This window comes from Nocardia sp. NPDC127579 (genome assembly GCF_042672005.1).
Lineage (GTDB): Bacteria > Actinomycetota > Actinomycetes > Mycobacteriales > Mycobacteriaceae > Nocardia.
The window spans coordinates 482716-579307 of sequence record NZ_JBHXVZ010000004.1; the positions used below are offsets into that span (position 1 = coordinate 482716).

Here is a 96592-nt window from a genome sequence, read left to right on the forward strand (position 1 = left end):
GAGCGCCGCGCAGGCGTCGCCAGGCGCGTTCGTCCTCGTGTGCGACCGGGCGCCCGTCGAAGGTGATGGTTCCGCCGGTGATCTCCGCGGGCTGGTCGAGCAGCCCGAGCAGCGCGTGCCCGAGCGTCGACTTCCCCGAACCGGATTCGCCGACCAGCGCGACCACCTCGCCGGGCGCCAAGGTGAACGACACACCGCCCAGCGCGGTAACCGAACCGGTGGCGGAGCCGTATCGCACCGCGAGGTCCTCGACCCGCAGCAGCGTGGCGCCGGTCGCGCCCGGACCGGTGCGCGTGGTTGCACCCCCTCGCGGTGCAACCACGCCCGGCGTACCCCGGCTCATCGCCGGACCGCCGGTCCGGCGGCGCGGCCGAGCTGCTGCGCGGCGACCACCACGGCGATGATGACCGCGCCCGGCAGCAGGGTCAGCCACCAGGCCAGCGCGAGGTAGCCGCGTCCCTCGGAGATGAGCGAACCCCATTCCGGCGTAGGTGGTTTCGCGCCGTAGCCGAGAAAGCTCAGCGCGGACACCGACAGCACCGCCATCCCGAATTCGACGGCCGCGAGCGCGAGCACGGGCTGCGCGGAATTCGGCAGGACGTGCCGGGCGAGTACGGCGTACCAGCGGACCCCGCTCGCGTGCGCCGCCTCCACGTAGGTCTCGGCGCGCACCCGCAGCACTTCCGAGCGCATCACCCGGGCGAAATTGGCGATGAGCGAAACACCAACGGCGACAGCCACATTGCGGGTGCCGAAGCCCAACGCCGTGACCAGGGCCAGGGCCAGCAGCAGCGACGGGATGGCCAGCAGCACATCGACCACCCGCATGATCGCGGTGTCCACGATGCCGCCCGCCGCACCCGCCAGCAGTCCCAGTAGCGACCCGGCGACCAGCGCGATGGCGACAGCGGTGAGCGTCGCCGAGAGCGACAGGCTCGCGCCGTGCACGATCCGGGTGTACAGGTCGCGCCCGAGATTGTCGGTGCCGAACCAGTGTTCGGCACCGGGCGGCTGGAACTTCTGCGCGGGAACGCCGGTCAGCGGATCACCACCGGCGAATACCGAGGGGAACAGCGCCCAGCCCAACGCGAGCAGCGCCACCACCGCGGCGAGCACCGTGAAGGCGTTGGCGCGTAACCGGATCCAGGACAGCGGTCGCGGCCGGGGGAGAACGGCGGCGCGTCTGCCGAGCAGATCAACCATGGGTGCGCACCGCCTCCGCGATCGCCGCGAAGGCCCACGGTGACTCGGCGTCGGCACGCAGCCAGCTCCAACGTCCAGAACTCCGCGGCGCGGCCGGATCGACGGGGAGCCAGGGCGTGAAACCGAACCCGGCGGCGAGTGGGCCCCGGGTGAACTCGAAGAGCTCGGCCAGGACGGTCGCGGGCAGATCGAGCGGGGGTGGGGTCGGATCGTGCTCAGGCACGGGCGGACACCTCCTCGGTGGTGCTGAGAATGGTCGGCGCGGCGTTGTCGCGCCGGGCGGCGATGCGCGGGTCGAGCAGCGGATAGATCAGATCGACCGCGAGGTTCACCGCGACGAAGATGAGTGCGCTGAGCAGCACGACGCCCTGCACCACCGGAATGTCCTGGGCCAGTACCGCGCTCTGGGTGAGCCGCCCGATCCCGGGCCGCGCGAACACGCTCTCCACCACCACGGCACCGGCCAGGATGTGACCGACCAGCACGCCCGCGATGGTGAAGGTCGGCACGCTGGCCGGGCGCAGCACGTGCCGGCGCCGTACCCACCAGCGCGAACCGCCCTTGGCCAGTGCGACATCCACGAACGGCTGCCGCCAGGTGGACTCCACGCCGGAGATCAGCACCTGGGCGAGCACCGCGCCGATCGGCAGCGCCAGGGTCAGCGCCGGCAGCACGGTGCCCGCGAAACTCTGTCCGCCGAACGCGGGCGCGAGCCGCCAGCGGAACGAGAACAGTTGCAGCAGAAGCAGTCCGGTGAAGAAGGTGGGCACCGCGACGCCGATCGAGGGCAGCGCGGCGAGGGCGGCGCGCAGCCACGGACGCCGGGTGGCGGTAGCCGTCAGCGCCAGCCCGACGCCGCCAAGCACGGCGAAGAGCAGTGTCAGCGCGGCCAGGCCCAGGGTCGCGGGCAGCGCCTCGCCGATCGCCTCGGTCACCGGCTGGCCGGTGCTGATGGAATGGCCCAGATCGCCGCACAGCGCGTGCGTCAGCGCGGTCCAGTACTGCTGCCACAGTGGCTGATCCAGGCCGTAGCGGGCCTGCAATTCGGCGATCGCCGCGGCATCGGTCGGCGCGCCGAGGTCCGCGCCCGCGGCGATGGACACCGGATCGGCGGGCAGCAGGTAGAGCACCGCGAAGGACACGGTGAACGCGGCCCACAGCACCCAGAGTGCCTGTGCCGCACGAGCTGTCAGATATCGCGGCACGGGTCAGCGCTCGCTCAGCCAGGCGTCGAAGAACTGGAGTCGCGCGGACGCCTCGAATTTCAGGTCGTGCAGCGTGTGTGCGGCCCCGATCGCCTGGGACAGTTCCACGGTCGGGATCCACAGCCCCGCGTCCAGCACGCGCTCCTGCGCGGTGCCGATCAGGGCGAGCCGCGCGGCCTGGTCCCCGGCGCTCAACTGTCCCTCCAGGATGTCGTCGAGTGCTGGAATACGTTCGCGCACATTGAGATTGCGTCCCTGCACCGTGAAGGCGTTGCGGAGGATGTCGCCGTCCGCGCGCGTGGTGTTGTAGTAGTAGGTGTCGTAGTCCTTGGCGTTCTGCCGCGCCGTGGTCTCGGCCAGCGAGACCAGATCCAGCCGCAATTCCACCCCGACCTGGCGCAGCTGCTGCTGCACCAGCTCCAGGATCGCCTTGTTGCCCGCGAACACCTGGGTGAACACCACGCCGAAGCTGAGCCGCTCGCCGCCACGCACCCGGATACCGTCGCCGCCCGGCACCCAGCCCGCCTGATCGAGCAGGGCGCGGGCGCGGGCCGGATCGTGCGCCAGCCGCGCCGACAGATTCTGATAGCCGGGTGTGGTACTGGCCAGCGCGCTGGTCGCGGGCTTGAACTGCGGGCCGAGCACGGTGTCGACCAGCTGCTGGCGGTCGATCGCGGGCAGCAGCGCCTGGCGCACCAGCGGATCGCGCAGCGGGCCGCGTGTCAGATTGGGCTGGAGGCCGAACGGGATGCCGGGGTTCGGGGCGGTGAGCAGGCGCGCGTCGGCCGCCTCCAGTAGCGGCAGGTCCTGGGGCAGCGCGTCGCTGATCGCATCCAGCTGCCCGGAGGTGAGGCTGCCGGTGCGCACGCCGGACTCCGGGACGACGGTGAACTCGATGCCGTCCAGGTAGGCCTCGCCCTGGTGTGCGAAAACCGCGGAGCCCCAGGCATATCCGGCTCGCTTGCGCAGTGTGGCCGACACGTCCTGCCGATAGGCGGTGTACACGAACGGTCCCGATCCGACATTGCTGCCGTCGCACCGCTGCTCGGCGGGTTTCGCGGTGGTGGCCGCGCCCTGAATGCCCAGTTGCGGCGTCGAAGTCGCCTGGAGGAACTGTGCGTTGGGTTTGCTGAACTCGACCCGTGCGGTCAGCCGGTCCACCGCCGTGGTGCCGACGTAGTTCACCAGATACCCGTTGCCGAGCGGGGCCTTGGCCGCGCCGAGCCGCACGATCGAATCGAAGGTCTCGCGCACCGACTCTGCGGTGAGCGCAGTGCCGTCGCTGAAGGTGACGTCGTCGGCGAGGCGGAAGGTGAACACCGTGGCGTCGGGACTCGCCTCCCAGCTGCGCGCCAGCCAGGGGCGCAACGCGCCGGAGGCCGGATCCTGATCGGTCAGCGAGTCGACGATCTGCCGGGTGACGTAGAGCGTCTGGTTGCTGCCCGCCTGCGCGGGGTCCGAGCACGACGCCGCCTGGGACAGGCCGTAGCGCAGCGTGCCGCCGGGCCGCGGGGGACCCGCGTCGGCCCGGGTGCCGCCGGCGTCGCCGCCGCAGGCGACCACGGTGCCGGCGAGGGCCAGCAGGCCGGTGACGGTGGCGAGGCGATGACGGGTGCGGATCACGGTGGTACTCCGGGGAATTCGGCGCGGGCGACGCATCGGTAGGTCCTCCATCGGTCCTGGCGGAAGCACCCGCACCCGGCGCGCCGGGGGGTTGCTGCGATGTCGGCGAGCCAGGTCTCTCGATCGCTCTGGATGGTTGCCGGACCATCATGGGTAGCAGGCGATCTCGGTGACAAGAGTAGAAATCACGGTGAGCGCAGTGCTGGTCACCAGCGGCGGGAGGGCGGATTATGGTCCGGACCCCGCTCTACGGTCCGCACGCCGCCGACATCGGAAATACCAAGTTTTCGGAGTTTGCGGGCGTACCGTTGAACCTCCGCTCGTTCCGCCGTCGAGGAGGTTCGCAGTGCCCGTTCAACTCGATGCCTCCCGTGCGCGGAGGTCGCTCGGCCGGCTCGCCGCGCTCGTCGCCATGGCCACCGTCACCGCGATCGGCCCCGCCGCCGCGACTCCGGAGCACCCGGTTGCCTCGATCGACGACGCGTCCGTCGCGTTCGACCTGCCGCGCGGGGCGGTGGCCCGCCCGGGTGCCGCCGGTCCCGCGGTCGCCGCCCTGGAAGCCCTCGGCGTGACCCCGTTCCTCTATCCGACGGCCACCCTGTGCGACGACACGGGCCTGGCCCTGGACGACCCCGCCCTCGCCGGTGCGGTATCGGGCCCGTGGCCTGTCCACACGCTCACCATCCCGGGCCTGGACCTGACCGCGGTCGAGACCGGTCAGACCTTGTTCGCCTTCGTCCCCGCCGCCTCCGACGATGCCGAGGATCCCACCCTGCGCGTCGCCTGGCTCAATATCTCCACCGGCGACGGCGGCCTGGCCGCCCTGGGCCCGCTCACCGACGTCTTCGCCCACATGGTGTCACCCGGCGTACCCGACCTGCTACGCCCGCTGGCCGAACAGGCTGTCCGCGAACTCTTCACCGCCACCGTCCCCGACACCGGCGTCCGCGCCGTCCCGGTCGACACCGGCAGCGGCACCGTCCTGGCCGCGGTATTCGGCAGTTCCCGCACCGATACCCGGACCTGCTTCTACCTTCCGACCATCGGCATCGTCGATGTGCCGTGACGGGCGCGGCCGCCGCCACCGGGAACCGACCCGGGCGATCGGTGGCAGGTAGGCCCGCGCGCGACGAGACCGATCCTCAGTCCGGTGGCTGTCGTAGCCGACGGCCTTTCCACACCAGGTTGCCCAGTCGACGGGCTCGGTGGGATCGCAGGGAGAGCATCACATACGCGCCTACCGAGACCGGATGGGCCAGTGCGGCAAGAGCATCCGTGCGCGTGAGGCCGGTCGCGGTTTCGGTGGACCGGGCCAGGAGACGACCGGCGACGGCCGCCGCGTAACCGGCGAACCCGATCCGGCGGGTCCGGCCGGAACCGCCGAGGGCGACCAGTGGCGGCACCCAATAGGCCAGGACGGCAATGGCTCCCACGGCCAGCGCGGCGAATGGTGAACCGCCGTAGGCGGACCAGAGCCAGCGGGTGTAGCCCGCGTCGAGTTCGGTGGCACCCCGATACATTCGGGTCTCGGCCTGTCTTCCGGCCGCGACCAGTGCGGTGTGGCGGCCGCCGCGCCGCAGGGCGCGCGCGATATCGAGATCCTCGGTCGGGCTGGCGGCGATCGCGCCGTGGCCGCCGACGGCGCGGTAGGCGGCGGTGTCGAAGACCAGGAACTGACCACACGCGAGGGCCATCGACGGTCTGCGCGTGCGATTGGCCACGGTGACCGGCAGCGTGGTGGCCCAGGACCAGCAGAGCAGCGGCTGGACCAAGGCCTCGGCGGTCGAGCCGACCCGCTGGGCGGGCCACGGCGACACCAACGCCACCTCGCGCCTGCGCAATTCGTGCACGGCGGCGGCGATCGCCCCCGGGCCGAGCCGCACGTCGGCATCGAGGAAAACCAGCGCCGCGGTGTCCACGAGATCGGCGAGCCGGGCGCAAGCGGCCGCCTTCCCGGTCCAGCCGGGCGCGGGTTCGTCCTCGGATCGGATCATCAGGAAACGAGGATCACTCCCGATCGCGGCCGCGGCCGCGGGGCCGGTGCCGTCGGCGGACCCGTCATCGAGGATCAGCACGCGCAGGTCGGCGACACCGAGTTGCGCACGCAGGTCACCGATCAGCGCGGGCAGCCGGTCTGCCTCGTCACGCGCCGGGATGCACACGGTGACCGGCTCGACGATTGTGATCCCCACGGCCAGCCGGCGCACGGCGACCCGGTTGTACAGCGCCACACCGAAACCGGTCAGCGCGATTCCGGTCCCCGCCAGCGCGAGCCGATCGGCTACCGCGCGCGGCGATGTCCGGCCTCGATACATTTGCGGGCCGACTTCGACCATCGTCGTCAACCGATTGCCGTGACGGGTCAGCTGCCTTCCTTCACCATGCGCCACCACTCGTTCAGCGAGAACCGTTCGGTGCCCGGCGCGGGCGGGTTGCGATTCATGTAGGCCATGGCGGCGACGATGGCGGCGACCGCCAGGGTGATGCCGCCGACGATGCCCGCCCAGCCGGCGAACGAACGGGTATTGGGGTCGGCGTAGCTGACCTCGGCCCGGATCGTGGACACGTCACCGGGCGGCAGCTTCCAGGAGACGGTGGAGTCGTCGTCGCGATTGCCGTTGGTCTTGGCGACGCGCGCCGGGAACGCCACCGTGAACTGCACATCGGAACCGTGCGGCGGCACCGATTTCAGATCCACGCGCCCGTTCAGGCTGACCAGATCGCCGGTGCGCTGCAGGGTCAGCTGGAACATGCCCTGGGTCTGCTCGGAGAGCGCGCCGAGCTGGGTCACCTCGCCGAAGGACAAATCCTCGAAGAAGACCTTGCTGCCCACATAGCCGTCCTGGTTGTAGGTCTCGACCCGCACCTTGCCCACCAGCGCCTCGGGCGCGGTCAGTTGCGGCCCTTTGTCGTTGGCATCGGCCGGGACCACCGCGGCCACGATCCGCCCGGACACCCGGTCGTTCGACGACACACCCATCGATACCTGGACACGCAGGCAAGCGGCCAGCATCGGCACGAGCAGCGCGGCCAGCACGACCGCCCCCGTTATCCGCAGGCCGGTGCGGCGCGGTGGTACCGGGGCATCGGGTTCAGTGGTCATCGGGCTAGGTTGCACGGCTCACATGGTGCCAGGCCCGACCCCGCATTAGCCACGCGACAACCCGAAGCCGGGTGCGTCGATCGGGTCGCGGTCACCGATTCCGGACAAGTCGCCGCAGCAACGGGATACCGAGCAGCCCCATCCCCGCCGCCCCGTACAGCGCCGATGCGGGCAGGCCGAGGAACGCCGCGTGCGCGAGCGCCGAACCGAGCCAGGTCCACAGGAATACCGCCACCGGCACCGCGATCGATGCCGAGCGCACCACCCTGCGCCGCTCCCACAGCGTGAGCAGACCGGCCATCACGATCCCGACCGCGAACCAGCCCGCGTAGTTCGTCCACGGAATCCCCGCCAGCCCCGGCAATCCCGATCCCGTGTCGCACCATCGCCACTGCCCGTCCGCCACCATCTGCGGATCCAGGAACAGATCCCACCCCACCGCCCCGAGCGCCGTCAGCCCGATCCGCGCCGCGACCACACCGCGCCCGGTGACCGCATCGCGCCCGGTCGTCAGTAGCCCCGCCACCACCCAGATCGGATACAGCCCGCCGGTCCAGGCGAGCGGCACCAGCAGCGGAACCCCGCCCACCGCGGGCCCGATCCGATCGACGGCATAGTCGTAGCACCCGAACGGATACCCGGTCGCCACCCCCACCATCTCCGCGACCAGCCCCACCCCCGACACGATCACCAGAAACCCGCCCGCATAACCCAGCCCACGCGCGAGGGCCGCATGCGCCAGCGCCACCCCGGCCGACAACAGCACAACGGCCACCGTCACCCGATCCCGCGCCGCCCCGGAGGTCAGCGGATATCCGATCTGCGCCAGCACCAGCAGCGCGGCCACGATGATCGGAACGAGTTCGATACCGCTGAACCGACGCGACCGTGTTCTCAGCACGGAAACCGTGCCCCCGCGTGGGTACCAGTCACCGCGCGGCCCGCCGGTCCGGCGACCGGACAGCGCCCGTCACCCGCGCCGCCGGCCGAAGCGTCCGCGCCGGGTCGCGCGCAAGGCGAGTCGGGCGGCGCTGCGGCCGCTGGCCCCGGAGACGCCGCCTCCGGGGTGGGTCGATGCGCCGGTGAGGTACAGGCCGGGTGCGCCGGGGACCCGCTGGCCGGAGAGTTCGGGGAGCGGCCGCCACATCATCATCTGGTCCAGCGACATCTCCACGTGCATCACATTGCCGCCGCGCAACCCCATCTCGCGTTCCAGATCGACGGGTGTCTGCACGTAGCGCCGCACTACCGTGTCGGCGAATCCGGGTGCGTACGAGTCCACTTCGGCGATGATCCGGTCCGCTTCGGTCTCGGCGTGCGCGGCCCAGTCGCTGCCGTCGGCCAGCCGGTAGGGGTGCCACTGCGACCACAGCGAGAGCTGATGCTCCCCGGCGGGGGCGATGCTCGGATCGAGCGCGCTGAAACTCATGGCCAGCACCACCGGCCGGGGCGGCAGGTCACCGGCCAGCGCCGCGCCGTGCGCCCGCCGCAGCTGCGCGCGATCGGAGACCAGGAACTGCAAACCGTGCGCCGACTCCGCGGCGGAGGCGCCGGGATACCGCGGCAGCGCGCTGGTGGCCACCCGCACCACCATGCCGATCCCGGGACCGACCCGGATGCGCTGCGCCCAGTCGTCGAGCGGTTCGCGGTCGAATCCGCCCGCCCGCAGCAGATCCAGGGTGGTGAGAATATGCGTGCCCGCGATCACGGTGCCCGCCTTCAGGTTTCGGCCCGAGGCGGTGCGCACCCGCCAGCCCTCGCCGTGGCGGCGCAGCTCGGTGACGGCGTCGCCGGTGCTGATCGTGCCGCCGTCGGCGCGCAGCCGCGCGGCCAGCGCCTGGGTCAGCGCGCCGCTGCCGCCGACCGCGCGCCCGGGCGGCAGTTTGTGCATGAGCGCGGCGAACCCGACCATCGGCGCGGTGCCCGGTTCCGACATCGGCGGCCCGGACTGCGCGCCGAACCAGGCCAGCGACGCCTTGAGCCGCTCGTCGCGAAAGTAGCTGTCCAGCAGCGCGTCACCGGGCTGCAGGAATTCCCGCGACAGGGCGCTGCCGCCGTCGCGCGCGTCCAGGCCCCAGAACGAGCGCAGCAGCCGCCCCGGCGTGGAGCGCCCGCCGAACGCGCGCATCACCCGATCGCTGCGCTCACCCCAGACATCGGCGAAACGCCGGTAGGCGATGGCGTCGTGCGGTCCGCAGGCCGCGGCGATGGACGCGCAGGTGCGATCCAGCGCGTGATGGAAGACGATCGGCGGCGCGCCGTTCGCCCCGGGGGTGAACCCCCACGGGTCGCAATCGATATAGCGGAGCCCGAAATTCGCGAGCTCGAGCTCCTCGACGATCCCCGTGTGGCGCACCATGATGTGCGCGGAGGACCCGCGATCGACCAGGTGCCCGGGGAAACGCTCGACGGTGGACACCGCCCCGCCGATCACCTCGTCGCGCTCGAGCACTTCCACCCGCTGTCCGGCCCGCGCCAGATAGCAGGCCGCGACGAGCGCGTTGTGGCCCGACCCGAGCACCAGTACGGGCGCGCCGTCCGCGGTCATAACGGCAGTCGCCGCCCCAGCACCGCGAACGGGCGATTGTCGCCCGCGAACACGAAGTCGCGCACCACGTCGAGGAACCCTTCTCGTCGGTACAGCCGCCAGGCTCGATTGTCCTCTCCGGGCACCTCGGGCGTCGACAGCAGCACCGCGGCCTCGGGCCGATCGCGCAGCAGCCGGGTCAGCAGCAGGCCGCCGAGCCCCTGGCCCTGGGCCGCGGGGTGGACGTGCAGTTCGGTCAATTCGAAGTAGTCCGAGAGCAGTTGGCGCGTGGTGTGCTCGGGCCAGGCGTTGCGCCGCATCCCGGTGTGTACCTGCTGATGCCACCACTGGTGCGCCGCGCCGCTGTAGCCGTAGGCGATCGCCAGCAGCGGTGACGTGCGCAGGTCGACGTGTCCGTCGTCGTCGGGACGGAAAGCGGCCACGGCCTGCCAACCGGGGCGGGTGGTGTGCTCGGTCCACATCGGGGCGCGATGGTTCTCGGTGCCGTGCGGATAGCCCATCGCGGCCACGTACACCGAGAGCGCGTCGGGTAATCGGTAGCGCAGCTCGGTCACCGACAGGTCGACGACGACGGGTGCGGGTGCGGACTTGTGTGCGGGTTTGACGGCAGTCATGAACTCTCGGACGGAAAGTTGTCGGTGGGTGTCCCTATATTCAAGCGTAATTCAAACGTTCGAATGCCTGTTCGGTCCGCGCGGTGGGTGCAGAGCACTCCGGGGCTCCGGGTGTCGAGGAGCGGAGGAATGGGGAGATGTCTTCTCGGATGGAACAGCAGGGCCACCCCGGCCGGGCCGGCACCCTGCTGAAGAGAGCGGACGGGCTGCTCATGGAGGCGGCGGCCGAGCACGATCCGCGGGAGCGGTTCCGTACCGCCTATCTGGCCGCCCTGCGCGGCGCCGGAGCGGTGCTCGCGTTCACCGGCGCCGACGCCGCGCCGCGCGCCCGTTCTCGTAATGCATGGGTGCTGTTGCAGCGCGCCGCGCCCGAGTTCGTCATGTGGGCGGATTATTTCAGCGCCCGCTCGGAGGTGCGGGCGGCCCTGGAGGCGGGGCTGGAGCGTGACGTCGACGATCACGAGGCCGACGAGTTCTATTCGCGGGTGGGAGCATTCCTCCACGATGTGGAAGACATGCTGACCGCGACGTCGCGTTTGCGCCCCGCACCCGGCCTGAACGGCGGGTTGACCGCATAGAGGCCACGCCATGACCACTTAGTTATGCGCGAGTAGGTGGTACGGCTCTGATCGAACTCGTATCATTGGTCTCAGATAGCCGTTAAGGTCGGCTGTCTGTCGCTTACCCGGAAGCGGCAGCCCACGTCTAGTGCCGGGGGAGGTACCGTGCCACTCTCCGAGCACGAGCAGCGCATGCTCGAACAGATCGAGAGCGCGCTCTATGCTGAGGATCCGAAGTTCGCCTCGTCCGTCCGCGGCGGACGTCTTCGTACGACCTCGAGTCGCCGCAGACTCCAGGCCGCGGCCCTGTTCGTCCTCGGTCTGGTTCTGCTCGTCGCCGGCATCGCTTTGCCGAAGCTCGGCGGCTTCCCGATCATCAGCCTGATCGGTTTCATTGTCATGTTCGGAGCAGGCGTTCTGCTGTTGCTCGGCGGATCGAAGGGTGGCGCGGTCGCTTCCGACGCAGCCCCGAGTGATTCCGGCGGCGGCGGTTCGAGCGGGTCCGGGCGCGGCAAGAAGGCCGGCGGGTTCTCCGAACGCATGGAAGATCGCTTCCGGAGACGATTCGAACAAGAATGAGTCGCCGTAAGGCGGGCTCGATCATCTGAACATCAGCAGCGGCGTCGCACCGAACAGGTGCGACGTCGCTGTCTCATGTCCGCGTGTTTCCGTGTGCCCGCGCCGGCCCCGATCCGCTCCACCGCGCCCCACCGGATCCACCCACTCCGCCCCACGCTCGTGGCGGTTGCTGGGTGTTTCCGGGCGAGCCGTCATGTCCGCACCGCGTGTCGGCGGAACACGCGAAAGCTCTCCACCACTGTGATAGCTGTAATGACCTGCGGAATCGTCGAACCGGGGAGGGAGATCACCACGGTATTCGATTGAAAGTGGGGGAAAGTGGGGTAATGTGGAGCGCGCACTACAGGAGAGGCCATCCAGGCGAGGTGATCCAGTAGGGAGGTACCGGTGTTTCTCGGTACCTACACACCTCGGCTGGACGACAAGGGGCGACTCACGTTGCCTGCGAAGTTTCGAGACGATCTGGCGGGAGGGTTGATGGTCACGAAAGGCCAGGACCACAGCCTTGCCGTCTACCCCAGGGAAGAGTTCACCGCGCTCGCTCGCCGGGCCGCGGCGGCGTCTCGAAGCAACCCGCAGGCGCGCGCGTTCGTCCGGGCGCTCGCCGCCGGTACGGATGAACAACGTCTGGATGCGCAGGGCCGGATCGTGTTGTCCGCCGAGCATCGTCGCTACGCGAACCTGGACAAGGATTGCGTGGTGATCGGCTCGGTCGACTTCCTCGAAATATGGGATAAGCAGGCGTGGGAGTCCTACCTCGCCGAGAACGAGGAGGATTACGCGCAAGCGAGAGACGAGTCGCTGGGCGGAATCTTCTAGCCCCGAAACGAGTGCCACGCGGCCTCTGCCCGGACGCGGACCCTGACGTACTTCCCCGACGCCAGGTGCCGAGGTTCGGTCAGAGACCACGCGGCATTCGTTTTCCGACAGCAGCTTTCTCCAACCCATGCCGCCGGGCCTTAGGCGGTGCGCAACGATGCGAGGCAGATCCGGGAGGTCGAGGTGAACCCAGAACAGCGCTCACCCGCCGCGTCTGCCGAAGGGCCCCGCCACGTTCCCGTGCTGCTGCGGCGTGCCGACGAGTTACTCGGCCCCGCCCTCGCCGAGCCCGGTGCCGTATATATCGACGCCACACTCGGATTGGGCGGGCACGCCGAGCACTTTCTGCGCACCTACCCGCAGTCCCGGCTGGTCGGGCTTGATCGCGACACCAACGCACTCGAGCTCGCGGCCGCGCGCCTGCGTCCGTTCGAGGATCGGATCACGTTGGTGCACACCCGCTATGACGGCATTGCCGCCGCCCTGGCGCAGGCGGGTCTGCCGGCGACCGGCACGGTGAGCGCGATCCTGATGGATCTGGGCGTTTCCTCCATGCAGCTGGACGAGGCCGATCGCGGCTTCGCCTACTCGGTGGACGCCCCGCTGGACATGCGAATGGACCCGACCTCCGGCCTCACCGCCGCCGATGTGCTCAACACCTACAGCCATGGTGATCTCGCCCGGGTGCTGAAAACCTATGGTGAGGAACGGTTCGCGGGCAAGATCGCCTCCGCGGTGCTGAAGCGGCGGGAGCGCAAGCCGTTCGAAACCAGCGCCGAGCTGGTCGAGCTGCTCTACGCGACCATTCCCGCGGCCACCCGCCGTACCGGCGGTCATCCGGCCAAGCGGACCTTCCAGGCGCTGCGCGTCGAGGTGAACAGCGAGCTCGATTCGCTGCGCGCCGCGCTTCCGGCCGCCCTGGACGCACTGCGGGTGGGCGGCCGCATCGTGATCATGTCGTACCAGTCGCTGGAAGACCGGGTCGTGAAACAGGAACTGGCGCCGCGGATCACCTCGCGGACGCCGGTCGACCTGCCGGTCGAACTGCCCGGCATGGGTCCGGAGTTCCGGATGCTCACCCGCGGTGCCGAGAAGGCGACCGAGCGGGAGATCGAGGAGAACCCACGGGCGGCTCCCGTGCGCATGCGGGCCGCCGAACGGATTCAGGAGACGGAGGGGAAATGACGACTACAGCGCCGCGTAGCGGCTCCCTGGGGGGCGGACGCGCGACGAGTGGGCGGGTCAGAGATCGCGTCACCCAGCAGCCGGGTCGGGTCGCCCGGCGGGTGCACGACGCGGACCAGGTGAAATCCACTCGGAGACAGCAGGACACGGAGTCGCCGGGGCGGGTTGGTGCTCGGGGACGGCAGGCGGCGGAGCCGCCGGGGCGGGTAAGTACCGCGGCGCAGCGCGCGTACGCCAAGCGCAAGGGCCGCGCGGAAACCAAGGAGCAGACCTCGCCGAAGCTGCCGTCGCGGCGCGGTTCGGTGATGGCCACGCGGATCCCGTTCGTGGCGGCGATCATCGCCCTGCTCGGCTGCGGGCTCGCGCTCACGCTGCTGCTGACCACCCGTGCCGCCGAGGACAGCTACCAGCTCAGCGACGCCCGCTCGCTCAATCGCAAACTCTCCGACGAACGTGCCGGCTTGCAGCGCGAGGTGGAGGCCGCCGACTCGGCGCCCGAACTCGCCGCGCGCGCCCGGGAACTCGGCATGATCCCGGCCAAGGATCCGGCCCGGTTGGTCATCGCGCCGGACGGCACCGTCACCGTGGTCGGCGAGCCGACGCCCGCGCAGGGCGCGCCCGTGCCACCGCTGAACACCTCGCCCGCGGCGCCCGTTCCGATGCCGCACGCGCAGGCGCACGGCGAGCGGGTCGTCCCGGTTGCGCCGCCGCGGACACCCGGCCAGACCAGTGACCAGGCCGGGGGCGCTACGGCGCACACCAGCGCGACGCCGAGTCCCGCGCCCGCCGCGTCGAATCCGGCCCAGCAGGCCGCGCCCGATACGGCCGTGGTGCCGGGCACCTCGGTCGCGCCGAGCCCGGTACCGTCGCCGATCGTCGCGCCGCCGGTCGCCCCGGCTCCGCAGCTGATCGCGGAATCCCCGGTCCCGCAGCCCGCGCCGGCCCCGACGCTCGACCAGCCGGAGGTCGCTCGGTGACTCGCACCGGGCCCGCACCGCGGCAACGCGGCGGGCCGCGGTCGCCTGGCGGTCCGAGACCGCGCAAGCCCGCCGCCGGGGGCCGGGATCAGCCGTTGCGCCTGCGGATCGGGGTCGGCCGGATCGTCATGCTGATCGCGCTGGGCGTGGTGGCGCTGCAACTACTGTGGGTGCAGAGCATCGCCGCGCCGAAGCTGTCCGCGCAGGCGGCGGACCAGCGCACCACGACCGAGCCCGAGATCGCCGTGCGCGGTCCGATCACCGACCGCTACGGCAACAAGCTCGCGTTCACCATCCAGGCGAAGAAACTGCATTTCCAGCCGGTCCGGGTGCGCCAGGAGCTGAAGGACAAGAAGGCCAAGAACGACAAAGCGCCTGATCCGGAGACCAGGTTGCGGGATATCGCCAAGACCATTCACGAGAAGCTGGGCAATCAGGGGCCCTCGGAGTCCGCGCTGCTGGAGAAGTTGCGCAGTGATGAGACCTTCGTCTTTCTCGCGGAGAATGTCGACGCGCGGGTGGCCACGGAGATCCGGGCGAAGTTCCCGGAGGTCGGCGCCGACCCCCAGCCGATGCGGCAGCATCCTGGCGGTTCGCTCGCGGCCAACATCCTCGGCGCCACCGGGTGGGACGGGCACGGCCTCATCGGCCTGGAGTCCTCGCTGGACGCGGTGCTGGCCGGTACCAACGGTTCCCAGACCTACGACCGCGGCTCCGACGGCGCGGTGATCCCGGGGAGCTGGCGTGATCGGCAGCCCGCCGTGAACGGCAATGGCATCGAGCTCACGCTGGACTCGGATCTGCAGTACTACGTACAGCAGCAGGTGCAGCAGGCGCGTGAGATGTCGGGTGCGGGCAGCGCGTCCGCCGTGGTACTCGACGCCAAGTCCGGCCAGGTGCTGGCCATGGCCAACGACAACACGTTCAATCCGGATCTGGGCCCGAAGAACTGGGGCACGGCCAAGCAGAACAACCCGTCGGTGTCGGATGTCTACGAGCCGGGTTCGGTGAACAAGATCGTCACCGCGGCCGCCGCGGTCGAGTACGGGCTCACCAAGCCCGACGAGATACTGCAGGTGCCGGGCCGGATCGATATGGGCGGGGTCACCGTCGCGGATGCCTGGGTGCACGGCACCCAGCCGTTCACCACCACCGGTATCTTCGGCCGGTCCTCCAATGTGGGTACCCTGCTGCTCGCGCAGCGTGTGGGCGAGGATCGGTTCGCGGACATGCTGTACCGGTTCGGGCTCGGACAACGCACCGGTGTCGGCCTGCCCGGCGAGAGCGCTGGACTGGTGCCCGCCCGGGATCAGTGGTCGGGTTCGAGCTTCGCCAATCTTCCGATCGGCCAGGGTCTTTCGATGACCACGTTGCAGATGGCCGGTATGTATCAGGCGATCGCCAACGATGGTGTGCGGATCGCGCCGCGGATCGTCCGGGCGACCGTCGAGCCCGACGGCACCCGCACCGAGGAGACCCAGCCCGAGGGGGTCCGTGTGGTGAGCCCGCAGACCGCGGCGACCCTGCGCCACATGTTCCAGTCGGTCGCGCAGCGCGACCCGCTCGATTCGAACCAGAACGGGACGGGGCCGCAGGCCGCCATCGAGGGCTATCGGATCGCCGGAAAGACCGGTACCGCACAGAAGACCGACCCGGCCTGCCGCTGCTACTCGACCTCGAGCTACACCATCACCTTCGCCGGGATCGCGCCCGCCGACAACCCGCGCTACGTGGTCGCCATCATGCTCGACGACCCGGTCCGCAGCTCCGACGGCAGCGGAGGTCAGTCGGCCGCACCGCTGTTCCACAACATCGCGTCCTGGATGTTGCAGCGCGACCGCGTACCGCCTTCCATCGAGACCCAGGAGCCTTTCGTCCTGGTGGCGGATTGAACGCGCAAAGCCATTGGGACACAACTGGTTCGGATGTACTCACTCCGGTGGTTCGTGATAGATTCGCACTGTCGTGGGAGTTCGACCGGTTTCGGCCGAAGGTATGGGCGGGGTCGTCGTAGCGGGTTGAGTGATATCCGCTTCGAATACCATCATCGAAGGGAAAGAATGTTCGCGAGAGTTTCTGCTGTCACGGCGGCGGACGTGCTCTCGGGTCGGCTGCTGTTCAGGCCCGGCCCACGAACACTCTTGTCCTGAACCACTCTCCCCTCACGACAATCCGACTGCCGCCGTTCGGCTGCACGCTATCCGCGCCAGGAATTGCGCTCGGATACTCGGATCAATCCCGCCACGGTGGGATTTCTGCAACACAAATGAAGGGGTAGAAGACATGTCCAAGCGAATCGCTTCCGGTGCTGCTCGTAGGCGCCTCGCACCGCTGATGTTCGGTGCGGTGCTGGTCGGCGGTGCTGTGGTGGGTGCCGGTTTCGGAGCAGGCACGGCGTCGGCCGACATCAATTGCAACGGCGGCGGCGGTCAGATGACCTGCCATCAGACCGACCCCGCACGCTGCGAGGCCATCATCGATTTCGTGCGCCAGGAAGGCAAACTCATCGAGGTATACGACGCGTGCACGTGGCGCCAGCGCGAGTGATAATCAATACTCGCTCGCTCTGAAACATTGCCCTCATGCTTATCGCATGAGGGCAATGTCGTTGCGGTGAATTCGAAGCGGGCGCGGAAACCATTGCGCGGCATACCGGCACGGTGGGTGCGGCGTGGGACGGACCGAATGGGATCCGAAGGCCGTAGGGTAGGGCTGCCCGGCCACACCGGGATCGGCCGCCGGTAACCTGACACGTCGATCACCACCGACCGAGAGGAGTCTGGTTTCCGTGCAGTCCGGGCAACCACCCGCGTTGCGTCCCGCACACCCACCGGCGACACCGCTGACGGACCTGGCAGCGGGTATCGGGGCGGCATTACGGGGCCAGGCCGGGAACATCACGGTGACCGGGATCGAGCAGCGCTCCAACGCGGTGCGCCCCGGTGACCTGTTCGCGGCACTGCCCGGCGCGCAGGCGCACGGCGCTCGATACGCGGCGGACGCGGTGGCACGCGGGGCGGTGGCAGTGTTCACCGACGCGGCGGGCGCGGAGTCGATCGGCGAGATCGCGGTGCCGGTCCTGGTGTGCGAACAACCCCGCGCGGCGCTGGGTGCGTTGTCGGCGGCCGTCTATGGTCATCCGTCGCGGCGTCTGCGGGTCATCGGGATCACCGGAACCTCCGGCAAGACCACGACCTCCTATCTCGTGGAGGCAGGTCTGGCCGCGGCCGGGCTGTCCACCGCGTTGATCGGCACCATCGAGACCCGCATCGGCGGGCAGCGGGTGCCCAGCGCGCTCACCACCCCCGAGGCGCCGCAACTGCATGCCATGTACGCGCTGATGGTCGAGCAGGGCGTGGACGCGGTCGTCATGGAGGTGTCCAGTCACGCGCTGGCGCTGGGCCGGGTCGACGGTGTCGAGTTCACGGTCGGCGCGTTCACCAACCTCTCCCAGGATCATCTGGATTTCCACGCCGACTTCGAGGACTACTTCGCCGCGAAACGCCGGTTGTTCGCACCGGATTCGCCGGTGGCGGCGCGGGCCGCGGTGATCTGCGTGGACGACGAGTGGGGCCGGCGGCTGGCCGCGGAGCTGGAGGCGCCGATCACCGTGTCCACCGGCGGCATCCAGATGGCCTCCGCGGACTGGGGTTTGGCCGGCGAGATCGTGGCGCGCGGCGCGGAGCAGGAGTTCACCGCCGCCACCCGGCGCGGCGAGATCCCGGTGCGGCTGCGTCTGCCCGGTCGCTACAACGTCGCCAACGCGTTGCTGGCCTTGGCCGTGTGCGCGACGGCCGGTGTACCTGCCGAGGCGGCCGCGGCCGCCCTGGGCGCCGTCGACGTGCCGGGCCGGATGCAGCGGGTGGACGAGGGGCAGGATTTCCTCGCTGTCGTCGACTACGCGCACAAGCCCGCCGCTCTGGAGTCGGTGATCGCCACGCTGCGCGGTCATCTCGAATCCTTGGGCGCCGCAGGCCGTTTGGCGGTCGTGGTGGGCGCGGGCGGCGATCGTGACGCCGGCAAGCGGCCTCTGATGGGCGCGGCCGGCGCACGCGGGGCGGATCTGCTGATCGTCACCGACGACAATCCGCGCAGCGAGGATCCGGCGCGCATCCGTGCGGCCGTTCTCGATGGTGCGCGGGAGATTCCGGACATCGAGCGCGGTGAGGTGCGCGAGATCGGTGACCGCGCCGCGGCGATCGCCGCGGCGATCGAGTGGGCACGTCCCGCCGATGTCGTGCTGGTCGCGGGCAAGGGGCATGAACTCGGCCAGGAGATCGACGGCCACAAGCATCCGTTCGACGACCGGGAGGTGCTGGCGGATGCGTTGCGCCGCAAGGGCTCTCGCGCGGCGAACGGCACCGACGCGGAGGATTTGACGGTTCGATGATCGAGATGACACTGCGGGAGATCGCGGACATCGTGGGCGGAACGCTGCACGACGTGCCCGATCCCGGCGCGCAGGTGACCGGCTCGGTGGAATTCGATTCCCGTGAAATCGGTTCCGGGGACCTGTTCTTGGCGCTGCCCGGCGAACGCTCGGACGGCCACGATTTCGCGGCCGCCGCCGTCGCGGCGGGCGCGGTCGCGGTGCTGGCCGCCCGTCCGGTCGGTGTGCCCGCCATCGTTGTGACACCGAATCCCGGTGCGGCTCGCTCCCGGTCGGTCGCGCTGACCGCCGACGCCGACGGTTCCGGCGCGGCGGTGCTCGGGGCGCTCGCGGCTCTCGCGCACGCCAGCGTGGAAAAGCTCACCGCCACAACCGGACTCACCGTCATCGGGCTCACCGGCTCGTCGGGCAAGACCTCGACCAAGGACCTGATCGCGGCGGTGCTGAGGCCGCTGGGCAGCGTCGTCGCCCCGCCCGGCTCGTTCAACAGCGAACTCGGGCATCCGTGGACCGCGTTGCGCGCCGACGAGCAGACCCGCTTCCTGGTGCTGGAGATGTCCGCGCGCGGACCCGGCCACATCGCCGCGGCGGCCCGGGTCACTCCGCCCGCGGTGGGCGTGGTGCTCAACGTCGGCACCGCACACCTCGGCGAGTTCGGTAGCCGCGAGGCCATCGCGCAGACCAAGGGCGAACTGGTGGAAGCGCTTCCGGCCGACGGGCTGGCCGTGCTGAACGCCGACGATCCGAATGTCGCGGCCATGGTGTCGCGCACCGTCGCCCCGGTCGTGCTGGTCGGGCAGTCCACCGGCGCCGACATCCGCGCCACCGACATCCGGATGGACGCGCAGGCGCGGGCCGGATTCACCCTGCACACACCGCAGGGCAGCATCCCGGTCCAACTCGCCGTGCACGGCGAGCACCAGGTGGGCAACGCGCTGTCGGCGGCCGCTGTCGCCCTGCACTGCGGCGCCGACCTGGCGACCGTCGCCGCCGCGCTGTCCGGCGCCCGCGCCGCCTCGGCCCGCCGCATGGACGTGCGGACCACCGCGGATGGCATCACCGTCGTCAACGACTCCTACAATGCCAACCCCGATTCGGTGAAGGCGGCGCTGAAGGCCTTGGTGACCATGTCCAAGGCCGAGGCGACTCCGAGGCGCAGCTGGGCGGTGCTCGGCGAAATGGGTGAGCTGGGACCGGAATCGGTGATCGAGCACGACGCCATCGGACGGCTGGCGGTGCGCTTGGACGTGGACCGGCTCATCGTGGTCGGCACCGGACGACCGTCCCGCGCGATGCACCAGGGAGCGGTGATGGAAGGCTCTTGGGGCGAGGAGTCGATCCTCGTACCCGATATCGGCGCGGCCATCGCGCTACTCGACGACGAAGTCGAGGCGGGTGATGTGGTGCTGGTCAAAGCGTCGAAGTCGGTCGGCCTGTGGGCCGTCGCCGAACACTTGACCAGCGCGGAACGTGCCGGGAAACGCAGGGGTAGCACGGAGGCCAAGAAGTCGTGAGGCAGATTCTATTCGCGGCAGCGATCGCGCTCGCGGTGTCGATCATGTTGACGCCCTTGCTGATCAAGATGTTCGCCAAGCAGGGTTTCGGTCAGGAGATCCGGGTCGACGGCCCGGCCAGTCACCAGGCCAAGCGCGGCACGCCCACCATGGGCGGTGTCGCCATCCTGATCGGTATGTGGGCCGGTTACCTCGGCTCGCATCTGATCGGCATCATGTACAACGCCGACGGGCCTTCGGCCTCGGCGCTGCTGGTGCTCGGCCTGGCCACCGCGCTGGGCGCGGTCGGCTTCATCGATGATTTCATCAAGATCCGCAAGCAGCGCAACCTCGGGCTGACCGCGGCGGGCAAGTACATCGGCCAGCTCACCGCGGCCGTCGTCTTCGGCGTGCTGGCCCTGCAATTCCGCAACGATCACGGCATCAGCCCGGCCAGCCGGCACCTGTCCTACGTCCGCGATATCGCGACCGTGTCGATGGGCGCGATCATCTTCCTGGTCTGGGTCAGCATCCTGGTTATCGCCTGGTCCAACGCGGTCAACCTGACCGACGGCCTGGACGGCCTGGCGGCCGGCTCGATGAGCCTGGTGCTGGGCGGCTACGTGATCATCACGTTCTGGCAGTACTACCACTCCTGCTCGTTCGAGGTGGAGCGCGGCTGCTACGACGTGCGCGACCCACTGGATCTGGCGCTGGTCTGCGCCTCGGGCGCGGCCGCCTGCATCGGCTTCCTGTGGTGGAATGCCGCGCCCGCCAAGATCTTCATGGGCGACACCGGTTCGCTGGCGCTCGGCGGCATGCTGGCCGGTCTGTCCATCACCACCCGCACCGAGCTGCTGATGGTCGTCATCGGCGCGCTGTTCGTGGCCGAGGCGCTGTCGGTGGTGTTGCAGGTGGCGGTCTATCGCACCACTCGCAATCGATTGTTCAAGATGGCGCCGTTCCATCACCATTTCGAACTCAGTAAATGGGCGGAAACCACGGTGATCATCAGGTTCTGGCTATTGGCCGCGATGGCCTCGGCGGCCGGGCTCGGTTTGTTCTACAGCGAATATCTCTCCAAGGTCGGGTGAAACGAGCGTGGTCGACCATTCTCCGCGGGCCCTGCGTTCACCGGGGCCCATGCTGGAATTCCTGCGTGGCCGTGACGTTCTCGTCGCGGGCTGGGGAGTTTCCGGACGTTCGCTGATCGAACCGCTGCGCGATATCGGCGCGCACCCGGTGGTCACCGACGGCGGCGCGAAGGCGCTCGCCGAGGCCGCCGAGCTCGGGCTCGAGGTCGCCTCCGGTGTCGAACTCGAGTCCGCCGATCTGAGCCGGTTCGCGCTCGTCATCACCAGCCCCGGCTGGCGGCCCGACTCACCGGTGCTGGTCTCCGCGGTCACCGAGGGCATTCCGGTCTGGGGCGACGTCGAATTCGCCTGGTGGGTGGACCAGGCCCGGATCTACGGTCCGGCGCGCAAATGGCTGGTGGTGACCGGCACCAACGGCAAGACCACCACCACTCAGATGACGCACTCCATCCTGCGCGCCGCCGGTATCGCCAGCGTCGCCTGCGGCAATATCGGCCTGCCCATCCTGGATGCGCTGCGTCGCACGCCCGGACCACAGGTGCTGGCCGTCGAGCTGTCCTCGTTCCAGCTGCACTGGGCCCCTTCGGTCCGGCCCGAGGCCGGTGTGGTGCTGAATGTGGCCGAGGATCACCTGGATTGGCACGGCGGCCTGGATGCCTACGCTGCCGCCAAGGCACGCGCCCTGTTCGGCCGGGTCGGTGTCGTCGGCCTGGACGACGCGGTCGCCGCCGCGCTGGCCCGGAAATCCAAGGCGCGCCGCACCGTCGGGTTCCGTATCGGCGTGCCCGCCGACGGCGAACTCGGCGTGGTGGACGGCAAGCTGCTGGATCGCGCCTTCACCAAGGCGGCGATCCTGGCCGAGATCGGCGATATCAGCCCGCCCGGGCCCGCCGGTATCGCCGACGCGCTGGCCGCCGCCGCGCTCACCCGCGCCATCGATGTGGCGCCGCAGTTCGTGCGTGAGGGTCTGGTCGAGCACAAGGTGGGACCGCACCGCGCGGCGTTCGTGCGCGAGCTCGCGGGCGTCGACTTCATCGACGACTCCAAGGCCACCAACCCGCACGCCGCGCGATCCTCGATTCTGGCGCACCCGCAGGTGGTTTGGGTGGCGGGCGGACAGCTCAAGGGCGCGCACGTGGACGATCTGATCGAGGAGATCGCGGACCGTCTGGTCGGTGCGGTGCTGATCGGGTCCGACGCGCCGGTGATCGCGTCCGCGTTGGCGCGACACGCGCCCGATGTCCCGGTCATCGAGGTGTGGGCGGGAGACGATGCACTGATGGATGAGGCGGTGCGGATGGACAAGGCCGATGCCGTGATGGCACAGGCGGTCCGGGCCGCGGCCGGTATGGCCAGTCGTGGCGATACCGTGCTACTCGCTCCGGCGGCCGCGTCGCTGGACATGTTCGCCGACTACACCCATCGCGGCCGCAGCTTCGCCGACGCCGTGCACACACTGGAGGACGGGGACATCGGGCGGCGGCTATGACCACGACCACGACCAAGAGCGGATTCAACGCGCGCTGGGCCGGCGCCTGGCTGGCGCGCCCGCTCGCGTCGTTCCATCTGGTCGTCACCATCGCCACCCTGCTCACCGTGCTGGGTCTGGTCATGGTCCTCTCGGCGTCGTCCGTGGAGGCCTACACCGACGGCGGTTCGGCGTACTCGCTGTTCATCCAGCAGGCCGTGTTCGCCGCCATCGGGTGCTCACTGTTCTATCTGGCGCTGCGGTTGCCGCTGAAACTGCTGCGCCAGTGGTCGTTTCCGCTGTTCGCGCTGTCGGTGCTGGCGCTGGCGCTGGTGCTGATCCCCGGGATCGGCTCCGAAGTGCAGGGCGCGCGGCGCTGGTTCGTGATCGGCCCGATCTCGGTGCAGCCGTCGGAGATCGTCAAGGTGACGCTGGTGATCTGGGGCGCGCACCTGCTCGCCTCCCGGCGCTCCGAGCGGGCGGGACTGAAAGACATTCTGGTGCCGCTGGTTCCGGCCGGTCTGCTGGTCTGCCTGCTGGTGGTGCTGCAACCCAACCTGTCCACCACCATCGCGCTCGGCGTGGTGCTGGCGGCGCTGCTGTGGTTCGGCGGTCTGCCGGTGCGGCTGTTCATCACCATCTGCGTGTCCGGCATGATCGCGGCGGGCATCCTCGCGCTTTCGGCCGGCTACCGTTCGGATCGGGTTCGTTCCTTCTTCAATCCGAGCGCGGATCCGATGGGCAACAACTATCAGGCCCGGCAGGCGCAGTACTCGCTGGCCGACGGCGGGATCTGGGGCCGCGGTCTGGGGCAGAGCCGGGCCAAGTGGAGCTATCTGCCGAACTCGCACAACGACTTCATCTTCGCGATCATCGGCGAGGAGCTCGGGTTCCTCGGCTGCGCGCTGGTGCTCGGCCTGTTCGCGCTGTTCGTCTACACCGGGCTGCGGATCGCGGCCCGCTCGGTCGACCCGTTCCTGCGCCTGCTCACCGCCACGGCCACCACCTGGATCACCGCGCAGGCGCTGATCAATATCGGATACGTGGTGGGGCTGCTGCCGGTGACCGGTCTGCAGCTGCCGCTGGTGTCGGCGGGCGGTTCGTCACTGGCGATCACGCTGTTCATGTTCGGCATCATCGCCAGTGCGGCCCGGCACGAACCCGAGGCGGTGGCGGCGCTGCACGCCGGCGGCGACGGCCGGTTCAGCCGGCTGCTCCGGCTGCCCAAGCCCGAGGTGTACTCGCCCGCGAAGGCGTCCTCGGCGCGCGCTCGCACCGCCGCGAAGGCCCAGCCGCGCAAGCGGCCGCAGCCGCAGCGCGGGCGTCCGCAGCCGCCCGCGCGGCGTCCGCAACCAGGCGCCAGACGCGGTACCGGCTCCCTGCGCTCGACCCGGGCCTGGGAACCGAACTATCCCATGCACCATCCGAGAGAACGAGGTAGAGACAGGTGAGCGTGCCGGATTCACCCACCCCTTCGGCTGCGCCCCCTGCCGCCCCCCTGTCGGTGATCGTGGCCGGCGGCGGCACCGCAGGACACATCGAACCTGCCCTCGCCGTCGCCGACGCACTGCGCCGGCTCGACGAGTCGATCCGGGTGACCGCCCTCGGCACCGCGCGGGGCCTCGAGAAAGATCTGGTGCCCGCGCGCGGGTACCCGCTGGAGCTCATACCGCCGGTGCCGTTGCCGCGCAAGCTCTCCGGTGACCTGCTGCGCCTGCCCGGCCGGGTGCGCGCCTCGGTGGCCGCGACCCGCGCCGTGATCGACCGGGTGGACGCCGATGTGATCGTCGGCTTCGGCGGCTATGTCGCGCTGCCCGCCTATCTGGCCGCGCGCGGCGGGCTGCTCGGGCGTGGACGCCGAGTGCCGGTGGTGGTGCACGAGGCCAACGCCAAGGCCGGGATCGCGAACAAGGTCGGCGCCCGGGGCGCCGCCAGAGTGCTTGCCGCCGTCCCGGATTCGGGTCTGTCAGGTGCGGAGGTGGTCGGCATTCCGGTGCGCGCGTCCATCACCACGCTGGATCGGGCCGCGTTGCGCGCCGAGGCGCGAGCGCACTTCGGGCTGCCCGCCGAGGGCCCGGTGCTGCTGGTGTTCGGCGGTTCGCAGGGTGCGCGCACGCTGAACGAGGCCGTGTCCGGCGCCGCGAAGGAGCTGGCCGCGGCCGGGATCTCGGTGCTGCACGCGCACGGGCCGAAGAACACCCTGTCGCTGCCCGAGACCGACGGCGTCGCGCGGTATGTCGCCGTGCCGTATCTGTCGCGAATGGATCTGGCCTACGCGGCCGCCGACGCGGTGGTGTGCCGATCCGGCGCGATGACCGTCGCCGAGGTATCGGCGGTCGGCCTGCCCGCGGTGTACGTGCCGCTGCCGCATGGCAACGGCGAACAGGAATTGAACGCGCGACCCGTGGTGGCCCAGGACGGTGGCAGAATTGTCGCAGACGGGGACCTGACCCCGGATTACGTGCGCGAGGAGGTCATTCCGCTGCTGCGCGATCCCGCTCGGCTGACCGAGATGGGCCGCGCCGCGGCGGGCGCGGGGCACCGCGACGCCGCCGACGAGGTGGCGCGCATCGTGGCGGCGATCGGACAAGAGAGGCGGGCGCAGTGAGCACACATCGATCGGCTCTGCCACCGGATCTGGCGCGGGTGCACATGGTCGGTATCGGCGGCGCGGGCATGTCCGGCATCGCGCGAATCCTGCTGTCCCGCGGCGGCGAGGTCTCCGGCTCGGACGCCAAGGAGAGCCGAGGCGTGCTCGCCCTGCGCGCCCGCGGCGCGCAGGTTCGGATCGGCCACGACGCCAGCGCCCTCGACCTGCTGCCCGGCGGCCCGACCGTGGTCGTCACCACCTACGCGGCGATCCCGAAGACGAATCCGGAACTGGTCGAGGCGAATCGGCGGCAGATCCCGGTGCTGCTGCGTCCCGCCGTGCTCGCCTCGCTGATGGAGGGGCACCGCAGCCTGCTGGTGTCGGGCACGCACGGCAAGACCTCGACCACCTCGATGCTCATCGTCACCCTGCAGCATTGCGGCTTCGACCCGTCCTTCGCGGTCGGCGGCGAGTTGAACGAGGCGGGCACCAATGCCCACCACGGCACCGGCGACAGCTTCGTGGCCGAGGCCGACGAGAGCGACGGCTCCCTGCTGCAATACTCGCCGGATGTCGCGGTGGTGACCAATATCGAGTCCGATCACCTGGACTTCTTCGGCACACCCGAGGCCTACACCCAGGTCTTCGACGACTTCACCGATCGAATCGTCGACGGCGGCCTGCTGGTGGTGTGCCTGGACGATCCCGGCTCCCGCGAACTGGCCGAACGCGTGGGAGACAAGCTGGCCGCCAAGGGGGTCCGGGTACTCGGCTACGGGTCCGGCGAGCTGCCGGACGCGCCGGTGCCGGTCGGGGTGCGCCTGCACCACTGGGAGCCACGCGACGTCGGCGGCGTAGCGCAATTCCAGCTGTCCGACGAGTCCGCGCCGCGCACCCTGCGGCTGTCGGTGCCGGGCCGCCACATGGCGTTGAACGCGCTCGCGGCGCTGCTGGCCGCGCGGGCCTCCGGCGCCGACGTCGACGAAATCGTCCAGGGTCTGGAGGGTTTCGGCGGGGTGCACCGCCGGTTCCAGTTCGTGGGCCGGGAGAACGGCGTGCGTGTCTTCGACGACTACGCCCACCACCCGACCGAGGTGCGCGCGGTGCTCGGCGCCGCCGCCGAACTCGTGCAGCAGGAGGCGCGGGACGGCGCCCGCTCCCGGCAGGGGCGGGTCATCGTGGTCTTCCAGCCGCATCTCTACAGTCGCACCGCGACCTTCGCCACCGAGTTCGGCGCGGCCTTGAGCCTGGCCGACGAGGTGGTGGTGCTCGATGTGTTCGGCGCGCGGGAGAAGCCGCTGCCCGGCGTCAACGGCGCGCTGGTGGCGCAGGCGGTCACCAAACCCGTGCACTATCAGCCGGATATCTCGCGGGTCGGCCGGCAGGCGGCCGGGCTGGCGCTGCCGGGCGACGTGGTGATCACCATGGGCGCCGGCGATGTGACCATGCTCGGCAGCCAGATTCTCGACGGTCTGCGGGCGCGTCCGCCCTACGGGCGGTGAGCTGTGCGGGAACGGTTGGCGGGGTGGCGACTGGATCGCCGCGCCTGGCTGGTCGGGTTGCTGGGCGTGTGCGTCATCACCGTGATCATGGTGGTGGCCTGGTTCACGCCCGCGCTGGCGGTGCGTGCCGTGCAGATCGAGGGTCTGACGGGAGTGTCCGAACAGGCCGTGCGTGACCAGTTGCGTATTCCCGAGGGCACCTCGATGCTGCGCATGGACACCACCGCCATGGCGCGCCGGGTCGCCGGAATCCCGAAGGTGCACACCGCCCGCGTGCAGCGCAAGTTCCCGTCCACCATCAAGGTGACGGTGACCGAACGGATCCCGGTGCTCTATTTCGACGGCCCCGACGGCGCCCACCTGGTGGACGGCGAGGCGATCGAGTTCGCGGTGGAGGCCGCGGCGATCGGGGTGCCCAAGCTGGTCACCGATCATCCGGGCGGTTCGGATCCGGCCACCGCCGCCGCCGTGGCGGTCCTCCGGATTCTGCCTCCGGCGCTGGTAGCGCAGGTGGGCGAGGTTGTGGCGCGGTCGATTTCGGACATCTCGCTGAATCTGAGCGATGGCCGCACGGTAGTGTGGGGCGGGACGAACGACGCCGAACGCAAGGCACAGGTCGTGTTGCCGCTGTTGACCCAGGAGGGCACGGTGTTCGACGTTTCGAGTCCTAATCTGGTCACGGTAAAGTGAGCGACACCTATTGCGCCCAGCGGTTTTTGGCAGGCCGAGTTCGCTCGGCCGACCAAGATCGGGTGCAGGGGGCAACTGTCCACGATAAAACCTGTGGTGCGCCTCGGCGACCGGGATCACCAAGATTCTGGGATTCGTCTCGGCGCGCCTGCGGGCGTATCGCGGCGGCTGCGAATAGCGTTCCGCAGCAGTCGGATACTTGACATAACGCCAACCCTATGGTTGAGGTTTAGGGTTTGCCCGTCCGAACACGACAGGCTTTAGATCGAAGGAAGGCGAGAGCCCATGACGCCCCCGCACAACTACCTTGCTGTGATCAAGGTCGTCGGTATCGGCGGCGGCGGCGTCAATGCCGTCAACCGGATGATCGAACAGGGACTCAAGGGAGTCGAGTTCATCGCGGTCAATACCGACGCGCAGGCGCTGCTGATGAGTGACGCCGACGTCAAGCTCGACGTCGGCCGCGAACTCACCCGCGGCCTCGGCGCCGGAGCCGACCCCGAGGTCGGCCGCAAGGCCGCCGAAGACCACAAGGACGAGATCGAAGAGGTGCTCAAGGGCGCCGACATGGTCTTCGTGACCGCCGGTGAGGGCGGCGGCACCGGCACCGGCGGCGCGCCCGTGGTCGCCAGCATCGCCCGCAAGCTAGGCGCGCTCACCATCGGTGTGGTCACCCGCCCGTTCTCGTTCGAGGGCAAGCGCCGCGGCAATCAGGCCGAGGTCGGCATCAACCTGCTGCGCGAATCCTGCGACACGCTCATCGTCATCCCGAACGACCGGCTGCTGCAGCTCGGCGACGCGGCCGTGAGCCTGATGGACGCGTTCCGCTCCGCCGACGAGGTGCTGCTCAACGGTGTCCAGGGCATTACCGACCTGATCACCACCCCCGGCCTGATCAATGTCGACTTCGCGGACGTGAAGTCCGTCATGTCCGGCGCAGGCAGCGCGCTCATGGGTATCGGCTCCGCGCGCGGCGAGGGCCGTTCGGTGAAGGCCGCCGAATCGGCGATCAACTCGCCGCTGCTGGAAGCGTCCATGGACGGCGCGCACGGTGTGCTGCTCTCGATCGCGGGCGGGTCGGATCTCGGCCTGTTCGAGATCAACGAGGCGGCGTCGCTGGTGCAGGAGGCCGCGCACATCGAGGCCAACATCATCTTCGGCACGGTGATCGACGATTCGCTCGGCGACGAGGTGCGCGTCACGGTGATCGCGGCCGGCTTCGACGGCGGCGGCCCGGCCCGGCGCAGCTTCGAAACCAGCCGCACCGCCATCGGTTCGGCGCGCGCCGGTGAGATCGGCCAGACCCGCACCGCGGTCGAGCCCGCCGTCACCGCTCGCACCGAACCCCCGGCCGCGACCCCGACCACGCCACCGGCCCGCGGCACCGTCCCGAGCTATATGGAGAGCGAACGCGCCCGGTTAGCCGAGCCCACGGTCACCCACAACTCCCGCTCCCACATCCAGCCGCCCGACGCGGACGACGATGACGACGATGTGGATGTTCCCTCCTTCATGAGGAGGTAGTCGGGCCGACGCCTCACTTCGTTCGGCTAACGGCCCGACTACCGGAGTTTCAATCGGGCACCGGGGGCGCTTCGCTTCCCCGGTGCCGTCCAGCTTCGGGCTTGCCTCGCTTCGCTCGGCGGTTCGCCCCGGCGTATCAATGAGTCAGGTCGAATTCACAGGGGGTTCGTGACTTTCCCTATGCATCTGTGTGGGGGAAGCGGCGAAAGATGGTGTGGAGTCCGGCTCTACGATGGCGGCATGAATGTTGCGCCGACCATGACTGTTCGACGGGTGACGACGACCAGGGCCGGGGGGTTTTCGGCGCCGCCGTACGACACGTTCAATCTCGGGGATCATGTGGGGGATGATCCGGGGGCGGTGCGGCGGAATCGGGTGCGGCTGGCCGAGGGGATCGGGTTGTCGCCGGATCGGCTGGTGTGGATGGAGCAGATCCACGGGCGCAACGTCGAGGTGATCGAGGGGCCGCGGGCCGAAGCGGTGCCTGCCACAGATGCTCTGGTGACCACCGTGCCGAATCTGGCCCTGGTCACACTCAGCGCCGACTGCGTGCCCGTGCTCCTCTCCGATGACGAGGCCGGTGTGATCGCGGCCGTGCACGCCGGGCGGATCGGCGCCCGGATCGGGATCGTGCCCAAGGTGCTCGAGGTCATGGTGTCGGTGGGTGCGCGGGTGGAGCGGATCGGCGCGTTCCTCGGTCCGGCCGCGTCCGGCCGCCAGTACGAGGTGCCGGCCGCGATGCGCGACGATGTCGACAAGCACCTGCCCGGCAGCGCGGCCACCACCGTGCGCGGCACCCCCTCGCTGGATCTGCGGGCGGGAATTCGACGGCAGCTCACCGCGGCCGGAATCGGCGCGGTCGCGGAGGATCCGCGCTGCACCATCGAGGACAAGACCCTGTTCAGCCATCGGCGCGGCGCGCCGACGGGCCGGATCGCCGGGGTGATCTGGATGGAGGCGCAGGCGTGACCGGTACCCGGGTCGATGCCCGCACCGCTGAGCTGTCGGCGAACCTGACCGCGCTCACCGAGCGCATCGACGCGGCGGCCCGAGCCGCGGGCCGGGATCCGGCCTCGGTGCGCCTGCTGCCGGTGACGAAGTTCTTCCCGGCCTCGGATGTGGAGATCCTGTATCGATTGGGGCGCCGCGAGTTCGGCGAGTCGCGCGAGCAGGAGGCGTCGGCCAAAGTGGTGGCATTGCGTGAGCGACACCTCAGCGACGTGCACTGGCACATGATCGGACGGTTGCAGCGCAACAAGGCGCGGGTGGTAGCCCGCTGGGCGCACACCGTCCACTCGGTCGACAGCGAACGTCTGGCTACGGCACTTGACACCGGGGCCCGCGATGCGCTCGAGGCAGGGGAGCGAGACACCCCGCTCCGGGTCTTGTTGCAGGTCAGCCTGGATGAAGACCCGGCCCGAGGCGGTGTCGCACCGGCCGAACTGGACGCTCTCGCCGACTTCGTCGCCGGATCGGAAGCGTTGCAGCTCGGGGGCCTGATGGCGATTCCGCCGCTGCAAGCCGACACCGATAGCGCATTTGCACGACTTGCGACATTGCACACCCTGTTGCGGTCGCGACACTCCGATGCGACCGAACTTTCTGCCGGTATGTCCTCGGATTTGGAGGTTGCCGTCGAACATGGTTCGACTTGTGTGCGTGTCGGTACCGCCTTGATGGGCGCTCGACCGATAACCTCGGCGTAGCAAAGAAACCTCATCAGTCACATTCGACACATATGCTTGGGGCTGACGAGGGCTGAGCAAAACTTCAATACCCGGCCGCCACCGGGGCCGAAGGAAGGTCGACCACATGAACGAACACGAGGTGCGGTAATGAGCACACTGCACAAGTTCAAGGCGTACTTCGGCATGGTTCCGCTCGAGGATTACGAGGACGACTACGTCGCCGACGATCTGCGCGGACCCGCCGCACCCGCCTCGCGGGGTGTGAGCGAGCCGCGGGGCGCCCGTGGTCGCGGACCGTACGCGGGCGGCTACCCGGCCGACCGCTACGACGAAGACCCTTACGGCCCCGAGCGTTTCGCATCCGACCGGTTCGACGACGAGCCGGATTACGCCGAACCAGCGCCGGTCTACAAGCCGTACAAGGCCGGATACCCGGTCGCGCGGCGCGACGACTACGGCGACGAGCCCTACGGCGACGACCGCTACGAGGCGCCGCGGCGCCCCACCCGGATCGAGTCGGCTCCGTCGTCGGGCCGCCGCTTCACCGCCGGTGGCGGCGCGCCCATGATGCGCGGTGCGACCCGTGGTGCGCTCGCTGTCGATCCCGACGCCGAGGAGCGCAGGATGGAGGAGCGCGTGCGCCCCGAACCTGCCCCCGCGCGCCGGCCCGGGATCTTCGAGGACGGAGGTCCCTTGTCCAAGATCACGACACTGCGCCCGCGCGATTACAGCGAGGCAAGGATCATCGGCGAGCGGTTCCGTGAGGGCAACCCGGTGATCATGGACCTGGTGGATCTCAGCAATGCCGATGCCAAGCGGCTGGTGGATTTCGCGGCCGGGCTGGCCTTCGCGCTGCGCGGTTCCTTCGACAAGGTGGCCACCAAGGTCTTCCTGCTCTCGCCGGCCGATGTCGATGTCACGGCCGAGGAGCGCCGGCGGATCGCCGAAACCGGCTTCTACACCCAGAAATAGGGTTGTGATCAGGGGGTTTCATCAGATCCGTTGCGCCGGGGGCGGTGTGGTCATTTTGCGCGGCGCGGATTTTGCGGCAGAGTGAGGTCGTGGCCTTGTTCGCGGTGTTGTACCTCGTACTGTTCCTCTTCTGGCTCTTGCTGATCAGTCGGGTGATTGTCGAGGTCATCCGCAGCTTCGCCCGTGACTGGCGACCGACCGGTGTCGTTGTCGTCCTCCTGGAGGTGATCTTCACGGTCACCGACCCGCCAGTGAAACTGCTGAGGCGTTTGATACCCACGGTGTCTCTGGGAGGAATACGGCTCGATCTGTCAATCATGGTGTTGCTGTTCGCGGTGTTCATCGCTATGAGGTTCGCCGAATTGCGCGTGTCGTGATGACCAAACGTTCACAGGCACAGCCAACCGGTAGCTCCGGTATGACAGAATGGGCCGAGATACCTTGCTAGATCTGCTACATCTCCAAAAGACGCGTGAAGGGATCCTTCCATGCCGCTGACTCCTGCCGATGTGCACAACGTCGCGTTCAGCAAACCGCCGATCGGGAAGCGTGGCTACAACGAGGATGAAGTCGATGCCTTCCTTGATCTGGTGGAGCAGGAACTTTCACGGCTGATCGAGGAGAACGCCGACCTGCGCCAGCGGGTTGCCGAGCTCGATGCCGAATTGGCCGATGCCAAGAAGAATCGCCCGGCCGCGCCCGTCCCGGTGAAAGCTCCTGTGCAGCAGGCGCCCCCGCCGCCGGAACCGATCAAGGCGCCGGTGCCGCAGGCTCCGCCCGCTCCGATGCCGGTCGCGGCCCCGCCGAAGGCCGAGGCGCCCGGCGCCGACGCCAATTTGCAGGCCGCCAAGGTGCTCAGCCTCGCCCAGGAGATGGCGGACAGGCTGACCAGCGATGCCAAGGTCGAGGCCGAGAATCTGCTCTCGAACGCGCGCGCCAACTCCGAGCGCCTGGTCGGCGATGCCAGAACCCGGTCCGAGGCGATGATCGGCGATGCCCGCCAGAAGTCCGAGGCCATGCTGTCGGACGCGCAGAACCGGTCGGACAGCCAGTTGCGGCAGGCCAAGGAGAAGGCCGACGCTCTCCAGGCCGATGCCGAGCGCAAGCACGCCGAGATCATGGCGACCATCACCCAGCAGCGCAGCGTGCTGGAGAGCCGGATCGAACAGCTGAAGACCTTCGAGCGCGAATACCGTGTGCGGCTCAAGTCGTACCTGGAATCGCAGCTGGAGGAATTGGAGAACCGTGGGTCGGCGGTTCCGGTGGACGGTGGCGAAGCCTTCGCCGATGCCGGTGCCGGAAACAACCTCGCGCCCGCCTCGTTCGCCAAGGGATCCAAGTAAACCATCCCTAGCTGTCGTTCGAGTAGTGCCGTCGGCTGTGCCTGCGGCCATCCCCCAGGGGGGTCACCGTGCTCGTGTTGACGCTCGTCCTCGCCGCGATCGGGTTCGCCCTGCTCGTCACGGCACTCACCACCGGTTCGGTGATGTGGGCCTGGGGCTGCATTATCGTGTGCGTGATCGGGGCTGTGCTGTTGCTGGTGAGCGCACTATCGATGCGCAAGCCGGACGGAGAGGCGGCACCGCCGCCGGGGCGGCATGCGAAACGCTGAGAACCAGTGAGCACCTGACACCTTCGTGTGATCGCGAGCTACTTGCTTGTACCCGAGCTCAGGGCTCCGGAAACCTGCTGGACAGCACTGGTTAGAATCGAAGGAACACGGCATCGATCCGGCCATCACCGGGGAGCCTTCGGAAGAACGGCGCGGTCGCCCGCGCTCATTAGACCCGAACGGGTGAGCCCGTCACAGCTCGCAACGAGCGGACCGGTCCTGCCGGTCAAGCGGGGTGGTACCGCGGTCTCGGCGCACCGGCGCTGGCATCGTCCCCGTGCCCACACACGCGCGTCGCGTGGACGCGCTGGCACGAGGAGACGATTCCGCGATGGCGGATGATACTGGCAAGGCCGCATACCCTCGCGTCGATCTCGGCGCCGGTTCCGGCGGATCCTTCCCCGACCTGGAACGCAAGGTCCTCGACGCGTGGGCCGCCGACGACACGTTCCGGGCCAGCATCGAGAACCGTTCGGGCTCGAGCGAGTTCGTCTTCTATGACGGACCGCCGTTTGCCAACGGTCTGCCACATTACGGACATCTGCTCACCGGGTATGTGAAGGACCTCATCCCGAGGTTTCAGACGATGCGCGGTCAGCGGGTCGATCGGCGATTCGGCTGGGACTGTCATGGACTGCCCGCGGAAATCGAAGCGGAAAAGCAGCTCGGTATCACGGACAAATCACAGATCGATGCGATGGGCCTGGCGGAATTCAATGCCGCCTGTAAATCCTCGGTGCTGCGGTACACCGGTGAATGGCGCGACTATGTGACGCGTCAGGCGCGCTGGGTGGACTTCGACAACGACTACAAGACACTCGATCTCGACTTCATGGAGTCGGTGATGTGGGCGTTCAAGTCGCTCTACGACAAGGGCCTGATCTATCAGGGCTTCCGGGTGCTGCCCTACAGCTGGTACGAGCAGACGCCGCTGTCGAATCAGGAGACCCGCCTGGACGACGCGTACAAGATGCGCCAGGATCCGGCGGTCACCGTCGACATGCCGCTCGCGGTCCCGGCCGATCATCCGCTGCGCGAACTCGACGGCGCCAACGCGCTGATCTGGACCACGACGCCGTGGACGCTGCCGTCCAACCTCGCGGTCGCGGTGCACCCCGAGGTGCGCTACGTGCACCTGCGCGCCGCCGACGGCAAGCGCTACGTGCTGGCCGCGGAACGGGTGTCGCACTACGCGCGGGAGTTCGGCGCGGAGCCGGAGGTGCTCTCGGAGCATCTGGGCGCTGCCCTCGTCGGCCTGAGCTATCAGCCGCCGTTCGATTTCTTCCGCGGGCATCCGAACGCGCACCGCGTGCTGTCCGCCGACTACGTGACCACCGACTCCGGCACCGGAATCGTGCACCTCGCACCGGCTTTCGGCGAGGAGGACATGGATGTCGCCACCGCCAACGGCATCGAGATCGTGCAGCCGCTGGATCCGGGCGGCAAGTTCACCTCCATGGTGCCGCCGTACGAGGGCCTGATGGTGTTCGACGCCAACCCGGTGATCATCTCCGACCTCAAGGCCGCCGGAAAGCTGTTGCGGCACGAGACGATCGAGCACTCCTACCCGCACAGCTGGCGTTCCGGTCAGCCGCTGATCTACATGGCGGTGCCGTCCTGGTTCGTCGCGGTGACCAAGTTCCGCGACCGCATGGTCGAGCTGAACAAGCAGATCACCTGGGTGCCCGAGCACATCCGTGACGGCCAGTTCGGCAAGTGGCTCGAGGGTGCGCGGGATTGGAACATCAGCCGTAACCGCTACTGGGGCAGCCCGATCCCGGTGTGGGTGTCCGACGATCCGGCCTACCCGCGCCTGGATGTCTACGGCTCACTGGACGAGCTCGAGCGCGACTTCGGGGTGCGCCCGACCGATCTGCACCGCCCGATGATCGACGATCTGGTCCGGCCGAATCCCGATGATCCGACCGGTAGGTCGATGATGCGCCGCGTGCCCGAGGTGCTGGACTGCTGGTTCGAGTCCGGGTCCATGCCGTACGCGCAGGTGCACTACCCGTTCGAGAACAAGGAGTGGTTCGACTCCCATTTCCCGGGCGACTTCATCGTCGAGTACAACGGTCAGACACGCGGCTGGTTCTACACCCTGCACGTGCTCTCCACCGCGCTGTTCGACAGTCCGTCGTTCAAAACCGTTGCGGCGCATGGCATCGTGCTCGGCGACGACGGCCTGAAGATGTCCAAGTCCAAGGGCAACTACCCGGATGTGAACGAGGTGTTCAACCGGGACGGTTCCGATGCCATGCGCTGGTTCCTGATGAGCTCGCCGATCCTGCGCGGCGGCAACCTCATCGTCACCGAGCGCGGTATCCGGGAGGGGGTCAGCCACGCGCTGCGCCCGCTCTGGAACGCGTGGACCTTCTTGCAGCTCTATGCCTCGGAAGCCGGTGTGTGGCGCACGGATTCGCCGCACGTGCTGGACCGCTACATCCTGGCCAAGCTGGCGGCGACCCGGGACGTGATGACCGACGCCCTGGAGCGCTACGACATCGCGGGCGCCTGCGACGAGCTGCGCCAGTTCGCCGACGCGCTCACCAATTGGTATGTGCGCCGGTCGCGTTCGCGGTTCTGGTCCGAGGATCGCGACGCCGTGGACACCCTGCACACAGTGCTCGAGGTGGTCACCCGGCTGGCCGCGCCGCTGCTGCCGCTGATCGCCGAGGTGATCTGGCGCGGGCTGACCGGTGAGCGGTCGGTGCATCTGGCCGACTGGCCGAAAGCCGGTGAGCTGCCGGAGGATCCGGATCTGGTCGCCGCCATGGACGAGGTGCGCACGGTGTGCTCGACGGTGCTGAGCCTGCGCAAGGCGCAGAACCTGCGAGTGCGGCTGCCGCTGGCCGAGGTCACCATCGCGGCTGCCGACGCCGAGCGGATGCGGCCCTACGCCGACATCATCGCCGACGAGGTGAATGTGAAGAAGGTGGATCTGACCACCGACGTCGCCGTGCACGGCCGGTTCGAGCTGGCCGTGAACGCCCGCGCCGCGGGCCCGCGTCTGGGCAAGGACGTGCAAACGGTGATCAAGGCGGTCAAGGCCGGTGACTGGTCGGAGAGCGCCGACGGCGTCGTGACGGCTGCCGGAATCGAGTTGCTGCCCGAGGAGTACACCCAGCGCCTGGTGGCCGCCGAGCCGGAGTCGACCGCCGCGCTGCCCGGTAATGCCGGTTTGGTGGTGCTCGATTCGGTGGTCACCGAGGAACTGGAGGCCGAGGGCTGGGCCCGCGACCTGATCCGGGATCTGCAGGAGACCCGCAAGTCGGCGGGCCTCGAGGTCTCGGACCGGATCGCCGTGGTGCTCGAGGTGCCCGCCGAGCGACTGGGCTGGGCGCAGACGCACCGAGAGCTGATCGCGGGCGAGATCCTCGCCACCGCACTGACATTCGGTGACGCGGGTGCGTCCGCCGCCGAGATCGTGGGTGGGGTGAAGGTTTCGCTCGCCAAGGCCTGAGCGACGACGCGGCCGGGGCCGGCTCCCAGATCGGGAGCCGGCCCCGGCTGTGTACTGACCGCGCGTTTTATGGCTCCGCGTCGGGACCGTGACCGAGATGCAATGCCGAAAGTTAGCCAGAAGCTTGTTCCGGCAGTCGGCCGGGCGCAGAATTCGATGTTGCTACTGGGGCGCAGGGGTATCCCTGTTGTTCCTGATGTCGATGGTTCGACCTGGACTGCGTGGTTACCGCTGGTTCGCCCGGTGGGTTTCCGCGCCGTGGATCCACGGCCGCGTGTCTCTGCGGAGATGGTAGCCGTGCCTTAGCCAAGGAGACGCGCGCCATGCCGAAGAGATCCGGAAGACCTGGTAAGCGGACGACGCTGGGCCTGCTGCTGGCCGCGCCCGCCGTGTGCGCGACCCTGCTCGTGCCCAGCACCGCCGGTGCGGAGCCCGCGCCCGAACGCGGCAGCAGCCCGCTCGCGGAGCTCCCGGACATGACGCATCTCGAGCAGACGGTGCGCATGGCCCAGTTCCTGGCCGAGGCCGGGATCGATCTCGCCGACACCCTCAACGAGGTCGGCAGCAGCACCGGGTCGGCCGATTTCGCGCTGCCGATCCCCATCTCCAGCCCACGGGCGCTGGCCGCCCTCGCGATCGCGACGACCCAGGTGGGCAAGCCCTACCAGTGGGGCGGCAACGGCCCGCACGCCTGGGACTGCTCGGGCCTGGTGCAGTGGGCCTACCGGCAGGTGGGAATCAAGCTGCCGCGCACCACATGGGAGCAGGCCAAGGTCGGTATCCCGGTCGCGTTCATCGGTTTGGCGCCGGGCGATGTGGTGGTGCTCAATCGCGACGGTTCGCATGTCGGCATCTACGCGGGCATGGGCCAGGTGCTCAATGCCTACGACTGGGGCGTGCCGGTCGGGCTGACCCCGCTGCGCGAGTTCAAGATCTTCTCCATCCGCCGCTTCTTCTGAGCCCCCTCACGGCTGCTCGGCGACCAGCCCGCGCAGCAGCGGACCGTACTCGGGATGGGCCAGCGCCGAGGCGAATTGGGCCACCAGGTAGTCGGCCGGGTTGCCGGTGTCGTACCAGCGGCCGCGAATGACCTGACCGTAGACCGGATTCTCGGCGGCGAAGACATTGATCGCGTCGGTCAGATAGACCTCACCGGTGCGATGCTCGTACCAGGCGGTGGTCTGGCGGCGCAGTTCGTCGATGATGCCGGGCGTCACCACGTAGCCGCCGATCGCCGCGAAGGACGACGGCGCGTCCTCCGGCTTCGGCTTCTCCCGCAGGCCGGTGATGCGCATCAGGCCGTTGCCCTGGTCGTCGGCGACCACGGGCACGCCGTAGCGCTGTGATTCGCCCGGATCCATCGGCATCAGCGCGAGCACCGGCGCGCCGGTGGCCTCGTAGGCGTCGACCAGTTGCTGGGCGCGGGGTATCTCGGCGACGAAGACGTCGTCGGGCCAGAGCACCAGCATCGGCTCGTCACCGGCATTGCGGGCGGCGTTGAGCACGGGTGTGCCGTTGCCGTAGGGGCCGTGCTGGTCCAGGTAGGTGATGTGGCCGAGCCGGGACAGTTCGCCGACCTCCTCGACGGCGTCGGCGTAGGCGGTCTTGCCGTCGGCGCGCAGTTGCGCGATCAGAGCGGGGTTGGGCCGGAAGTGATCCTGGATCAACGACTTTCCGCCGCTGACCACGATGGTGATGTCGGTGATGCCGGACGCGACGAGTTCGCGCACGGTGTGCTCGATCACCGGCTTGTCGCCGACGGGCAGCATCTCCTTCGGGATGGCTTTGGTCAGGGGGAGCAAGCGCGAGCCGATACCGGCGGCCGGGATGACGGCCTTGCGGATCTTCATACCCCCGATCATCACACACCGCGAGGGGCGCCAAGTCCGATCGGGGCAGGTCAAGGCGGGTGAACCAGGTAGCGTCGAGGGCAGCTACCGCTCAGTCACCGCCCGGTGCGGCGCGCCGGAATCGTGTCGGTGGCGCGGCGTAGATTTCTCCCGGTGAGGACCTCGAATCGGTGGCGGGCGCGGTGAGCGCGCGGTCGCCGTATCCGCCGCTGGAGGCGGCGCGCGCCGCCCGGCGCTGGGTGCTGCACATCGATATGGATGCCTTCTTCGCATCCGTCGAGCAACTGACCCGCCCGACCTTGCGCGGGCGGCCGGTGCTCGTCGGCGGCACCGGCGGGCGCGGCGTGGTCGCGGGGGCGAGCTACGAGGCGCGGGTGTTCGGCGCCCGCTCGGCCATGCCGATGCATCAGGCGCGGCGACTGGTCGGGGTCACCGCGGTGGTGGTGCCGCCGCGCGGTGTGGTGTACGGCGAGGTCAGCGGCCGGGTTTTCGAGGCGCTGCGCAGCCGTATCCCGGTGCTGGAGACACTGTCCTTCGATGAGGCGTTCGGCGAGCCGGGCGAACTGGCGGGCGCCACGGTCGAGCGGGTGCACGAGTTCGCCACCGAGTTGCGCGCGGTGGTGCGCGAGCGCACCGGGCTGGTCGCCTCGATCGGCGCGGGCACCGGCAAGCAGCTGGCGAAGATCGCCTCCGGCCTGGCCAAACCCGATGGCATCCGGGTGGTCTCGCCGGGCGAGCAGCAGGCTCTGCTGGCGGCGCTGCCGGTCCGCAAGCTGTGGGGGATCGGCCCGGTGGCCGAATCCCGGTTGCGTTCACTCGGTATCGAGACCGTCGGCGCGTTCGCGGCACTGCCCGAATCCGAGGCCGCCTCGCTGCTCGGTGGCAGCGTGGGCGTGGCGCTGCACCGGCTGGCCCGCGGTATCGATGACCGTCCGGTAGCCGAACGGGCCGAGGCCAAGCAGATCAGCGCCGAGAACACCTACGAGACCGATATCGTCACCCTGGCGCAGTTGCGGCCCGCGATCGAGGCCATGGCCGCGGCCGCGCACCGGCGGCTGGACAAGGACGGCCGCGCCGCGCGCACCGTGGTGTTGAAGCTGAAGAAGTCCGATATGAGCATCGTGACGCGCTCGTTCACCCTGCCGTACGCCACCACCGATCCGGTCACTTTGACCACCGCCGCGCAGCGCTCGGCGATCGATCCGGCCGAGCTGGGCCCGATTCGCCTGGTGGGCGTGGGTTTCGGCGGTTTGTCGACGGTGCGCCAGGAGTCGCTGTTCCCCGAGCTGGATCAGGATCCGATCGAGGACACCGTCGTAGACGGTCCGGCCGAATCACCGGCCCCGGTCCTCGCCGCGCCGGCCCCGCGCACCGCCCTGTGGTATCCCGGAATGGATGTCACACACCCGGAATTCGGGCACGGCTGGGTGCAGGGCGCCGGATTGGGCGTGGTCACAGTCCGTTTCGAGACGAGTTCGACAGGGCCGGGCCCAGCGCGTACCTTCAGCGCCGACGACATCAGTCTGTCCCGTGCCGATCCGCTCGACAGCCTGCACTAGCCTTGGAGCTTCGTGCACGGAATCTACTCGAACGCAAAGGACGAGCAGTTGAAGCTTCGTAAGACTGGACGCATCGCGATCGCGGGATTGGCCCTGGCCGCCGCGCTGAGCCTGACCGCCTGTGGCAGCGATGACAAGAAGGACGCTTCGCCGGCGAAGAGTTCGACGACCAGTGCCGCGGCCGTGACCACCCGGGCGGCGAACCTGCCGCCGGTGCCGACCAAAGAGGAGCTGAACGCGCAGCTGCAGAAGGCACTGGATCCCAACGTGCCCAACGCCGAGAAGCTGGAGATGGTGCAGGGCGCCGAGGCCGATCCGGAGCTGCCGAGCCGGCTCGCGCAGGCCGCGCAACAGGCCGGGGCCTCCGCCGTGGTCACCGGCGTGAGCGAGTTCGGTGACACCATCAGCGCCAAGGCCACCATCACCTTCAACGGTCAGGCCAGCGAGGCGGACGTGCCGTTCGTCGCCGAGGACGGCAAGTGGAAGGTGCAGAAGCAGTGGGCCTGCAACCTGCTCCAGCTGGCCAACATCCAGTCGGTGGCCTGCGCCGCCTGACGCGTGGGTCGCGGCCGGCATCGGGCCGGCCGCGACATCCGGCGGGCATCGGGCCCGCCGCCAGGAAGTGATGCGGTAGTACCGTTTTCGTGGTTCGCCGCTACTATCGGGCTCCGTGGCAGACACAATGGTGTGGGCGGGGGAGTCCGTCGAGGAATCCGAGTCGGCGCGGCCCGCACGCTCTCGTAGCTGGGCGCGTCCCGTCGCCGTCGTCGCGGCACTGATCGGCGCGCTCTGCGCGCTCGCGATCCCGTTCCTGCCGGTGCGCATGGACGCCGCGACCCTCTCGTGGCCGCAGGCCGGGTCGCCTGCCAGCGTGCAGGCGCCGTTGCTTTCCTACGCGCCCACCGATCTGGCGGCGCACATCCCCTGTAGCGCCATGGCCGCGCTCGCCGAGACCGGCGGCGTCGTCATGTCGACGATTCCCCGGCAGTCGCCGGATATGGAGCGCTACGGATTCGTCGTCAAGGTGGTGGCCGATACCGCCGAGCGGCCCGGGCGGGTCGATGTCGTCTCGCGCAACACCCTGCTCTGGTCGGCGCCGCTGGATTCGGTGCGTGGGCCCGGCTGCGCGGTCGCGGTCGATCTCGGGGTGGGGCAGAGCTCGGTCGCGGTGAGCGGCGCCGGGCCGATCACCTCCGGCGACCTGGCCGGAAAAGACCTGCGCCCCCAGGTGGTCGGCGTGTTCAGCGATGTGCGCGGCGAGCTACCCGCGGACCTGGGGATCGACATTGCCGTCGACTCGCGCTTCTCCACCTCGCCGACAGCGTGGAAACTGGCCGCCATCGCGGTGTGCGTTCTCGCCACCCTGGCGGCCCTGGTGGCGCTGCACCGCCTCGACCGGCTCGACGGCCGCGGTTCCCGCCGCTTCCTGCCGACGCACTGGTGGCGGCTGCGCCCGGCCGACTGGCTGGTGTTCGCGACGCTGGGCGTCTGGCATTTCATCGGCGCCAACACCTCCGACGACGGCTACATCCTCGGCATGGCGCGTGGCGCGCAGAGCTCCGGCTACATGTCCAACTACTACCGCTGGTTCAGCGTCGACGAGGGGCCGTTCTACACGCCCTACACCGACGTGATCGGCTGGCTCGCCCAGATTTCCACGGTCAGCCCGTGGGTGCGGCTGCCCACCCTGGCCTCGGCGGTCCTGTGCTGGTGGGTGATCAGTCGTGAGGTGCTGCCCCGGCTCGGTGTCGCGCTGCGCGGGGGCGTCCCGGTGTGGACCGCGGCGCTGATGTTCCTGGCGTTCTGGCTGCCCTACAACAATGGTCTGCGCGCCGAATTCGTGGTGGCGACGGGCGTGCTGCTCACCTGGGTGTCGATGGAACGGGCGCTGGCGACCCGGCGGCTGCTGCCGGTCGCGATCGCCCTGCTGATCGCGGCGTTCACGCTGACCGCCGCGCCGTCCGGCCTGATCTGCCTGGGCGCGCTGGCTGCCGGGGCCCGCGGTATGACGGAAGTCGTTGTGCGCCGGGCGAAGACGACGGGCTACCTGCCGCTGCTGGCCCCGCTGATCGCGGCCGGTCTGCTGGTGCTGACCGTGGTCTTCGCCGATCGCACCTTCGCGGCCGTGCAGGAGATGCTGCGCGTGCACGATCTGATCAAGCCCGGCGAATCCTGGTTCTTCGAATACCTGCGCTGGCAGTACCTGGTCACCCCCAGCGGGGACGGCTGGCTGACCCGGCGCTTCGGCATGTTCATGTTGCTGCTCGGGCTGGTCGTGTGCGTGGTCAGCATGCTGCGCCGCGGCGGTCACCTGCCCGGCACCGCCGCCGGTCCGACTCGGCGCCTGGTCGGAATCTCCCTCGCCGCCATGGTGCTGATGATGTTCTCGCCGACCAAGTGGAATCACCAGTTCGGTGTGTTCGCGGGATTGGCGGCCTGTGTCGCGGCGCTCGCGGCGGTGGCGGCCGGGCCCGCGGTATTGCGGCCGGTGCGTAACCGGGCGCTGTTCGCCGCGGCGGTGTTCTTCACCCTGGCTGTCACGCTGGTCGCCCCGAACGGGTACTGGGATGTGTCGGCGTGGGGAGTTCCGTTCTGGGACAAGGCTCCCGAGATCGCGGGCAAGGGGCTGTCGACCGCGGCCGCCGGGGCGAGTGTGCTCGCACTGGTGGTGGCCGGGTGGTGGCATATCCGCCCGCAGACCCGGCTGGCACCGTGGCTGACCCGGCTCACCCGGGTGCCGGTGCTGGCGCTGGCCGCCGGATTCGTGGTGCTGCTCGAGGTGGGATCGCTGACCAAGGGCGCGGTGTCGCAGTATCCGGCGTACTCGCTGGCGAAGTCGAACCTCTCCGCTGCCTTCGCGGATGGTTGCGGCCTCGCCGACGATGTGCTGGTGGAGCCGAACCCGAACGCCTCGGTGCTCGCCCCGCTCACCGGGGACGCCACCGCCGCGCTGGCCGGTACCGAATCCGCCGGGTTCGCCGCCGATGGTGTGGCGCCCGTGCTGATCGCCGACGACACCGACTCCGGTGCGGGCCGCGCCAACACCGTCTCGAGCGATCCCGCCGAACTCCAGGACGCCGCGGAATCGGCCGAATCGGACTCCGATACCGGCAGCGGCGGTGCGATGTCGCTGCCGTTCGGGCTGGATCCGGCCACCACGCCGGTCCTCGGCAGCTATCGGGAAGGGGCCCAGACGCCCGCCGCGCTGACCACCGGCTGGTACCGGTTGCCCGAGGCCGTCGACGGAAGCCGCGGTGATCTCCTCGCCGTCGCGGTGGCCGGCCGGATCCGTTCGATCGATGCCGACGGGATCGCGCAGCCGGGTCAGGATCTCGAAGTCGAGTACGGGACAGCGGGTTCCGACGGCACCGTCGCGGTCGGCGGGCGGGTGCTGCCGATCGATATCGGTCCCGCGCCGCTGTGGCGGAACCTGCGGGTGCCGCTCGAGCAGGTGCCCGTCGACGCCGATGTGGTCCGCCTGGTCGCCTCGGACAAGGACCTGGGCAAGGACCAGTGGCTGGCCGTCACACCGCCCCGGGTGCCGCAGACGAAAACCCTGAACGCCCTGCTGGGTTCGCAGACCCCGGTCCTGCTCGACTGGGCGGTCGGCCTGAACTTCCCGTGCCAGCGGCCCATGGCCACCCGCGTCGGCGTCTCCGAACTACCCGAGTACCGGATCCTGCCCGGCGGCGAACTGGCCGCCATCACCACCATGTGGCAGGACCACGTGGGCGGCGGTCCGCTCGGCTGGACCCAGCTGCTCTACACGACCCGCACCCTGCCCACCTACCTCGATCAGGACTGGGACCGCGATTGGGGCTCGATGGAGCAGTTCATCCCACGCGACCCGAACGCGATTCGCGCCGAGATCGCGGTGCGGCAGGTGAACCGGATGGGTACCTGGACTCCAGGACTCATCACCACGACCTGGTAGCCGGGTTACCTGGTGCAGGCGGCGATGGCGTCGTCCAGCGTCGTCAGGTACCACGACTCCGACGCCCCGGCGTCGTCCCGCAGTGCCCGCAGGGCCGGGAGGAACTCCGGTGACCCGAGCACCGTCGCCGCCTCCAGCACGAGCGAGCTTGGGTCCTGGGCCAGCATCGCGTGCAGGGCGGCCACGGCGCGCAGGTCGCCGCGGCGGGCCAGGCCCATGGCGGCTTCGGCGGCGGTCTCCGGATCCGGATCGCTCAGGCGCGCGGCGAGTGCGTCCCGCACGGCCGGTGTGTCGGTATCGAGCTGGGTGCCCAGGCCGAACACCGCCCAATCCCGCACCATGTCTTCGGGATCGGCGCTCAGTCGCACCAGTGCGGCGACGGCCTCGGGGGCAGGTGGATCGCCGGCGATGGTGGCCAGGGCGACGGCGGCGGCGAAGCGGATGCCGCGGTCGGGTGCGTCGACATGCGGGAGCACCGCGGGCAGTCCGCGCGGATCGTAGTGGTGCCCGAACCCCCCGATCGCGGCGGCGACCACGCGCGGATCGGCGTCACCGCAGGCGGCCGCGAACAGCGGCAGGGCGTCTTCCAGGAATGGTTTGTCGTGTGCGTAGCCGTATTGGCCGATCACGTCGATGGCGAGCAGTCGTGCGGTCGCGTCGGGCGAATCCGTCAGTGCCGCAACGGTATCGAAGGTCGCTCGGTCGGTCCGGTGCTGGAGCGCGGTGACCGTGCGCCACCACCGATCGTCCTCGGGGTCGCCGACCGCGAGCGCACGCTCCAGCAACTCCGCGGAACCTACGCCCGCGAGGTCGCTACCGGCCCGGTCGTTCATAGGTTCGACATCCGCGTCATGCTCAGCATTCTCCCCGCGCCACCCCGGTGACCAGCCTCAATCACCTCACGGCGGCGTGTTGCGAATCACGATTTCGGCGCGCGAACGCTGTGACAAGACAGTCTGTGCGAGTCGGAATCGGTTCATTAGCATCAGATTTCGTCATCGTGCGGGCCCGGCCGATCCGGCCGCCGCCGTCGAATCGCCGGTCCGGGAGGTCCACATGCCCGCCGCCACGCAGGAGATGCCGGCTAAGGCCGCGGCGTCGGCCGAGCTCGCTCCGATCGCCTGGCGGGAATTGGGTGCGCTGCTCGGCGTGTTCGGCGTTCTGTTGATCGTCCGGCTCGGCCGCTATCCGCTGTGGGGCGACGAGCTGTACCTGGTGCCGGTGGGCCGGCGGCCGTCCTGGGGGTTCGCCGATCAGGGGCCGCTGGTGCCGCTCCAGGCGCACGCGTCCGATCTGCTGGCGCCCGGATCCGCTGTGGCGCTGCGGCTTCCGGTCGTCGTGCTGACACTGGCCTCGGTGCTGCTCGCCGCGTTGATCGCCCGGGAACTGGGTGGCGGCCGGGCGGCGCAGTCGATCGCCGCGCTCGGGTATGTGTGCACGCCGTTCGCGGTGCAGCAGGCGGCGGCGCTGAGTACCTTCGCCTACGACGCGACCCTGGTGGCGCTGCTGTGCTGGCTGCTGATCCGCTGGGTGCGCACCCGCCGGGATCCGCTGCTGATCGCGGCGGGCGTGGTCGCGGCGGTGGATTTCCAGGTCAAGTGGATGGTGCCGATCGTCTGGGCGCTGCTGGCGCTCGGTGTGCTGCTGTGGGGTCCGCGGGTGGCGCTGCGGCGGCGCGCGCTGTGGGTGGCGTCGGGGATCCTGGTCGCCGCGACGATTCCGGCGCTGCTGTGGCAGGCCGGGCACGGGTGGCCGCAGCTGGCCATGCCCGCGGAGATCCGGTCCGAGCAGACCAGCATGGCCACGGGCGGGCAGCTGGCCTCGTTCGCGCGGGAATTGATTCTCACCACCGGCCCGAGCGGAATCCTGCTGCTGGTGGGCATCTGGGCGGTGGCTCGGTCACCGCGGTTGCGCCCCTATCGTTTTCTGCTCCCGCTGTGTGTCGTGCCGCTGTTGGGTGTGCTGCTGCTCGGCATCCGCCCGTACTACCTGGGAGACGGTTTCGCGCTGCTGTACGGGATCGCCGCGGTACATCTCGCGGGGCTCGGCCTCGGCGCCTGGCTGAAGCGCGGCCTGACCGCGTATTTCGCGGTCGGCCTGGCCGTTGTCGTGGCCGCGGTGGCGCTGCTGCCGCTGCCCCGGACGTGGCTGCACACTCCGGTGATCCGCAATGGCGACATGGCTGTGCGCGCGCAGTTCTTCGGGCTGCACGGCTGGGGGCAACTGGTGGACACCGTCGAGCGCGCGCTCGCCGATATCCCGGGCGGCGCCCGCGCCGATGTGATCATGACCCAGAACTACTGGCAGGCAAGCGCTCTGGATGTCCTGGCCCGCACCGACCTGCCCCCGATCCACAGCCCGAATCGCGGCTACGGCTACTTCGGCCCGCCACCGGACTCCGCCACCCGGGTCCTCTACGTCGGCGGTGAGAATCTCGCGCCGGAACTCGCGGCCCGCTTCGGCGCGGTCGTCCCGCTGGCGCGCCTCGACGACCCGATCGGCTATCAGGGCGTGAACCACGGCATCCGAGTCTGGTACTGCACGGCCCCGACCCGCCCGTGGTCCCAGGTCTGGCCGGACCTGATGTCGCTGCGCATCGACCACGGCAACCCGATTTAGTTTCTTCAACCAAAAATGAGGTGACCGCGGACGCCGGTGAGGGCAGCATCGAGGCGGCCCGGCGGTTGTTCGACGACGGCGGCCGCTCGGTGGGCGTGCTGAACTTCGCGTCCGCGCGTAACCCCGGCGGCGGCTATCTGCGGGGCGCCCGCGCCCAGGAGGAGGACCTGTGCCGCAGCGCGCTGCTGTATCGCTGCCTGCTCGAGGCGCCGGATTACTATGCGGCGCACCGGAGTTCGAAGGATCTCCGGTACAGCCACCGGGTGATCTTCGCGCCCGCCGTCCCGGTGATCCGGGACGAGCGCGGCGAATTGCTCGCCGAGCCGTATCCGGTGTCCTTCCTGACCTCGCCCGCCCCCAACGCCGGACAGCTCCGGCTGCGTTCGGACGCACCGGTTTCGGTGCGCGCCGAGCTGGACGAGCGTGCCGAGCGGGTGCTCGCGGTCGCCGTCCGGCACGGGGTGCGCGAGCTTGTGCTCGGGGCGTGGGGCTGTGGTGTGTTCCGCAACGACCCCGCCGAGGTGGCGGCCGCGTTCCAGGCGGCGTTGCAGGTGTACGGTGCCGCGTTCGATCGGGTGGTGTTCGCGGTGTGGGGACGTGCGGCCGTCACCCCGAACCGCACGGCGTTCGAGCAGTGCTTCGGCACCGTGACCTAGAGCGCCTCCACGACTGTCCGTTCCGTGCGGCGCGCTGTGCGGGCGCGCCGCCAGGCGTCGGCGGTGAAGATCGCCAGGGCGGCCCAGATCAGGCCGAAGCCGGCCCAGCGGGAGGGCGGCATCGGCTCGTGCAGCACCGCGACGCCCCAGGCCATCTGGAGTGCGGGGGTGAGGTATTGGAGCAGGCCCATGGTCGAGAGCGGGACGCGCTGCGCGGCGATCGCGAACAGCAGCAGGGGGACCAGGGTGACCGGGCCGGTCGCCAGCAGCAACCCGGTATGGGCTGGGCTGGAGGCGAATTCGCTGCGCCCGGCGACCACCAGGTACCCGATGAACACCAGGGCGAAGGGCGCGGCGACGATCCCCTCGGCCGCGATACCGTGCAGCGCGTCCAACCGGATCACCTTTTTCACCAGCCCGTAGGTGGCGAACGAGCAGGCCAGGATCAGCGCGATGAACGGCGGGCGCCCGTAGTCGACGGTGAGCACCGCCACCGCGAGCGCACCCAGCCCCAATGCGGTCCACTGCGCGCGCGAGAGCCGCTCCCGGAACAGCACGACACCGAACGCCACGGTGACCAGCGGATTGATGAAATAGCCGAGCGCGCACTCGACCACGTGCCCGGTCAGCACGCCGTAGACGTACACACCCCAGTTCAGCGACAGCGCGAACGACGCCACCGCCGCCAGCCGCCAGGTCTTGGCGTCGATCCCGGCCAGCCCGCGCAGCTGCCCGGTGCACGTCAGCACGAGCAGTACCAGCAGCAGCGTCCAGACGATCCGCTGCGCCACCACCTCGACCGGGTCGGCGAAGGCCAGCAGCCCGAAGAACGCCGGAAACAACCCCCAGATCAGGTACGCGCCTGCCCCGAAAACCACCCCGGGAGCCGATCCGATTCGCCGCACCCGCTCACGCTACTGCCCCTGCGCCCCATGGTCATCCCATAATCCGCCGATTCACCGCGCGGCACGAACCGGGGCAAACGCGACACGCCTTAGGCTGGCAGACATGTCGATCACCGTGCAGGCCTCCGACGCCACCGGACTCACCGCGGCGCAGGTCGAACAACGCCGTCGCGACGGCCGCACCAACGATGTCCCGGATCGGGCCAGCCGCTCGGTGCGCGACATCATCCGCGCCAATGTCTTCACTCGTATCAACGCCATTCTCGGCGTGCTCTTTCTGTTGGTGCTGGCCACCGGCTCACTGATCGACGGCATGTTCGGCCTGCTCATCGTGGCCAACAGCGCGGTCGGCATCATCCAGGAGGTGCGCGCCAAGCGCACCCTGGACCAGCTGGCCATCGTCAGCCAGGCCAAACCGACGGTGCGCCGCGACGGCAAGGCCGCCGAGATCCCGCCGCGCGAGGTGGTGCTCGACGACCTGATCGAGCTCGGCCCCGGCGATCAGATCGTGGTCGACGGCGTGGTCGAGGAGTCCGCGCAGCTCGAGGTGGACGAGTCGCTGCTCACCGGCGAGGCCGATCCGGTGGACAAGCCACTGGGCGCGAATGTCATGTCGGGCAGCTACGTCGTCTCCGGCAGCGGCGCCTACCGCGCCACCAAGGTCGGCAAGGACGCGTACGCGGCCAAGCTCGCCGAGGAGGCGAGCAAGTTCACCCTGGTGCATTCGGAGCTGCGCAGCGGTATCGACCGGATCCTGAAGTTCATCACCTACCTGCTGATCCCGGCGGGGCTGCTGATCATCTACAACCAGCTGTTCTCCAGTGGCGAGTCCTGGCGGCCCGCCCTGACCGGCATGGTGGCGGCGCTGGTGCCGATGGTTCCCGAGGGCCTGGTGCTGATGACCTCGATCGCGTTCGCGGTCGGTGTGGTGCGGCTGGGCCGACGGCAATGCCTGGTGCAGGAGTTGCCCGCGATCGAGGGGCTGGCCCGGGTGGATGTGGTGTGCGCGGACAAGACCGGCACGCTCACCGAGAACGGGATGCGCCTGTCCGATATCGAGGTGCTCGACGACGCCGACCCGGCCGAGGTGCGAAAGGCCCTGGCCGCCATGGCCGCCGGTGATCCGCGCCCGAACGCCAGTGTGCAGGCCATCGCCGAGGCGCTGCCGGAGAACCCGGGCTGGACCCAGAGCGCGGTGGCGCCGTTCTCCTCGGCGAAGAAATGGAGCGGCCAGTCGTTCGGCGAACACGGCGATTGGCTGCTGGGCGCGCCCGATGTACTTCTCGACCCGGAGTCCGGGGATGCCCGCCGCGCCGAGGAACTCGGTTCCTCCGGTCTGCGGATCCTGCTGCTCGGCCGCGGTGACCGGCCGGTGGACGCCGTGGACGCGCCGGGTACGGTGCGTCCGGCGGCGCTGGTCGTGCTGGAGCAGAAGGTCCGGCCCGACGCCCGCGCCACGCTCGAATACTTTGCCGACCAGAATGTTTCGGTCAAGGTGATCTCCGGCGACAACGCGGTGTCGGTGGGCGCGGTCGCCGCCTCGCTGGAGTTGCCCGGTGGCGCGAACGCCATCGACGCCCGCAAACTGCCCGAGGATCAGGCGGCGCTGGCCGACGCCCTGGACGAGCACACCACTTTCGGCCGGGTGCGCCCCGACCAGAAGCGCGCCATGGTGAGCGCCCTGCAATCGCGCGGCCACACCGTGGCCATGACCGGCGACGGCGTGAACGACGTGCTGGCGCTGAAGGATTCCGATATCGGCGTCGCCATGGGCGCGGGCAGCCCGGCGACCCGGGCGGTGGCGCAGATCGTGCTGCTGGACAACAAGTTCGCGACCCTGCCGTATGTGGTCGGCGAGGGCCGCCGGGTGATCGGCAATATCGAGCGCGTCTCGAATCTGTTCCTCACCAAGACCGTCTACTCGGTGCTGCTGGCGTTTCTGGTCGGTGTGGCCGGTGTCGGCTCGCAGATCTTCGGCTACGAACCGCTCGGCTATCCGTTCCTGCCTCGGCACGTCACGATCGCGGCCTGGTTCACCATCGGCATTCCGGCGTTCATCCTGTCGCTGGCGCCCAACAACGAGCGGGCGCGCAGCGGGTTCGTCGGCCGGGTGATGCGGCTGGCGATCCCGTCGGGCGTGGTGATCGGTGTGGCCACCTTCATCGCGTACCTGATCGCCTACGAGGGCCCCGACGCGTCGGAAACCGAACGCGTGCAGGCGGGTACGACGGCGCTGATCACGCTCATCATGATCGCGGTGTGGGTGCTGGCGCTGGTGGCGCGGCCGTACGTGTGGTGGAAGGTGGTGCTGATCGGCGCCTCGGTCGCGGCCTATCTGTTCCTGTTCACGATGCCGTTCACCCGGGAGTTCTTCAAGCTCGATCCGTCCAATCCGCGCCTCACGACCGCGGCGCTGATCTGCGGCGCGGTCGGCATCGTGCTGGTCGAGGCGGCCTGGTGGATCACCGCGAAACTGCGTGGTGGGCACGCTCATCCCACGCCCGAGCGGCCCTGATCGCCTCCTGGACACCCGACCCGGCACGCCCACGAGAAACCTTGTGCGCAAGGGTGATTGGGGGTTGGAGTACCTTCAGCGCTTATGGAGGTATTGCTGCACCAGATCGACGCGTTCACCGACGCACCGTTCTCGGGGAACCCGGCCGCGATCATGCCGTTGGCCGATTGGTTGCCCGACCGGCTGCTGCTCGACCTGGCGCGGGAGAACAACCTCGCCGAAACCGCCTTCTACACCTCGCAATTACCCCCGGAGGCCGGGGTGCCGCCGGGTGCGGGCCCGGCGTTCCATCTGCGCTGGTTCACGCCCACCGTCGAGGTGGAGCTGTGCGGTCACGCCACCCTGGCCAGCGCCGCCCAGATCCTCGAGGACATCCATCCCGGCGTGGACCAGGTCAACTTCTACACCCGCAGCGGCTGGCTGCGGGTCGATCGCACCGACGACGACGAGTACGTGCTCGATCTGCCCGCCCTGCCCTCGACCGAGGTGGAACCCGATCCGGCGCTGGTGGCGGCGCTCGGTGTGCGCCCGGTGCGCGCCTACACCGGTTTCGACGAGGTGCTGGTGCTCGGCTCGGAAGCCGAAGTCCGCGCCGCCACACCGGATTTCGCTGCGTTTCCGGCCCTGCGTTTCGACGCCGTCATCACCGCGCTCGGCGACGACTCCGATATCGTCTCCCGCGTCTTCGGCCCGGCGCTCGGCGTCGCCGAGGACCCCGTCACCGGTTCCGCCCACGCCCAGCTGATCCCCCTCTGGTGCCGCGAACTCGGCCGCAACCGCCTCACCGCGCGCCAGCTCTCCGCCCGCGGCGGCTCACTCCGCGGCGAACTGGACGGCGACCGCGTCTACCTCTACGGCCGCTGCCGCCGCTACCTGGACGGGGTGGTCACCCTTCCCGAATAGCGGTCCGGCACTTTCAGCGGGACATGACTGCGGCGTTTCGCGAGAAGCCCCCGCAGTGGTGTCCCACTGCGGGGGCTCGGTCAGGTTGTTGGTGTGACGAGGGCTGCTTCGTAGGCTGTGATGACTAGTTGGACTCGGTCACGGGCTAGGAGTTTTGCGAGGATGCGGCTTACGTGGGTTTTGATCGTGAGGGGGCTTACTACGAGGGTTTTTGCTATTTCGGCGTTGGTCATGCCCTTGGCGATCAGGGTCAGGACGTCGAGTTCTCGGTCGGTGAGGAGGTCGAGGGTCGGGCGTGGCGCCGGGTCGGGGACCGAGCGCACCCGGGCGATGACGGCGGCGGTGGCGCTCGGGGACAACAGCGCGTCGCCGGCGGCGACTGTGCGGATGGCGTCCAGCAGGGCGGCGGGTTTGGTGTCCTTGATCAGGAATCCGCTGGCTCCCGCCCGCAGTGCGGCGAGCACATTGTCATCGGTGTCGTAGGTGGTGAGGACCAGCACCCGAACCCCGGTCAGATCTTCGTCCGCCGCGATCAGCGCCGTCGCCGCGATCCCGTCCAGATCCGGCATCCGGATATCCATCACCACCACGTCGGCCCGCTCGCGCCGCGCCAATTCCACTGCCTCGCGGCCGGTTCCGGCCTCGCCGACCACTGCCATATCGGGCGCGGACCCGACCAGCAGCGCGAACGCGCCACGCACCAGCCCCTGATCATCGGCGAGCACCACCCGGATCACGCGGTGCCCGCCTGGAGTTCGCTGCTGCTCAACGGCTGAACAGTGCCCGGTACGACGCCCGCCCCGATAGCCCAGGCCCGCTCCGCCGCTGCCGGCTCGGCCTGGCCTGTCTCTGTCGGCTCGGGGCGGCCTGTCTCCGTCGGCTCGGTCCGGCCTGTTTCTGTCGGCTCGGGGCGGCCTGTTTCTGTCGGCTCGGTCCGGTCGGTCTCCGTCTGCCCGGCCCGGCCTGTTTCTGTCGGCTCGGGGCGGGCTGTCTCCGTCAGCCCGGTCCGGTCGGTCTCCGGCGGCCCGCCGCGTCCTCGGCCGTGATCCCCGGCGACGGTACGGGGTTGGGAACCGTCGGCGTGTCGGGGTTCGGCGGGCAGCGTCGCGGTGACGACGAACCCGTTGCCGGAGTTCTGTGCCCCCGATGGCTCGGGCCGACCAGGTTCGGCAGGCAACGCCGCGGTGACCACGAATCCGGCCGCGGAGTTCTGTGCGAACGCGTACCCGCCGATCGCCTCGGCCCGTTCGATCATCCCGCGCACACCGAAACCCGGAGCACCGCACTCGATTCCACGTCCGTTGTCGGCCACGGTGACGAGCAGCTGGTTCGGGCGGTAGTCCAATACCAGTGTCACCTCGGTCGCGTCCGCGTGTTTGGCGACGTTGGTCAGTGCCTCCTGGATGATCCGGTAACCCACCATCTCGACGGTCGGCACGAGCGTACGCACCTGTCCGATGGATTCGAAAAGCACACGCAGCCCAGAGGATTCGGCCAGCGTGATCAGCGCGGGCAACTGTGCGAGACTGGGCAACGCCCCGCGAGACTCCCCGGGCGGTGCCCGGAGGACCCCTACCGTGGCGGACAGCTCGGCTCGGGCGTCCGCGCAGGCTCCGGTAATGGTGTCCAGCGCGCCCAGCACCGTGTCCGGATCGGCGCGCCGCTCGGTCAGCAGGTGCGCGGCCACCCCGGCCTGCACCTGGATGACGGTGATCGTATGCGCCAGGAGGTCATGCAGGTCGCGGGCGATGCGCAGGCGTTCCTCGGTGACCTGCCGCCGCGCCTCCTCGTCGCGCGTGCGTTCGGCGCGCTCGGCCCGGTCCAGCACCTCGGCGATATAGGCCCGGTGCAGCCGTACCGCCTCGCCGGCCACACACGCCAGCACGATCCAGCCGATCGCCCCGAAGGCCTCCAGGGCGATGTTCTCGTTGCCCTCGCCGGACAGCAGGATGCCGCCGAGCCCGAAGCACAGCACGGCGACCACCATGATCGCGGTTCGCCGCCGGTTCCCGTACCGGGCGGCGGTATACAGCGCGACGATGGTGGCGGGCACGATCGCCTCGTGCGGAAACTCGTTGGCGTGGTATGGGATCGCCAGCGTCAGGTGTGCGGCGAGCACCGGCAGCGGCGCGTAGGTACGGGCGGCGAGTGGGACCGTGCCCAGCACCAGCAGTGCCGTCCCGAACCGGTCGAGCTCGCGGACATTCGGAATGAGGTGCGCCGCGACGAGTTCGGCGGCGAGCAGGACGGCCGCCAGCGCACCGTCGATCCACCACTGCCGTGCTCGCCCGCTACCCATTCCAGCCATTGTCCGGGACCGCGCGGGCCTGCGCGTACTCCGCACGGAGTATTCCCGACTGCCCTCCGCGGGATGACGCTTTCGCGGCCGATTCCCGCGACGCTGCTCGCATGTCCAGAACACGAAATACGAAGACCCGAGCCTGGCTGCTGATCGGTCTGTGGATCGCGGTGCTCACCGCGCTCACGCCGTTCGCGGGCAGTCTCGACGATGTGAAGTCCGACCGGGAGACCGACTATCTGCCCGCGGCCGCGCAGTCCACGCGGGCGGCCGAGCTGGAGGCGACACTGCCCGGCGGCACCTCGAATGTCTTTCTCGTGGTGTACGAACGCGACACCCCGGTGACCGACGCGGACCGCGCGACCGCCACCGCCCACTACGCCGCGCTGCGCGCGAAGTACGGTGCCGAGGGCGGCCCGCCCCAGCCGTTGACCTCCGAAGACGGCCGCGCCCTGATGTATCCGGTCATGGTGGATCAGTCGCACGGTGAATCCGCGGAGTACATTGCGGAATTCCGCGCACTGGTCGCCGAACACCCCGCGGGCCTGACGGTGCAGGTCACCGGACCCGGTGCGCTGCAAGCCGATTTCGAGGGCGCGTTCGAGGGCATCGACGAAACCCTGCTGCTGGTCACCGCTGTGGTGGTGACGGTGATCCTGCTGCTCACCTATCGCAGCCCGGTGCTGTGGCTGGTGCCGCTGATCGCGGTGGCCGGGGCGAATATCGCCTCGATGGCGGCCGTCTACGGATTGGCGAAGGCGTTCGACGTCACCGTCAACGATCAGGGCGCGGCCGTGCTCACCATTCTGGTCTTCGGAGTCGGCACCGACTACGCGCTGCTCATCGTGGCGCGCTATCGCGAAGAGCTGCACCGTCGTCCGGAGGTGGCGGGCGCCATGCTCGCGGCCCTGCGCACCTCGGTGCCCGCGATCGCGGCCTCGGCCGCGACGGTCAGCCTGGGCCTGCTGTGCCTGCTGGCCGCGGACATGAACAATATCGCGGGCCTGGGCCCGGTCGGCGCGGCCGGGATCGTGTGCACGCTGTTGGTCATGGTGACACTGTTCCCGGCCTTGCTCGTGGTGTGCGGCCGGTGGATCTTCTGGCCGCGAATCCCGAAGGTGCGAGCCGATATCGAGCCGGTGACCACCCTGTGGGACCGTCTGGGCGTGACCATCGCACGGCGGCCGGTGGGTGCGGCGCTCGCCTCGGTGGTCGTGCTGGCACTGCTCGGCCTGGGTCTGCTCGGCAACACCGCGTCGCTGTCGCGCGCGGACCAATTCGTGGACACGCCCGAATCCGTCACGGGCGCGGGCACACTCGCCGCGCGTTTCCCCGATCTGGCGGGTACACCGCTGCTCATCCTGGCGCCCAACGGTTCCCGGGACGCGATCCTGCGCGCCACCGAATCCGACCCGGGCATCGGCGCCGCGGAGACCGGCCGCACCGGTCCGGACTTCTCCGAGATCACCGCGATCCCCAGGGATCCCGCCGACTCCGCCGCCGAGTACGCGACCATCGCGCGGCTGCGCACCGCGCTGCCCGCGCTGGCGCCCGGCACCGTGGTCGGCGGGCCGAGCGCGTCGAACCTCGATATCGCCGAGGCCTCCGAACGCGACCGCTGGGTGGTGATCCCCTTGGTCCTGCTGGTGGTGACGCTCGTGCTCGGCCTGCTGCTGCGCTCCATCGCCGCGCCGATCGGGCTGCTGCTGACCGTGGTGCTGTCCTTCGGATCCGCCCTGGGCGCGAGCGTATTCGTCTTCGAGCACGTCTTCGGCTTCGCGGGCCTGGACTCGGGGCTGATCCTGCTGGCCTTCCTGTTCCTGGTGGCGCTCGGCGTCGACTACAACATCTTCCTGGTCAGCCGGGCCCGGGAGGAGGCCCGGCAGCACGGTACCCGGGCGGGCATGCTGCGCAGCCTCTCGGTCACCGGCGGTGTCATCACCTCGGCGGGCATCGTGCTGGCCGCGACGTTCGCGGTGCTGGTCACCCTGCCCCTGGTGTCGCTGGCCCAGATCGGTTTCGCGGTCGCGTTCGGCGTCCTCCTGGACACCCTGCTCGTCCGCTCCGTCCTGGTGCCCGCGCTCACCCTGATCGCGGGTGAGCGGGTCTGGTGGCCCGCTCGCCTGCCTGCGTCGGCCCCGCCCCGCCCGGAATCGACCCGCGATCCCGAACTACTGCCCCTCTAGCGAACCGAAAGACGGGATACGGCCGCGGCGTTGATCGCCTCGGCCGTATCCCGCGGTCTGCCGGCGCGTTACGGGCCCGAGGCTGGATCGCGGCTCGTGTGCCACCCGATTCGGCAGCGGCCCGGTCCGGGGCGGCTCACTCGCCAGCTCGAGATGGCTTGTCGCTCAGCGCTATCGGGGGCTGCGGCTACGCTGTCGGAATGGTAGACGACAAGCCGGGGGAGGCCGGTCGATCCAAGGTCTCCGGCACTCGGCGGCGCGCACGGCGCCCACTGTGGCAGGAACTTCCCCTTCTCATCGGTATCGCGATGGTGATCGCGGCGCTGACGGTCAATTTCGTCGGGCGGCCGTACGAGATTCCGTCGCAGTCGATGGAACCGACCCTGCACGGCTGCACGGGCTGCGTCGGCGACCGGATCTTCGTGGAGAAGCTGAGCTACTACGGTTCGGAGCCCCAACCCGGTGACGTCGTCGTCTTCGTGGGACCGCCCTCCTGGAACGACACCTATCGGTCCAGCCGATCCAGCAACAGCGTGCTGCGGGGAATCCAGAACTTCCTGGCCTACGTCGGCCTGACACCGCCGGACGAGAACACCCTGGTGAAGCGGGTGATCGCGGTGGGCGGTCAGACCGTCGAGTGCTGCGATGCGCAAGGGCGGATCCTGGTGGACGGCAAACCGCTCGACGAACCGTATGTGCACAAGGATTTCGACTGGGCCGCCGGTGGGCGCAATGCCGGCTTCCCGGTCGGGCGCGTCTTCGGGCCGATCCAGGTACCCGCGGGGCACCTGTGGGTGATGGGCGACAACCGCAACGAATCCCGCGACTCCCGAGCGCATGTCGGCGACGAATTCCACGGCACGGTGCCCGTCGACAATGTCCGCGGGCGGGCGGTGGTCAAGATCTGGCCGCCCACCCGTCTCGGTTCGGTCGAGACCGTGAATCCGCAATCGTCCTAGCGGTCGGGCAGCGGGCCGTCGTCCGGGACCGGCCCGTTGCTCGCGGTGACCTCCGGCAGCAGCGGTGTCACCGCGAACCGCCCGTCGCCGGCGTCGGCGGGTAATGCCTCGACGGCGCGAACCTCGGTGTCGCGGGCCAGTTCCCGCAGTTGCGCGAGTCGTCCCCGCACGACCAGGCCCACCGTGCAGGCGCACCCGGCGCGCAGGCGGGCGATCGAGAGCTCGGCGACCCGCAGCGCCCGTTCGCCGCGAATCCCCAGCGTCCGGTCCTTGTCGAGCTGCGCCTGCAACTGCCATGCGGCATTGTCGGCCGACGCGACCGCGACCGCGTCACCGGCGGGCACACCGACGATCACTATCGGGGTCTGCACCCGCGGGATCGGCACCCGGTGCAGCACCTGCCCGATCCGCAGTCCGCCACTGTGCGCGGGGATCTCGGCGGGCGTGAGTTCGCGGGTGAACGACACCAGTGCCCAGCGCGGCTCGTCGTCGGATCCGGTGAGCGAATCCCGGGCGCGCACAAGATAATCCGCGACCGCCGCACCCGGTTCGGGTCCCAGCCGGTCGGTGCCGACTCCGAGCGGCCGCGGCGGATTCATCGCGCCCAGCGCGAACAGCAGCGCCACCACCCCGGCCGCGGCCGCGCCGAACAGCGCCGCCCGGGGCCGGTCAGGCATTGCGCAGAACGCCCAGCGCGTGGCTCAGATCGTCGGGATACTCGGACTCGATCTCCAGCCACCGTCCGTCGGCCGGATGGTGGAAACCCAGCGTCTTCGCGTGCAGCCACTGCCGTTCCAGCCCCAGCCGTTCGGCCAGGCGCGGATCCGCGCCATAGGTGAGATCGCCGCAGCAGGGATGCCGGATCGCCGAGAAATGCACCCGGATCTGGTGTGTGCGACCGGTTTCCAGATGAATGTCGAGCAGGCTCGCGGCCTGGAACGCCTCGATGGTGTCGTAGTGGGTGATGCTGGGCCGCCCGTCCGCGGTGACCGCGAACTTCCAGTCGTTGCCCCGCGCGCGGCCGATCGGCGCGTCGATGGTGCCGCTGGACGGATCCGGATGTCCCTGCACCAGCGCGTGATACCGCTTGTCCACGGTCCGCTGCTTGAAAGCTCGTTTGAGCACGGTGTACGCGTGCTCGGACTGCGCGACGACCATCACCCCCGAGGTGCCGACATCCAATCGGTGCACGATGCCCTGCCGTTCGTGCGCCCCCGACGTGGAGATCCGGTAGCCGGCCGCGGCCAGCCCGCCCACCACGGTCGGCCCGCTCCAGCCGACACCGGTGTGCGCGGCCACACCGACCGGCTTGTCCACCGCGACAATGTCGTCGTCGGCGTAGAGAATCTTCATTCCCTCCACCGGTTCGGCCTCGACGGTCAACTCCCGCTTGGGCTCCGGGAACTCGACTTCGAGCCAGGCGCCGCCGACCAGCCGATCCGATTTGCCCGCGGCCACGCCGTCGAGCTGCACCGAACCGTCGGCCGCGAGCGCGGCCACCGCGGTGCGGGACAGCCCGAGCAGCCGGGATAGTCCCGCGTCCACCCGCATCCCGTCGAGCCCGTCCGGTACGGGCATGGATCTCGTTTCTCTCACGCCGACTTCCCCTCGCTCGAGGTTTCTGCCGCGCGGTCGTCGTGCCCGTGCCGGGTGCCGTCCGGTTCGAAACCGAAGACTGTCAAGGCCACCAGCAGGATCGCGCCGCACACGATGGCCGAGTCGGCCACATTGAACACCGGCCACCAGCCGATCGCCACGAAGTCGACGACATGACCCTGGAGCGGGCCCGGCGCGCGGAACAGGCGGTCGATCAGATTGCCGAGCGCGCCACCGAGCACCATGCCCAGCCCGATCGCCCACCACAGCGAGCGCAGTGTGCGGCCGATCCGGATCACCCCGATCACCACGCCCGCCGCGACCAGGGTCAGCAGCCAGGTCATGCCGGTGGCCATGGAGAATGCCGCGCCCGGGTTGCGTACCAGGGACAACCGCGCCCAGTCGCCGATCAGGTAGATCGGATCACCCGGGGTCAGATTCGCCACCGCGATCGTCTTGGTCAACAGGTCCAGCCCGAGCAGGACGACGGCGATGAGCAGCAGCAGGCCCAGCCGTCGCGGTGCGGAGCCGGATTCGGGCACGGCAAGCGCCGTATCGTCGGGGGGAGAGGTGCTGTCCTCGGGCGGCCGGTCGTCACTCACGTCGATCATCATCTCTCAGTCCCGTGCACACGATGCATCGCGCCTCCGCGCGGGCGTGTTCACGTCTCAAAGCCGCCACTCAGGAAGCGGTCGTACGCTGTGCGGTGTGACGGTGTTGTCTTCCCCCCACGCTCCCCGGATCGCGCGTTCGGGTGCGCTGCTCGTCGTGCTCGCACTAGGGTTCTCGGCGTTCACGGTCGGTTGCGCCGACGACGGTGACGCGGCCGCGGCCGCGGACGGCACCGAGCCGCTCGGCATCGGGAAGGAGGTCACCGTCCCGATCTCCGAGGCGGCGGCCACCCTGGTCGACGCAGGCGCTGAACCGCGCGCGGTCTTGCGTCCCAGCTATCCGGTGGGCACCATCCAACAGGTGACCTTGCGCACCGACCATCGGATCCAGCAGCAGATCAACGATCAACCGGTGCGCGACTTCTCGACGCCGCAGCTGACCATCCCGATGACCGCACAGACCGACGCCGACGGATGCGATCTCACGCTCGGCGCCGTCACCAGCAGCGATCCGGCACTGAACCGCGCGCTCACCGCCGCCGACGGATCGCACGCCGGGTTCGAGTTCGATGACGACGGCGCGATCACGGCGCTGCGGCTGGAGCCCGCCGCCGATACCTCCAATACCGCACGCGCCGCCTTGGAACAGGCGTTCTATCAGGCGGTCTACCGGTCTGTCCGCTTCCCGGACGAGCCCGTCGGGGAGGGCGCGGTGTGGACGGTGCACCAGGAGGTGGACGGCGGCGTCACCCTCGACCAGGTCACCACCGCCACGCTCACCCGGCGCGAGGGCAATCGGCTGATCATCGATCTGAATGTCACCCAGATCCCGAAGTCGAAGGTGTGGACGCTGCCCAACAACGCGGGCACCCTCGACATCCAGGACTACGTCATGCAGGGGCAGGGCACCATCACCGTCGATCTCGGTCTGCCGCTGCCGGTTTCGGGGATGATCACCGTCGGCGGGCATCAGGCCTACAGCGATCCGCACAGTGACAGCGATCTCCAGCAGACGATCACCACGCAGGTCTCGTGGACCGAGGAGTGACCCGCGCGCTCGGCCTGGTCCTGGTAGGTGTCGGTCTCGCGCTGACCGGCTGCGGCTCCGACACCTCCGGCGACACCTCGGCGCCGCCCGGATTCGGACCCCTGGTGGCTGCCGTGCCCGCGACCGGCGAGCCGATCGGCGACTCCGAGGTGCTGCTGGCCCGGCTGCTCGATCAGACCGATCTGCCCGCCGGCTTCACGCCCTCGGGTGTCTCCCACACGCCCGAACTCCCGCTCGGCGATCCGCCGCCCACCGATCCGGCGGGCTGTGAACGGGTCATGACCCCGCTGGGCGAACAGCGCCCCGAGGCGCGTGCCTGGAACTTCACCGGCTACGAGGGACCGAACTTCTCCAGCATCGACGTCGACGCCGCGAGCTTCGCCGCCGATCAGCTCGGCCCGGCCTTCACGGCGGTCCAGCAGACCTTGCGTGCCTGCACCGGCTATCGCGGCACCGACGCCGACGACACCGGTATCGAGTTCCGGCTCGGCGCGCTGGAACAGCCGCCCGCCGGCGACGCGGCCACGTCCTATCAGCTACGCACCGTCAGCGACGGGATCACCCTGGTCACGCTGGTGTCGGTGGTGCAGGTCGGCACTACCCTCACCCAGGTCGCGGTGACCGGGCTGGACGCGGTCGAGCCGGGTGTGCTCACCGCGGTCACCGGTGCCCAGGTGCGCCGGCTGCGCGGCGTCTCCGGTCCCTGACCGAAGATCATCGCCTCGAACTCGCCACTTCGCCCGACCCCGGGAATAGGCTCGGACTACCACCCGATCGACTGGACCGGAGGTCTCGCTCATGTCCGATGTCAAGCCTGTTCCCGATGGATATCCGGCGGTGTCGCCGGGTCTCGCGGTCGACGGCGCCGCCGCCGCGATCGACTTCTACAAACATGTGTTCGGCGCGTCGGAGCGCATGCGCATGCCCCGCCCCGACGGCAAGATCGCGCACTGCGAGCTGGTCGTCGGCGGATCGCTGATCATGCTCGGCGATCCCGCGCCGGAGCTGGAATTCCTCGACCCGAAGACGGTCGGCGGCACACCCGTCAACATCTACGTCTACGTCACCGACGTCGATGCCGCGTTCGCCGCCGCCCTGCAGGCCGGCGCCCGCGAACTCACCCCGGTGACCACCCAGTTCTACGGTGACCGCAGCGGCGCCTTCGAGGACCCGTGGGGCCACCGGTGGACCGTGGCCACCCACGTCGAGGACGTCCCGCCGGAGGAGATGGACCGGCGGATGGCCGAGATGTTCGGCGACAGCTAGTTCACGACTATCGAATCACCTTCCACCCGCACACTTTTCGTCTTCAGCGGGCGGGTGGCCGGACCGTTGGCCACGGAGCCGTCCAGATTGAACTTGCTGCCGTGACAGGCGCAGTTGATAGTGCCGCTCGCGATCTCGCTGACCTTGCAGCCCGCGTGGGTACAGGTGGCGTCCAATGCGACGAACCGGCCTGCGGTGGGCTGGGTCAACACGGTGCCGTCGACGATCTTGCCGCCACCGACCGGGATGTCGGCGGTCTTGGCCAGACCAGCCGCGGTTCCGGCGGGGCCCGGCTGCACCGGGTCGCTCGGGGCCGGGGAGTCGTCCTTCCCGTAGGTGGAGCAGGCACTGAGCGCGGCGGCGGCGAGCGCCCCCGCACCCGCGACCGCCACGCGGCGGGTCACATCGAAGCTGTTCATAGCTGGGATCTTTCGGTCAGAAGGTCAGGCCGCTGGTGCGGAAGAACCAGAGGGCCGAGGTCAGCCAGACGACGGTCAGCCCGCTGAACAGCAGACCGCCCGCGACCGGGATCACCCAGTTCGGCAGACCCTTGCGGGTGAGCAGCAGCATCTTGGCGACGAACGCGCCATAGAGGAAGCAGCCGAACAGCGAGTGCAGCAGCACCCGGGTGGTCGAATCCTGAAATCCCAGCGCGTAGAGGCAGTGCACCGCGACCGGCACGCTGACCAGCACCGCCAGCCGCCCCGACCAGACATGCGCGGGGCCGGTCCATCCCGCGTTCGCCAGCGGGCGGATCCGGCCGTACAGCGCGGCCGCCGTGCACAACTGGCAGATCGCCAGCGCGAACGTGAGCGTGGCCAACCAGGTCTTGACCGCGGTCGGACTGGAGAATCCGGCCACGTTCACCGAGAAGAAGCGCGGATCATGGGTTTTCGCGTACACCCCGAGCAGCACCGCGACGGCCGCGCCCACCAGCAGTGGCACCAGGATCGCCGCCGGGCCCGCCGGCCGCACGCGCCGGACGGTGGTCGCATTCGGATCAGCCGACATCGTCACCACCGCTGACCTTGGTCGCCGTAATGGTCCGGCCGTTCACGACCGCGGTCGCGTCGGCGTTCAGGGCCACCGCCGCGGTGGTCGCGCCGTCGGGTGCGCGCTGGACACCGGTCACGTCGCCCTGGCCGTCGATGATCCAGCTCTGCCGGACACCGGCCTCGGTGTAGACGTAGAGCCCGGCGGGCGGCCGCACCGGCAATGCCCGGAATTCCCATTGCTTTCCGCCGATCGAGAGGTTGCCGTTCACCGCGGTGCCGTCGTGGGTGCCGGTCAGGGTGGCATCGTTCTTGCCGGTCAGCTTCAGCGCGCCGTTGGTCGCGGTGCCCTGGAGCCAGGATTCGACGGTCTGGCCGTCGCAGGCGTAGGCGATGGCCCGGTCGCCTTCGACGGTGATCTCCAGCGTCATGGCCGCGCCGGTCGCCAGCGGAATCGTGGCCACGTAGTCGGCCTGGGCCGGGAACGGGGTCGCCTTCTTGCCGGTCGTGGTGGGCGTCGCCGAGGCTGGAGCCGGATTCGGTTGCGCCGCTGTGGGTTCGGAGTCCTGGGACATATTGACGGCCAGCAGGGCCAGACCCAGCACGGCCACCGCCGCCAAGGTCAGCCACGGCCCGAGACGTTTCATGAGCTGCTCCACTGTCAGTGCTCGACAGCTGCATCCGGCGCGCGGTGGAGCCGGATCCACCTGTTTCGCATTGTCTACGCGGCAGCGGGCACGGGTGGTTCAAACACGTGAATTCACGGTGTGTGTCGTGCGTGTCGTCCCCGGAAACGGATCGAGCCCCGCACCGGGAAAGGTGCGGGGCTCGACCGGTCGTTCGGATCAGTCCTTGACCAGTTCCGGTGCGGGGACTTCGTCTTCGAGGTCCTGCGGTGCGCCGTGACCGTGACCGTTGCTCGCGGTGCGGGCCGGGAGCAACACCGCCATGATGATCACGACCACCGACAGCAGCGCGGAGACTCCGAAGGCCAGCCGCATGCCGTCGAGCTGCGCGGAGATGGCGTCGGTGCCGGCTTCCTTCAGCGACTCGGTGCGGGTGGCCATGACCGTGATCACCAGTGCGGTACCGAAGGCCGCGGACACCTGCTGCAACGTGCCGAGCATCGAGCTGCCGTGCGAGTACAGGTTCGGCGGCAGCGCGCCCAGGCCCAGGGTGAACACGGGGGTGAAGGCCGCGGCCAGCGAGACCATCAGCAGGATATGCAGCGCCAGCAGCTGCCAGTACGGCATGGTCAGCGAGATCTGGGTGAAGCCGGCCAGCGCGGCGGTGATGCCGATCGAGCCCGGGATCACCAGGACGCGGCCGCCGAAGCGGTCGAAGATCTTGCCGACCGTCGGGCCGAGCAAGCCCATGGCCAGGCCGCCGGGCATGACCAGCAGACCGGTCTCCAGCGCCGAGAGGTGGCGCAGGTGCTGGAAGTACAGCGGCAGCAGCATCATCGAACCCAGCATGGCCAGGAACGCGATGGACATCAGGATCAGGCCCTTGGTGTAGGTGCCGGCCAGCAGGACCCGCAGATCCAGCAGCGGCGACCCCTTGCGCTGCAACTGCACCTGCCGCAGCGCGAACACCGCGACCAGTGCGATACCGGCGACCACCAGCAGCAGCGGGTTCAGGACGTTGTCGGGGGTGAACTTGCTCAGGCCGTAGACCAGGCTGCCGAAGCCCAGCGCCGCGAATGCCACGCTGGCCCAGTCGATCTCGCCGGCCTGCGGTTCGCCGATGTCCTCCAGCTTGCGGTAGCCCAGGTAGGTGACCGCACCGGCGATCGGCAGTACCAGCAGGAACAGCCACTGCCACGACGCCCACTGCAGCACCAGGCCGGAGATGACCGGACCCATCGCCGGTGCCACCGAGATGGCCAGGGTGACATTGCCCATCACCTTGCCGCGATCTTCCTCCGGCACCACCGTCATCAGGGTGGTCATCAACAGCGGCATCATCACCGCCGTGCCACCGGCTTGGACCACCCGGCCCAGCAGCAGCACCGCGAAGGTGGGCGCGGCCGCGGAGATCGCGGTGCCGGCGAGGAAGACGCCCATCGCGATCACGTAGGCCTTACGGGTGGTGACGCGTTGCAGGAACCAACCGGTGACCGGGATGACGGCGGCCATGGTCAACATGAACACGGTCGACACCCACTGTGCCGCCTGCTCATCGATGTGGAAGCTGTCCATCAGCTTCGGGATCGCGTTGATCATGATGGTTTCGTTCAGGATCACCACGAAGGTCGCAAGGACCAGCAGTCGAATGACGGTCGGCGTTCTGCCGCCCGTCGATGGGGCGGACAAATCGGCGCGCATGCGGCTTCCTCCGGGGTGTACGTGAGCGGAAATATGAGGGGTGGGCCGATGCCGCAGTCGCAGAACCACGTTCCGGATGCCCACGGGAAAAGACGGGAACAGCTCGGACAACTCATCGGTCGCGGACAAGTATTCCGGCGGGCACCGACAGGTTCATTCGAATTTTCTTCGCCGAACGCGTTATCCGGCCTCGGCTCGAGCTCCTGACCTCGGAGTTTCACACATGCTCGGCGTCGCGGGTGAGCCCGGTCACGTCTCGGTCACAACCCTGGCCGGTGGGCATGGACGCTACGCAAACCGATCGGTATGGTTCGAGGGCTGTCCTCTTTCCGCACATCATCCGGAGTCACGACCCGCGAGGTGACCATGGCGAGCACGGTTCAGCACACAGGCGTCGATCGGCGCACGCACGACCGGCGATGGTGGGTCCTGGCAGTTCTGGCCACCGCCCAGCTCATGGTCGTGCTGGACGCGACGGTGGTGAACATCGCACTTCCCGACGCCCAACAGGATCTCGGCTTCTCCGACTCCAACCGCCAATGGGTGATCACCGGCTACACCCTCGCCTTCGGCAGCCTGCTGCTGCTCGGCGGCCGCCTCAGCGACCTGATCGGCCGGCGGGTCATGTTCATCACCGGCCTGATCGGCTTCGCGGTCGCCTCCGCGGTCGGCGGCGCGGCCTCCAACTTCCACATGCTGGTCGGCGCGCGCGTCGCCCAGGGCGTCTTCGGCGCGATGCTCGCGCCCGCCGCGCTGGCCCTGCTCACCGTCACCTTCACCGAACCCAAGGAGAAGGCCAAGGCGTTCGGCATCTTCTCCGCCGTGGCCGGTGCGGGCGCGGCCATCGGCCTGCTGCTCGGCGGCGCGCTGACCGAGTGGGCGTCGTGGCGGTGGGCGCTGTTCGTGAACCTGATCTTCGCCGGCGTGGCCCTGATCGGCGCGCTACTGCTGCTGGCCCGGCACGTCGCCCACGGCAAGGCCTCGCTCGATCTGCCCGGCACCATCACCGCCACCGCGGGCCTGTTCGGCATCGTCTACGGCTTCTCGCACGCGGCCGATCACGGCTGGGGCAATGCGACCACCATCGGCTGCCTGATCGGCGGCCTGGTGCTGCTGGTGCTGTTCGTGATCATCGAGACCCGGGTGGCCCAGCCCCTGCTGCCCATGCGGGTGGTGCTGGACCGGCATCGCGGCGGCGCGTACCTGTCGGTTTTCGTCGCCGGTATCGGCATGTTCGCGGTGTTCCTGTTCCTCACCTATTACATGCAACTCATCCTGAAGTACACGCCGATCGTCACCGGCGTCGCCTATATGCCGATGGTCGCGGGCATGGTCGTATCGTCCACCACCGGTCCCACGCTGCTGCTGCCGCGCTTCGGCCCCAAAGTCGTTTCCGTCGTGGGATTCGTGGTCGGCGCCCTCGCGATGGTCCTGCTGACCCAGATCGATTTGCACAGCAACTACGCAACCCATGTGCTGCCCGGTCTGCTGCTGATGGGTCTGGGCCTCGGTGCCGCCATGTCCGCCGCGTTCGCCTGCGCCACCGCCAATGTGCACCACACCGACGCGGGCGTGGCCTCGGCCATGGTGAACACCTCGCAGCAGGTCGGCGGCTCCATCGGCACCGCCCTGCTGTCCACCTTCGCCGCCACCGCCGCCACCGACTACATGATCGGCAAGAGTCCCACCCCCGTGAACTCGGCCGCCGCCCAGGTGCACAGCTACGTCATCAGCTTCTGGTGGGCCGCCGCCTTCCTCGCGGTCGGTGCCCTGCTCATGGCGATCATCATGCCCAATTCCGTGCCCGCCCCCGCGGAAGGCGAGCCGGTGCTGGCCGCCTGACCAACCCGGACCCGGCCCCCTCATCGGGCCGGGTTCAGGCGGGTCAGCTCTTGGCGATGGCTTCGAAGACCTTGGGGTCGACCAGGGTGGAGGTGTCGCCGAGTTCGCGGCCTTCGGCGACGTCGCGCAGCAGGCGGCGCATGATCTTGCCGCTGCGGGTCTTGGGTAGTTCCGGCACGACATGGATCTCGCGCGGCCGGGCGATCGGGCTGATCTCCCGGGCGACCTCCGCTTTGAGTTCGGCGACGAGTTGATCGCCGGTGTCGCGGGCCTCGCCGGTCAGGATGACGAAGGCGACGATGGCCTGCCCGGTGGTGTCGTCGGTGGCGCCGACCACGGCGGCTTCGGCGACTCCGGCGTGTCCGACCAGTGCGGATTCGACTTCGGCGGTGGAGATGCGGTGCCCGGAGACGTTCATGACGTCGTCTACGCGGCCGAGGACCCACAGGTCGCCGTCGGCGTCGAGTTTCGCGCCGTCACCGGCGAAGTACCAGCCTTCGGCGGCGAATCGTTCCCAGTAGGTTTCGCGGAAACGGTCCATATCGCCCCAGATGCCGCGCAGCATGGACGGCCACGGCTGGTCCAGCACCAAAAGGCCGGAGCCCTCCGACATTACGCCGCCGTCGTCGTCGACCACCTGCGCCGAGATGCCGGGCAGCGCGGCCATGGCGGCGCCCGGCTTGGCGGCGGTGACGCCGGGTAGCGGGGAGATCATGATGGCGCCGGTTTCGGTCTGCCACCAGGTGTCGACGATGGGGGTTCGGTTGCCGCCGATGACGTCTCGGTACCAGCGCCAGGCTTCGGGGTTGATGGGTTCGCCGACCGAGCCGAGCAGGCGCAGTGAGCTCAGGTCGTGGGCGGCGGGTATTTCCTTGCCCCATTTCATGAAGGTGCGGACCAGGGTGGGGGCGGTGTAGTAGATGCTGACGCCGTACTTCTCGACGATCTGGAAGTGCCGGTGCTCGTCGGGTGAATTCGGTGTGCCCTCGTAGACGACCTGTGTCGCCCGGTTGGACAGTGGCCCGTACACGATGTAGCTGTGCCCGGTGACCCAGCCGATATCGGCGGTGCACCAGTAGACATCCTGTCCCGCTTTGTGGTCGAAGACATTGTGATGGGTGTACGACGCCTGCGTCAGATACCCGCCGGTGGTGTGCAGGATGCCCTTGGGTTTCCCGGTGGTGCCGGAGGTGTAGAGGATGAACAGCGGGTGTTCGGCGTCGAAGGCCCGCGCCTCGTGATCCGGTGACGCGTCGGTGACCGTATCGTGCCACCACAGGTCCCGGCCTTCGGTCCACGGCACCTCGATACCGGTGCGCCGCACCACGAGAACGTGCTCGACCGTCGTCGGCTCGCCGCCGAGCGCCTCGTCCACGGCGGATTTCAGCGGGGCGGCGGTTCCGCGCCGCCACTGCCCGTCGGTGGTGACGACCAGGCGCGCACCGGCGTCGTCGACCCGCTGCCGCAGCGCGGTGGGGGAGAAGCCCGCGAACACCACCGAGTGGGTGAGACCGAGTCGCGCGCAGGCCAGCATGGCGATGATCGCCTCGGGCACCATCGGCATGTAGATGGCGACCCGGTCGCCGCTGCGCAACCCGAGTTCGGTGAAATAGTTGGCGGCCCTGGAGACTTCGGCCAGCAGCTCACCGTAGGTGAGGTCACGGGAGTCGCCCGGCTCGCCCTCCCAGTGGATGGCGACCTGATCCCCGCACCCGTCCAGGACGTGCCGGTCCACGCAGTTGTAGGCGACGTTGAGTTTGCCGTCGACGAACCATTTCGCCACCGGCGCGTCCGACCAGTCCAGCACCTGGGTCCACGGCTGCTCCCAGTGCAGCCGCCGGGCCTGCTCGGCCCAGAATTCGAGCCGGTCGGCGCGGGCCGAATCATAAAGGTCCGCACCGGCATTGGCGCTGGCGGCGAAATCCGCCGCGGGTTCGAAGCTGACGCGATCGGTTGCGCTGGTCACTGCATTGCTCCTGTCGAAAGATCAAGGGGGCCGAGAAAGTTGGGCCCCGGCCACCGCCGGGGCCCAACTCTGGCGCCGCGCCGCTGGGGGATGGCAAGTCGGCGAAGCCGACGGGGTGGGTAAGCGGAGCGGCTATTCGCTACTACCGGCGATCAGTGCGCGATCGCCTTCTCAGCACCGACACCGGTGAGCGAACGAACTTCCATCTCCGCGGCCAGGGCCTGGTTCTCCGGCTTGCCGGAGCCCAGGAAGGTGCCGATCACGCCGAGCGCGAAAGCCAGTGGGATGGAGACGATTCCGGGATTCGACAGCGGGAAGTAGTCGAAATCGGCATTCGGGAACATCGCGCTCTTGGTGCCCGACACCGCGGGCGAGAACACGATGAGCACGATGGTGGAGATCAGACCGCCGTACATGCTGAACAGCGCGCCGGTGGTGTTGAAGCGCTTCCAGAACAGGGAGTACAGGATGGTCGGCAGGTTCGCCGCCGCCGCCACCGCGAAGGCCAGCGCCACCAGGAAGGCGATGTTCTGGCCGTTGGCCAGGATGCCCAGGCCGATGGCCAGGACGCCGATCACCACGGCGGTGATCCGGGAGACCCGCACCTGCTTGTTCTCATCGACCTTGCCGCGCTTGATCACACCCGCGTAGATGTCGTGGGCGAAGGAGGCCGACGCCGTGATGGTCAGTCCGGCGACCACCGCGAGAATGGTCGCGAAGGCGACCGCGGAGATGACGCCGAGCAGGATCACGCCGCCGAGTTCGAAGGCCAGCAGCGGAGCCGCCGAGTTCTGCCCGCCCGCCGCGCCGAGGATGCGGTCCGGTCCGACGATCGCCGCCGCGCCGTAGCCGAGCACCAGGGTGAACAGGTAGAAGGCGCCGATCAGGCCGATCGCCCACACCACCGAGCGGCGTGCTTCCTTCGCGGTCGGCACGGTGTAGAAGCGCATGAGCACGTGCGGCAGACCCGCGGTGCCGAGCACCAGCGCCAGGCCCAGCGACAGGAAGTTCAGCTTGGACATCGAGCTGCCGCCGTACTGGGCGCCCGGGGCGAGCACGTCGCGGGCGGCGACGGCCTTGTTGGTCGATTCGGCGACCTTGTCCTGGGCCGAGCCGAGGATGTCGGAGAGGTTGAAGCCGAATTTGGCGAACACCATGATCGTCATGAGCGCGGCGCCGGTGATCAGCAGCACGGCCTTGATGATCTGCACCCATGTGGTGCCCTTCATGCCGCCGACCAGCACGTACACGATCATGAGCACGCCGACGACCGCGATCACCAGCGCCTGTCCGGTCTCGCTCTTGACATCGAGCAGCAGCGCCACCAGGCCACCGGCGCCCGCCATCTGCGCGAGCAGATAGAACAGCGACACGGTCAGCGTGGTGAGCGCGGCCGCGGTGCGGACCGGGCCCTGCTTGAGCCGGAAGCTCAGTACGTCGGCCATGGTGAATTTGCCGGTGTTGCGGAGCATTTCGGCGACCAGCAGCAGCGCGACCAGCCAGGCCACCAGGAAGCCGATCGAATACAGGAACCCGTCGTAGCCGTAGACCGCGATGGCGCCGGCGATGCCGAGAAAGCTCGCGGCCGAAAGGTAGTCGCCCGCGATGGCGATGCCGTTCTGCGGTCCGGAGAAGCCGCGGCCACCGGTGAAGTAGTCGGCGGCGGTGCGGGTATTGCGGCTGGCCCGGATCACCACGACCATCGTGATGACCACGAACAGGCCGAAGATGGCGATATTGGCCAGCGGCTCACCGACGGTCTCGGCGGCCAGATACTGCGTAGCGGCGAGGTTCATGCCTTGTCGCCCTCCAGACGATTACGGATGGCGGCGGCGCGCGGATCCAGTTCCCGGTTGGCGAACCGGACGTAGAGGCCCGTGATCACGAAGGTGGAGACGAACTGGGCCAGGCCGAGCAGCAGGCCGGTGTTGATGTTGCCGAACACGGTGCTCGCCATGAAGTCGTGGGCGTAGGCGCCCAGCAGTACATAGCTGATGTACCAGACCAGGAACAATGCGGTCATCGGGAAGACGAAGCGCCGCAGGCGATTGCGCAGTTCCTGGAACTCGGGACTGGATTGCACCTCGGCGAATTGCTCCGCGCTGGGTGGCTCGTGGCCGCCTTTGTCGAGATCGATACTGGTCATCGGGTAGATCCTCGCTGTGACGTGGCTTACTCCGGTGAACCGTAACTCCGGGCCGATGAGGGAATCATGATGTGGCCCAGCTCACTCCGTGAAGGTGGGCGATTCTGCGGCGAGCGGTCGCTGGGCCGCGACGAACGGTATCCCTACCGGCTGTGCAATCGGCGTTCGCGGTCCGCGCCCAAGCCCAGCCGTTCCGGTGCGTGCATGCGCACGAAGATCCGGCCGACGCTGCGCGCCGGCAGACCACGCGTCAGCTTGCTGACCAGGATCATCGCCAGAAACGCCAGCGGCACACTGATCGCCGCCGGATAGCCCAGGACGGCGGCGGGCCAGCCTGCGGCGATGTCCTGGGAGATGCCGCCGGTCACCGACACCACTGTGGCGCCGCCCGAGGCGAGGCCGCCGATGATCAGCCCGGCGGCCGCGCCGGTCGCGGTCAGCCCGCGCCACCAGATCCCCAGCACCAGCAGCGGGCACAGGGTGGACGCCGCCACCGAGAACGCCAGCGCGACCGTGCGGGACAGGTCCAGCGAGGTGACCGCGATCGAAAGCACCAGCGGCACAAGGCCCGCCGCCAGCGCGGCGATCCGGAAGTCACGGATCCGCCCGCGCAGCATGTCGGTGCTGAGCACGCCCGCGATGCTGACCAGTAGGCCGGACGAGGTCGACAGGAAGGCCGCGATGGCGCCGGCGGCGGCCAGCGCCGCCAGCAGCTGGCCCGGCAGACCGCCCAGCACCGAGCTCGGCAGCAGCACCACCGCCGCGTCCGAGGTGCCGGTGATCAACAGCTGCGGTACATAGAGCCGCGCGAAGACGCCTAGCAGGATCGGGCTCAGATAGAACACGCCGACCAGCCCGATCACCGCCAGCGCGGTGGCGCGCGCGGCCCGGCCGTCCGGGTTCGTGTAGAAGCGCACCAGCACGTGCGGTAGGCCCATGGTGCCGAGGAAGGTCGCGATGATCAGCGAATACACCTGGTAGGTGGGGTGCTGGCCGCCGAATCCGCCGCCCGGCGTCAACCAGGTCGCGCCGTCGGTGGGCGCGCCGCTCACCACCGGTACCGCCGAGCCCGGTTCCAGGATCAGTTCGGTGCCCGCTCCGAGTTCGTGGTCACCGTCGGCGAGGATCACCGTCGCGTCCACATCGCGCCCGTCGAGTTGCCCGCTGATCGAAACCTGTTGCGGCGCAGCGACCTGCACCACCACATCGGTGCTCACATCCACGGTGGTGCGGGTCGTGACCACCGGGGGAGCGGGCGAGCCCAGCGGCCGATCCTCGCTCAGGAAATGTCCCAGCAGTACCAGGGCGGGCAGCGCCACCGCCGTCAGTTTCAGCCAGTACTGGAACGCCTGCACCAGCGTGATCGACCGCATGCCGCCCCCGGCCACATTCGCCACCACGATCGCGCCCACCGCGAGCGCCCCCACCCAGCTCGGTACGCCGAGCAGAATCCGCAGCGTCAATCCCGCGCCCTGGAACTGGGGAATCAGATACACCCCGCAGACCAGCACCACGACCACCGCCGCCAGCCGCCGCAACCGCACCGACCCCAACCGGAACTCGGCGAAATCCGGCACCGTATAGGCCCCGGACCGCCGTAGCGGCGCGGCGACGAACAACAGCAACCCCAGATATCCGGCCGTGAATCCCACCGGATACCACAGCGCGTCGGCGCCGTATTTCGCGATCAGTCCCGCGACCCCGAGAAACGATGCGGCGGAAAGATATTCGCCGGAAATGGCAGCCGCGTTCCAGCGCGGCCCCACGCTCCGGGAGGCGACCAGGAAATCCGAGGTGGTTCGCGCCATTCGCACCCCGTATGCCCCGATGGCGACAGTTGCCAGCGCCGCGAACAACAGCGCCCCGACGGTCAGCACCGGCGCTGCCTCCGTCATCGGCCACCACTGCGATATCGCACGGCTGAGCTGTCCGGCTCCCGGTCTGTGCGTGTCTGCGCCCAGGTGCGAGGGTGCGTATGCATTCAGTCCTCGGCCAGTTCGAGGAAGTCGAGTTCGTTGCGTTCGGCCAGACGGCGGTAGAGCCAGCCCACCGCGTACAGCGCCGGATACACCGCGCCGCCCAGCAGCAACCAGGGCAGCCGCACACCGAAGACCACCAGCGACCCGATCGTCTCGATCCGGAAAAGCAGTGGCAGCGCGCACAATACGACGATCGTGATCAGAGCCATCCGCAACGCCAATCCGAGCTGCGCGCGAATCAGCCCCGCGACCAGCGCCTCGCCGATCTCGGTCTGCTCCTCCACCTCCAACCGTGTCCGTACCCGGCGCGCACCCCGCCGCTCCGCCAGGACCACTCGCTGCCGCACCGGCCGTTGCGGGCCGGTCATCGACCGGTCCAGGTCTGGCGGGGACCGTTGATCAGACGCTGTTTGAGTTCGCGGACCTGGCGGCGGCTGACGGGCAGTTCGACGGCGGCGGCATTGCCTTCGGCGCGCAGGCAGACGACGGTGCCGGTGCCGACCGCGCGCAGACCGGTGACCAGGCGCAGGGCGACCAGATAGGAGCGGTGCACGCGCAGGAAACCGGCGTTCTCCCAGCGTGCTTCGAGGGCCGAGAGCGGGATGCGGACCAGATGTGAACCGTCGCTGGTGTGCAGGCGGGCGTAGTCGCCGTCGGCCTCCACCCAGCTGACGCTGGATCGCGGCACCAGCGTGGTGACCCCGCCCAGCTCGACCGGAATCACCTCGTTCGGATCGGCGCGCGGCTGTTCCGGGACGGGCACGCTGGATTCGGCCGCGCCGCCGCGATTCTGGACGATGCGCCGCACCGCCTCCGCGAGCCGCGCCTCCCGCAACGGTTTCAGCAGATAATCGGTGGCGCCCAGGTCGAAGGCGGAGACGGCGCGATCGTCGTGGGCGGTCACGAACACCACCGCGGGCGGATTCGCGAATTCCGACAGGATCCCCGCTAGTTCCATGCCGTCCAGTCCCGGCATATTGATGTCCAGGAACACCGCGTCGATCGCGTGGGCCCGCAGCACCCGCAGCGCCGAGGTGGCATCGGCCGCCTCGTGGATTTGCCCGACCCCCGGCTGTGCGCGCAACAAATAGACCAGCTCGGCCAATGCCGGCTTCTCGTCGTCCACGGCCAGCACCCGCAGGGCGCCCGCCGCACTCTCGGTGGTCGGTGTCACAATCGCTCCATCCTAAACGGCGCGGTACCCACCCGTCCCCAACCTGGCACCCACGTCCACCCGCCCTTCCTCGGGTGCACAGGTCAGGTCGCGACATCACCCCGCGCGATCGCCGATGTGCGGTGCCGACACAGCGTGTCCAGAGGGCTCAGGCCTGGATTCCGGCGCGGAACTTGGGGACGCGCAGGCTGACCTTGGTCCCCGCGCCGGGGGCGGTGTCGACGATCAGGCCGTAATCGTTGCCGAAGGCGGCGCGCAGGCGATCGTCCACGTTGGCCAGGCCGACGTGCGCGGATTCGCCGGAACGGGCGGGGCCGGAACCGGTTTCGACGGCATCCAGGGCGCCGGAGCGGAGCAGGTCGGGGTCCATGCCGGCGCCGTCGTCCTCGACGCTGATGACACAGTCGGTGCCCGCGTCGGCGGCGAGGATGGTGATCGTCCCCGCTCCGCCGAGCCCGTGCCGCACCGCGTTCTCCACCAGCGGCTGCAAAGCCAGGAATGGCAGTACCACGCCCAGTACCTCGGGGGCGATCTGCAACCGCACCTGCAACGCGTCCCCGAAGCGGGCGCGCTCCAGCGCGAGATACCGCTCGATATTGCGCAGTTCGTCGGCAAGCACGGTGAATTCGCCTGCCGCCCGGAACGAATAGCGGGTGAAGTCCGCGAATTCGAGAATCAATTCCCGGGCGCGATCGGGATCGGTGCGTACGAACGAGGCGATCGTATTCAACGCGTTGTAGATGAAATGCGGGCTGATCTGTGCGCGCAGCGCCCGCACCTCGGCTCGGTCCAGTCGGGCTCGCGACGCGTCGAGTTCCGCCAATTCCAGCTGTGCGCACGCGTATCGAGCGACCTCTGCGACCGCCCCGAGCCGCCCCGGCCCCGGCTGACCGGTCATCACCACGCCCACTGCTCCCGCCACACCGCCGTTCTCGATCAGCAACGGCTGCGCGATCAACGTCCGCCCGTAGTGCTCGGCCCGCCCCGGACCCGGCACCAGCACCGGTCGTTCGGTCGCTACGGCCCTGGTCGCCGCATCGGTGAAGTACTCCGCGAGCTCCGCGTGCGGCCCGTCCCAGGCCAGCAGCGTGCCGTCCGAGTCGGCGACGCCGAGCGCCTCCCCGCCGGTCAACTCCCGCAGATGCGGCGCAGCTTCCTGCGCCGACCGATCCGTCAGCCCGGCCCGTAGCGGGCGCGCCGCCAGCGAGGCGGTGTGCAGCGCCGAATAGACCGCCCGTTCAGCGGGCGTAGTGACGACCCGCCGCGTCCGCGACCACACCAGCAGCGCACAGGCCAGCAACACCGCCGAAACCGTCACCGCGACAACCGCGGTCGTCATCGTGCCCCGGCCCCGACAGCGCGCAAGGAAACGTACATCCGCCGATTATGTCCCGCCCGGCACCCGGCATCGGCCAACCTGAGCACCGAATATCGCCACCGCCGCGACCATCGGATTGCCGCGCGGTGGCCGCCGCCCGTGAACCACGATCGGCTATGGCGGCTTTCGGCCATTCGTTTAGCGGGTTTTCGCCGTATCAGACGACGCGCCGGTGATCTCCACCACGACGCGCCGAAGATCGTCGAGCGCCCGTGTGCCGGTGCGAAACGTTGTCCGAGGGGGCGCATAGACTCGGTCGCCAACCCCCGTCGAGCCTTTGGGAGGGAAGAGCGTCTTGGCCGCCTCGTCCGGATTCGTTCACCTGCACAACCACACCGAGTACTCCATGCTCGACGGTGCGGCCAAGATCTCGCCGCTGTTCACAGAGGCGAAACGGCTCGGGATGACGGCGGTCGGCATGACCGACCACGGGAACATGTACGGTGCCTCGGAGTTCTACAACTCCGCGAAGAAGCACGGCATCACCCCGATCATCGGCATCGAGGCCTACATCGCGCCCGCCTCCCGCTTCGACACCAAGCGTGTGCAGTGGGGCGATCCGAGCCAGAAGGGTGACGACGTCTCCGGCTCCGGCGCCTACACCCACATGACCATGGTCGCCGAGAACGCGACCGGTCTGCGCAACCTGTTCAAACTGTCCAGCCTCGCCTCCATCGAAGGCCAGCTGGGCAAGTGGGCGCGCATGGACGAGGAGATCATCGCCGAGCACGCCGCCGGCATCATCGCCACCACCGGCTGCCCCTCCGGCGAGGTCCAGACCCGCCTGCGCCTCGGCCATGACCGCGAAGCGCTCGAGGCCGCCGCCAAATGGCAGGAGATCTTCGGTAAGGAGAACTTCTTCCTCGAGGTCATGGACCACGGCCTGTCCATCGAACGCCGCGTGCGCGAGGGCCTGATCCGCATCGGCCAGCAGCTCGACATCCCGGCCCTGGCCACCAACGACTGCCACTACGTCACCAAGGATCAGTCCACCAATCACGAAGCGCTGCTGTGCATCCAGACCGGCAAGACGCTGTCCGATCCCACCCGCTTCAAGTTCGACGGTGACGGCTACTACCTGAAGTCCGCCGAGGAGATGCGCGCGATCTGGGATGCCGAAGTCCCCGGCGCCTGCGACAACACCGTCGCCATCGGCGAACGCGTGCAGTCCTACGACGACGTGTGGGCCTTCAAGGACCGCATGCCGATCTTCCCGGTGCCGGACGGATACGACCAGTCCTCCTGGTTGCGCAAGGAGGTGGATCGCGGTCTGGACCGCCGCTTCCCCGACGGCGTCCCGCAGGAATACCTCGATCGCGCCGAGTACGAGATCAGCGTCATCCTGGAAATGGGCTTCCCCGCCTACTTCCTCGTCGTCGGCGACTTGATCAAGCACGCGCACGAGGTCGGCATCCGGGTCGGTCCCGGTCGTGGTTCGGCGGCCGGTTCGCTGGTCGCCTTCGCGCTCGGCATCACCAATATCGATCCGATCCCGCACGGTCTGCTGTTCGAGCGCTTCCTCAACCCCGAGCGCGTCTCGATGCCCGATATCGATATCGACTTCGACGATCGCCGCCGCGGTGAAATGGTCCGCTACGCGAGCGAGAAGTGGGGCACCGACCGGGTCGCCCAGGTCATCACGTTCGGCACCATCAAGACCAAGGCCGCGATCAAGGACTCCGCGCGAGTCCTGTTCGGCCAGCCCGGTTTCGCCATCGCCGATCAGATCACCAAGGCGCTGCCGCCGCCGATCATGGCCAAGGACATCTCGGTGTCGGGTATCACCGACCCCGAGCACGAGCGGTACAAGGAAGCCGCCGAGGTCCGCGAGCTGATCGGCTCGAATCCCGATGTCGCCAAGATCTACGAGACCGCGCGTGGCCTCGAGGGCCTGATCCGCAACGCGGGCGTGCACGCCTGCGCGGTCATCATGTCCTCCGAGCCGCTGATGGACGCGATCCCGGTGTGGAAGCGCCCGCAGGATGGCGCCATGATCACCGGCTGGGACTACCCGTCGTGTGAGGCCATCGGCCTGCTGAAGATGGACTTCCTGGGCCTGCGCAATCTCACCGTCATCGGTGACGCGCTCGACAACATCAAGGCCAATCGCGGCGTCGATCTGGATATGGACCGGCTGCCGCTCGACGATCCCAATACCTACGAATTGCTCTCCCGCGGTGACACACTCGGCGTCTTCCAGCTCGATGGCGGTCCCATGCGTGACCTGCTGCGCCGCATGCAGCCGAACGCCTTCGAGGACATTGTGGCCGTCGGCGCGCTGTATCGCCCCGGCCCGATGGGCATGAACGCGCACAACGACTACGCCGATCGCAAGAACGAGCGGCAGGTGGTCAAGCCGATCCATCCGGAGCTGGAAGAGCCCCTGAAGGACATTCTCGGCGAGACCTACGGCCTGATCGTCTACCAAGAGCAGATCATGCACGTCGCGCAGAAGGTGGCCGGGTACTCGCTCGGCCGAGCCGATATTCTGCGTCGCGCCATGGGTAAGAAGAAGGCCGAGGTCCTCGCCGCGGAATTCGAGGGCTTCGAAGCGGGTATGCAGGGCAACGGATATTCCAAAGCCGCGATCAAGGCCCTGTGGGACACGATTCTCCCGTTCGCCGGCTACGCGTTCAACAAATCGCACGCCGCGGCCTACGGCCTGGTGTCCTATTGGACCGCCTACCTCAAGGCGAACTATCCCGCCGAATACATGGCGGCCCTGCTGACCTCGGTTGGTGACGACAAGGACAAGGCCGCGGTCTATCTGGCGGATTGCCGTCGCCTGGCCATCACCGTGCTGCCGCCGGATGTCAACGAGTCGGAACTGAACTTCGCCTCGGTCGGCAAGGACATTCGCTTCGGCCTCGGCGCGGTGCGCAATGTCGGCGCGAATGTCGTCGCCTCGATCATCCAGGCGCGCAAGGAGAAATCGAAGTTCACCGAGTTCTCCGATTATCTGAACAAGATCGACGCGATCGCCTGCACCAAGAAGGTCACCGAATCGCTGATCAAGGCCGGTGCGTTCGATTCGCTCGATCATCCGCGCAAGGGCCTGATGCTGATCCACTCCGACGCCATCGACGCGGTGATGACCACCAAGAAGGCGGAGGCGATCGGCCAGTTCGATCTGTTCGGCGGTATGGACGCCGACGAGTCGGTGGCCTCGGTCTTCAATGTCGCTGTCCCCGACGACGAGTGGGAGACCAAGCACAAGCTGGCGCTGGAGCGGGAGATGCTCGGTCTCTACGTCTCCGGGCATCCGCTCAACGGCGTCGAGCACGTGCTCGCCGCCCAGGCCGATACGCCGATCCCCGCCATTCTGGAGGGCGATGTCAAGGACGGCGCCCAGGTCACCATCGGCGGCATTCTCGCCTCGGTGAACCGGCGGATCAACAAGAACGGTCTCGCCTGGGCCTCGGCCCAGATCGAAGACCTCACCGGCGGTATCGAAGTGCTGTTCTTCCCGCAGGCGTATTCGGTGTACGGCATGGATGTCGTCGAAGACGCGGTCGTCCTGGTGAAGGCCCGCGTCTCGGTCCGCGACGATCGAATCTCCTTGATCGCCAACGATTTGGCCGTGCCCGATCTGTCCGCGATCGGCGTGGCCAAACCGCTGGCCGTCACCGTCACCACCCGCATGTGTACTCCGGACAAGATCGGCGAACTCAAGCGTGTCCTGTCCCGGCACCCCGGCACCTCCGATGTCCACCTCCGCCATGTCGGAGCCCGGGAGAAGACCACGCTGCTGAAGCTGGGCGACCACCTGCGGGTTTCCCCATCCTCGGCGCTGATGGGCGATCTCAAGGCGCTGCTCGGCCCGGGCTGCCTCGGCTGAGCAGCCGCCGCAATCCGGTCGCCGACTACTGGGACGTGGTCGCGGTGGGCCGCACGAGGAGGATCACGCGCCGCTCGGCGTCGCCGACCGGCCGCTCGTAGTCGAGGCTGTAGCGGCGGGCGAGTACGTCGAAGAAGTCGCCTTCGGGGTCGGGGTCGATCCGTTCGACGACGCCACGGATCTCGAGGTAGCGGTAGGGCCGGTCCGGGTCGTTCACCGAGAACGACACCGCGGGGTTGGCGACGACGCTGCGATGTTTGCGGCGATCGGCCTCGATGTCAAACGAGCCGAACAGGCGTTGATCGCGGCCAAACACGCGGCGGTGAAACCGCTGACGGTGCCGCAGTATGCCGCGCTGTTCGCGCTGTCCACCACCCCCGGCGCGTCGTCGGCGGCGCTGGCCCGCGCCTGCCTGGTCACGCCGCAGGCCATGGCGGTGGTCCTGAAGAATCTGGTCGACCTCGGCTATGTCGAGCGCACACCGCACCCGCTGCACGCCCATGTCCTCGAGACGCATCTGACCATCGCGGGCAAACACGCCCTGGCCACCGCCGATACCGCCGCCGTCGCCATCGAGCGCCGCATCGCCGCCGCGTTCACCGCGGCCGAGCGCGACACCCTGCGCGCACTCCTGGCGCGGTTCGTCGCCGCGATCGAGGAGTAGCCACCGGCTACTTCGCTACCGCTACGCCGAGGGTGAGCGCGGCCAGCGGCTTGGGCCCGTCGGCGTAGAACTCGTCCGCTTCCCGGATCTCGAATCCGGCCTGTTCGATCAGCTGCCGGATCGGCCGGTTCAGATTGCAGCCGCCCGCGCATGCCCGCTGGATCGGGTTCAGCCGGTGCTGCCAGGTGCGCACCCGGTCGTCCGGCGCGAGACCGTGTTCGACGAAGTGGAAGGTGCCGCCGGGCACCAGGACGCGGCGCACCTCGCCCAGCGCGGCCTGCACATCGGGGATGGTGCACAGCGTCCAGGTCGACAGCGCCGCGTCGAAGCTGTCGTCCTCGAACGGGAGCGACTGCCCGTCCAGCCCGGCCCGTTCGATCGGCACCGTCGCCCGCGCCAGCCGCTTCTCGGCCAGCTTCCACCCGAGATCGGCCGGTTCGACCGCGCTGATCGCGTCGACGGTGTCCGGATAGAACGGCACATTCAGCCCCGACCCGAACCCGATCTCCACGACCCGCCCGTGCAGGCCGGCGCACACCCGCTGCCGCTGCGGATTGTTGATCCGCATCCCGCAGGCCACTTCGACGAGCCGCGGCACGATCCGATCTCCGTAGAATCCCACGTCTCCACTCTGCCCCTCGGAGGGGCCCGCACACCATAGGTGGACACCCTGAATCCCGTCGACGGCCGGGCCTCGAAACCGACCAGGTGGCATGGTCGTAATCGTTATAGCTCGGCGTCCAACTGTCCGAGACGGGCATTGCCGGGCGTGAAACTGGCTACTACCGTGGAGTAATGACAGCATCGCGAAGCGATTCCTTGGGGGGTGGTGGCCGGGCGACGGGTGGGCGCAACGAGGCTTTGTCGGGGGAATTACCACCCGGCGTCAGTGGCACCGCTGACGCCGAATTCGGTCCACTGGTCCGGGCTTTCGCCCGCGCCTTCGGACATCGCCGCGACGCGGGCGCCGGATTGGTCGTGCGCCGCCACGGCGAAACCCTGGTCGACATCGGCACCGGCTCAGTCGCCGGACAACCCTGGAACGCCGATACGGGCTCGATCATCTTCTCCGCCACCAAGGGCATCGCCGCCACGGTCGTTCACCGCCTGGCCGATCGCGGGCTGCTCGACTACCAGGCCCCGGTCGCCGAATACTGGCCGGAATTCGCCGACAACGGCAAGCAGGCCATCACCGTCGAGCAGGTGCTCACCCACCGCGCCGGGCTGTCGGGGGTCAGCACGCTGGCGAAACAACCCGTCGAGCTGCTCGATCACGAGCTGATGGAGCAGCGACTGGCCGCCGCGAAACCCGATCGCCTGCTCGGGATTCCGGCCTATCACGCACTCACGTTCGGCTGGCTGCTGGCCGGTCTGGCGCGCGCGGTCACCGGCCAGAGCATGGGTACCCTGTTCCGCACCGAGATCGCGGAACCACTCGGTGTCGAGGGCATCCATCTGGGCCGTCCACCCGCGGGTGCGCGTACCGTCTACGCACCGCTGGCCGGAAATCAGCTCAGCCCGATCGGCACTCCGCTGGGCGCACTGGCGCTGAGTCGTCTGCAAGGGTTCCCCGGTCCGGCGGGTGCGGCCGCCCGAGCGCTGTTCATGCCCGGCATGGAAGGCATTCTGGCCGGTGAGTTCCCGCCCATCCTGGCCACCGAACTCGCCGCGGGCAACGGCGTGTGCACCGCGTCCGGCCTGGCCACCCTGTACGGGGCGCTGGCCGAGGGCCACACACCGGACGGACAGCAGTTCCTGTCCCCGCACACGGTGCGGACGATTCGCCGGATCCGCAGTTACCAGGTCGACCGGACGCTGTTCTATCTTCCGATGCTGTGGCACCTCGGCTACCACTCGCTGCCCACACCTGGTGGGCGCGGCGGCTTCGGCCACATCGGGCTCGGCGGATCGTTCGGCTGGGTGGAACCGCGGCTGGGCCTGTCGGTCGGCTTCGTGCACAACCGGCTCACCCTGCCGCAACTGAGCCTGGATCAGGTCTCGGCCATGTGGCTGCTGCCGTTGATCATGAACTGCCTGCGCGCGACCGACCGTGTCGCCGTAGCGAAACCACCGCGCGAGGCCGCCGCCTGATACCCGGCCGCTCGGCCCGAGTGGCAGCGGGCCGAGCGGCGAAAAATCAGGTCAGATAGCGATAGGCCGGGGAACCCGGTTCCAGTCGCTCGCACTGGATCGGCGAATCGTGGATGCGTTCCAGCAGGGCCGCCAGACCCTCCGGCGCACCCAGTTCGATGCCGACCAGCGCCGCCCCGGTCTCCCGGTTGTTGCGTTTGACGTATTCGAACAGGGTGATGTCGTCGTCCGGGCCGAGCACCTCGTCCAGGAAGCGGCGCAGCGCGCCCGGCTCCTGCGGGAAGTCCACCAGGAAGTAGTGCTTCAGGCCCCGGTGCACCAGGGAGCGTTCGATGATCTCCCCGTAGCGGGACACGTCGTTGTTGCCGCCGGAGACCAGGCACACGACCGTCGAGCCCGGTTCCACCTCGACCTCGGCCAGCGCGGCCACCGCCAGCGCCCCCGCGGGTTCGGCGATGATGCCCTCGTTCTGATAGAGCTCCAGCATGGCGGTGCAGATCGCGCCCTCGTCGACCTGCATGACCCGGAACGACCCGGCGCCGCTGGGCGATTCGGTGCTGATCAGCAACGGCAGCGAGGCATGCGAGCGGGCACGCCCGCCGAAGCTCGCGGCCGCCGCGTAGGGCAGCGCGCCGATCCGGCGCACGGCGGCGCCGTCGACGAACGGATCGATCTCCGGCAGCGTCACCGGCCCGCCCGCCACCAGCGCGGCGGTCATCGAGGCCGCACCGCCCGGCTCGGCGGCCAGGATCGCGGTGCGCGGCGTGCGCTCGCGCAGGTAGGTGCCGACGCCGGCCAGGCAACCGCCGCCACCCACCGGCACCACCACGAGATCCGGTGCGGCACCGAGCTGTTCGAGGACTTCGGCGGCGATGGTGCCCTGCCCGGCGGCGGTGCGCGGGTCGTCGAACGGGGGAACCATGGTCGCGCCGGTGCGGGCCACGTCGTCGGCGGCCGCCGCGGCCGCGGCGTCGTAGGTCTCGCCGATCGCGATGAGCTCGACGAACTCACCGCCGTGCACCCGGATTCGGTCCCGCTTCTGCTTCGGCGTGGTGGTCGGCACGTAGATGCGGCCCGTGATCCCCATCGCGCGGCAGGCGAAGGCCACACCCTGCGCGTGATTGCCCGCGCTCGCCGCGACCACTCCCGCCGCGCGCTCCTGCGGAGTGAGCTGCACGATCAGGTTGTAGGCGCCGCGCAGCTTGTAGGAGCGCACCGCGGTCAGATCCTCGCGCTTGAGGTACACCCGGGCGCCCGACAGTTCGGAGAGCCGGGGGCTGAACTGGAGCGGGGTGGGCTCGATGATGTCGGAAATTCGCTTGGCGGCCGCGTCGATCTCGTCCGCGGTCAGCACGGGGCGAGTATTGGACTGATCGTCGATCACATCAAGCGGATTGGGCACCCGAAATATGCTGCCACCCGCCGCGCGGCCGGGGCGCGGCGGGTGGGGTTAGCCGGTTACTGGGGCGTAAGCACGAAAACCGGGATCTCGCGGGTGGTCTTCGTCTGATAGTTGGCGTAGTCGGGCCAGACCTCGACCGCGCGCTGCCACCACACGTCCTTCTCCGCGCCGGTGACCTCACGTGCCAGGTAATCCTGGTTGACGGTGCCGTCGCGCAGCTCGACGAGTGGATTGGCCTTGATATTGAAGTACCAGACCGGATGCTTGGGCGCGCCGCCCAGTGAGGCGACCACCGCGTATTCGCCGTCGTGCTCGACGCGCATGAGCGGTGTCTTGCGCAGCAGCCCGGTCTTGGCGCCCTTGGTGGTGAGCAGGACGACCGGCTTGCCCTGCAACGCGGTGCCCTCGGTGCCGCCGGAACCCTCGTAGGTCTCGGCCTGCTCGCGGGCCCAATCGGAGGTGCTGGGTGCGTAATCTCCTGTAAGTGGCATAAAGCAGTGAACGCGAGGGCCTCCGGTCCTGTTCCCCGGGCTTGTCGGGTCGCACACACTCGTGATGTTCGGTGGACCGAACTTCGGTATCCGTATATCCTGACGATATGCGGACGGACTACCCCCACACGGTCGATATCGCGGGTTCCGCGTGGCCGATGTTCAAGCTCGAGGCGCTCGCCGCGGGCCTGGTGGTCGGCCTCGTCCTGGTCCTGATCACCGGTTCGGTACAGCTCGCGGTGCTGCTCGGCGCGGCCGTCGCCGTCACCCGCTGGGCCCTGGGCGTCGCGGGCGCGCGCCGTGTTGCCGACTCGAACCGCACCGATCGGGTACTCGCCGCTCACTGAGCCACGCCGAGTTCGACACCGATACAGGCAGCGCTGAATGGCCGCTGCCCTGCTGGAGTCCAGCGCAGTGGCCCCGGCGGTGTCGATCGGCCGGTGGAGACCCGCCGAGTTCGGCGCAGTGCTCAAGGGAGCCGGGTGCGAGCTCGGTCAATCGAAGGGCAGTGCCGCGAGTTCGCCGCGGGAGAGCACACCCAGTTTCGGGTACGCCTTGTACAGGTGGTGACCGACCGTGCGGGGGCTGAGGAAGAGCTGGGCCGCGATGTCGCGGTTGGACATGCCTTGGGCGGCAAGGCGGGCGATCTGTAGTTCCTGCGGGGTGAGCGCTGCGAGGACACCGGCGGCCGGGCGGGCCGCGGCGCCGACGCCCAGCGCGGCGAGTTCGGTTCGGGCCCGGTCACCCCACGGTGTGGCCTCCAGTCGATCGAAGGTTTCCACCGCGGGTTGTAACTGGTTGCGCGCGTCGGTCTTTCGGCGGGCGCGGCGCAGCCATTCACCGTAGAGCAGTTGGGTGCGCGCCTGCTCGAAGGGGCGGACCCCGAGTTCGAGCGAGGCATGAAAATGCTGCTCCGCCTTGGCATCCGAGACGGTCAGCGCGCGACCGCGTTCGGCGAGCGCGGTGACCCACGCCTGGCCGGAACGTTCGGCCCAGGCCCCGAGCCTGCCCAGCGCGTCCTCGGCATGGTGCGAATTACCCAGCCGCACAGCGGCTTCGATCAAGTCGGGCAGCGTCCGCAATCCGATGACGTGATGGGCGGCCGGTTCCACAGTCAGTGTCTCGAACCGGGTCAGCGCGCTGTCGACCTTGCCCAGCCCCAGCTCCAGAAGCCCCAGGGCGGCTTGGATCCAGGTGGCCCCGGCGGCGTCGGCCCCACCGAGTTCGGGTGCCAGCGCCCGGTCGGCCCACTCGCGGCATTCCGGATCGCGCCCGCCCAGCGCCGCCAGATACGCCAGGCACGCCGACTGCTGACTGACCCAGTGCACCTGCCCGATGTCCTGTGCGATCCGCAGCCCCTCGGTCGCCGCGATCCGCGCTTCGGCGGGCCGCCCCGAGTACACCTCGGCCTCGGCCCGGAAGAACAGCAGCGTCGGCAGCAACGCCAATCGCCCTTGCTCCCGGCATTCGCCGATCAGCTCCCGCGCCAATTCCCCGACCTGCTCGTCCTGGCCGACGACCAACCCGGCCCCGCACATCTGCACCAGATCGCGCGGGCTGTCCGCCCCGCCCGCCCGTGCCGCCCGTGCCGCATCGCGCAGGTCCACCGTGTATCGGCCGCTCACGGCGGCCGCGGTGTATCGGCTGATCACGATCAACGCGGTCAGCGAATCACCGCTGGGCGCGCGGGTGGCGACCGATTCGTCGAATGTCGCGGCAGCTTTGCCCGGACCCACGGGAGCGCCTTGGTCGATCGCCGCGCCCGGCACTTGCGCGTCGGCCGATCCGAATATGCTCCCGGCATCGGAGAGGTTCGAGCAGATCGACGTCGGCGCCGGCCTTTCTTCGCCCGATGTGACCACACCGGGCGTCGCCGCCGCGCTGTCGCGCTGGTGTCCGGGCACTTCGTCCTGGCGGATGTCCGCGGTAGCCGGAGCTGTGGCCGCGGCGGCTGGGCCGGGTGCGCCACGCACAGCGTCGAGTCGTTGGGCCACCTCCGCGATCTCGGCGGCGCTGAGGTACCAGGCGGTGTGCACGGCCTGGGCGAGCATGCGCAGGGCACAGGCCGGGTCCAGGTCGCGGATGGTGGCGGCGCCGGTCAGGAGGCGGTGATGTGCCGCGCGCATTCGTCCGTCGCCGAATTCGGCTGTGGCGCTGACCAAGTCGAGGCGGGCGCGCAACGCGACGTCGGCCGTCTGGGCGGCGGCGCGTTCGGCCAGACGCTGTGAGCGCTCCAATTGCCCGGCCTCACCGGCGGTTTCGGCCGCGGCCACGAGACGACGGACCCGGGCCTCAGGATCGGTGCTCAGTCCGGCCGCCCGCTCGTAGGCGCTGGCCGCGCCGGAGAATCCGCTGCGGCGGCGGGCGCGGTCGGCGCTGTCTTCCAGTGCGGCGGCGGTGTTCTCGTCCGGTCCGGTGGCCGCGGCAGCGAGCTGCCAGGCCCGCAGGTCGGCGTCCTCCGGAGCGGCCAGGGCTGCCGCGAGTGCGGCGTGCGCGGCCAGCCGCTGCGCCAGCGGCGCACCCTGATACACCGCCGACCGCAGTAGTGGATGTCGGAAACCCAGTGTGCGCCCGTCACTTCGGACCATTCCCGCGTCGACGGCCGGTTGCAGATCGTCGAGATCGGCGCCCAGGGACCGGCTCGCGCGCAGCACCGTGGCGATCTCGTCGCTGCCGGCCGCGGCCGCGACCAGCAGCAGTGTGCGGGTTCCCGCGGGCATCCGGCTGACCTGCCCGTGGAAGGCGACCTGCAACCGCTGGGTCAGCGGCAGCGGATTGGGGCCGGATCCCGGCAGCTCGGCGGCCAGCACGGCCGGGAGCTCCCGTAGCGCCAGCGGATTGCCGTGCGCCTCGGTGAGCAGCCGATAGCGGACAGCGGGCGCGAGATCCGGGCTGCGGCTGTCCACCAGCGCCGCCGCCGCTTCCGGTCGCAGCCCGGTCAGCGTGAGTTCCGGCAAGCCCGGTGCGGGAAAGTCGAGTTCGCCGGGGCGGGCGGCGAAGATCAGCGCGACGCCTTCCGCGTCCAGCCGTCGCGCGACGAACAGCAGCGTCTCCGCCGACGCGCGGTCGAGCCAGTGCGCGTCGTCGATCAGGCACAGCAGCGGCGTATCGGCCGACTCCTCGGCCAGCAGCGTCAGCACCGCCAGACCCACCAGCATGCGGTCCGGGGGTGTGCCGTCACCCAGGCCGAACGCGGCGTGCAGGGCGTCGCGCTGGCGCGCGGGGAGGGTTTCGGTCAAGGCCATTCCGGGCCGCAGCAGCAGATGCAGCGCCGCGAACGACAGCTCGGCCTCGGATTCGATCCCGGAACTGCGCACCGTCGGGATGCCCTGGGCGGCGGCGTAATCCAGTAGCGCCGACTTCCCGATCCCGGGCTCGCCGCGCAGGACCAACGCCCCGCTGCGCCCCTCGCGCGCCGCCGCGAGCAGCCGATCGATCTCGGACTGTTCGGCTTCGCGACCATGGAGCATGTCCCTCACCCTAGCGTTCCGCGTACTTTCGGTATTTCATTAACGAAGGCCGTGGCTGCGCCGATGATTCGGGTAGTCGGGTACGCAGGTTTCGGAGGGGCTCAGAGGGGACGATTTACCCATGAAACGCCTGGTGGTCTGCTGTGACGGCACATGGAAAGCCGAGAACAGCGATACGGTCTCGAATATCATCAAGATCGCGCAGACGGTCCGGCCCCACGCGACCGGACCGGACGGTGCGCCGGTACGACAGCATGTCATCTATGTATCCGGCCCCGGCGCAAGGGGATTCACCGCCGACCGCTTGTTCGGTGGTGCGTTCGGCCTCGGTCTGGAGGCCAATCTGTCCGCCGCGTACTGGCAGGTCGCGGTCAATTGGGAGCCCGGCGACGAGCTGTTCGTCTTCGGTTTCAGCCGCGGCGCCTACACCGCGCGCAGCCTGGTCGGCCTGATCGATCGGATGGGCATCATGACCCCCGAGGCCATGATCGACGGCTTCTACCCGCGCGGCTTCGAGATGTATCGGCGGCGCGGCAAGAGCCCGGTGCGGCGCTGGCGCAAGCCGCCGACCGAGGCCGATTGGGAGCGATTCCGCACCGAGCACAGCCATCCACGCACCGATATCGACTTCATCGGCGTCTTCGACACCGTCGGAGCGCTGGGCGTGCCGGGTGTGACGGCCTGGCGGCACCGCTTCCACAACACCGACCTGTCCGACCGGGTGCTGTGCGCCCGCCAGGCCCTGGCCATCGACGAGCGGCGGCGCAATTTCGAACCCTGCCTGTGGCAGGTGCCGGTCGAGCTGGAGCGCAAGTACCGCCGGGTCAAGCGCCGCGGCAACGACCGCGTCAAGCAGGTGTGGTTCGAGGGCGTGCACAGCGATATCGGCGGCGGCTACGTCGAATGCGGTCTGTCCGACATCACGCTGCGCTGGATGGTCGGCGAGGCCGAGGCCGAGGGGCTGGCCTTCGATCGCGAACGCCTGGACGACCTGTCGGAGCGCTGTGTGGGTAAGCAGCGTCATCTGCTGCGGCACGATTCGCTCGGCACGCCCTACCTGGTGCTCAATGCCATGCGCACGCTGCGCGGGCTGTTCGGCCGGCTGGGTCCGCGTCCGAAGATCCCGGCCCGGTTCTACTGGAACTCGTGGCGACGGCTGCGCGTCGACAACGACCACGGCGTGCTGCTGGCCTCCTCCGTGGACGAGACCGGCGGCTATCACCCCTACAACCTGGCCCGATGGCAGGCCGACCTGGGCGGCGCCATCCCGGCCGAGCTGGTCGAGAAGATCCCGGCCCCGGACGCCACCTCGATCACCCCGGACTACGTCTAGGACCGGACCAGCAGGGCCACCGGCAGCCGCGCGAACACCTTCTCCATCCGGGTCTTCCCGGTGAAGGTGTGGCCGGTGAGCCGGTCGGTCCAGGTGCCCGGCGGCAGGTCCAGTGTCGTATCGGTCCAGCCCTCCTCGGCCAGCCCGACCGAATGCCGGGTGGCGGCGACCAGCACCTCGGCGGGTTCACCCACCCGGCCGCGGGTGAACGCGACCAGCCGCCGCCACTGCTCGCCGGTGGCGAACAGCGGCTGGTAGGTGCCGCCGACGAAGCAGTCGGGCCGTTCCCGGCGCAGCCAGAGGGCATACGCCACGATCCACATCTTCACCGCGCCGCTGGGATCCAATCCCGGTGTACCCGTGAGCGATTGGAGCATGCCGGTGCGGGCGGAGAAGTCCACCGGCCGCCGGTTGTCCGGGTCGACGAGGGAGTCCTCCCACAGCTCGCAGCCCTGGTAGAGATCGGGGATTCCGGGCCCGCAGAGCTGGAGCAGCTTCTGCGCCAGCGAGTCCGACCAGGCGTGCGGGGCCAGATCGTGGGTGAGATCGCTGAGTTCGGCGCCCACCGGCCCGTCGACCACCGTGTCGATCCAGGCGTGCACCGCCGCCTCGAACTCCGAATCCGGGTCCTCCCAGCAGGATCGGGTACCTGCCTCCCGAACCGCCTTCTCCGCGAACAGATGCAGCCGTTCACGCAGTCCCGGCACCGAGGAGGCCGGGCGGCCGTCGGCCGGCCACACGCCGAACATGTTCTGTAGCAGGAACAGTCCGGTCGCACCGTCGGGTGCGGGCGCCATCTCCAGCCAGGAATCCACCGCCCGCGACCAGGTGCCCGCGACCTGCGAGAGCAGCCCGATCCGGGCCCGCACATCCTCACCGCGTTTGGTGTCGTGCGTCGACAGGGTGGTCATGGTGGCCGGCCAGCGCTGCGCGCGATCGATATTGGCGAGATGGAACTCGTTGAGCGAGTGGCCGAATCGCGCCGGATTGCCGCCCACCTCCTGGAGCGACACCAGCCGGGCCGCCCGGTAGAACATGGTGTCCTCGACCGCTTTCGCCGTCATCGCGCCGCACACCTGACCGAACCGCACCGCCGCCTCGCCGTCCGCGGCCAGTGCCGCCACCAGCACCGACAGCGGGGTGGTCAGCTCGGTATTGCGCCGTTCGACCTCGGCGACGACCGCACCCGCCATCCCCGCCAGCGGCGCGTACTCCACCCGGTACACCGGCATGAAGGCCAGCACCTCGATGGTGGCGTTGGTCAGGGCCAGGGTGTCGGAATCCGGCACGCCCGCATCGCGTTTGATCGCCTCGACCAGACGGCGCAGTTCGGGCGCCAGAATCGACTCCGCGACAGCGCGTTTGATGCGGTGCTCGGTCTCACCGAACCAGGCGCGGTCGCTGCCGTGGCCGGTCACCCGGCGCGACAGCTCGGTCAGCGCCTGCTCGCCCGCCGGATCGATCAGCACGCCGCCGAGCCCGGCCAGCGCGTCGTAACCCGTGGTGCCGTCCACCGGCAGCGTCGGATCCAGCGGTTCCCGATTGGCCAGGATCTTCTCCACCAGCAGCAGCCGGTGCGGGCCGATCAGCTGCCGCAGTCGCGCCAGATACACACTCGGATAAGCCAATCCATCCGGATGGTCGACTCGAACGCCGTCGATCAGATCGTGCTCGCACCAGGCCGCGAGTTCGCGATGGGTGGCCTCGAAGACCTCCGGGTCCTCCTGCCGCAGTGCCGCCAGGCTGGAGATCGTGAAGTAACGGCGGTAGGTGCACAGCCCCGATCTCCAGCTGACCAGCCGGTAGTGCTGCTTGTCGTGGATGCGCAGGGCATTGTCGCCGTCGGTGTCCGGCGCGATCGGGAAGCGCAGATCCCCCAGGGCCAGCATCGGTTCGGAGCCGGTGCGGTCCACCGTCAGCTTGGCTGGATCGTTCTCGCTCTGTAGCACCGGCAGCGCCAGCCGCCCGCCGGCACCGTTGCCCGGGCTCCAATCGATGTCGAAGAAATGCGCGAACTTCGAATCCCGGCCGCTGCGCAGGACATTCCACCACCACGGGTTCTGCCGCGGGTCCGCCACGCCCACATGGTTGGGCACCAGGTCCACGATCAAACCCATACCGCGACTGCGCACTTCGTCGGCGAGGGCCTTGAACCCGAGTGGGCCGCCGAGTGCAGCCGAGACCGTGGTCGGGTCGGTGATGTCGTAGCCATGCGTCGAACCGTGCGCGGCGGTCAGGATCGGCGACAGGTACAGGTGCGAAATACCGAGCTGCTGGAGGTATTCCGCGATTGCGCGGGCATCGGCGAAGGTGAGCGCGTCCGGCCGCAACTGCAACCGATAGGTGCTGCGCACGGGCGTGGGACGGGCCCGGATGCTGGACTGGTGCGATTCGGTATGGGTCATAGGTGTCATGCGGGACAAGCGAGGACGAATACACAGCGGGCGGGTACAGCGAGTGTGGCGGCCGTCGGGTGGGCGGCCTCGGTGCAGGTGGCGCCGAGCGGGTACGCGGTGCCCGGCCGGACGCCGAGCGGCGGCGGAGCACCGGGCGCTGCGTCGGGCTGAGACATGCTTCGACACTAAGGGGATGGCACACGCCCGGGTCCGGGGGGTGGGTATATCCGGGCGCCGACCGCCGCCGCTACTCGGCGATCAGCGAACGGTGCCAGGTCTGTCCGATCAGGTCGCGGCCGAAGCTGTGGTGGGGCGCCGATTCGACGAGGTGGAACCCCGCGCGCTGATAGATGTGGCGGGCAGCGGTCAGGACGTCGTTGGTCCACAGCACCATGCCGGTGTAGCCCACCGCGGTGGCGAAGCGCAGGCATTCGGCGACCAGCGCCGAGCCGACGCCGAGCCCGCGGGCCGCGGGTTCCACCAGCAGCAGCCGCAGCCGGGCGGTGCTGTCGTCCTCGGCGACGCAGAACACCGCGCCGACCGGTGTGCCGCCGGCCTCGGCGATCCACACGCGTTCGCGGCTCTGGTCATGCGAGCGCAGATAGTCCGCGACGATCTGGGTGACCAGGGCTTCGTAGTCCGCGTTCCAGCCGTACTCGGCCGCGTACAGGGCGGCGTTGCGCTGGATGACCCAGCCGTAGTCGCCGGGTTTCGGCGCGCGGAGGGTGACGGGGCAAGCGCCGGTGGCGTCGAGCGGCCGGTCCAGGATTTGCCGGATGGTGTTCATCGCGCGGATCAGTTTCGCGCGCTCGGTGACGGGATGCGGCTCCAGCAGCGTGCGGACGTCGGCCGCGGAACGCTGATTCAGAACCGCGAACTCGGCGCGGCCGCGGTCGCTGAGGCGAACCTCCTGCCGCCGCCCGTCGCTGCTGGACCGCCCGCTCTCGATCAATCCGCGATTCTTGAACCGGGTCAGGATCCGGCTCAGGTACCCGGGATCCAGCCCGAGGGCCTTGCGCAGGCGGATCGCCTCGGTCGACCCGAATGTGCCCAGCTCGAACAGAATTCGCGCCTCGGTCAACGAGTACGCGGTCTCGACCAGTCCCTCGCCGAGTACGCCGATCACCTCGGTGTAGCGGCGATTGAAGGCCCGGACCGCGTCGATCTCGGCGGCCGAGGCTCCGGTTGCGCTGCTCGTCATCCCGGCTCCTTCGTCGACATATGTTTGACTGAGTCAAAGAATACGCGGTCGGTGATCGAGGCGGGGGTGATTGCGGTCCCTCCGGCGCGCGGTGATCTGGCCGTCGTATTCGGCTCGGCGGCAACCGCTTTCGACTGCCTGCCGATGCTCGAGGGGGTCGGCCATCACGGCGGTCGCTCGAATACTCCGAGCTCCGGTGGTAACTTGAACGGCGTTCAAGCCGTCTCGGTGCGTCCGGGACGGGTCACTGCACCGCGAGGATTCCTGTGGCACTGACCCCCGATGAGATCTCCGCCATCGACGCCGAGCATGTCTGGCACCCATACGGCGGATTCCCTGCGACGACCGAACCGCTCGTGGTCGCCGGAGCTGCCGGCACCCGGCTCACCCTGGCCGACGGTCGCGAGCTGGTCGACGGTATGAGTTCCTGGTGGGCCGCGGTGCACGGATACCGGCACCCGGTGCTGGACGCGGCGCTGCTCGACCAGTCCCGGCGCATGAGTCACGTGATGTTCGGCGGTCTGACCCACGAGCCTGCGGCCCGCCTGGCCGAACTGCTCGTCGAACACACCCCCGAAGGTCTGAACAAGGTGTTCCTCTGCGATTCGGGCTCGGTGTCGGTCGAGGTCGCGATCAAGATGTGCCTGCAGTACTGGCGCGCGCTCGGCAAACCCGGCAAGCGTCGCCTGCTCACCTGGCGCGGCGGCTACCACGGTGACACCTTCAGCCCGATGAGCGTGTGCGACCCCGAGGGCGGCATGCATTCGCTGTGGACCGATGTACTGGTCGACCAGGTCTTCGTACCCATGCCCCCGGCCGACTACCGGACCGAATACGTGGCCGAACTGGAGCGCGCGCTCGCCGCGCACGCCGACGAGCTGGCCGCCGTCATCGTGGAACCCGTGGTGCAGGGCGCGGGCGGCATGCGCTGGCACGACCCGCGCTACCTCACCGACCTGCGCGCGCTGTGCGACCGGCACGGCGTGCTGCTGATCTTCGACGAGATCGCCACCGGATTCGGGCGTACCGGCGAACTCTTCGCCGCCGACCACGCCGGGATCCGCCCGGATGTCATGTGCGTCGGAAAGGCGTTGACCGGCGGCTATCTCACCTTGGCCGCCGCCCTGTGCACCGCCGAGATCGCCGAGACGATCAGCGCCGGCCACGGCGGTCTCATGCACGGGCCCACATTCATGGGCAATCCGCTGGCCTGCGCCGTCGCCGTCGCCTCGATCGAACTGCTCCTGCGACAGGATTGGCGCGCCACTGTTCGCCGGATCGAGACCGACCTGCGCGCCGGTCTCGACTCCGCCCGCGACCTTCCCGGCGTCCGTGACGTCCGCGTCCTCGGCGCCATCGGCGTCATCGAGATGGACAACCCGGTCGACCTGCCCTCCGCCACCGCCGCCGCGGTCACCGCGGGCGCCTGGCTTCGCCCCTTCCGCAACAACATCTACACAATGCCCCCGTTCGTCAGCACCTCCGCCGACCTCGCCACCATCACCACCGCCATGCGCGCCGCCGCGGCTGCCCAGTCAGCCTGATCGGACACAACCCGCCCGCGCCGTTACCCGACGGGCCGCGAGTCGCTCGCCGAGGTCGAGTCGCTGCTGATGTCGAGTGGCCCGCTGGTGCCGAGTGGCCCGCTGGTGCCGGTGGCCCGCTGATGTCGAATCGCTGGTGTGGCGTCGGCTGCGCCGAGTCGGCTTGGCCGGCATCGCCACCAACCGAGCCATGTTTCGATGGTGGTGGCGAGGACTCGTGGCCTGGTGTCCGAGCGGCATGCCGTCGATCACCCATTCCAACCTGAACGACGTTCAAGTAAGGTGCGGAGCTGTGACTATTGATCCGCTCGGCTGGTTGGATGAGCGCGCCGAGGCGCGGGTGGGCGCTGGGTTGCGCCGGGAACTGCGGGCGCGGGCGCCGCTCGCGCCGTCGATTGATCTGGCCTCCAACGACTATCTGGGGCTGGTGCGCCATCCCGAAGTAGTCGAGGGCGCTGTGGCATCGGTACGCCGGTGGGGCGCGGGGGCGACCGGGTCGCGCCTGGTCACCGGTACCACCGCGGAGCACGAGCAACTCGAGACCGAACTGGCCGAATTCGTCGGAGCGGAATCCGGGCTGGTGTTCTCCTCCGGCTATGCCGCCAACCTGGGTGTGGTCACCGCGCTGGCCGGGCGCGGGGCGCTGGTCGTCTCCGACGCCGGCAGTCACGCGTCACTCGTGGACGCCTGCCGATTGTCGCGGGCCCGAGTCGAGATCGCCGCGCATTGCGACGTCGACGCCTTCGATCGGTTGCTCGCCGAGCGCACGGAGGAGCGGGCGCTGGTGCTCACCGACTCGGTATTCAGCGCCGACGGTGATCTCGCTCCGCTGGCGGATCTGCATCGCGTGACTCGCGCCAACGGAGCGGTCCTGATCGTCGACGAAGCCCACGGCATCGGGGTGCGCGGCGCGGGCGGGCGCGGTCTGGTGCACGAGGTCGGCTTGGCCGGCGAACCCGATCTGGTCGTCACGGCCACCCTGTCCAAGGCGCTGGCCGCCCAGGGCGGCGCGGTGCTGGCCGGCAACCGAGTGCGCGCGCATCTGATCGACGCGGCCCGCACCTTCATCTTCGACACTGGTCTCGCGCCCGCGGCGGTCGGCGCGGCCCGAGCCGCACTGGGATTGCTGCGCCGGGAACCCGAGATGGCCACAAGGGTTTTGGACCGTGCGGCGGACATCGCGCGAATCGCAGGCGTCGCCCCGCCGGAGTCGGCCGTCGTGTCGGTCGTGCTCGGCAAGGCGCAAGTCGCCTTCGACGCCGCGCAAGCCTGCCGCGCCCGCGGCCTCGACGTCGGCTGTTTCCGTCCGCCGTCTGTGCCGGAGGGCACGTCGCGGCTGCGTCTTACCGCCCGCGCCAACCTCACCCCGGCGGAACTCGACGTCATCGCCACCGTCCTCGGTGCGGTCCTTACCGATGCCCGCGGTCTGGATGCGGTGCCCGCATGACCGTGTGCACCGCGATGTCGGCCGAAGTCCGGAAAATCATTGCGACAGCGGCTCTCGCGGCCGCCACTGCCCGGGCATGCGGGCTGGTTGGGGGGCGGGCATGACCGTCCTCGTCATCACCGGGACGTCGACCGATGTCGGGAAGACCGTCGTGACCGCGGCACTGGCCGCCGCTGCGCGCGCCGAGGGGCGTTCGGTCGCGGTGTGCAAGCCGGCTCAAACCGGGGTCGCGCCAGGCGAACCTGGCGATCTGGCCGAGATCGAGCGGCTCAGCGGCGTCGGCCGCACGCTCGAACTGGCCCGCTATCCCGAGCCGCTGGCGCCGGACACCGCCGCGCGCCGCTGCGGTGAGCCGCTGCTGACGCTGGAGGAGACGGTCGCCGCGGTGCAGTCGCTCGGCGACGCCGACCTCACCCTGGTCGAGGGCGCCGGGGGAGTACTCGTGCGGATCGGTGACTTCACAGTGCTCGATATCGCACGCGCACTGGACGCCCCGGTGCTGGTGGTGACCGCGGCCGGCCTCGGCACTCTCAATCACACCGAGCTCACCACACGGATGTTGGCGACGGCGGGCGTGGCCTGTGCGGGACTGGTCATCGGATCCTGGCCGCGGGAGCCGGATCTGGCTGCGGAGTGCAACCGCGTCGACCTGCCCCGGCTGACCGGCGTGGAACTGGTCGGCGCCATCCCCGCGGGGGCGGGCAGGTGGGACCGCGCGCGTTTCGCGGAGGCCGCTCCGGGCTGGTTCCGTCCCGGCCCGGTGGCGAAGGTTGCCGCGAACAGGCCCTCTGACCAGGCGATTTGACTTCGTGTCCATCGGCACGTAACTTTTATCGAGTCAGAGCGACACGGACACCGACCCGGAGCTTCACGGCCTGGGAAACGAGGTAGTACGAGGAGCGCCTGACAGATCACACTAGCTCGACTGGAAGCTCGGATTTTGGTCCGGGTCGATGGTTGAGCTAAGCTATTCAAGTTGCCTCACTGAAACCCCGAGAGATCGAGTGGCGGATGTGTGTGCGTGTGTTCTTTGAGAACTCAATAGTGTGTCGATGAATGTCAGTGCCAATATATTATTGGTTCCGATTCCTCATACCCCCCGG

The 96592-nt window shown here is 69.2% G+C and carries 83 protein-coding genes and 1 riboswitch (1 of these 84 cut by a window edge); of the genes, 46 read left to right on the top strand and 37 right to left on the bottom strand.

Annotated elements, in window-relative coordinates; genetic code table 11:
* The 5 genes in view from ACFVMC_RS17635 to ACFVMC_RS17655 are tightly spaced (at most 3 nt apart) and all read right to left on the bottom strand, a layout consistent with a single transcriptional unit that may run on beyond the window.
* On the bottom strand, window positions 1-343 hold the 5' end (the start) of the coding sequence (locus ACFVMC_RS17635) for a dipeptide ABC transporter ATP-binding protein (RefSeq protein ID WP_379211389.1). 1322 nt of this gene lie to the left of the window's left edge; the window shows 343 of its 1665 coding nt (coding positions 1-343); its start codon is at window positions 341-343; the stop codon falls past the left edge of the window.
* Complete coding sequence (locus ACFVMC_RS17640) at window positions 340-1203, bottom strand: ABC transporter permease (RefSeq protein ID WP_379211391.1); 864 nt, start codon at window positions 1201-1203, stop codon at window positions 340-342. The genes ACFVMC_RS17635 and ACFVMC_RS17640 overlap by 4 nt, the downstream gene beginning before the upstream one ends.
* Window positions 1196-1426, bottom strand: a complete 231-nt coding sequence (locus ACFVMC_RS17645) for a hypothetical protein (RefSeq protein ID WP_379211392.1) — start codon at window positions 1424-1426, stop codon at window positions 1196-1198. Before ACFVMC_RS17645 ends, ACFVMC_RS17640 begins: the two co-directional genes overlap by 8 nt.
* Window positions 1419-2408, bottom strand: a complete 990-nt coding sequence (locus ACFVMC_RS17650; RefSeq protein WP_379211394.1) for an ABC transporter permease — start codon at window positions 2406-2408, stop codon at window positions 1419-1421. The genes ACFVMC_RS17645 and ACFVMC_RS17650 overlap by 8 nt, the downstream gene beginning before the upstream one ends.
* 3 nt (window positions 2409-2411) lie before the next feature.
* Window positions 2412-4067, bottom strand: a complete 1656-nt coding sequence (locus ACFVMC_RS17655; RefSeq protein ID WP_379211396.1) for an ABC transporter substrate-binding protein — start codon at window positions 4065-4067, stop codon at window positions 2412-2414.
* An 8-nt stretch (window positions 4068-4075) separates the two neighbouring features.
* Window positions 4076-4170, bottom strand: a riboswitch (SAM riboswitch).
* A gap of 207 nt (window positions 4171-4377) precedes the next feature.
* Here ACFVMC_RS17655 and ACFVMC_RS17660 point away from each other — a divergent pair.
* Entirely contained in the window at window positions 4378-5097 is a 720-nt protein-coding gene (locus tag ACFVMC_RS17660; protein WP_379211397.1) for a hypothetical protein, read from the top strand.
* Between the two features lie 76 nt (window positions 5098-5173).
* Here the strand turns inward: ACFVMC_RS17660 and ACFVMC_RS17665 are convergent, their stop codons facing one another.
* The 5 genes from ACFVMC_RS17665 to ACFVMC_RS17685 form a co-directional block, all read right to left on the bottom strand.
* Window positions 5174-6346: a glycosyltransferase gene (locus tag ACFVMC_RS17665; protein ID WP_379211561.1), complete on the bottom strand. Its 1173-nt coding sequence runs from the start codon at window positions 6344-6346 to the stop codon at window positions 5174-5176.
* Between the two features lie 47 nt (window positions 6347-6393).
* Window positions 6394-7134 carry an LppM family (lipo)protein gene (locus tag ACFVMC_RS17670; protein ID WP_379211398.1) on the bottom strand — a complete coding sequence of 247 codons (741 nt, stop codon included), beginning with the start codon at window positions 7132-7134 and terminating at the stop codon, window positions 6394-6396.
* A gap of 91 nt (window positions 7135-7225) precedes the next feature.
* The gene (locus tag ACFVMC_RS17675; protein ID WP_379211563.1) at window positions 7226-8032 is read right to left on the bottom strand and encodes a carotenoid biosynthesis protein; all 807 of its coding nucleotides are present in this window, start codon (window positions 8030-8032) and stop codon (window positions 7226-7228) included.
* Between the two features lie 72 nt (window positions 8033-8104).
* Window positions 8105-9682, bottom strand: a complete 1578-nt coding sequence (locus tag ACFVMC_RS17680) for a phytoene desaturase family protein (RefSeq protein WP_379211400.1) — start codon at window positions 9680-9682, stop codon at window positions 8105-8107.
* The gene (locus tag ACFVMC_RS17685; RefSeq protein WP_379211402.1) at window positions 9679-10296 is read right to left on the bottom strand and encodes a GNAT family N-acetyltransferase; all 618 of its coding nucleotides are present in this window, start codon (window positions 10294-10296) and stop codon (window positions 9679-9681) included. The genes ACFVMC_RS17680 and ACFVMC_RS17685 overlap by 4 nt, the downstream gene beginning before the upstream one ends.
* Before the next feature lie 137 nt (window positions 10297-10433).
* Here ACFVMC_RS17685 and ACFVMC_RS17690 point away from each other — a divergent pair, with 137 nt between their 5' ends.
* The 24 genes from ACFVMC_RS17690 to ACFVMC_RS17805 all read left to right on the top strand — a co-directional run bounded on the left by ACFVMC_RS17690 (window position 10434) and on the right by ACFVMC_RS17805 (window position 37861).
* Window positions 10434-10874, top strand: coding sequence for an SAV_6107 family HEPN domain-containing protein (locus ACFVMC_RS17690; RefSeq protein ID WP_379211404.1), 441 nt, complete (start codon window positions 10434-10436; stop codon window positions 10872-10874).
* 147 nt (window positions 10875-11021) lie between these two features.
* Window positions 11022-11435 (top strand): DUF3040 domain-containing protein, encoded by a 414-nt coding sequence (locus tag ACFVMC_RS17695; protein ID WP_379211406.1) that lies wholly within the window; start codon window positions 11022-11024, stop codon window positions 11433-11435.
* A 387-nt stretch (window positions 11436-11822) separates the two neighbouring features.
* Complete coding sequence (gene mraZ, locus ACFVMC_RS17700; protein ID WP_379211408.1) at window positions 11823-12254, top strand: division/cell wall cluster transcriptional repressor MraZ; 432 nt, start codon at window positions 11823-11825, stop codon at window positions 12252-12254.
* 183 nt (window positions 12255-12437) lie between these two features.
* Window positions 12438-13439, top strand: coding sequence for a 16S rRNA (cytosine(1402)-N(4))-methyltransferase RsmH (rsmH, locus tag ACFVMC_RS17705; RefSeq protein WP_379211410.1), 1002 nt, complete (start codon window positions 12438-12440; stop codon window positions 13437-13439).
* Window positions 13436-14416, top strand: coding sequence for a hypothetical protein (locus ACFVMC_RS17710; RefSeq protein WP_379211412.1), 981 nt, complete (start codon window positions 13436-13438; stop codon window positions 14414-14416). The genes rsmH and ACFVMC_RS17710 overlap by 4 nt, the downstream gene beginning before the upstream one ends.
* Window positions 14413-16308, top strand: coding sequence for a peptidoglycan D,D-transpeptidase FtsI family protein (locus ACFVMC_RS17715; RefSeq protein ID WP_379211413.1), 1896 nt, complete (start codon window positions 14413-14415; stop codon window positions 16306-16308). The genes ACFVMC_RS17710 and ACFVMC_RS17715 overlap by 4 nt, the downstream gene beginning before the upstream one ends.
* A 442-nt stretch (window positions 16309-16750) precedes the next feature.
* Window positions 16751-16963: a hypothetical protein gene (locus tag ACFVMC_RS17720; RefSeq protein WP_379211414.1), complete on the top strand. Its 213-nt coding sequence runs from the start codon at window positions 16751-16753 to the stop codon at window positions 16961-16963.
* Window positions 16964-17204: 241 nt separating this feature from the next.
* The gene (locus ACFVMC_RS17725; RefSeq protein ID WP_379211416.1) at window positions 17205-18806 is read left to right on the top strand and encodes a UDP-N-acetylmuramoyl-L-alanyl-D-glutamate--2,6-diaminopimelate ligase; all 1602 of its coding nucleotides are present in this window, start codon (window positions 17205-17207) and stop codon (window positions 18804-18806) included.
* Window positions 18803-20320 carry a UDP-N-acetylmuramoyl-tripeptide--D-alanyl-D-alanine ligase gene (murF, locus tag ACFVMC_RS17730; RefSeq protein ID WP_379211417.1) on the top strand — a complete coding sequence of 506 codons (1518 nt, stop codon included), beginning with the start codon at window positions 18803-18805 and terminating at the stop codon, window positions 20318-20320. The genes ACFVMC_RS17725 and murF overlap by 4 nt, the downstream gene beginning before the upstream one ends.
* Window positions 20317-21393 (top strand): phospho-N-acetylmuramoyl-pentapeptide-transferase, encoded by a 1077-nt coding sequence (mraY, locus tag ACFVMC_RS17735; protein WP_379211419.1) that lies wholly within the window; start codon window positions 20317-20319, stop codon window positions 21391-21393. Before murF ends, mraY begins: the two co-directional genes overlap by 4 nt.
* A 49-nt stretch (window positions 21394-21442) precedes the next feature.
* Window positions 21443-22882, top strand: coding sequence for a UDP-N-acetylmuramoyl-L-alanine--D-glutamate ligase (gene murD, locus ACFVMC_RS17740; protein WP_379211564.1), 1440 nt, complete (start codon window positions 21443-21445; stop codon window positions 22880-22882).
* Window positions 22879-24312, top strand: coding sequence for a putative lipid II flippase FtsW (gene ftsW, locus ACFVMC_RS17745; protein WP_379211420.1), 1434 nt, complete (start codon window positions 22879-22881; stop codon window positions 24310-24312). Before murD ends, ftsW begins: the two co-directional genes overlap by 4 nt.
* A 2-nt stretch (window positions 24313-24314) precedes the next feature.
* Window positions 24315-25469 carry an undecaprenyldiphospho-muramoylpentapeptide beta-N-acetylglucosaminyltransferase gene (murG, locus tag ACFVMC_RS17750; protein WP_379211566.1) on the top strand — a complete coding sequence of 385 codons (1155 nt, stop codon included), beginning with the start codon at window positions 24315-24317 and terminating at the stop codon, window positions 25467-25469.
* 44 nt (window positions 25470-25513) lie between these two features.
* Window positions 25514-26953: a UDP-N-acetylmuramate--L-alanine ligase gene (gene murC, locus ACFVMC_RS17755; RefSeq protein WP_379211568.1), complete on the top strand. Its 1440-nt coding sequence runs from the start codon at window positions 25514-25516 to the stop codon at window positions 26951-26953.
* 3 nt (window positions 26954-26956) lie between these two features.
* A complete protein-coding gene (locus tag ACFVMC_RS17760) occupies window positions 26957-27643 on the top strand; it encodes a cell division protein FtsQ/DivIB (RefSeq protein ID WP_379211422.1) in 687 nt (228 codons plus the stop codon).
* Between the two features lie 285 nt (window positions 27644-27928).
* Window positions 27929-29167: a cell division protein FtsZ gene (gene ftsZ / locus ACFVMC_RS17765; RefSeq protein ID WP_379211424.1), complete on the top strand. Its 1239-nt coding sequence runs from the start codon at window positions 27929-27931 to the stop codon at window positions 29165-29167.
* 240 nt (window positions 29168-29407) lie between these two features.
* Window positions 29408-30136, top strand: coding sequence for a peptidoglycan editing factor PgeF (pgeF, locus tag ACFVMC_RS17770; protein WP_379211426.1), 729 nt, complete (start codon window positions 29408-29410; stop codon window positions 30134-30136).
* Window positions 30133-30873: a YggS family pyridoxal phosphate-dependent enzyme gene (locus tag ACFVMC_RS17775; RefSeq protein WP_379211428.1), complete on the top strand. Its 741-nt coding sequence runs from the start codon at window positions 30133-30135 to the stop codon at window positions 30871-30873. The genes pgeF and ACFVMC_RS17775 overlap by 4 nt, the downstream gene beginning before the upstream one ends.
* 129 nt (window positions 30874-31002) lie before the next feature.
* The gene (locus ACFVMC_RS17780; protein ID WP_379211429.1) at window positions 31003-31827 is read left to right on the top strand and encodes a cell division protein SepF; all 825 of its coding nucleotides are present in this window, start codon (window positions 31003-31005) and stop codon (window positions 31825-31827) included.
* An 89-nt stretch (window positions 31828-31916) separates the two neighbouring features.
* Window positions 31917-32204, top strand: a complete 288-nt coding sequence (locus ACFVMC_RS17785) for a YggT family protein (protein ID WP_379211431.1) — start codon at window positions 31917-31919, stop codon at window positions 32202-32204.
* Window positions 32205-32315: 111 nt separating this feature from the next.
* Window positions 32316-33170 carry a DivIVA domain-containing protein gene (locus tag ACFVMC_RS17790; protein WP_379211433.1) on the top strand — a complete coding sequence of 285 codons (855 nt, stop codon included), beginning with the start codon at window positions 32316-32318 and terminating at the stop codon, window positions 33168-33170.
* Window positions 33171-33238: 68 nt separating this feature from the next.
* Window positions 33239-33439, top strand: a complete 201-nt coding sequence (locus ACFVMC_RS17795) for a hypothetical protein (RefSeq protein ID WP_379211434.1) — start codon at window positions 33239-33241, stop codon at window positions 33437-33439.
* A gap of 331 nt (window positions 33440-33770) precedes the next feature.
* A complete protein-coding gene (gene ileS, locus ACFVMC_RS17800) occupies window positions 33771-36902 on the top strand; it encodes an isoleucine--tRNA ligase (protein WP_379211436.1) in 3132 nt (1043 codons plus the stop codon).
* 503 nt (window positions 36903-37405) lie between these two features.
* The gene (locus ACFVMC_RS17805; protein WP_379211570.1) at window positions 37406-37861 is read left to right on the top strand and encodes a C40 family peptidase; all 456 of its coding nucleotides are present in this window, start codon (window positions 37406-37408) and stop codon (window positions 37859-37861) included.
* Between the two features lie 6 nt (window positions 37862-37867).
* On the opposite strand, the gene ACFVMC_RS17810 is transcribed toward ACFVMC_RS17805, so the two are convergent.
* The gene (locus ACFVMC_RS17810; RefSeq protein WP_379211438.1) at window positions 37868-38752 is read right to left on the bottom strand and encodes a UTP--glucose-1-phosphate uridylyltransferase; all 885 of its coding nucleotides are present in this window, start codon (window positions 38750-38752) and stop codon (window positions 37868-37870) included.
* 182 nt (window positions 38753-38934) lie between these two features.
* On the opposite strand from ACFVMC_RS17810, the gene ACFVMC_RS17815 reads away from it, so the two are divergent.
* From ACFVMC_RS17815 to ACFVMC_RS17825, 3 genes are all read left to right on the top strand, one after another.
* Window positions 38935-40311, top strand: a complete 1377-nt coding sequence (locus ACFVMC_RS17815; protein ID WP_379211440.1) for a DNA polymerase IV — start codon at window positions 38935-38937, stop codon at window positions 40309-40311.
* Window positions 40312-40359: 48 nt separating this feature from the next.
* On the top strand, window positions 40360-40866 hold the full coding sequence (locus ACFVMC_RS17820; protein WP_379211442.1) for a hypothetical protein: 507 nt from the start codon (window positions 40360-40362) through the stop codon (window positions 40864-40866).
* A gap of 127 nt (window positions 40867-40993) precedes the next feature.
* On the top strand, window positions 40994-44245 hold the full coding sequence (locus ACFVMC_RS17825; protein ID WP_379211571.1) for an arabinosyltransferase domain-containing protein: 3252 nt from the start codon (window positions 40994-40996) through the stop codon (window positions 44243-44245).
* A gap of 5 nt (window positions 44246-44250) precedes the next feature.
* Here the strand turns inward: ACFVMC_RS17825 and ACFVMC_RS17830 are convergent, their stop codons facing one another.
* Window positions 44251-45078, bottom strand: coding sequence for a HEAT repeat domain-containing protein (locus ACFVMC_RS17830; RefSeq protein ID WP_379211444.1), 828 nt, complete (start codon window positions 45076-45078; stop codon window positions 44251-44253).
* Window positions 45079-45301: 223 nt separating this feature from the next.
* On the opposite strand from ACFVMC_RS17830, the gene ACFVMC_RS17835 reads away from it, so the two are divergent.
* Window positions 45302-46864, top strand: a complete 1563-nt coding sequence (locus tag ACFVMC_RS17835; RefSeq protein ID WP_379211445.1) for an ArnT family glycosyltransferase — start codon at window positions 45302-45304, stop codon at window positions 46862-46864.
* A gap of 20 nt (window positions 46865-46884) precedes the next feature.
* Window positions 46885-47520: a TIGR02452 family protein gene (locus ACFVMC_RS17840; RefSeq protein WP_379211447.1), complete on the top strand. Its 636-nt coding sequence runs from the start codon at window positions 46885-46887 to the stop codon at window positions 47518-47520.
* Here the strand turns inward: ACFVMC_RS17840 and rarD are convergent.
* Window positions 47517-48425 (bottom strand): EamA family transporter RarD, encoded by a 909-nt coding sequence (gene rarD, locus ACFVMC_RS17845; protein ID WP_379211449.1) that lies wholly within the window; start codon window positions 48423-48425, stop codon window positions 47517-47519. The genes ACFVMC_RS17840 and rarD overlap by 4 nt on opposite strands.
* A 103-nt stretch (window positions 48426-48528) precedes the next feature.
* Between rarD and ACFVMC_RS17850 the strand changes: the two genes are divergently transcribed.
* Together ACFVMC_RS17850 and ACFVMC_RS17855 are read left to right on the top strand one after the other, a co-directional pair.
* Entirely contained in the window at window positions 48529-50940 is a 2412-nt protein-coding gene (locus ACFVMC_RS17850) for a cation-translocating P-type ATPase (RefSeq protein WP_379211451.1), read from the top strand.
* Window positions 50941-51024: 84 nt separating this feature from the next.
* The gene (locus ACFVMC_RS17855; protein WP_379211453.1) at window positions 51025-51843 is read left to right on the top strand and encodes a PhzF family phenazine biosynthesis protein; all 819 of its coding nucleotides are present in this window, start codon (window positions 51025-51027) and stop codon (window positions 51841-51843) included.
* Between the two features lie 80 nt (window positions 51844-51923).
* Here ACFVMC_RS17855 and ACFVMC_RS17860 read toward each other — a convergent pair whose 3' ends face one another.
* Both ACFVMC_RS17860 and ACFVMC_RS17865 read right to left on the bottom strand, forming a co-directional pair.
* On the bottom strand, window positions 51924-52580 hold the full coding sequence (locus ACFVMC_RS17860; protein ID WP_379211454.1) for a response regulator: 657 nt from the start codon (window positions 52578-52580) through the stop codon (window positions 51924-51926).
* Window positions 52577-54142 carry a histidine kinase gene (locus ACFVMC_RS17865; protein ID WP_379211456.1) on the bottom strand — a complete coding sequence of 522 codons (1566 nt, stop codon included), beginning with the start codon at window positions 54140-54142 and terminating at the stop codon, window positions 52577-52579. Before ACFVMC_RS17865 ends, ACFVMC_RS17860 begins: the two co-directional genes overlap by 4 nt.
* 110 nt (window positions 54143-54252) lie before the next feature.
* Here ACFVMC_RS17865 and ACFVMC_RS17870 point away from each other — a divergent pair, with 110 nt between their 5' ends.
* Together ACFVMC_RS17870 and lepB are read left to right on the top strand one after the other, a co-directional pair.
* Window positions 54253-56328, top strand: a complete 2076-nt coding sequence (locus ACFVMC_RS17870) for an MMPL family transporter (protein WP_379211458.1) — start codon at window positions 54253-54255, stop codon at window positions 56326-56328.
* Between the two features lie 200 nt (window positions 56329-56528).
* Complete coding sequence (gene lepB / locus ACFVMC_RS17875) at window positions 56529-57287, top strand: signal peptidase I (RefSeq protein ID WP_379211459.1); 759 nt, start codon at window positions 56529-56531, stop codon at window positions 57285-57287.
* Here the strand turns inward: lepB and ACFVMC_RS17880 are convergent.
* The 3 genes from ACFVMC_RS17880 to lspA are packed head-to-tail and all read right to left on the bottom strand — an operon-like array spanning window position 57284 to window position 59494.
* Window positions 57284-57964: a hypothetical protein gene (locus ACFVMC_RS17880; RefSeq protein WP_379211461.1), complete on the bottom strand. Its 681-nt coding sequence runs from the start codon at window positions 57962-57964 to the stop codon at window positions 57284-57286. The two genes, lepB and ACFVMC_RS17880, sit on opposite strands and share 4 nt — an antisense overlap.
* Window positions 57957-58883: an RluA family pseudouridine synthase gene (locus ACFVMC_RS17885; RefSeq protein ID WP_379211463.1), complete on the bottom strand. Its 927-nt coding sequence runs from the start codon at window positions 58881-58883 to the stop codon at window positions 57957-57959. The genes ACFVMC_RS17880 and ACFVMC_RS17885 overlap by 8 nt, the downstream gene beginning before the upstream one ends.
* The gene (gene lspA / locus ACFVMC_RS17890) at window positions 58880-59494 is read right to left on the bottom strand and encodes a signal peptidase II (RefSeq protein ID WP_379211573.1); all 615 of its coding nucleotides are present in this window, start codon (window positions 59492-59494) and stop codon (window positions 58880-58882) included. The genes ACFVMC_RS17885 and lspA overlap by 4 nt, the downstream gene beginning before the upstream one ends.
* Before the next feature lie 103 nt (window positions 59495-59597).
* Between lspA and ACFVMC_RS17895 the strand changes: the two genes are divergently transcribed.
* The 3 genes from ACFVMC_RS17895 to ACFVMC_RS17905 all read left to right on the top strand — a co-directional run bounded on the left by ACFVMC_RS17895 (window position 59598) and on the right by ACFVMC_RS17905 (window position 61808).
* Window positions 59598-60542 (top strand): hypothetical protein, encoded by a 945-nt coding sequence (locus tag ACFVMC_RS17895; RefSeq protein ID WP_379211574.1) that lies wholly within the window; start codon window positions 59598-59600, stop codon window positions 60540-60542.
* Window positions 60527-61249 (top strand): hypothetical protein, encoded by a 723-nt coding sequence (locus tag ACFVMC_RS17900; RefSeq protein WP_379211464.1) that lies wholly within the window; start codon window positions 60527-60529, stop codon window positions 61247-61249. The genes ACFVMC_RS17895 and ACFVMC_RS17900 overlap by 16 nt, the downstream gene beginning before the upstream one ends.
* A gap of 91 nt (window positions 61250-61340) precedes the next feature.
* Window positions 61341-61808 (top strand): VOC family protein, encoded by a 468-nt coding sequence (locus ACFVMC_RS17905; protein WP_379211466.1) that lies wholly within the window; start codon window positions 61341-61343, stop codon window positions 61806-61808.
* Here ACFVMC_RS17905 and ACFVMC_RS17910 read toward each other — a convergent pair.
* The 4 genes from ACFVMC_RS17910 to ACFVMC_RS17925 all read right to left on the bottom strand — a co-directional run bounded on the left by ACFVMC_RS17910 (window position 61805) and on the right by ACFVMC_RS17925 (window position 65127).
* Window positions 61805-62227 carry a Rieske (2Fe-2S) protein gene (locus tag ACFVMC_RS17910; protein ID WP_379211467.1) on the bottom strand — a complete coding sequence of 141 codons (423 nt, stop codon included), beginning with the start codon at window positions 62225-62227 and terminating at the stop codon, window positions 61805-61807. The two genes, ACFVMC_RS17905 and ACFVMC_RS17910, sit on opposite strands and share 4 nt — an antisense overlap.
* 16 nt (window positions 62228-62243) lie before the next feature.
* Window positions 62244-62819, bottom strand: a complete 576-nt coding sequence (locus ACFVMC_RS17915; protein WP_379211469.1) for a DUF6529 family protein — start codon at window positions 62817-62819, stop codon at window positions 62244-62246.
* The gene (locus ACFVMC_RS17920) at window positions 62809-63447 is read right to left on the bottom strand and encodes a hypothetical protein (protein ID WP_379211471.1); all 639 of its coding nucleotides are present in this window, start codon (window positions 63445-63447) and stop codon (window positions 62809-62811) included. Before ACFVMC_RS17920 ends, ACFVMC_RS17915 begins: the two co-directional genes overlap by 11 nt.
* Window positions 63448-63645: 198 nt before the next feature.
* Window positions 63646-65127: an MDR family MFS transporter gene (locus ACFVMC_RS17925; protein WP_379211472.1), complete on the bottom strand. Its 1482-nt coding sequence runs from the start codon at window positions 65125-65127 to the stop codon at window positions 63646-63648.
* Window positions 65128-65493: 366 nt separating this feature from the next.
* Here ACFVMC_RS17925 and ACFVMC_RS17930 point away from each other — a divergent pair, with 366 nt between their 5' ends.
* On the top strand, window positions 65494-66969 hold the full coding sequence (locus ACFVMC_RS17930) for an MFS transporter (protein WP_379211474.1): 1476 nt from the start codon (window positions 65494-65496) through the stop codon (window positions 66967-66969).
* A gap of 43 nt (window positions 66970-67012) precedes the next feature.
* Here ACFVMC_RS17930 and acs read toward each other — a convergent pair whose 3' ends face one another.
* From acs to ACFVMC_RS17965, 7 genes are all read right to left on the bottom strand, one after another.
* Entirely contained in the window at window positions 67013-68935 is a 1923-nt protein-coding gene (gene acs, locus ACFVMC_RS17935) for an acetate--CoA ligase (protein WP_379211476.1), read from the bottom strand.
* A gap of 152 nt (window positions 68936-69087) precedes the next feature.
* Window positions 69088-70731 (bottom strand): cation acetate symporter, encoded by a 1644-nt coding sequence (locus tag ACFVMC_RS17940; RefSeq protein ID WP_379211477.1) that lies wholly within the window; start codon window positions 70729-70731, stop codon window positions 69088-69090.
* Window positions 70728-71081 carry a DUF485 domain-containing protein gene (locus tag ACFVMC_RS17945; protein ID WP_379211479.1) on the bottom strand — a complete coding sequence of 118 codons (354 nt, stop codon included), beginning with the start codon at window positions 71079-71081 and terminating at the stop codon, window positions 70728-70730. Before ACFVMC_RS17945 ends, ACFVMC_RS17940 begins: the two co-directional genes overlap by 4 nt.
* 143 nt (window positions 71082-71224) lie before the next feature.
* Window positions 71225-72976 (bottom strand): cation acetate symporter, encoded by a 1752-nt coding sequence (locus ACFVMC_RS17950; protein WP_379211480.1) that lies wholly within the window; start codon window positions 72974-72976, stop codon window positions 71225-71227.
* A gap of 86 nt (window positions 72977-73062) precedes the next feature.
* Entirely contained in the window at window positions 73063-73428 is a 366-nt protein-coding gene (locus ACFVMC_RS17955; RefSeq protein ID WP_379211482.1) for a hypothetical protein, read from the bottom strand.
* Window positions 73425-74234 (bottom strand): LytR/AlgR family response regulator transcription factor, encoded by an 810-nt coding sequence (locus ACFVMC_RS17960; RefSeq protein ID WP_379211483.1) that lies wholly within the window; start codon window positions 74232-74234, stop codon window positions 73425-73427. The genes ACFVMC_RS17955 and ACFVMC_RS17960 overlap by 4 nt, the downstream gene beginning before the upstream one ends.
* A gap of 148 nt (window positions 74235-74382) precedes the next feature.
* A complete protein-coding gene (locus ACFVMC_RS17965; RefSeq protein ID WP_379211485.1) occupies window positions 74383-75573 on the bottom strand; it encodes a sensor histidine kinase in 1191 nt (396 codons plus the stop codon).
* A 334-nt stretch (window positions 75574-75907) separates the two neighbouring features.
* Here ACFVMC_RS17965 and dnaE point away from each other — a divergent pair, with 334 nt between their 5' ends.
* Complete coding sequence (dnaE, locus tag ACFVMC_RS17970; protein WP_379211487.1) at window positions 75908-79450, top strand: DNA polymerase III subunit alpha; 3543 nt, start codon at window positions 75908-75910, stop codon at window positions 79448-79450.
* A 25-nt stretch (window positions 79451-79475) separates the two neighbouring features.
* Here dnaE and ACFVMC_RS17975 read toward each other — a convergent pair whose 3' ends face one another.
* On the bottom strand, window positions 79476-79667 hold the full coding sequence (locus ACFVMC_RS17975) for a hypothetical protein (RefSeq protein ID WP_379211488.1): 192 nt from the start codon (window positions 79665-79667) through the stop codon (window positions 79476-79478).
* 36 nt (window positions 79668-79703) lie between these two features.
* Between ACFVMC_RS17975 and ACFVMC_RS17980 the strand changes: the two genes are divergently transcribed.
* Complete coding sequence (locus ACFVMC_RS17980; RefSeq protein WP_379211490.1) at window positions 79704-80114, top strand: MarR family winged helix-turn-helix transcriptional regulator; 411 nt, start codon at window positions 79704-79706, stop codon at window positions 80112-80114.
* Window positions 80115-80121: 7 nt separating this feature from the next.
* Here ACFVMC_RS17980 and ACFVMC_RS17985 read toward each other — a convergent pair whose 3' ends face one another.
* Window positions 80122-80736, bottom strand: a complete 615-nt coding sequence (locus ACFVMC_RS17985) for a methyltransferase domain-containing protein (protein ID WP_379211492.1) — start codon at window positions 80734-80736, stop codon at window positions 80122-80124.
* A 173-nt stretch (window positions 80737-80909) separates the two neighbouring features.
* Between ACFVMC_RS17985 and ACFVMC_RS17990 the strand changes: the two genes are divergently transcribed.
* Window positions 80910-82205: a serine hydrolase domain-containing protein gene (locus ACFVMC_RS17990; protein ID WP_379211493.1), complete on the top strand. Its 1296-nt coding sequence runs from the start codon at window positions 80910-80912 to the stop codon at window positions 82203-82205.
* A 46-nt stretch (window positions 82206-82251) separates the two neighbouring features.
* Here ACFVMC_RS17990 and ilvA read toward each other — a convergent pair whose 3' ends face one another.
* Window positions 82252-83607 (bottom strand): threonine ammonia-lyase IlvA, encoded by a 1356-nt coding sequence (gene ilvA, locus ACFVMC_RS17995; RefSeq protein WP_379211494.1) that lies wholly within the window; start codon window positions 83605-83607, stop codon window positions 82252-82254.
* A 56-nt stretch (window positions 83608-83663) separates the two neighbouring features.
* Entirely contained in the window at window positions 83664-84098 is a 435-nt protein-coding gene (locus ACFVMC_RS18000) for a nitroreductase family deazaflavin-dependent oxidoreductase (protein ID WP_379211496.1), read from the bottom strand.
* A 107-nt stretch (window positions 84099-84205) separates the two neighbouring features.
* Between ACFVMC_RS18000 and ACFVMC_RS18005 the strand changes: the two genes are divergently transcribed.
* On the top strand, window positions 84206-84445 hold the full coding sequence (locus ACFVMC_RS18005) for a hypothetical protein (RefSeq protein WP_379211498.1): 240 nt from the start codon (window positions 84206-84208) through the stop codon (window positions 84443-84445).
* Window positions 84446-84592: 147 nt separating this feature from the next.
* On the opposite strand, the gene ACFVMC_RS18010 is transcribed toward ACFVMC_RS18005, so the two are convergent.
* A complete protein-coding gene (locus ACFVMC_RS18010; protein ID WP_379211499.1) occupies window positions 84593-87568 on the bottom strand; it encodes an AAA family ATPase in 2976 nt (991 codons plus the stop codon).
* A 121-nt stretch (window positions 87569-87689) separates the two neighbouring features.
* Here ACFVMC_RS18010 and ACFVMC_RS18015 point away from each other — a divergent pair, with 121 nt between their 5' ends.
* On the top strand, window positions 87690-88901 hold the full coding sequence (locus tag ACFVMC_RS18015) for a DUF2235 domain-containing protein (RefSeq protein ID WP_379211501.1): 1212 nt from the start codon (window positions 87690-87692) through the stop codon (window positions 88899-88901).
* Here ACFVMC_RS18015 and treY read toward each other — a convergent pair.
* The 3 genes from treY to ACFVMC_RS18030 form a co-directional block, all read right to left on the bottom strand.
* Window positions 88898-91306 (bottom strand): malto-oligosyltrehalose synthase, encoded by a 2409-nt coding sequence (gene treY / locus ACFVMC_RS18020; RefSeq protein WP_379211503.1) that lies wholly within the window; start codon window positions 91304-91306, stop codon window positions 88898-88900. The two genes, ACFVMC_RS18015 and treY, sit on opposite strands and share 4 nt — an antisense overlap.
* Window positions 91307-91311: 5 nt before the next feature.
* Complete coding sequence (locus tag ACFVMC_RS18025) at window positions 91312-91473, bottom strand: hypothetical protein (protein WP_379211505.1); 162 nt, start codon at window positions 91471-91473, stop codon at window positions 91312-91314.
* 71 nt (window positions 91474-91544) lie between these two features.
* Complete coding sequence (locus ACFVMC_RS18030) at window positions 91545-92498, bottom strand: GNAT family N-acetyltransferase (RefSeq protein ID WP_379211507.1); 954 nt, start codon at window positions 92496-92498, stop codon at window positions 91545-91547.
* Window positions 92499-92764: 266 nt separating this feature from the next.
* Between ACFVMC_RS18030 and ACFVMC_RS18035 the strand changes: the two genes are divergently transcribed.
* From ACFVMC_RS18035 to bioD, 3 genes are all read left to right on the top strand, one after another.
* Window positions 92765-94042, top strand: a complete 1278-nt coding sequence (locus ACFVMC_RS18035) for an adenosylmethionine--8-amino-7-oxononanoate transaminase (RefSeq protein ID WP_379211508.1) — start codon at window positions 92765-92767, stop codon at window positions 94040-94042.
* Between the two features lie 292 nt (window positions 94043-94334).
* Window positions 94335-95489: an 8-amino-7-oxononanoate synthase gene (locus ACFVMC_RS18040; RefSeq protein WP_379211510.1), complete on the top strand. Its 1155-nt coding sequence runs from the start codon at window positions 94335-94337 to the stop codon at window positions 95487-95489.
* 100 nt (window positions 95490-95589) lie between these two features.
* Window positions 95590-96294, top strand: a complete 705-nt coding sequence (gene bioD / locus ACFVMC_RS18045; RefSeq protein WP_379211512.1) for a dethiobiotin synthase — start codon at window positions 95590-95592, stop codon at window positions 96292-96294.
* The last annotated feature ends 298 nt before the right edge of the window (window positions 96295-96592 follow it).

Coding starts and splice junctions, on each gene's coding strand:
- ACFVMC_RS17945 (WP_379211479.1), bottom strand. CDS start 71,081: ATGACCAGTATCGATCTCGACAAAGGCGGCCACGAGCCACCCAGCGCG.
- ACFVMC_RS17925 (WP_379211472.1), bottom strand. CDS start 65,127: ATGCGCGCCGATTTGTCCGCCCCATCGACGGGCGGCAGAACGCCGACC.
- ACFVMC_RS17805 (WP_379211570.1), top strand. CDS start 37,406: ATGGCCCAGTTCCTGGCCGAGGCCGGGATCGATCTCGCCGACACCCTC.
- ACFVMC_RS17920 (WP_379211471.1), bottom strand. CDS start 63,447: ATGAAACGTCTCGGGCCGTGGCTGACCTTGGCGGCGGTGGCCGTGCTG.
- lspA (WP_379211573.1), bottom strand. CDS start 59,494: ATGATCGACGTGAGTGACGACCGGCCGCCCGAGGACAGCACCTCTCCC.
- ACFVMC_RS17665 (WP_379211561.1), bottom strand. CDS start 6,346: ATGTATCGAGGCCGGACATCGCCGCGCGCGGTAGCCGATCGGCTCGCG.
- ACFVMC_RS17910 (WP_379211467.1), bottom strand. CDS start 62,227: ATGAACAGCTTCGATGTGACCCGCCGCGTGGCGGTCGCGGGTGCGGGG.
- ACFVMC_RS17855 (WP_379211453.1), top strand. CDS start 51,025: ATGGAGGTATTGCTGCACCAGATCGACGCGTTCACCGACGCACCGTTC.
- ACFVMC_RS17865 (WP_379211456.1), bottom strand. CDS start 54,142: ATGGGTAGCGGGCGAGCACGGCAGTGGTGGATCGACGGTGCGCTGGCG.
- ACFVMC_RS17930 (WP_379211474.1), top strand. CDS start 65,494: ATGGCGAGCACGGTTCAGCACACAGGCGTCGATCGGCGCACGCACGAC.
- ACFVMC_RS17825 (WP_379211571.1), top strand. CDS start 40,994: ATGGTGTGGGCGGGGGAGTCCGTCGAGGAATCCGAGTCGGCGCGGCCC.
- ACFVMC_RS17955 (WP_379211482.1), bottom strand. CDS start 73,428: ATGACCGGCCCGCAACGGCCGGTGCGGCAGCGAGTGGTCCTGGCGGAG.
- ACFVMC_RS17655 (WP_379211396.1), bottom strand. CDS start 4,067: ATGCGTCGCCCGCGCCGAATTCCCCGGAGTACCACCGTGATCCGCACC.
- ACFVMC_RS17915 (WP_379211469.1), bottom strand. CDS start 62,819: ATGTCGGCTGATCCGAATGCGACCACCGTCCGGCGCGTGCGGCCGGCG.
- murD (WP_379211564.1), top strand. CDS start 21,443: ATGCTGGAATTCCTGCGTGGCCGTGACGTTCTCGTCGCGGGCTGGGGA.
- ACFVMC_RS17790 (WP_379211433.1), top strand. CDS start 32,316: ATGCCGCTGACTCCTGCCGATGTGCACAACGTCGCGTTCAGCAAACCG.
- ACFVMC_RS17640 (WP_379211391.1), bottom strand. CDS start 1,203: ATGGTTGATCTGCTCGGCAGACGCGCCGCCGTTCTCCCCCGGCCGCGA.
- ACFVMC_RS17690 (WP_379211404.1), top strand. CDS start 10,434: ATGTCTTCTCGGATGGAACAGCAGGGCCACCCCGGCCGGGCCGGCACC.
- treY (WP_379211503.1), bottom strand. CDS start 91,306: ATGACCCATACCGAATCGCACCAGTCCAGCATCCGGGCCCGTCCCACG.
- ACFVMC_RS17720 (WP_379211414.1), top strand. CDS start 16,751: ATGTTCGGTGCGGTGCTGGTCGGCGGTGCTGTGGTGGGTGCCGGTTTC.
- ACFVMC_RS17880 (WP_379211461.1), bottom strand. CDS start 57,964: ATGCCTGACCGGCCCCGGGCGGCGCTGTTCGGCGCGGCCGCGGCCGGG.
- murC (WP_379211568.1), top strand. CDS start 25,514: ATGGTCGGTATCGGCGGCGCGGGCATGTCCGGCATCGCGCGAATCCTG.
- ACFVMC_RS17850 (WP_379211451.1), top strand. CDS start 48,529: ATGTCGATCACCGTGCAGGCCTCCGACGCCACCGGACTCACCGCGGCG.
- ACFVMC_RS17680 (WP_379211400.1), bottom strand. CDS start 9,682: ATGACCGCGGACGGCGCGCCCGTACTGGTGCTCGGGTCGGGCCACAAC.
- ACFVMC_RS17710 (WP_379211412.1), top strand. CDS start 13,436: ATGACGACTACAGCGCCGCGTAGCGGCTCCCTGGGGGGCGGACGCGCG.
- ACFVMC_RS17835 (WP_379211445.1), top strand. CDS start 45,302: ATGCCCGCCGCCACGCAGGAGATGCCGGCTAAGGCCGCGGCGTCGGCC.
- ACFVMC_RS18030 (WP_379211507.1), bottom strand. CDS start 92,498: ATGACGAGCAGCGCAACCGGAGCCTCGGCCGCCGAGATCGACGCGGTC.
- ACFVMC_RS18010 (WP_379211499.1), bottom strand. CDS start 87,568: ATGCTCCATGGTCGCGAAGCCGAACAGTCCGAGATCGATCGGCTGCTC.
- ACFVMC_RS17940 (WP_379211477.1), bottom strand. CDS start 70,731: ATGAACCTCGCCGCTACGCAGTATCTGGCCGCCGAGACCGTCGGTGAG.
- ACFVMC_RS17870 (WP_379211458.1), top strand. CDS start 54,253: ATGTCCAGAACACGAAATACGAAGACCCGAGCCTGGCTGCTGATCGGT.
- ACFVMC_RS17830 (WP_379211444.1), bottom strand. CDS start 45,078: ATGAACGACCGGGCCGGTAGCGACCTCGCGGGCGTAGGTTCCGCGGAG.
- ftsZ (WP_379211424.1), top strand. CDS start 27,929: ATGACGCCCCCGCACAACTACCTTGCTGTGATCAAGGTCGTCGGTATC.
- ACFVMC_RS17685 (WP_379211402.1), bottom strand. CDS start 10,296: ATGACTGCCGTCAAACCCGCACACAAGTCCGCACCCGCACCCGTCGTC.
- lepB (WP_379211459.1), top strand. CDS start 56,529: ATGGTAGACGACAAGCCGGGGGAGGCCGGTCGATCCAAGGTCTCCGGC.
- ACFVMC_RS17780 (WP_379211429.1), top strand. CDS start 31,003: ATGAGCACACTGCACAAGTTCAAGGCGTACTTCGGCATGGTTCCGCTC.
- murF (WP_379211417.1), top strand. CDS start 18,803: ATGATCGAGATGACACTGCGGGAGATCGCGGACATCGTGGGCGGAACG.
- pgeF (WP_379211426.1), top strand. CDS start 29,408: ATGAATGTTGCGCCGACCATGACTGTTCGACGGGTGACGACGACCAGG.
- ACFVMC_RS17980 (WP_379211490.1), top strand. CDS start 79,704: ATGTTTGCGGCGATCGGCCTCGATGTCAAACGAGCCGAACAGGCGTTG.
- ACFVMC_RS17950 (WP_379211480.1), bottom strand. CDS start 72,976: ATGACGGAGGCAGCGCCGGTGCTGACCGTCGGGGCGCTGTTGTTCGCG.
- ACFVMC_RS17810 (WP_379211438.1), bottom strand. CDS start 38,752: ATGAAGATCCGCAAGGCCGTCATCCCGGCCGCCGGTATCGGCTCGCGC.
- ACFVMC_RS17965 (WP_379211485.1), bottom strand. CDS start 75,573: ATGACGACCGCGGTTGTCGCGGTGACGGTTTCGGCGGTGTTGCTGGCC.
- ACFVMC_RS17990 (WP_379211493.1), top strand. CDS start 80,910: ATGACAGCATCGCGAAGCGATTCCTTGGGGGGTGGTGGCCGGGCGACG.
- ileS (WP_379211436.1), top strand. CDS start 33,771: ATGGCGGATGATACTGGCAAGGCCGCATACCCTCGCGTCGATCTCGGC.
- ACFVMC_RS18025 (WP_379211505.1), bottom strand. CDS start 91,473: ATGTCTCAGCCCGACGCAGCGCCCGGTGCTCCGCCGCCGCTCGGCGTC.
- ACFVMC_RS18015 (WP_379211501.1), top strand. CDS start 87,690: ATGAAACGCCTGGTGGTCTGCTGTGACGGCACATGGAAAGCCGAGAAC.
- ACFVMC_RS18000 (WP_379211496.1), bottom strand. CDS start 84,098: ATGCCACTTACAGGAGATTACGCACCCAGCACCTCCGATTGGGCCCGC.
- ftsW (WP_379211420.1), top strand. CDS start 22,879: ATGACCACGACCACGACCAAGAGCGGATTCAACGCGCGCTGGGCCGGC.
- ACFVMC_RS18005 (WP_379211498.1), top strand. CDS start 84,206: ATGCGGACGGACTACCCCCACACGGTCGATATCGCGGGTTCCGCGTGG.
- ACFVMC_RS17905 (WP_379211466.1), top strand. CDS start 61,341: ATGTCCGATGTCAAGCCTGTTCCCGATGGATATCCGGCGGTGTCGCCG.
- ACFVMC_RS17670 (WP_379211398.1), bottom strand. CDS start 7,134: ATGACCACTGAACCCGATGCCCCGGTACCACCGCGCCGCACCGGCCTG.
- bioD (WP_379211512.1), top strand. CDS start 95,590: ATGACCGTCCTCGTCATCACCGGGACGTCGACCGATGTCGGGAAGACC.